General features: G+C 62.3%; 100 protein-coding genes and 1 rRNA gene (1 of these 101 running past the window's edge). 42 read left to right on the top strand and 59 right to left on the bottom strand.

Annotated features, from left to right (window positions below; translation table 11 throughout):
* A protein-coding gene (locus DM807_RS02525; RefSeq protein WP_179027025.1) for a Pr6Pr family membrane protein crosses the window boundary here: on the top strand, positions 1 to 624 show its 3' portion. It extends 12 nt beyond the left edge of the window; only the last 624 of its 636 coding nucleotides appear in the window; its start codon lies off the left edge, out of view; it ends in the stop codon at positions 622 to 624.
* Between the two features lie 57 nt (positions 625 to 681).
* On the opposite strand, the gene DM807_RS02520 is transcribed toward DM807_RS02525, so the two are convergent.
* The 3 genes from DM807_RS02520 to DM807_RS02510 all read right to left on the bottom strand — a co-directional run bounded on the left by DM807_RS02520 (position 682) and on the right by DM807_RS02510 (position 5,220).
* Positions 682 to 1,443 (bottom strand): siderophore-interacting protein, encoded by a 762-nt coding sequence (locus tag DM807_RS02520; protein WP_012273911.1) that lies wholly within the window; start codon positions 1,441 to 1,443, stop codon positions 682 to 684.
* Positions 1,436 to 1,981, bottom strand: a complete 546-nt coding sequence (locus DM807_RS02515) for a PadR family transcriptional regulator (RefSeq protein ID WP_012273910.1) — start codon at positions 1,979 to 1,981, stop codon at positions 1,436 to 1,438. Before DM807_RS02515 ends, DM807_RS02520 begins: the two co-directional genes overlap by 8 nt.
* A gap of 89 nt (positions 1,982 to 2,070) precedes the next feature.
* The gene (locus tag DM807_RS02510) at positions 2,071 to 5,220 is read right to left on the bottom strand and encodes a transglycosylase domain-containing protein (protein ID WP_179027024.1); all 3,150 of its coding nucleotides are present in this window, start codon (positions 5,218 to 5,220) and stop codon (positions 2,071 to 2,073) included.
* 420 nt (positions 5,221 to 5,640) lie between these two features.
* Here DM807_RS02510 and DM807_RS02505 point away from each other — a divergent pair, with 420 nt between their 5' ends.
* The gene (locus DM807_RS02505; protein WP_012273908.1) at positions 5,641 to 7,059 is read left to right on the top strand and encodes an amino acid permease; all 1,419 of its coding nucleotides are present in this window, start codon (positions 5,641 to 5,643) and stop codon (positions 7,057 to 7,059) included.
* Between the two features lie 40 nt (positions 7,060 to 7,099).
* Here DM807_RS02505 and DM807_RS02500 read toward each other — a convergent pair whose 3' ends face one another.
* Positions 7,100 to 8,719: an FMN-binding glutamate synthase family protein gene (locus DM807_RS02500; protein WP_060493338.1), complete on the bottom strand. Its 1,620-nt coding sequence runs from the start codon at positions 8,717 to 8,719 to the stop codon at positions 7,100 to 7,102.
* A gap of 131 nt (positions 8,720 to 8,850) precedes the next feature.
* Positions 8,851 to 13,140 carry a DEAD/DEAH box helicase gene (locus DM807_RS02495; RefSeq protein WP_179027023.1) on the bottom strand — a complete coding sequence of 1,430 codons (4,290 nt, stop codon included), beginning with the start codon at positions 13,138 to 13,140 and terminating at the stop codon, positions 8,851 to 8,853.
* Between the two features lie 163 nt (positions 13,141 to 13,303).
* Between DM807_RS02495 and DM807_RS02490 the strand changes: the two genes are divergently transcribed.
* Positions 13,304 to 13,717, top strand: coding sequence for an NUDIX hydrolase (locus DM807_RS02490; RefSeq protein WP_012273905.1), 414 nt, complete (start codon positions 13,304 to 13,306; stop codon positions 13,715 to 13,717).
* Here the strand turns inward: DM807_RS02490 and metR are convergent.
* Positions 13,701 to 14,618, bottom strand: a complete 918-nt coding sequence (gene metR, locus DM807_RS02485) for a transcriptional regulator MetR (protein ID WP_012273904.1) — start codon at positions 14,616 to 14,618, stop codon at positions 13,701 to 13,703. The two genes, DM807_RS02490 and metR, sit on opposite strands and share 17 nt — an antisense overlap.
* Before the next feature lie 196 nt (positions 14,619 to 14,814).
* Here metR and DM807_RS02480 point away from each other — a divergent pair, with 196 nt between their 5' ends.
* Positions 14,815 to 15,810 carry an alpha/beta fold hydrolase gene (locus DM807_RS02480; RefSeq protein WP_012273903.1) on the top strand — a complete coding sequence of 332 codons (996 nt, stop codon included), beginning with the start codon at positions 14,815 to 14,817 and terminating at the stop codon, positions 15,808 to 15,810.
* Between the two features lie 20 nt (positions 15,811 to 15,830).
* Here the strand turns inward: DM807_RS02480 and DM807_RS02475 are convergent, their stop codons facing one another.
* From DM807_RS02475 to DM807_RS02445, 7 genes are all read right to left on the bottom strand, one after another.
* Positions 15,831 to 16,166: a GlpM family protein gene (locus DM807_RS02475; protein ID WP_012273902.1), complete on the bottom strand. Its 336-nt coding sequence runs from the start codon at positions 16,164 to 16,166 to the stop codon at positions 15,831 to 15,833.
* 25 nt (positions 16,167 to 16,191) lie between these two features.
* Positions 16,192 to 17,520 (bottom strand): two-component response regulator AauR, encoded by a 1,329-nt coding sequence (aauR, locus tag DM807_RS02470; protein WP_012273901.1) that lies wholly within the window; start codon positions 17,518 to 17,520, stop codon positions 16,192 to 16,194.
* Positions 17,517 to 19,421 (bottom strand): two-component sensor histidine kinase AauS, encoded by a 1,905-nt coding sequence (gene aauS / locus DM807_RS02465; protein ID WP_012273900.1) that lies wholly within the window; start codon positions 19,419 to 19,421, stop codon positions 17,517 to 17,519. The genes aauR and aauS overlap by 4 nt, the downstream gene beginning before the upstream one ends.
* A 69-nt stretch (positions 19,422 to 19,490) precedes the next feature.
* Positions 19,491 to 20,225 (bottom strand): amino acid ABC transporter ATP-binding protein, encoded by a 735-nt coding sequence (locus DM807_RS02460; RefSeq protein ID WP_012273899.1) that lies wholly within the window; start codon positions 20,223 to 20,225, stop codon positions 19,491 to 19,493.
* Positions 20,222 to 20,893 carry an amino acid ABC transporter permease gene (locus tag DM807_RS02455; protein ID WP_012273898.1) on the bottom strand — a complete coding sequence of 224 codons (672 nt, stop codon included), beginning with the start codon at positions 20,891 to 20,893 and terminating at the stop codon, positions 20,222 to 20,224. Before DM807_RS02455 ends, DM807_RS02460 begins: the two co-directional genes overlap by 4 nt.
* Positions 20,894 to 21,640, bottom strand: a complete 747-nt coding sequence (locus DM807_RS02450) for an amino acid ABC transporter permease (protein ID WP_012051388.1) — start codon at positions 21,638 to 21,640, stop codon at positions 20,894 to 20,896. It lies immediately after the preceding gene.
* 145 nt (positions 21,641 to 21,785) lie between these two features.
* Positions 21,786 to 22,703 carry a glutamate/aspartate ABC transporter substrate-binding protein gene (locus DM807_RS02445; protein WP_012273897.1) on the bottom strand — a complete coding sequence of 306 codons (918 nt, stop codon included), beginning with the start codon at positions 22,701 to 22,703 and terminating at the stop codon, positions 21,786 to 21,788.
* A gap of 338 nt (positions 22,704 to 23,041) precedes the next feature.
* Between DM807_RS02445 and DM807_RS02440 the strand changes: the two genes are divergently transcribed.
* Positions 23,042 to 27,421, top strand: a complete 4,380-nt coding sequence (locus tag DM807_RS02440; RefSeq protein WP_179027022.1) for an NEL-type E3 ubiquitin ligase domain-containing protein — start codon at positions 23,042 to 23,044, stop codon at positions 27,419 to 27,421.
* Positions 27,422 to 27,478: 57 nt separating this feature from the next.
* On the opposite strand, the gene glpD is transcribed toward DM807_RS02440, so the two are convergent.
* From glpD to DM807_RS02420, 4 genes are all read right to left on the bottom strand, one after another.
* Positions 27,479 to 29,005 (bottom strand): glycerol-3-phosphate dehydrogenase, encoded by a 1,527-nt coding sequence (gene glpD / locus DM807_RS02435; RefSeq protein ID WP_179027021.1) that lies wholly within the window; start codon positions 29,003 to 29,005, stop codon positions 27,479 to 27,481.
* Positions 29,006 to 29,178: 173 nt separating this feature from the next.
* Positions 29,179 to 29,934: a DNA-binding transcriptional repressor GlpR gene (gene glpR, locus DM807_RS02430; protein ID WP_012273894.1), complete on the bottom strand. Its 756-nt coding sequence runs from the start codon at positions 29,932 to 29,934 to the stop codon at positions 29,179 to 29,181.
* A gap of 101 nt (positions 29,935 to 30,035) precedes the next feature.
* Positions 30,036 to 31,535: a glycerol kinase GlpK gene (gene glpK / locus DM807_RS02425; RefSeq protein ID WP_012273893.1), complete on the bottom strand. Its 1,500-nt coding sequence runs from the start codon at positions 31,533 to 31,535 to the stop codon at positions 30,036 to 30,038.
* A gap of 50 nt (positions 31,536 to 31,585) precedes the next feature.
* Positions 31,586 to 32,437, bottom strand: a complete 852-nt coding sequence (locus tag DM807_RS02420; protein ID WP_012273892.1) for an MIP/aquaporin family protein — start codon at positions 32,435 to 32,437, stop codon at positions 31,586 to 31,588.
* A gap of 302 nt (positions 32,438 to 32,739) precedes the next feature.
* On the opposite strand from DM807_RS02420, the gene ybaK reads away from it, so the two are divergent.
* Positions 32,740 to 33,210, top strand: coding sequence for a Cys-tRNA(Pro) deacylase (ybaK, locus tag DM807_RS02415; RefSeq protein WP_012273891.1), 471 nt, complete (start codon positions 32,740 to 32,742; stop codon positions 33,208 to 33,210).
* A gap of 36 nt (positions 33,211 to 33,246) precedes the next feature.
* On the opposite strand, the gene DM807_RS02410 is transcribed toward ybaK, so the two are convergent.
* Both DM807_RS02410 and argF read right to left on the bottom strand, forming a co-directional pair.
* Entirely contained in the window at positions 33,247 to 34,356 is a 1,110-nt protein-coding gene (locus DM807_RS02410; protein ID WP_179027020.1) for an ABC transporter ATP-binding protein, read from the bottom strand.
* Positions 34,353 to 35,273, bottom strand: coding sequence for an ornithine carbamoyltransferase (gene argF / locus DM807_RS02405; RefSeq protein WP_012273889.1), 921 nt, complete (start codon positions 35,271 to 35,273; stop codon positions 34,353 to 34,355). The genes DM807_RS02410 and argF overlap by 4 nt, the downstream gene beginning before the upstream one ends.
* A 376-nt stretch (positions 35,274 to 35,649) precedes the next feature.
* On the opposite strand from argF, the gene DM807_RS02400 reads away from it, so the two are divergent.
* Positions 35,650 to 37,758: a molybdopterin-dependent oxidoreductase gene (locus DM807_RS02400; RefSeq protein ID WP_179027019.1), complete on the top strand. Its 2,109-nt coding sequence runs from the start codon at positions 35,650 to 35,652 to the stop codon at positions 37,756 to 37,758.
* A gap of 91 nt (positions 37,759 to 37,849) precedes the next feature.
* Positions 37,850 to 38,185: a Grx4 family monothiol glutaredoxin gene (gene grxD, locus DM807_RS02395; protein WP_012273887.1), complete on the top strand. Its 336-nt coding sequence runs from the start codon at positions 37,850 to 37,852 to the stop codon at positions 38,183 to 38,185.
* A 57-nt stretch (positions 38,186 to 38,242) separates the two neighbouring features.
* Here grxD and bfr read toward each other — a convergent pair whose 3' ends face one another.
* Complete coding sequence (gene bfr, locus DM807_RS02390) at positions 38,243 to 38,716, bottom strand: bacterioferritin (protein WP_012273886.1); 474 nt, start codon at positions 38,714 to 38,716, stop codon at positions 38,243 to 38,245.
* A gap of 201 nt (positions 38,717 to 38,917) precedes the next feature.
* Positions 38,918 to 39,136, bottom strand: coding sequence for a bacterioferritin-associated ferredoxin (locus tag DM807_RS02385; RefSeq protein WP_012273885.1), 219 nt, complete (start codon positions 39,134 to 39,136; stop codon positions 38,918 to 38,920).
* Positions 39,137 to 39,360: 224 nt separating this feature from the next.
* Between DM807_RS02385 and DM807_RS02380 the strand changes: the two genes are divergently transcribed.
* Positions 39,361 to 39,963, top strand: coding sequence for a peroxiredoxin (locus DM807_RS02380; protein ID WP_012273884.1), 603 nt, complete (start codon positions 39,361 to 39,363; stop codon positions 39,961 to 39,963).
* A 169-nt stretch (positions 39,964 to 40,132) separates the two neighbouring features.
* Here the strand turns inward: DM807_RS02380 and rnt are convergent, their stop codons facing one another.
* Positions 40,133 to 40,744 (bottom strand): ribonuclease T, encoded by a 612-nt coding sequence (gene rnt / locus DM807_RS02375; protein WP_225917480.1) that lies wholly within the window; start codon positions 40,742 to 40,744, stop codon positions 40,133 to 40,135.
* 59 nt (positions 40,745 to 40,803) lie between these two features.
* A complete protein-coding gene (pyrC, locus tag DM807_RS02370; protein ID WP_179027018.1) occupies positions 40,804 to 41,850 on the bottom strand; it encodes a dihydroorotase in 1,047 nt (348 codons plus the stop codon).
* A 130-nt stretch (positions 41,851 to 41,980) separates the two neighbouring features.
* On the opposite strand from pyrC, the gene DM807_RS02365 reads away from it, so the two are divergent.
* The gene (locus tag DM807_RS02365) at positions 41,981 to 42,907 is read left to right on the top strand and encodes a flagellar protein MotY (protein WP_060493332.1); all 927 of its coding nucleotides are present in this window, start codon (positions 41,981 to 41,983) and stop codon (positions 42,905 to 42,907) included.
* Positions 42,908 to 43,063: 156 nt separating this feature from the next.
* Complete coding sequence (locus DM807_RS02360; protein WP_060493331.1) at positions 43,064 to 44,281, top strand: argininosuccinate synthase; 1,218 nt, start codon at positions 43,064 to 43,066, stop codon at positions 44,279 to 44,281.
* 62 nt (positions 44,282 to 44,343) lie between these two features.
* Here the strand turns inward: DM807_RS02360 and DM807_RS02355 are convergent, their stop codons facing one another.
* Positions 44,344 to 44,835: a hypothetical protein gene (locus DM807_RS02355; protein WP_060493330.1), complete on the bottom strand. Its 492-nt coding sequence runs from the start codon at positions 44,833 to 44,835 to the stop codon at positions 44,344 to 44,346.
* A gap of 366 nt (positions 44,836 to 45,201) precedes the next feature.
* On the opposite strand from DM807_RS02355, the gene DM807_RS02350 reads away from it, so the two are divergent.
* Positions 45,202 to 45,825, top strand: a complete 624-nt coding sequence (locus DM807_RS02350; RefSeq protein WP_012273878.1) for a response regulator transcription factor — start codon at positions 45,202 to 45,204, stop codon at positions 45,823 to 45,825.
* 51 nt (positions 45,826 to 45,876) lie between these two features.
* Here DM807_RS02350 and DM807_RS02345 read toward each other — a convergent pair whose 3' ends face one another.
* The 7 genes from DM807_RS02345 to metG form a co-directional block, all read right to left on the bottom strand.
* Positions 45,877 to 46,053, bottom strand: a complete 177-nt coding sequence (locus tag DM807_RS02345; RefSeq protein ID WP_012273877.1) for a PA3496 family putative envelope integrity protein — start codon at positions 46,051 to 46,053, stop codon at positions 45,877 to 45,879.
* A 104-nt stretch (positions 46,054 to 46,157) separates the two neighbouring features.
* Positions 46,158 to 46,796 carry an endonuclease III gene (gene nth, locus DM807_RS02340; protein WP_012273876.1) on the bottom strand — a complete coding sequence of 213 codons (639 nt, stop codon included), beginning with the start codon at positions 46,794 to 46,796 and terminating at the stop codon, positions 46,158 to 46,160.
* Between the two features lie 4 nt (positions 46,797 to 46,800).
* Positions 46,801 to 47,325, bottom strand: coding sequence for a hypothetical protein (locus DM807_RS02335; protein ID WP_012273875.1), 525 nt, complete (start codon positions 47,323 to 47,325; stop codon positions 46,801 to 46,803).
* On the bottom strand, positions 47,318 to 47,920 hold the full coding sequence (locus DM807_RS02330; RefSeq protein WP_179027017.1) for an RnfABCDGE type electron transport complex subunit G: 603 nt from the start codon (positions 47,918 to 47,920) through the stop codon (positions 47,318 to 47,320). Before DM807_RS02330 ends, DM807_RS02335 begins: the two co-directional genes overlap by 8 nt.
* A complete protein-coding gene (locus DM807_RS02325) occupies positions 47,917 to 48,891 on the bottom strand; it encodes an RnfABCDGE type electron transport complex subunit D (protein WP_012273873.1) in 975 nt (324 codons plus the stop codon). The genes DM807_RS02330 and DM807_RS02325 overlap by 4 nt, the downstream gene beginning before the upstream one ends.
* Positions 48,888 to 49,433, bottom strand: coding sequence for an Rnf-Nqr domain containing protein (locus DM807_RS02320; protein WP_179027016.1), 546 nt, complete (start codon positions 49,431 to 49,433; stop codon positions 48,888 to 48,890). Before DM807_RS02320 ends, DM807_RS02325 begins: the two co-directional genes overlap by 4 nt.
* Before the next feature lie 88 nt (positions 49,434 to 49,521).
* Positions 49,522 to 51,561, bottom strand: coding sequence for a methionine--tRNA ligase (gene metG, locus DM807_RS02315; protein ID WP_179027015.1), 2,040 nt, complete (start codon positions 51,559 to 51,561; stop codon positions 49,522 to 49,524).
* 158 nt (positions 51,562 to 51,719) lie between these two features.
* On the opposite strand from metG, the gene apbC reads away from it, so the two are divergent.
* Complete coding sequence (gene apbC / locus DM807_RS02310; protein ID WP_179027014.1) at positions 51,720 to 52,814, top strand: iron-sulfur cluster carrier protein ApbC; 1,095 nt, start codon at positions 51,720 to 51,722, stop codon at positions 52,812 to 52,814.
* Between the two features lie 130 nt (positions 52,815 to 52,944).
* Here apbC and DM807_RS02305 read toward each other — a convergent pair whose 3' ends face one another.
* Complete coding sequence (locus tag DM807_RS02305; RefSeq protein ID WP_012273869.1) at positions 52,945 to 53,154, bottom strand: cold-shock protein; 210 nt, start codon at positions 53,152 to 53,154, stop codon at positions 52,945 to 52,947.
* A gap of 327 nt (positions 53,155 to 53,481) precedes the next feature.
* On the opposite strand from DM807_RS02305, the gene dcd reads away from it, so the two are divergent.
* Both dcd and DM807_RS02295 read left to right on the top strand, forming a co-directional pair.
* Positions 53,482 to 54,048, top strand: a complete 567-nt coding sequence (dcd, locus tag DM807_RS02300; RefSeq protein ID WP_003258001.1) for a dCTP deaminase — start codon at positions 53,482 to 53,484, stop codon at positions 54,046 to 54,048.
* A gap of 94 nt (positions 54,049 to 54,142) precedes the next feature.
* The gene (locus DM807_RS02295; protein ID WP_003254918.1) at positions 54,143 to 54,370 is read left to right on the top strand and encodes a hypothetical protein; all 228 of its coding nucleotides are present in this window, start codon (positions 54,143 to 54,145) and stop codon (positions 54,368 to 54,370) included.
* A 6-nt stretch (positions 54,371 to 54,376) separates the two neighbouring features.
* Here the strand turns inward: DM807_RS02295 and pdeM are convergent, their stop codons facing one another.
* The 7 genes from pdeM to DM807_RS02260 all read right to left on the bottom strand — a co-directional run bounded on the left by pdeM (position 54,377) and on the right by DM807_RS02260 (position 65,465).
* Positions 54,377 to 55,027 (bottom strand): ligase-associated DNA damage response endonuclease PdeM, encoded by a 651-nt coding sequence (gene pdeM / locus DM807_RS02290; RefSeq protein WP_060514053.1) that lies wholly within the window; start codon positions 55,025 to 55,027, stop codon positions 54,377 to 54,379.
* Complete coding sequence (locus DM807_RS02285) at positions 55,024 to 57,474, bottom strand: ligase-associated DNA damage response DEXH box helicase (RefSeq protein WP_179027013.1); 2,451 nt, start codon at positions 57,472 to 57,474, stop codon at positions 55,024 to 55,026. The genes pdeM and DM807_RS02285 overlap by 4 nt, the downstream gene beginning before the upstream one ends.
* A gap of 66 nt (positions 57,475 to 57,540) precedes the next feature.
* Positions 57,541 to 58,656 carry a succinylglutamate desuccinylase/aspartoacylase family protein gene (locus DM807_RS02280; RefSeq protein ID WP_012273866.1) on the bottom strand — a complete coding sequence of 372 codons (1,116 nt, stop codon included), beginning with the start codon at positions 58,654 to 58,656 and terminating at the stop codon, positions 57,541 to 57,543.
* A gap of 116 nt (positions 58,657 to 58,772) precedes the next feature.
* A complete protein-coding gene (locus tag DM807_RS02275; RefSeq protein WP_012273865.1) occupies positions 58,773 to 60,431 on the bottom strand; it encodes an ATP-dependent DNA ligase in 1,659 nt (552 codons plus the stop codon).
* Positions 60,428 to 61,444 (bottom strand): ligase-associated DNA damage response exonuclease, encoded by a 1,017-nt coding sequence (locus tag DM807_RS02270; protein ID WP_012273864.1) that lies wholly within the window; start codon positions 61,442 to 61,444, stop codon positions 60,428 to 60,430. The genes DM807_RS02275 and DM807_RS02270 overlap by 4 nt, the downstream gene beginning before the upstream one ends.
* 135 nt (positions 61,445 to 61,579) lie before the next feature.
* On the bottom strand, positions 61,580 to 64,021 hold the full coding sequence (locus DM807_RS02265; RefSeq protein ID WP_012273863.1) for a penicillin acylase family protein: 2,442 nt from the start codon (positions 64,019 to 64,021) through the stop codon (positions 61,580 to 61,582).
* Positions 64,022 to 64,124: 103 nt separating this feature from the next.
* Positions 64,125 to 65,465 carry an aminotransferase-like domain-containing protein gene (locus DM807_RS02260; RefSeq protein WP_012273862.1) on the bottom strand — a complete coding sequence of 447 codons (1,341 nt, stop codon included), beginning with the start codon at positions 65,463 to 65,465 and terminating at the stop codon, positions 64,125 to 64,127.
* A gap of 172 nt (positions 65,466 to 65,637) precedes the next feature.
* Between DM807_RS02260 and DM807_RS02255 the strand changes: the two genes are divergently transcribed.
* Genes DM807_RS02255 through DM807_RS02240 form a run of 4 tightly spaced genes read left to right on the top strand, consistent with a single transcriptional unit; the run spans position 65,638 to position 69,243 of the window.
* Positions 65,638 to 66,351, top strand: a complete 714-nt coding sequence (locus DM807_RS02255; RefSeq protein WP_041166578.1) for a serine O-acetyltransferase — start codon at positions 65,638 to 65,640, stop codon at positions 66,349 to 66,351.
* Entirely contained in the window at positions 66,348 to 67,136 is a 789-nt protein-coding gene (locus DM807_RS02250) for an alanyl-tRNA editing protein (protein WP_012273860.1), read from the top strand. The genes DM807_RS02255 and DM807_RS02250 overlap by 4 nt, the downstream gene beginning before the upstream one ends.
* Positions 67,133 to 68,344 carry an MFS transporter gene (locus tag DM807_RS02245; RefSeq protein WP_012273859.1) on the top strand — a complete coding sequence of 404 codons (1,212 nt, stop codon included), beginning with the start codon at positions 67,133 to 67,135 and terminating at the stop codon, positions 68,342 to 68,344. The genes DM807_RS02250 and DM807_RS02245 overlap by 4 nt, the downstream gene beginning before the upstream one ends.
* Positions 68,341 to 69,243, top strand: a complete 903-nt coding sequence (locus tag DM807_RS02240) for a pyridoxal-phosphate dependent enzyme (protein ID WP_012273858.1) — start codon at positions 68,341 to 68,343, stop codon at positions 69,241 to 69,243. The genes DM807_RS02245 and DM807_RS02240 overlap by 4 nt, the downstream gene beginning before the upstream one ends.
* 30 nt (positions 69,244 to 69,273) lie before the next feature.
* Here DM807_RS02240 and DM807_RS02235 read toward each other — a convergent pair whose 3' ends face one another.
* Genes DM807_RS02235 through DM807_RS02220 form a run of 4 tightly spaced genes read right to left on the bottom strand, consistent with a single transcriptional unit; the run spans position 69,274 to position 70,931 of the window.
* On the bottom strand, positions 69,274 to 69,471 hold the full coding sequence (locus DM807_RS02235; RefSeq protein WP_009684590.1) for an SEC-C metal-binding domain-containing protein: 198 nt from the start codon (positions 69,469 to 69,471) through the stop codon (positions 69,274 to 69,276).
* Positions 69,472 to 69,478: 7 nt separating this feature from the next.
* Positions 69,479 to 69,955 carry an LEA/WHy family protein gene (locus DM807_RS02230; protein WP_012273857.1) on the bottom strand — a complete coding sequence of 159 codons (477 nt, stop codon included), beginning with the start codon at positions 69,953 to 69,955 and terminating at the stop codon, positions 69,479 to 69,481.
* Between the two features lie 2 nt (positions 69,956 to 69,957).
* Positions 69,958 to 70,434 carry a YchJ family protein gene (locus DM807_RS02225; RefSeq protein WP_012273856.1) on the bottom strand — a complete coding sequence of 159 codons (477 nt, stop codon included), beginning with the start codon at positions 70,432 to 70,434 and terminating at the stop codon, positions 69,958 to 69,960.
* 2 nt (positions 70,435 to 70,436) lie between these two features.
* Positions 70,437 to 70,931 (bottom strand): DUF6231 family protein, encoded by a 495-nt coding sequence (locus tag DM807_RS02220; protein WP_012273855.1) that lies wholly within the window; start codon positions 70,929 to 70,931, stop codon positions 70,437 to 70,439.
* A gap of 159 nt (positions 70,932 to 71,090) precedes the next feature.
* On the opposite strand from DM807_RS02220, the gene DM807_RS02215 reads away from it, so the two are divergent.
* From DM807_RS02215 to DM807_RS02200, 4 genes are all read left to right on the top strand, one after another.
* Positions 71,091 to 71,783, top strand: a complete 693-nt coding sequence (locus DM807_RS02215; protein WP_060493576.1) for a PA1041 family peptidoglycan-binding anchor lipoprotein — start codon at positions 71,091 to 71,093, stop codon at positions 71,781 to 71,783.
* 89 nt (positions 71,784 to 71,872) lie between these two features.
* Entirely contained in the window at positions 71,873 to 72,592 is a 720-nt protein-coding gene (locus tag DM807_RS02210) for a PA1041 family peptidoglycan-binding anchor lipoprotein (protein WP_179027012.1), read from the top strand.
* A gap of 98 nt (positions 72,593 to 72,690) precedes the next feature.
* Positions 72,691 to 72,966, top strand: a complete 276-nt coding sequence (locus DM807_RS02205; RefSeq protein ID WP_012273852.1) for a DUF1145 domain-containing protein — start codon at positions 72,691 to 72,693, stop codon at positions 72,964 to 72,966.
* Positions 72,959 to 73,717 carry a hypothetical protein gene (locus DM807_RS02200; protein WP_060493574.1) on the top strand — a complete coding sequence of 253 codons (759 nt, stop codon included), beginning with the start codon at positions 72,959 to 72,961 and terminating at the stop codon, positions 73,715 to 73,717. Before DM807_RS02205 ends, DM807_RS02200 begins: the two co-directional genes overlap by 8 nt.
* Before the next feature lie 71 nt (positions 73,718 to 73,788).
* Here DM807_RS02200 and DM807_RS02195 read toward each other — a convergent pair whose 3' ends face one another.
* On the bottom strand, positions 73,789 to 74,253 hold the full coding sequence (locus DM807_RS02195; RefSeq protein ID WP_012273850.1) for a CopD family protein: 465 nt from the start codon (positions 74,251 to 74,253) through the stop codon (positions 73,789 to 73,791).
* 98 nt (positions 74,254 to 74,351) lie between these two features.
* Here DM807_RS02195 and dinG point away from each other — a divergent pair, with 98 nt between their 5' ends.
* The 5 genes from dinG to pdxH all read left to right on the top strand — a co-directional run bounded on the left by dinG (position 74,352) and on the right by pdxH (position 81,808).
* A complete protein-coding gene (gene dinG / locus DM807_RS02190; protein WP_012273849.1) occupies positions 74,352 to 76,496 on the top strand; it encodes an ATP-dependent DNA helicase DinG in 2,145 nt (714 codons plus the stop codon).
* A 79-nt stretch (positions 76,497 to 76,575) separates the two neighbouring features.
* Positions 76,576 to 78,810 carry a beta-galactosidase gene (locus DM807_RS02185; protein WP_179027011.1) on the top strand — a complete coding sequence of 745 codons (2,235 nt, stop codon included), beginning with the start codon at positions 76,576 to 76,578 and terminating at the stop codon, positions 78,808 to 78,810.
* Between the two features lie 109 nt (positions 78,811 to 78,919).
* On the top strand, positions 78,920 to 80,065 hold the full coding sequence (locus DM807_RS02180; RefSeq protein ID WP_012273847.1) for an EstA family serine hydrolase: 1,146 nt from the start codon (positions 78,920 to 78,922) through the stop codon (positions 80,063 to 80,065).
* Between the two features lie 99 nt (positions 80,066 to 80,164).
* Positions 80,165 to 81,142 (top strand): OmpA family protein, encoded by a 978-nt coding sequence (locus tag DM807_RS02175; RefSeq protein WP_012273846.1) that lies wholly within the window; start codon positions 80,165 to 80,167, stop codon positions 81,140 to 81,142.
* An 18-nt stretch (positions 81,143 to 81,160) separates the two neighbouring features.
* The gene (gene pdxH / locus DM807_RS02170; protein WP_012273845.1) at positions 81,161 to 81,808 is read left to right on the top strand and encodes a pyridoxamine 5'-phosphate oxidase; all 648 of its coding nucleotides are present in this window, start codon (positions 81,161 to 81,163) and stop codon (positions 81,806 to 81,808) included.
* Positions 81,809 to 81,922: 114 nt separating this feature from the next.
* Here the strand turns inward: pdxH and DM807_RS02165 are convergent, their stop codons facing one another.
* Complete coding sequence (locus DM807_RS02165) at positions 81,923 to 82,156, bottom strand: hypothetical protein (protein ID WP_012273844.1); 234 nt, start codon at positions 82,154 to 82,156, stop codon at positions 81,923 to 81,925.
* Positions 82,157 to 82,303: 147 nt separating this feature from the next.
* Here DM807_RS02165 and DM807_RS02160 point away from each other — a divergent pair, with 147 nt between their 5' ends.
* Positions 82,304 to 82,768, top strand: a complete 465-nt coding sequence (locus DM807_RS02160) for an outer membrane lipoprotein (RefSeq protein WP_009684613.1) — start codon at positions 82,304 to 82,306, stop codon at positions 82,766 to 82,768.
* A 69-nt stretch (positions 82,769 to 82,837) separates the two neighbouring features.
* On the opposite strand, the gene nhaA is transcribed toward DM807_RS02160, so the two are convergent.
* From nhaA to DM807_RS02120, 8 genes are all read right to left on the bottom strand, one after another.
* A complete protein-coding gene (gene nhaA, locus DM807_RS02155) occupies positions 82,838 to 84,013 on the bottom strand; it encodes a Na+/H+ antiporter NhaA (protein WP_012273843.1) in 1,176 nt (391 codons plus the stop codon).
* Between the two features lie 296 nt (positions 84,014 to 84,309).
* A complete protein-coding gene (locus DM807_RS02150) occupies positions 84,310 to 85,917 on the bottom strand; it encodes an NAD(P)/FAD-dependent oxidoreductase (RefSeq protein ID WP_060493570.1) in 1,608 nt (535 codons plus the stop codon).
* Between the two features lie 103 nt (positions 85,918 to 86,020).
* Positions 86,021 to 86,695 carry a COG3650 family protein gene (locus DM807_RS02145; protein ID WP_012273841.1) on the bottom strand — a complete coding sequence of 225 codons (675 nt, stop codon included), beginning with the start codon at positions 86,693 to 86,695 and terminating at the stop codon, positions 86,021 to 86,023.
* Between the two features lie 106 nt (positions 86,696 to 86,801).
* Positions 86,802 to 87,503, bottom strand: coding sequence for an ABC transporter ATP-binding protein (locus DM807_RS02140; RefSeq protein WP_003254879.1), 702 nt, complete (start codon positions 87,501 to 87,503; stop codon positions 86,802 to 86,804).
* The gene (gene livG / locus DM807_RS02135) at positions 87,504 to 88,271 is read right to left on the bottom strand and encodes a high-affinity branched-chain amino acid ABC transporter ATP-binding protein LivG (protein ID WP_012273840.1); all 768 of its coding nucleotides are present in this window, start codon (positions 88,269 to 88,271) and stop codon (positions 87,504 to 87,506) included. It abuts the gene before it with no gap.
* Entirely contained in the window at positions 88,268 to 89,524 is a 1,257-nt protein-coding gene (locus tag DM807_RS02130) for a high-affinity branched-chain amino acid ABC transporter permease LivM (RefSeq protein WP_012273839.1), read from the bottom strand. The genes livG and DM807_RS02130 overlap by 4 nt, the downstream gene beginning before the upstream one ends.
* Entirely contained in the window at positions 89,521 to 90,444 is a 924-nt protein-coding gene (livH, locus tag DM807_RS02125; protein WP_003254876.1) for a high-affinity branched-chain amino acid ABC transporter permease LivH, read from the bottom strand. Before livH ends, DM807_RS02130 begins: the two co-directional genes overlap by 4 nt.
* Positions 90,445 to 90,630: 186 nt before the next feature.
* Positions 90,631 to 91,746 carry a branched-chain amino acid ABC transporter substrate-binding protein gene (locus DM807_RS02120; RefSeq protein WP_012273838.1) on the bottom strand — a complete coding sequence of 372 codons (1,116 nt, stop codon included), beginning with the start codon at positions 91,744 to 91,746 and terminating at the stop codon, positions 90,631 to 90,633.
* Positions 91,747 to 92,105: 359 nt separating this feature from the next.
* Between DM807_RS02120 and DM807_RS02115 the strand changes: the two genes are divergently transcribed.
* Both DM807_RS02115 and DM807_RS02110 read left to right on the top strand, forming a co-directional pair.
* On the top strand, positions 92,106 to 92,417 hold the full coding sequence (locus DM807_RS02115) for a DUF2288 domain-containing protein (protein WP_012273837.1): 312 nt from the start codon (positions 92,106 to 92,108) through the stop codon (positions 92,415 to 92,417).
* Between the two features lie 165 nt (positions 92,418 to 92,582).
* Positions 92,583 to 93,470: an NAD(P)-dependent oxidoreductase gene (locus DM807_RS02110; protein WP_179027010.1), complete on the top strand. Its 888-nt coding sequence runs from the start codon at positions 92,583 to 92,585 to the stop codon at positions 93,468 to 93,470.
* On the opposite strand, the gene DM807_RS02105 is transcribed toward DM807_RS02110, so the two are convergent.
* Both DM807_RS02105 and rapA read right to left on the bottom strand, forming a co-directional pair.
* Positions 93,370 to 95,634: a putative bifunctional diguanylate cyclase/phosphodiesterase gene (locus DM807_RS02105; protein ID WP_179027009.1), complete on the bottom strand. Its 2,265-nt coding sequence runs from the start codon at positions 95,632 to 95,634 to the stop codon at positions 93,370 to 93,372. The genes DM807_RS02110 and DM807_RS02105 overlap by 101 nt on opposite strands.
* 283 nt (positions 95,635 to 95,917) lie before the next feature.
* Positions 95,918 to 98,764: an RNA polymerase-associated protein RapA gene (gene rapA, locus DM807_RS02100; protein ID WP_012273834.1), complete on the bottom strand. Its 2,847-nt coding sequence runs from the start codon at positions 98,762 to 98,764 to the stop codon at positions 95,918 to 95,920.
* Between the two features lie 162 nt (positions 98,765 to 98,926).
* Here rapA and DM807_RS02095 point away from each other — a divergent pair, with 162 nt between their 5' ends.
* The 7 genes from DM807_RS02095 (at position 98,927) to DM807_RS02070 (ending at position 103,773) form a co-directional block, all read left to right on the top strand.
* Positions 98,927 to 99,622, top strand: a complete 696-nt coding sequence (locus DM807_RS02095; protein WP_012273833.1) for a M949_RS01915 family surface polysaccharide biosynthesis protein — start codon at positions 98,927 to 98,929, stop codon at positions 99,620 to 99,622.
* A 63-nt stretch (positions 99,623 to 99,685) separates the two neighbouring features.
* The gene (locus tag DM807_RS02090; protein WP_012273832.1) at positions 99,686 to 100,015 is read left to right on the top strand and encodes a hypothetical protein; all 330 of its coding nucleotides are present in this window, start codon (positions 99,686 to 99,688) and stop codon (positions 100,013 to 100,015) included.
* 66 nt (positions 100,016 to 100,081) lie between these two features.
* Positions 100,082 to 100,243, top strand: coding sequence for a hypothetical protein (locus DM807_RS02085; RefSeq protein ID WP_003254864.1), 162 nt, complete (start codon positions 100,082 to 100,084; stop codon positions 100,241 to 100,243).
* A 136-nt stretch (positions 100,244 to 100,379) separates the two neighbouring features.
* Complete coding sequence (ccoM, locus tag DM807_RS27860) at positions 100,380 to 100,496, top strand: cytochrome c oxidase subunit CcoM (RefSeq protein WP_012273831.1); 117 nt, start codon at positions 100,380 to 100,382, stop codon at positions 100,494 to 100,496.
* A gap of 216 nt (positions 100,497 to 100,712) precedes the next feature.
* On the top strand, positions 100,713 to 102,701 hold the full coding sequence (locus tag DM807_RS02080) for an FUSC family protein (RefSeq protein ID WP_060493566.1): 1,989 nt from the start codon (positions 100,713 to 100,715) through the stop codon (positions 102,699 to 102,701).
* Complete coding sequence (locus DM807_RS02075) at positions 102,688 to 102,894, top strand: DUF1656 domain-containing protein (protein ID WP_012273829.1); 207 nt, start codon at positions 102,688 to 102,690, stop codon at positions 102,892 to 102,894. Before DM807_RS02080 ends, DM807_RS02075 begins: the two co-directional genes overlap by 14 nt.
* A gap of 12 nt (positions 102,895 to 102,906) precedes the next feature.
* Positions 102,907 to 103,773 (top strand): efflux RND transporter periplasmic adaptor subunit, encoded by an 867-nt coding sequence (locus DM807_RS02070; RefSeq protein ID WP_060515709.1) that lies wholly within the window; start codon positions 102,907 to 102,909, stop codon positions 103,771 to 103,773.
* 42 nt (positions 103,774 to 103,815) lie between these two features.
* On the opposite strand, the gene DM807_RS02065 is transcribed toward DM807_RS02070, so the two are convergent.
* Positions 103,816 to 104,574 carry an SDR family NAD(P)-dependent oxidoreductase gene (locus tag DM807_RS02065; protein ID WP_012273827.1) on the bottom strand — a complete coding sequence of 253 codons (759 nt, stop codon included), beginning with the start codon at positions 104,572 to 104,574 and terminating at the stop codon, positions 103,816 to 103,818.
* Positions 104,575 to 104,687: 113 nt separating this feature from the next.
* Here DM807_RS02065 and DM807_RS02060 point away from each other — a divergent pair, with 113 nt between their 5' ends.
* The gene (locus DM807_RS02060; protein ID WP_041166778.1) at positions 104,688 to 105,602 is read left to right on the top strand and encodes a LysR family transcriptional regulator; all 915 of its coding nucleotides are present in this window, start codon (positions 104,688 to 104,690) and stop codon (positions 105,600 to 105,602) included.
* Positions 105,603 to 105,721: 119 nt separating this feature from the next.
* Positions 105,722 to 106,051, top strand: a complete 330-nt coding sequence (locus DM807_RS02055) for a DUF2025 family protein (protein ID WP_012273825.1) — start codon at positions 105,722 to 105,724, stop codon at positions 106,049 to 106,051.
* Between the two features lie 19 nt (positions 106,052 to 106,070).
* Here the strand turns inward: DM807_RS02055 and DM807_RS02050 are convergent, their stop codons facing one another.
* On the bottom strand, positions 106,071 to 108,656 hold the full coding sequence (locus tag DM807_RS02050) for a bifunctional diguanylate cyclase/phosphodiesterase (protein ID WP_060493562.1): 2,586 nt from the start codon (positions 108,654 to 108,656) through the stop codon (positions 106,071 to 106,073).
* A 51-nt stretch (positions 108,657 to 108,707) separates the two neighbouring features.
* Positions 108,708 to 109,781, bottom strand: coding sequence for a diguanylate cyclase (locus DM807_RS02045; protein WP_041166777.1), 1,074 nt, complete (start codon positions 109,779 to 109,781; stop codon positions 108,708 to 108,710).
* 129 nt (positions 109,782 to 109,910) lie between these two features.
* On the opposite strand from DM807_RS02045, the gene DM807_RS02040 reads away from it, so the two are divergent.
* Positions 109,911 to 111,002 carry an MBL fold metallo-hydrolase gene (locus tag DM807_RS02040; RefSeq protein ID WP_012273822.1) on the top strand — a complete coding sequence of 364 codons (1,092 nt, stop codon included), beginning with the start codon at positions 109,911 to 109,913 and terminating at the stop codon, positions 111,000 to 111,002.
* 3 nt (positions 111,003 to 111,005) lie between these two features.
* Here DM807_RS02040 and DM807_RS02035 read toward each other — a convergent pair whose 3' ends face one another.
* A complete protein-coding gene (locus tag DM807_RS02035) occupies positions 111,006 to 111,902 on the bottom strand; it encodes a formate/nitrite transporter family protein (protein ID WP_060493561.1) in 897 nt (298 codons plus the stop codon).
* Between the two features lie 458 nt (positions 111,903 to 112,360).
* Between DM807_RS02035 and DM807_RS27570 the strand changes: the two genes are divergently transcribed.
* A 16S ribosomal RNA gene (locus tag DM807_RS27570) occupies positions 112,361 to 112,433 on the top strand; the annotation flags it as partial.

Below are 112,433 nucleotides of genomic sequence, written 5' to 3'. Positions count from 1 at the left end.
CCTTGGCTGGCCGGCATGGCGGTGCTGGGCTGGTTCGGTCTGGCCGTGCAGGTGTACCTGGTACTGTTGGCGCGCTGGCAAGAACAGGCCAGCCTGATTGGCGGCCTGATCAATGTGTTCGGCTACTTCACCGTGCTGACCAACACGTTGGTGGCAACGGTGCTCAGCTATGCGGCGTTCGGCCACGAAGGCCGTGGCAAGCGGTTTTTCCTGTCACCCTCGGTGAGCTCCGCAGTGGCCACCAGCATCGTGCTGGTGGCGCTGGCCTACAGCGTGTTGCTGCGCCACTTGTGGCAACCGCAGGGCTGGCAATGGCTGGCGGACGAGTTGCTGCACGACGTGATGCCGGTGCTGTATGCCTTGTACTGGTGGCGCGAGGTGCCCAAGGGCAGGCTGCGGCTAGGGCACCTGGCACTGTGGGCGGTGTACCCGACGGTTTATTTCGGCTATGCGTTGTGGCGTGGAAGCGAGATTGGCGTGTATGCCTACCCGTTCATCGATGTGGCGAGCCTTGGGTATGGGCAGGTGATGCTCAATGCCCTGGGGGTGCTGGTGGGGTTCTGGGGAATCGGGCTGGTATTGCTGGGGGTGGATCGGTGGCGTGGGTTGCGCAAATTTGCTTAGCCTGTGCTGGCCTTTTCGCGGGTGAACCCGCGAAGAGGCCGTAGCAGGCGATAACCATTACTCGTCGTCCGCAGTCCCGTCGGCACGCCAGTAGGCCGCAGCTTTCAGCGCATCTTCCGGCACCCCTTTCTCCAGCAGCAGCACCTTGGCCTGGCGGGTCAGGGCCTTTTCCAACGCCACCCAGCCATACAACCGGCCTTGCGGCAAGGTCAGGTTCCGCACCAGGGCCAGCAAGTCTTCCTGCTGGCGGCGCACCCAGATGACTTCGACCTGTGCCTTGCTCGGCAACGGCTGGCGCTCCTGCTCGTCTTCGATCTGGATCACCGCCAGCACCTGGCGGCCCGCCGGCAATTCCTCCAGGCGGCGACCAATCGCCGGGATGGCGGTTTCATCACCGATCAACAGGTAGCTGTCGAAAATATCCGGCACCACCAGTGACGCCCGTGGCCCGGCGATGCTCAGGGTTTGCCCAGGCGCCGCCTGTGCCGCCCAGGTAGAGGCAGGGCCGTCGCCGTGCAGCACGAAGTCGATGTCCAGCTCGTTGGTCACCAGGTCGATGCGCCGTGGCGTGTATTCGCGCATGGTTGGTCGCGCGCCACCGTCCCGACCCAGATTACGTGCGTCGATGGCCTGTTGTTGCTCCGGCGTTTCGGCAAACAACAACTTGATATGGTCGTCGCTGCCCACGCTGGTGAAGCCTTGCAGTTCGGCACCACCCAGGGTGATGCGGCGCATGCGTGGGGTCAGCTCGGTGACCCGCAATACTTGCAGGCGACGCTGGCGGATCTCGTGGTTGACGCGGTGAATGGTGTCACTCATGGGCAGTCTCCCTGACAGGTTCGGCCGGCCCGGAGGCGATGGCCTTGGCGGTATGGTTGAGCAAGTCGCGGACCCGTTCGATTTCTTCCGGTGTCCAGCGACCGCTGTGCATATGCAGTGCGTGGCGCAGGTTGCCGACCGCTTCATGGATCTCTGGCGGGCGGTCGTGACCGCGCAGGGCGCGTTTGCTGACTTCGATGCGCATGCGCACGCCATCCAAGGCGACAGCCTGTTCGACCAGGGCGCTGCGGCCGGCATCGGTGATGGCGTAGAGGCGCTTGCTACCTTGCACTTGGCCGCTGATCAGCTCGGCTTCTTCAAGAAAGTTCAGCGTTGGGTAGATCACCCCGGGGCTTGGGCTGTAGCTGCCGTCGAACAGGTTTTCGATCTGGCGGATCAGGTCGTAACCGTGGCCGGGCTGTTCGGCCAGCAGGTCCAGCATCAGCAGCTTGAGGTCACCGGGGGCGAAAACGCGTGGGCCGCGCTCACCACGGCCAGGGCGCCGCTCGAAGGGGTCATGGGGGGTGTGTTCGCGCATAAGGATGGGGCTCCGTCGTTTGCGATATATCGTAAGATATTACTCAAGATATATCTAAAGACAAGCCCCTGAATGCAGATGATTATCATCTAGTTCGTCGATATGTTCCCTGTCGGCGGTGGCGTGTGCATGGCAACCTGCGGTGGCTTGCATTCGTTCGGATTGCCCGGCTGCAGGTACGGCATCAGTATCGGTGCCATGCCCTTGAGCACCTGCACCGGCAGTGCCGAGGTAAATTTGAAGGCCTCCGCCGAGCGCCCAGGTACGAAGGCGGTCAATGTGCCGAAGTGGTTGTCGCCCAGGAAGAACACGAAAGTGGCAGTACGGTTCAACGAGCGCGAGCCGATCAGCCGACCGCCGGCACCAAAGCTCTCGATGCGGTTGTCGCCAGTACCGGTCTTGCCGCCCATCACCAGTGGCGTGCCGTCCTGCAGCTTGAAACTGCCGGAAATACGCCGCGCGGTACCTGCATCGACCACCTGCGACATGGCGCCTTTGAGCGCACGCGCCACTTCAACCGGCAGAATCCGCACGCCCCGGTCCGGGTCGGTGACCAGTTTGGTCTCGTAAGGTGTGTTGGCGGCGAAGTGCAGGGTGTCTATGCGCAGGGTTGGCAGGCGAATGCCGTCGTTCTGGATGATCCCGACCAGTTCGGAGAGCGCGGCGGGGCGGTCGCCCGAACTGCCGATGGCGGTGGCCAGCGAGGGCACCAGGTGGTCGAATGGATAGCCCACGCGCTTCCAGCGCTGGTGGATATCGAGGAAGGCTTCAATCTCGACCATGGTGCGGATACGGCTGTCACGGGCGCCCTGGTAGCGGCTCTTGAACAGCCAGCCATACACCTCCTGGCGTTCGAAACGGCTGGCGTTGATCATTTCGGTCAAGGTCGAGCTTGGGCTCTTCAGCAGGTAGCCGAGCAGCCACAAGTCCAGCGGGTGGACCTTGGCGATGTAACCCTGGTCGGGCAAGTCATACTTGCCTGGGCCGTAAGCCTCGTACATCTCTGACAGGCGGCCGTCGGTCAGCTTGCCCAGCACGATCTTGTCACCCTTCAGGTGGGCGCGCACGAAGGCGTTGAACGTTTCCTGGCCGGCCTCGGGGAACAGGTAGCGGTGCACCGCCGCCAACCGCTGCGGGGTCACGCGCATGCTGTCGAGGAAGGTGTCCAGGCGCTGCTGCGAGGTTTTGCGCTGGTACTTCTTCCAGAAACGCATCAGGTAGTTGGTGCCTTCCTTGTCGGCGAAGCGGGCCAGGTATTCTTGGCGGCGTGGGTCTGCGTCGTCCTTGAGCAGCGGCACACGGTTGTACGGCTGCTGGTAGGTCACGTAACGCACCAGGTCGCGCATCAGGCGGATGAACGGCAGGTTGATCGATTCGCGCAGCGCATCCTTGAGCGTCGGGTTGCGGTTGTTGTCTTCCTTGCGGAAGTTGTTGAACACGTGCATGCCGCCGCCTGTGAAGAAGGCTTCACCGGTGTTGGCGGAGTATTTGCGCTCAAGCGCGGCGTCGAGCATGGCATCCAGGCTTTGGTTCTTGCTGTTCTGCGCCAGCCATTCCAGCGACCATTGAGTGATGCGGTCGAGTTCGGCCACGTCGACCTTCTTCAACTCGGCGGCAGGTTTGCCGGCGTATTTGTCGTGCAGCTCGGCGATGATTTCCAGGTAGGTGGTCAGTACCCGCAACTTGGCGGTGGAGCCCAGTTCCAACTTGCTGCCTTCGTTGATGTCGAAGGGCTGGTTGGTGCTGTCGGTCTGCACCCGCACCCGGGAGCCATCGGCGGTGCGCTCGAACAAGGTGAAGCTGTAGCTCACCTGGTCGGTGGTCTTGGCGGTGAGCAGGCGCTCGCCGATCAGGCCCATCTGCGCGGCAAACGCTGGGTCGGCAAGGTTTTTCAGGTACTGGCTGACCTGCAACTGCAGGTCAGCCTGCAAGGTACTGGTGGCCGACACGTCGAGGCGGTCGAGGTCGTACAGCGGGCGGTTGAGCATGGCTGCCAGGCGGTTGCGCGCCAGGCTGATGCCCTTGTTGGTAACGATCGGCACGATGGTCGGTTGCGCTACCCAGTCGCGGTACACCGCCTTGCTGGCCAGTGCGGCATCGGCCAGTGGTTGCTCGATGATTTTGTTGGCGGCGAGCACGCGAATGTGCGCGTCGGTCAGCTCTGCCAGCTCGACCCGGCCTTTGGACAAGTAATGCGAGGGACGGCGCTGGGCAATCATCAGCGACAGCACCTGGCGCAGGGCCAACCCGCGCGCGGCCATGCTTTCGGGGTCGGTGGCGGTGGCGTTCAGGGCCTGGTTGACCTGGTCGAAGTCGGCGCCGTACCACACCCGCAGGCCTTCGGCCATGCCATGTACTTCACCATGCCCAGGCACCGCCGACAGCGGCACGCTGTTGAGGTAGTCGCGCACGATGCGTTGACGTGCCTCGGTGGTGTCAGGGCCGCCCTGGTAGGCACGCACGCTGGCAGAAACCATCTGGCGGATCTTTTCCGCGCCCGACACCGTCAGGCCATCGGGTGAGTGGCGATACTTCTCCAGCTGTGTGGCCAGGGTGCTGCCACCGGCAGACTGGCCGGGCAGGGCCAGGTACTTGGCCACCTGGCTGTAGGCGGCCTTGGCGAAGCGTGGCCAGTCCACGGCCGGGTTGTTACGTGGGTCTTGGGTGTCCAGCAGGTCGCGGTTTTCGATGAACAGCAGGCTGTTCACCATCACCGGCGGGATCGCTGCAAAATCCGGGTACAGGTGCTGTGGGTAGTTGTACTGGTACAGCGTGTCGCCGCGGCAGTCGGTGATCGACAGGCCGGCCTGGATCTTCTCGATATAGGGGGCGAACAGCCCATGATCGACGTAGTTCATCAATGCCGGTGAGAACTTCACCTGTTCGCTGATCAGGTAGTCGCGCTTGAGCAGGCGCGGCAGGAATTCGCCCAGGGCGCTATAGCCAAGGCGTTTGTCGAACGGCCCATCACCTGGGTAGATGATGGCATCGCTGGGGCCGGGCTGCAGCGAGTAGGTCAGCGTACCGGCCAGTTTGCTGAACTCGCGCGATTGCAGCTCGGAGGTACGGAATTCGTCATACGCGGCCACACCGATGGCTACCAGTGCCACCAGCAGGATAAGGATGATCAGCCGCCACCATAGCCGACGCTGACGGGGGGACTTGGGTTGTGGCGTCTCGGCCGGAGGTATCTCGGGTGCTTCCGTTCTGCTTGGTTCCGATTGCCACAGTGCGCCCATAGTCTTCTATCCGGCCAGGTGTTTTCGTCTTGCTTGTCTGAAGCTTAGACGTTGAGCGGGTGAGGTGAAAAATTTGTAGGAGGTGGAGAAAAGCGGCGTAGGGCTATACGGCTTTGGTGTGGGTTTCTACGTACGGCGATGTTGCTATGGTGCCGCGGAGGTTTTGCGGCCGCTGGACGCCTGATCGCAGGCAAGCCAGTGCCCCCAGGCTCGAGAGAACTTGCTGATTATTCCTGTATATACAGCGAAAATCCCTACAAGGGTCTTCCTATACTGCTCGCCCCCTTCGCCTTGCCGGGCGCTCTACTCCGGCACACGGGCCGGCCCACGAGGCCAGCCTGGCAAGCCAACATCACGCCTATCGGCATGGTCGGTGCTGCACGAAGGTCAAATCCAATAACAAAATGAGGTTGTATTGCTATGCCAGTCGGCAACCACTCTGCCCACGGCCAGGCCACTGAAGGCGGCCCGCTCAAGCGCGAACTGGGCGAACGGCACATCCGCCTGATGGCGCTGGGCGCCTGTATCGGTGTCGGTCTTTTCCTCGGTTCGGCCAAGGCTATCGAAATGGCCGGCCCAGCCATCATGTTCTCCTACATCATCGGCGGCCTGGCCATCCTGGTGATCATGCGCGCCCTGGGTGAAATGGCCGTGCACAACCCTGTCGCCGGCTCCTTCAGCCGTTATGCACAGGACTACCTCGGCCCGTTGGCGGGCTTCCTCACCGGTTGGAACTACTGGTTCCTGTGGTTGGTGACCTGCGTTGCCGAAATCACCGCGGTGGCCATCTACATGGGCATCTGGTTCCCCGACGTACCACGCTGGATCTGGGCCCTGGCGGCGCTAGGCAGCATGGGCGCGGTCAACCTGGTGGCGGTGAAGGCCTTCGGTGAATTCGAGTTCTGGTTCGCCCTGATCAAGATCGTCACCATCATTGCCATGGTCATCGGCGGCATTGGCGTCATCGCCTTCGGTTTCGGCAACGACGGTGTGGCCGTCGGTATCTCCAATCTGTGGAGCAATGGCGGCTTCATGCCCAATGGCGTGACTGGCGTGCTGATGTCGTTGCAGATGGTGATGTTCGCCTACCTGGGCGTGGAAATGATCGGCTTGACCGCTGGTGAAGCACGCAACCCGCAAAAGACCATTCCGCAGGCCATCGGCTCGGTGTTCTGGCGCATCCTGCTGTTCTACGTCGGTGCGTTGTTCGTGATCCTGTCGATCTACCCATGGAACGAAATCGGCAGCCAAGGCAGCCCGTTCGTCATGACCTTCGAGCGCCTCGGGATCAAGACCGCTGCCGGCATCATCAACTTCGTGGTCATCACTGCGGCGCTGTCGTCGTGCAACGGCGGTATCTTCAGTACCGGGCGCATGCTCTACAGCCTGGCGCAGAATGGCCAGGCCCCGGCGGCCTTCGCCCGTACGTCGAAGAATGGCGTGCCACGTAATGCCCTGCTGCTGTCGATCGGCGCGTTGCTGCTGGGCGTGCTGGCCAACTACCTGGTGCCGGAAAAGGTCTTCGTCTGGGTGACTTCGATCGCCACCTTCGGTGCGATCTGGACCTGGGTGATGATCCTGCTGGCACAGCTGAAGTTCCGTGCTGGCCTGACTACCGCCGAACGCAAGGCGCTGAAGTACCGCATGTGGCTGTGGCCGCTGAGCTCGTACCTGGCACTGGCCTTCCTGGTGCTGGTGGTCGGCTTGATGGCCTACTTCGAGGATACCCGTGTGGCCCTGTACATCGGCCCGGCGTTCCTGGTGCTGCTGACGGTGTTGTATTACGCGTTCCGTCTGGCACCCAAAGAAGTACAAGGTGTAGCGAGTACCGCTTCCTGATTTGAAGTAGCTGGGGCCGCAAAGCGGCCCCATGGCCCTATCAGGCCGCCACTTCGCTGTGTGGCTCAAAGCTGTCCGCCCGCGCCAGTTGCCACATCCGCGAATAGAACTGCCCATTCACCTCGCCGGTCAGCAACTCACCTGGTTTCAAGAACACATGCATCTGCGAGAACAGCTTGATTTCGGTAGCCGAGATGCGCCGAACCAGGTGCTTGGCTTCCAATTGCGCCGGATGTTCCAGGCCTGCCGCCGCGAGCATTTCAGCCAAGGCACGCAAGGTATTGTGGTGGAAGTTCAGCACCCGCTGCGCCTTGTCCGGCACCACCAGGGCGCGCTGGCGCAGCGGGTCTTGCGTGGCCACGCCGGTCGGGCATTTGTTGGTGTGGCAGCTTTGCGACTGAATGCAGCCAATGGCGAACATGAAGCCACGTGCCGAGTTGGCCCAGTCGGCGCCAATGGCCAGCACGCTGGCGATGTCGAAGGCGCTGACGATCTTGCCGCTGGCACCCAGTTTGATCTTGTCACGCAGGTTCAGGCCGACCAAGGTGTTGTGCACGAACAGCAGGCCTTCACGCAGCGGCACGCCGATATGGTCGGTGAACTCCACGGGCGCCGCGCCGGTGCCACCTTCCTTGCCATCGACGACGATGAAGTCGGGCAGAATGCCGGTTTCCAGCATGGCCTTGGCAATGCCCATGAACTCCCACGGGTGGCCCAGGCAGAACTTGAAGCCCACTGGCTTGCCGCCGGACAGTTCACGCAGTTGGGCGATGAACTGCATCATCTCGATCGGGGTGGAGAACGCGCTGTGGCGTGACGGCGAAATGCAGTCCTCACCCATCAGCACGCCACGGGTTTCGGCAATTTCCTGGGTGACCTTGTGTTTGGGCAGGATGCCGCCGTGGCCGGGTTTGGCGCCCTGGCTCATCTTGATTTCGATCATGCGCACCTGTGGGGTGCGTGCCTGGGCTGCGAAGCGCTCGGGGTCGAAGCGCCCGTCCGGGGTGCGGCAGCCGAAGTAGCCGCTGCCCAGCTCCCACACCAGGTCGCCACCGTGCTCGCGGTGGTACGGGCTGATGCTGCCCTCGCCGGTGTCATGGTGGAAATTGCCCAGCTTGGCGCCTTGGTTGAGCGCGCGGATGGCATTGGCGCTGAGCGAGCCGAAGCTCATGGCCGAAATATTGAAGATCGACGCTGAATACGGCTGGCTGCACTGTGGCCCGCCGACGATGACGCGGAAGCTGGCCGGGTCGGCCAACGGCGCCGGGCGCATGGAGTGGCCGATGAACTCGAAGCCGGACTCATAGACGTCGATCAGCGTGCCGAACGGTTTGTCCGAGGCTTCGTTTTTAGCCCGGGCATACACCAGCGAACGCTGGGCGCGCGAGAACGGCAGGGCGTCGCTGTCGGACTCCAACAGGTACTGACGGATTTCCGGGCGAATGGCCTCGACCAGATAGCGGATGTTGCCCAGGATTGGATAGTTGCGACGTACCGCATGGCGCTGCTGCAGCAGGTCGAACACGCCGATCAAGCTGAGGATGCCGGTGGTCAGGGTGAACGGCCACAACCATTCATGGTGGGTGAAAGGCAGGCTCGCCAGGGTGAACAACACACAGGCGGCGAAGAAGGCATAGCGACTGAGAAGTGACAGGCTCATACAGGGTCCTTGCGATGGCGCGGTCAGGCTCAGGGCCTGGGGGCAAACCCCGACCATAGCCAAGTTGTCAGGCGCTGCAAATTAAAATCGGGGTAGCGAAAATCATTCGCGCAAGGTCCCTGGTCTGGCACTTACCTCTTTGGGCGTGTTTCGCGCAGCAGTTTCTGCCGCCAGTTGTCCTGCTCCTGTGCGGGTGCGTCGACCAGAAATGAACAACGCCCGGCTACCTGAACCGCCACCGGCACCCCGTCGCGATACAGCAGGCGGTTACCACTCACCGCTGGCACTTTCGCTCCGGGCAGCAGCGAGCCGACAAGGTTCAGCGGGTCGCCGGCACTGACTACCTGCAGCGCTGCATCTGGTTCACGTCGCCTGACCTGCCGCAGCAACCCCACCGCCTCCGGCAGGGCGAACTGTTCACCAGCCAGCCCGGCAATGAAGCGCCCGCCACGGACCTCGCCCCGCGCCTCCAGCCGGTGATAGCAGCGCAGCAGCTCACGCCACGGCGGCAGTACATCACTCTCGCGCTCCAGCAGCCGCCAGCAGATAACGCCATAGCGGTGCAGCAGGGTGCGGGCAATGTGCTCCAGGCGCTGTTCGTGATCCGGTGGTGTATCGCTGCGGCGCAGCAGTGCCCAACGCCCGGCATGCGCCATGCTGCTGGAAAGCGGCGGATGTCCACGGCGGCCGTTGCGTGACCTGCGCTTGGCCGCAGGCGTGATCAGGCTGCGCAGGCCGGTGAAACTGTCCGCGCCGACGAGGCCTGACCCCACCAACTCTTGCAGCGCAGTTTCCAGCTCGCTGGGCAGCAGGCGTGCCTCCTGCGCCAGTTCATCGAAGAACAGCGCACCGTGGCTTTTCAGTGTTTCGTGTACACGTTGCGCGCGCAGGCCGAGGGTATCGACTGCAGGCACGGGCGCCAGACTGCGCCAGGTATTCAGTTGGTCGCGCGGCAGCAGTACCAATGGCGTACTGGCCAGCGTGCTGCTTGCTACCGTTGCCGCCAACCTGCTCCAGGCAAACTGCCCGCTGCGGCAGGCATCGTCGAGCCAATGCGGGCTGTAGCCGTCGATGCGCGCTGGCAGCAGCTCCGCCTCCCAGGCGCCGGCGGCGCAGGGGAACCCCTGCAACTGGCCCAGCACTTGGGCCACCGCCTGCGGGCCACGCAGGCGCTCGTCAGGCGCCAGGTGCTGCCAGTCGAACAGAAAACGCATGAAGTCCTGCAGGCTGACCGGTTCGATCTCGCGACGCAGGCGTTTGACCGTGTAGTGGTGGATGCGCGCCAGCAAATGACGCTCGCACCATTGCAGGTCAGTTGCGCCGGGGCTGAAATACCCGCGCAGCACGTAGCCTTCAGCTTCCAGGCGGGCCAACGCGTGCTCGATATCGATTGCCGATTTGCCCAATGGCGCAGCGATCTGTGCCTGGGTCTGCGGGCCATGGCCGCTCAGGCGGGCGCGCAGCAGCTCGCTCAGTGCACTGTCCGGGTCGATGGGCTGATCAAAGCCAGCGAGCAGTTCGAGCGCTGGCTCCAGGTGTGCTGCCGGGTACAGTGCCAGCAGCAGGTTCAGCCGCTCGCGGGCCAGCCAGAGGTTGTCATCGGCTAGGCGCAAGGCGCGCCCGGCCTTGGCCAGTTGCCTTAGCAGCAGGTCCCAGCTGGGGTTGGCCGCGACCTCGGCTTGGCTGATGGCGCCCAGGCTCATCAACGCTTCGTGCATTTCATCGCTATTGCCCGGCTGTGGCCAGGCCTCGGCCGCTACGGCAGCAATGGCATCCGCGTCCAGCGCGCCCAGGTCATCGCCACTGTGTACATCGTTCCAGCGCCGGTTGAGCACCGCCTGGGTGCGGCGTTCTTCCAGGGGGGCATCGTCCAGAAAAGCATACGGCCGCGCGTTGAGAATGGCTGAAGCGAGGGGCGAAGGGGCGGGCAGGTCGCGGCATAGCAAGCGCACTTCGCCGCTTTCCATGCGCCGTAACAGGGCTAGCCAGCCTTCGCTGTCCATCGCCTCGTGCAGGCAGTCGTCGAGGGTTTGCTCGACCAGCGGGTGGTCGGGAATCTGCCGCTCGCCGGGGATGTTTTCCAGGCAGGCGATCTGGTCGGGGAACACCGCGGCAACCAGGTCTTCACTCTTCATTCGCTGGATCTGTGGTGCCACTTTGCGCCCGCCCACGAAGCGTGGCAGGGCCATGGCGACACCCGCGTTCCAGCGCCAGCGCACACCAAACAGCGGCGCGTCCAGCAGGGCCTGGATGAGGATAGGCTCGGCGCTGCGGCTATTGAGGTAGCGCCACACTTCGTCCAGTTCGAAGCTGTGGCTGGTGGACAGCGACAGCACGATGGCGTCTTCGCTGGCGGCTGCCTGCAGCTCGAAGTTGAAGGTGCGGCAAAAGCGCTTGCGCAGGGCCAGGCCCCAGGCGCGGTTGATGCGACTGCCGTATGGTGAATGGATGATCAGTTGGGTCCCGCCGGACTCATCGAAAAAACGCTCCATTACCAGGGTGTCCTGCGAGGGCAGGGCGCCAAGCACTTCGCGGGTGCGGGCCAGGTAGTCGAGCAACTGCCCGGCGCTGTCCTCGCCCAGTTCGAAGGTAGCCTGCAACCATGTCAGTACCTCGGCCATGTCGCTGCCGGCCTGTGCCAGTCGCTGGTCGATCCGCGCCTGCAGGCGGGCTACGGCGGCAGACAGCTCGTCACTGCGCCCCGGCGCTTCGCCCAGCCAGAACGGAATGGTAGGTGGCAGGCCATGGGCATCCTCCACTCTTACCCGACCCGGTTCGACGCGCAGAATGCGGTAGGAGGCATTGCCCAGCTGAAAGATATCGCCGGCAATGCTCTCCACGGCAAAGTCTTCATTGACGCTGCCGATGTTCAGCGCCTGCGGTTCCAGCAACACGGTGTAGTCGGCGTTGTCGGGGATAGTGCCGCCGCTGGTCAGCGCCGTCAGCTGGCTGCCACGCCGGCCACGCAAGGTACCGCTGACCGCATCGCGGTGCAGGTAGGCGCTGCGTACTCCCAGGCGGCCGTTGTAGCCTTCGGCGAGCATGCGTAGCAGGGCTTGATAGTGGTCCTGGTCAAGCTCGGCATAAGGCGTGGCCTGACGTAGGCAATCCAGCAGTGCCTGTTCGTGCCAGGCCTGGTTGCTGGCTTCGGCGACGATCTGCTGGGCCAGCACATCCAGCGGTGCACGGGGGATGTGCAGTTCGTCCAGCTCGCCCTGGCGCACGCTGTCGAGCAGGGCGACGCATTCGATCAAGTCATCGCGAGAGGTGGGGAACAAGCGCCCCTTGGGCACACCATCGACCTGGTGGCCGGCGCGGCCAACCCGTTGCAGGAAGGCGGCAATCGAGCCCGGCGAGGCGATCTGGCAGACCAGGTCGACATCGCCGATATCAATGCCCAGCTCCAGCGATGCGGTCGCGACCAGCACCTGAAGCTGGCCGCGCTTGAGCCGCTGCTCCGCATCCAGGCGCAGTTCTTTGGACAAGCTGCCATGGTGCGCGGCAACCGCTTCTTTGCCCAACCGGTCGCTGAGGTGGCGGGTGATGCGCTCTGCCAGGCGCCGGGTATTGACGAATACCAGTGTGGTGCGATGTTCACGGGCAAGGGTGGCCAGGCGGTCGTAGACCAGGCCCCAGACATCGGTGGCCATCACCGCACCCAGCGGTACCGGCGGCACTTCGATGGCCAGGTCGCGCTTGCGCGCATGGCCGACATCGACAATGGCGCAGGGGCGCCCGCTACCGACCAGAAACTGCGCCACCCGTTCTACCGGGCGTTGCGTGGCGGACAGGCCGATACGCCGCAGTGGCTGGCGGCACAAGGCCTGCAGGCGCTCCAGGGTAAGTGCCAGGTGGGCGCCGCGTTTGTTGCCAGCCAGGGCGTGGATTTCGTCGACGATTACCGTGTGCACGTTGGCCAGGCCTTCGCGGCCAGACGCCGAGCCCATCAACACGTAAAGCGATTCGGGAGTGGTCACCAGGATGTGCGGGGCCAGCTTGCGCATGGCGGCGCGTTCCTTCTGCGGCGTGTCGCCGGTGCGCACCGCCGTGGTGATGCGTGGCGCGTTCAGGCCTTGCTCCGCGAGGGCCTGGCTGATGCCTTCGAGCGGGGCCTGCAGGTTCAGGCGAATGTCATTGGACAGGGCTTTGAGCGGTGATACGTAGACGACTTGGGTCTGTGCTGGCAGTTCGCCCTGGTGCTCCAGGCCTTGGCGGAACAGTTCGTCCAGCACGGCCAGGAAGGCACTTAGCGTCTTGCCCGAGCCGGTCGGTGCAGCCAGCAGCGTCGATTGGCCCGCATGAATCAGCGGCCAAGCCTGTGCCTGGGCATCGGTGACCGTGGCGAAATGGCGACGAAACCAGGTGCATACGGCAGGGTGGAACAGCTCGAGCACCGGGTGGTATTTGGCGGGCAGGTTCATCTGTTGGTTATGGCGGGTGTGTGGCGGGTTGGCAAGGGGCCGTTCGTCTGCCAGGCCAGCAAGAACCTGTGTTGCGAAGCGGCCGGTACAGGAATGACTGGCCTTGTCAGGCCAAGGGCCCCATGGGATCCTCCCCGGCCATAGTTTCCAGCGAGCCCACCCCATGCCCAACACCATCCGCATCGCCGCCGCCCTGCTGATCGACCCTCTGGGCCGTACCCTGCTGGTACGCAAGCGTGGCACCGAGGCCTTCATGCAGCCCGGTGGCAAGATCGATGCCGGTGAAACGCCGGTGCAGGCTCTGGTGCGCGAGTTGCACGAGGAACTGGGCCTGCACATCGACCCGGCCCAGGTCGTGCACCTGGGCCAGTTCAGCGCGCCAGCCGCCAACGAGCCAGGTTTTGAAGTGCAGGCCGAACTGTTCCGTGTCGACAGCGCCGCAGCCGTGGTTCCGGCTGCAGAAATCGAGGAGGTGGTGTGGCTGGCCGCCGATCAGGCGCCCGTCATGCCACTGGCGCCCCTGACCCGCGACCTGATCCTGCCGCTGTACCGTCAGGTACTCAACGCACCGCGCTGACGCCATCGAGGGTGGCGAACGAGGTGTCCTTGGCCGTCAGCAAGAAGTCGCGCATGTACGGCGCATCGAGCATGTCGGTGCGCACGGCGGCATAAAGCGTGGCAAACAGGCCTTTTTCGCCCAGGCGCTTGCCCTTCACATAGCCGCGCGAACTGTACTCGTGCAGCGCCCAATGCGGCATGCCGCACACCCCACGGCCGCTGGCCACCAGCTGCATCATCATTACCGTCAGCTCCGAGGTACGCACGGCGGCTGGCTCGATATCGGCCGGTTCCAGGAAGCGGGTGAAGATGTCCAGGCGGTCGCGTTCCACCGGGTAGGTGATCAACGTCTGGTCGAGCAAGTCTTGCGGCACCATGTATGGCTTGCTCGCCAGCGGGTGCTGGTTGGCCACCGCCAGCATCGCCTCGTAGGTGAACAGCGGCACATAAGTGATGCCTGCCAGGTCCACCGGGTCGGAGGTCACCACCAGGTCAAGATCGCCGCGCGCCAGGGCCGGCAACGGGGCAAAGGCGAAACCGGAGGCCAGGTCCAGCTCCACTTCCGGCCAAGCATCGCGGAACTGGTCGATGGTCGGCATCAGCCACTGGAAGCAGCTGTGGCATTCGATGGCCATGTGCAGGCGCCCGGCAGTGCCACCGGCCAGCCGCGCGATGTCACGCTCGGCGCCGCGCAGCAGCGGCAGGGTGGCATCGGCCAGTTGCAGCAGGCGCAGCCCGGCGCTGGTGAAGCGAATCGGCTTGGTCTTGCGTACGAAAATGGGCAGGCCCAGGCGCTCTTCCAGCTCCTTGAACTGGTGCGACAGTGCCGACTGGGTCAGGTGCAGGCGCTCGGCGGCCTCCACCAGGCTGTCGGCTTCGCGCAGGGCATGAAGGGTTTTCAGGTGACGGATCTCCAGCACAGCTGACTCCGGGGTGTGGATTTGAGGAAACAGGGAATGAGTTGAGTTTCTCTCATGTTGCTGCGCCTGTCGACTGGGCGATCGGCCGCACCGTCTGGCGGGCGTCATGAAACTGTCACCGAACTGTGGCAGCGCGCCCGAACAGAATTCATCAGACTCGCGCTTTACTGGGGATCTGCATTCTGGTGTTTCTTTCATGCGGGCTTTTTGGCTTTTTCTTTTCTTCCTGTTCAGCGTACCTGCGAGTTTCGCCGAACAGCGTTGTGATGCACATGTAGCGGTGCAGCGTGCCGAACTGGGCGCGGTCAGCCTGGTGTACCAGAGCGTCGGTTCACCGCGTGATCCGGCCTTGCTGCTGGTCATGGGCCTGGGCGGGCAGTTGATTCATTGGCCGGACGATGTGGTCGAGGCATTGTGCCGCCAGGGCTTTCGGGTGATTCGCTATGACAACCGCGATGTCGGCCTGTCACGCTGGAACCAGATGCCACCTTCGGCCAACCTGACGGTCGAGTTGTTGCGCTACAAGCTGGGCTTGCCGGTGGCGGCGCCCTACACGCTGACGGATATGGCAGATGACGGCCTGCGCCTGATGGACGCCTTGGGTGTGCACCAGTTTCATGTACTGGGCGTGAGCATGGGCGGCATGATTGCCCAGCACCTGGCGGCGATGGCGCCCGAGCGTGTGCGCAGCCTGACGTTGGTGATGTCCAGTTCAGGGGCGGCGGGGCTGCCGGCACCGGATCCGGCGCTGGTGCAACTGCTGGCCCGGCGCAGCGCGCCGAACCGCGAGGTGGCCATCGAGCAGCAGGCCGACCTGCTGGCGGCCCTGGGCAGCCCCGAGGTACGGGATGACCGCGCGGTGTTGCTGCACCAGGCTGCCGTGGCTTACGATCGGGCGTTCAATCCTGACGGGGCCAAGCGCCAGATCATGGCGATTCTGGCCGAGCCGAGTCGCGTCGAGTTGCTCAACCAGCTGCGGGTGCCGACCCTGGTGGTACACGGCACAGCCGACCCGTTATTGCCGGTGATGCACGGCGTACACCTGGCGGCGCATATCCAGGGCAGCCAGTTGCGCCTGATACCGGGCTTGGCGCACCGCTTCCAGGAACCCTTCAAGGCGCCGCTGCTGGGGGCGGTGTTGCCCTACCTGCAGGCGCACCGGCAGGATGTCACGCACATCGCCGGGTTGTGAACCAAAGGCAGGTTGCAGGCTCAGTGCAGCCGCACCCACACGGTCACCAGCACGGTAGCGGCCATCAGCCAGGCCACCGTGGCCAACGCCAGCGATGCTTCCAGGCGTAGGCGATCGACCAGCACATACAGGGTCGCCAGGTACACGAAGTACGGAATGATCGACCACATGCCAAAGGCAATGGTGGTCTTCAGGTCGGCAATGCTGCGCCCCTTGCCGACGATGTAATGGGCGATCAGGGCGAAGGTGGGGAACAGCGGCACCAGCCCGGCGATGTAGTAGTTGCGCGTTTTCGACAGCACCGCCAGCAGTAGCACCACACCAGCGCCCAGGGCAGCTTTGAATACCAGGTCCACGTTGTCTTTCCAGTTTGGGTTGAACTCAGCCGAGGCCGTATTTTTTCACTTTGTCGAATAGCGTGGTCTTGGCCATGCCCAGCTCTTGGCTGGCCTGGCTCAGGTTGCCGCCGGTGCGTTGCAGCGCATCGCTGAGCAGGTTGCGTTCGAATGCTTCCACCGCCTCGGCAAAGCCCAGGCCTTGGCTGGCACCACCACTGGGGCCTTTCTTGAACGCTGGCAGGCCGAGGGCGTAGCGTTCGGCCACGTTGCGCAATTCGCGCACGTTGCCCGGCCAGTCATGGGCCATCAGACGCGATAGTGTCTGGCTGTCCAGTGTCGGTGTTTCCCGGTCGAAGCGCAGGGCCGACTGCTGCAGGAAGTGTTCGAACAATTGCAGGATGTCCTCACGGCGTTCACGCAGCGGAGGCAGTTCGAGGGTTACCACGTTCAGCCGGTAGTACAGGTCGCTGCGGAACTGGCCACTCTGGCCCAGGGTATCGAGGTCGGCTTTGGTCGCCGCGATCACCCGGCAGTCCACCGGGATGCTCTGGTTCGAGCCCAGTCGCTCCAGGGTGCGCTCCTGCAGCACGCGCAGCAGCTTGATCTGCAGGTTGATCGGCATGCTTTCCACTTCATCGAGGAACAGCGTACCGCCATTGGCATGTTCGATCTTGCCGATGCGGCGTTTGCCGGCACCGGTGAAGGCGTTGGCCTCGTGGCCGAAAATCTCGCTTTCGAACAGGTTTTCCGGCAGGCCGCCACAGTTCAGCGCCACGAACGGCTGACCCTGGCGGCGGCTGAAGTCGTGCAGGCAACGCGCGACCAGCTCTTTGCCGGTGCCGGTTTCACCTTCGATCAGTACGTTGGCTGAAGTATCGGCAACGTTGGCGATCAATTCGCGCAAGTGCTCCATGGCCGGCGAGCGGCCAATGATGCGCCCCTCCAGGCTGCTCTGTTCGGCCAGTTGGCGGCGCAGGGCCACTACTTCGCGCGACAGCCCACGTTGCTCCAATGCGCGGCGCACCACGTCGACCAGCCGCTCGGGGGAGAACGGTTTTTCCATGAAGTCGTAGGCACCGTTGCGCATGGCGCCGACGGCCATGTCGATATCGCCATGGCCGGTAATCAGCACCACCGGCAGGCTGCGGTCACGGGCCTTGAGGCGATTGAGCAACTCCAGGCCATCGATGCCCGGCAGGCGGATATCGCTGACGACAATGCCGGCGAAATCGTCGCCGATGCGCTCCAGTGCCTGTTCGGCGCTGCCCACGCCTTCGCAGGCGATGTCCTCGAGGGCCAGTGCCTGTTGGCAGCCGAGCAGCACATGCGGGTCGTCTTCGACGATCAGGACGGTAAGTGGCGCTTGGTTCATGGATGCTCTGCCGATTCGCTAGGGGGAGAAACCAGGGGCAGGGCCAGGACGAAGGCCGTGCCGCCGGTGGCGGGGTGCTCGACGTTCAGGCTGCCCTTGGCGGCGGCGGCAAGGCTCGCCGACAGGGTCAGGCCCAGGCCCAGGCCATGTTCGCCCGGTTTGGTGGTGAAGAAAGGTTCGAACAGGTGCTTGCGCGCCTCGGCGTCGATACCGTGGCCGTTGTCGCGCACCTGCAAACGGTACTTGTCGCCTTGCAGCTCGCCTTCGAGCCACAGCTCGGGGAGCGGTTGCGCGGCCATGGCGTCGAGGGCGTTGCCGATCAGGTTGACCAGAATCTGCTCCAGGCGAGTTTGGTCGATGGCCAGTTGCTGGTCCTCGAACTGGTGGTGCAGTTGCAGGTGGCAGGCGCTGATGCGGTTGGCCAGCACCTGCAAGGTAGCCTCCACCGCCTTGGCCAGTGAAGCCTGGCCGCTGTCGTCGCCGCGCCGGGCGAACGAGCGCAGGCTGGCGGTGATGCGGCCCATGCGGTCGATCAGGTCGTTCATGGTGCGCAGGTTGGCACTGGCGGTTTCCAGCGCCCCGCGTTCGAGGAAGCGCACGGTATTGCCAGACAAGGTGCGCAGCGCCGCCAGTGGCTGATTCAGCTCGTGGGCAATGCTGGTGGACATTTGCCCGATGGCGGCCAGTTTGCCTGCCTGCACCAGCTCATCCTGGGCGTGGCGCAAGGTCTGCTCGGCATGCCGGCGCTCGCGAATCTGCCCTTTCAGGCGTTCGTTGCTGGCGCGCAGGTCGGCGGTGCGCTCGGCAATTCGCCGCTCCAGTTGGCTGTTGGCTTCTTCCAGCGCCTCGCGGGCTGCCAGGCGGGTGGCGATCACTTTGCGCCGCTCGTTCCAGGCGATGCCGAGGATCGCCAGCAAGGCGAAGGCCACGCCCACCAGAATGCCCTGCACCATGGACTCGCGACGCAGGTCTTGCAGCGGGGTCAGCAGGGTGAAATGCCAGGGCGTGTCGGCCAGCCGCCGGGTCTGTGCCAGGTAGGCGACTTCGTGCGGCTTGCCCTGGGCGGTTTCGCTATTGGCCGGGAAGGTCAGTTTTTCCACGCCATCGGCCAGGGTTTCCCGGGCCAGTGGCTGCAACTCGTTCAGCGGCCACCAGTAGTACTGCAGGCTGCGCGCCAGCCGTTCCTTGATTTGCGGGGTCAGCGGGCGCACCGATTTCAAGCGCCGGGCTGGGTCGCTGGAGAGGATGATGATGCCGTTCTCGTCGCTGACGAACGCCTCCAGGCGGGCACGTTGCCAGCGTTCTTCGAGGGTGTCCAGGCGCACCTTGATCACTGCCACGCCAATGATCTTGCCGTGTTCTTCCAGGCCATGGGCCAGATAGTAGCCGGCTTCGCCAGTGGTACTGCCGATGCCGTAGAAGCGCCCTGGCTCGCCGCGCACAGCGGTCTGGAAGTAGGCGCGGAATGACAGGTCTTCACCCAGGAACGAGTCGGCATCACGCCAGTTGCTGGTCGCCTGTACCCGGCCGTTGGTGTCGAGGACGAAGATGGCCCGGCTGCGGCTGCGCCGGTTCAGGCCCTCAAGGTATTCGTTGACCGTCTGGCGCGAGCCGCCATCCGGGTCGGTGAGCAGGTGCGAGACACTGTCCTCCAGCTCCAGCAGGCTCGGCAGGTAGGTGTATTTGCTGATCTCGCTTTCGACCGTGCGCGCGTGCAGCTCCAATTGGCGTTCGCCGTTTTCGCTGAGCGTGCGGATGCCGTTGTTTTCGCTTATCAGGTAGCCGGCCAGGCCCAGGCCGACCATCAGCAGGATGATCAGGGGCGGCAACAGCAATTGACGAATCAGGCGGGAATTCACGGCAGGCTTGGCAGGGAGCAGTAGCGAGGGGTCGCATTTCATCACAGTGGCCTTGTCACGACCAGCATTCGCTGCCCGGTGGGTCCCGTGGCAGCGAACGCTGTGGCCGAATCAGTGCTGCAGGATCTTGCTGAGGAAGTGCTGGGTGCGCTGGTCGCGGGCGCTTTGGTCACCGAAGAACTCTTCCTTGGTGCAGTCTTCGATGATGCTGCCCTTGTCCATGAAGATGACCCGGTTGGCGACCTTGCGGGCAAAGCCCATTTCGTGGGTCACGCACATCATGGTCATGCCTTCGTGGGCCAGTTGCACCATCACGTCCAATACCTCGCTGACCATTTCCGGGTCCAGTGCCGAGGTGGGTTCGTCGAACAGCATGACGATCGGGTCCATGGCCAGGGCGCGGGCGATTGCAACGCGCTGCTGCTGGCCGCCGGAGAGCTGGCCTGGGTGCTTCTTGGCATGGGCGCTGAGGCCTACACGGTCGAGCAGGGCCAGGCCCTTCTTGGTGGCTTCAGCCTCGCTGCGGCCCAGGACCTTGCGCTGGGCGATGGTCAGGTTCTCGGTGATGGTCAGGTGCGGGAACAGCTCGAAGTGCTGGAACACCATGCCAACGCGCGAGCGCAGCTTGGGCAGGTTGGTCTTCGGGTCGGCGATCGAGGTGCCATCGACCACGATATCGCCCTTCTGGAACGGCTCCAGCGCGTTGACGCACTTGATCAAGGTGGACTTGCCCGAGCCCGACGGGCCGCAGACCACCACCACTTCACCTTTCTTGACCTCGGTGCTGCAGTCGGTCAGTACCTGGAAGTCGCCGTACCACTTGTTGACGTTCTTGATGGAAATCATACGGTGATCCTTTTTTGCAGGCGCTTGACCAGCCACGAAGCGGAGAAGCTGATGATGAAGTAGACGACGCCGGCGAAGATCAGGAACTCATGTGAGCGCCCGATGATGTCGCCGTTGGAACGTGCCGAGTTGAGGAAGTCCACCAGGCCCACGGTGTAGACCAGCGAGGTGTCCTGGAACAGGATGATGCTCTGCTGCAGCAGCAGTGGGGTCATCTTGCGGAACGCCTGGGGCAGGATGATCAGGCGCATGGTCTGCGCGTAGTTCATGCCCAGCGCTTGCGCGGCGCCCATCTGGCCCTTGGAGATCGACTGCACGCCGGCACGGACGATTTCGCAGAAGTACGCGGCCTCGAACATCATGAAAGCGACCACGCAGGAGGTGAACGCACCGACCGGCGTGTCTTCGCCGGTAATCCAGCGCAGCACGAACGGCACGGCCAGGTAGAACCAGGTGATCACCAGCAGCAGCGGGATCGAGCGGAAGTAGTTGACGTACGCACCTGCCAGACGTGACAGCAGTTTGCTCGAGGACAGGCGCATCAGTGCCAGGATGGTGCCCAGTGCGATACCGCCGACAACACCCATGACCATCAGCTGCAGGGTCATGACCATGCCGTCCCACAGGGCAGGCAGGGCAGGGATGATTTCGCTGAAATCCATATCCATTTACTTGCCCCCCACGGAGATCAGGCCGGGCACGGCGACTTTTTTCTCGACCATGCGCATGAGCAGCATCAGGCCCATGTTCAGGGTGAAGTAGATCAGCGTGGCCAAGGTGAACGCCTCGAACAGGTTGGCGGAGAATTCGGCGGTTTGCTTGGTCTGCGCCAGCAGTTCCATCAGGCCGATCAGCGACGCCACCGAGGAGTTCTTGAAGACGTTGAGAAACTCGGAGGTGAGCGGCGGAATGATGATGCGGTAAGCCTGCGGCAGCAGCACGTTGTTGTAGATCTGCGGGAGGCTGAAGCCCATGGCGCGGGCAGCGGCTTCCTGGCCTTTGGGTAGCGCCTGAATACCGGTACGTACTTGCTCGCAGACACGGGCTGCGGTGAACAGGCCCAGGCAGATGACCACGCTGATCAGTGCCGAGGTGGTCGGGTTGAGGTCCTGCTTGAACCACTCCTGCAAGCCTTCGGGCAGCAAGTCTGGTACCAGGAAGTACCAGATGAACAGCTGCACCAGCAGTGGCACGTTGCGGAACAGTTCCACATAGGCGGTGGCGATGCCCGATACCAGGCGGTTCGGCACGGTACGCATGACACCGAGGACCGACCCCAGCAGCAGCGCGATGATCCAGGCGGTGATGGCGATGGCGATGGTCCAGCCCAGGCCGGTGATGTACCAGTCCAGATAGGTTTCGCTGCCCACGCCGGTGGACTTGAAGAACACGCCCCAGTCCCAGTTGTAATTCATCGGGATTTCCCCTCAGACGGTTGTTTCACGGGCACCTTCGAGCATCCAAGGGCGGCACGCGCCCTCGGATGAAAGGTTAGACACTAATGAGTGGCCTGCAGGATTGATTCGTGCGCTTGAGCACCAGGCCACTAATTGCTGAGGATCAGGACTTCTTCTCGTCCGCGGCCTTGTCGGTTGGCTCGGCGATCAGTTTTTTCAGCTCGTCGCTCATCTGGAACTGCAGGTTCAGGCCTTTTGGCGGGATCGGCTGCATGAACCACTTCTCGTAGCTCTTGTTGACTTCGCCCGACTTGAAGTAACCGACAATGGCGTCATCCACCGCTTTCTTGAAGGCTGCGTCTTCCTTGCGCACCATGCAGCCGTAGATTTCATACGACTGTGGGGTGCCGGTAATGACCCAGTCCGACGGTTTGCGCGCCTTGGCCATTTCGCCGGCGAGCAGGGCGTCGTCCATCATGAAGGCCACGGCGCGGCCGCTTTCGAGCATGTTGAAGGCTTCACCGTGGTCCTTGGCGGAAATCACGTTCATCTTCATCTGCTTGTCGGCGTTCATCGCCTTGAGGATGCGTTCGGAGGTGGTGCCGGCGGTGGTCACCACGTTTTTGCCAGCCAAGTCCGGGAAGTCTTTGTATGCAGGCTGACCGTCCTTGACCTTGGTCAACAGGCGGGTACCGACTTCGAAGATACCGACCGAGAAGCCGACTTGCTGCTGGCGCTCGACGTTGTTGGTGGTGGAGCCGCACTCGAGGTCGACGGTGCCATTCTGCACCAGTGGGATGCGGGTCTGGGAGGTGACCAGGTTGTACTTGACCTTGATGTCGGTCCCCAGTTGCTTCTTCAGGGCATCGACGACAGCCAGTTGGATGTCATGCGAATAACCCACGGGCTCGGGCTTGCCGGCCAGGTAGGAAAACGGGATGGAGGAGTCGCGGTGGCCCAGGGTGATGGTGCCCGAATCCTTGATCTTCTTCAGGGTGCCGGTTAGCTCCTCGGCCATGGCCGGCGAAGCGATCACAGCGGCCGCAATGGCGGCGCCCAGCAATTGACGAACGATACGCATCAAATTTTCCTCGACGTGTTTGTTTTTTTTATGGAGCCGTTGGCGGACTCTTTCGTTCAACGAATACAGAAAGAAGCGTTTGCACTCGGCTACCAAGTGTAGAGCATGAGTCGTGCCAAGCCCTGATTTCGATCATAACGTCCCGCAGAACCTGGCAATCAATAGTTTAGCGGTGGTCATGTAACAGAATTTGCGTCCGAATCCCCGAATGAATGGGTATGCAGTCGTTCGGTAATCCGAACGAATCGACGGGGCGCAAGCTGCGTACTATTTAATTAACACCGGATGACGGCTTCTTTCAGCTTTCTTGTCTGCTTCTCAAAATAGAGAGGCAGTCCATGAGCGATTTCCCCAGGCACGACCTGCCACCCGACTCGGTAGAGGCACTGATCGCCAGGCAGTTGCCCGATTGGTTCAAGCAGGCGCCAGCCGATGCGCTGAAGGAGCTCAACCTTGCTTTGAGCCGCCAGCAGCAAAGTGTCGACCAGTTGGATCGGTTGTTGAGCGCTATTCCTTGCTTGGCCAAATTTGCCGCTCCGCGCCTCGAAGTGGCCTTGCACAAGGAGCACAACCGCCATATCGATGTGCGCTCGACGCAGCTGTGCACTGTGGAGCGCAGGTTCTATCCGAGCAGTTTCCCTATGCCACCTTCGGTACGGACGGTGCGCACGAACGCGGTGCCGTTGCTGGCTGCAGCGATGCACAATTTCGCTGAGGATGAAATCGTGGCCAGGCCGGTTGTCCGCCGGCAGGTGGAGTCGGCGTCAGGCGCCGTGATGCCCATTTCGTTCGTGTCGTTCGCCAAGCTCTGCCGTAAGTTGGACCTGGGCGGCCACTACCAAGGGTTGTTGCGAGAGCATCTGTTACCCGCTGACGAGGCGGGCGGCACGCCGGGCCATGCTCGGCGTGCTGTCGAGGTTGTGTTTGAAGAGGCGCAGCGCACGGCATTGGATGCGGCGGTGCGCATCGCTTTTTTGAAAGCAGACATCGATGAGCGCAGCTACCTGCAGATGCTGAGGGTTGTCGCGCCCACGCCGATCGTACCAGCCGACACCACAGTGCTTACCTGCAGGCAACTGTTCTTGCTTGGCAAATGCATCCAGGGTGTGGTGGTGGTCGAGTGCCGTGAACATGGCGGTGGCGCCCCTTCGGGGCTGATCGTCTGGATACCGGGCGACGCTGCTCGACCCGTTCGTCAGCATGCTTCCTGGGCCGCGCTCTACCAGGATTTAGGGCTGCGCTTGCGCGAAACACGGTTTGCCAAGTTTTTCATGCGGTTCATTGGCGAGCGCGAGCGTATGGCTTTCAGCGCCGTGCTTGAACGCCTTCAGGCCCAGACCGCGAAAGGAGCCGCACTGGCACTCGACGGTCGTCATTTTCCTTTGGACAAACCGCTGTTCGCTCATCTGCGGGCCCAGCGCATTGACAAGATTTTCGACGATGCCAGGGTGTTGGCGGTGCCTACCGGAGACGAAGATGCCGCCGCTCGCCGCCGGCGGCTCGCCGGCTATGAAAATGCCGGCTTGACTCTGCTAGGCCTGGCCGGATTGTTCGTACCCGTACTGGGCGAGGTGATGTTGGGGATTGCTGCGCTTCAGATTGCCGACGAGGTCTACGAAGGCTATCAGGATTGGCAGCTCGGAGACCGTGAGGCTGCCTTGGGGCATGTGTTTGCGGTCGCGGAAAACCTGGCGGTGGGTGCGGCGGTGGGCGTCGCGGCGGCGCAGGTGCGAGCGTTGGTCCCAGTGATGCTCGATGGCGGGCAATTGAAACTCTGCTCCTCTGACATGGCGGCATACCGGGTGGAGCAACCTCCCGGCTTGTCCATGGCGCAAAGTGAGGGGCACCTGGGGCGTTCTCAAGTGCAGTTTCACGAAGGCACTTATCAGATGGCGCGCTCGCAGGATGGCAAGGACTTGGTAATCCGTCACCCGAAGCGCGAGCAGGCATATCGACCGTTACTCGAACGCAACGGCAGCGGCGGCTGGCGCCATGCGCTGGAGCGGCCTCAGGAATGGACGGGAGAGCTGCAACTTCTACGTCGGCTGGCCGCGGACTTTTTTGACATGACAGCGGAACAGGCGACCGCCGTGCTGGATTGCACGGGCTTTGACGAGGCACAGCTTCGTCAACTGCATGTTGAGCACGCGCCAGCGCCTGCACGGTTGCGGGATGCATTCGATCGCCATCGGCTGCACACCCTGCATCCAGCCATTCAGGCAGATGCATTGGAGTTGCTGGTGGCTGCCGCCCAAGAGGCCGAGGAAGTGGAAGACGCATTGATGCGGCGTTCATTTCCGGGGCTTACCGTTCGCGGCGCGAAAGAGATACGCAAGCAGGTCGACAATCAAGTGCTCGAACGATTGCGTTCTACCGGGCGAGTTCCATTGGCCATGGCTGAGCGTATCCGCTGGTTCCTGCATGACAGCCGGTTGGATCGCGCCTGCGCCGGTTTTCGTCAACGACAGGCGGTCAATGGTGATACTGAAAAGCTGGCCATCGGTTTGGTCCATGAGCTCGCGCCCTGGCCAGAAGCGTTGCGCGTCGAGCTTCGCGTGGGCTCGGCACAGGGCACTTTGCTGGGACAAGCAGGTGCAGAGTCGGCAACAGAGGTGATGTGCATCGTGCGAGAAGAGCAGGCCTATCGCATCCATGACCTGACGGTTGATCCTCGCCCCGTAGCCGCACCTACCGACAGCCTGATGCACGCGCTTCTGTTGTGCATGAGTGACGAGCAGAAAGTCGTCCTCGGCGATCCACTGCTGAACGAACAGCAACTGGTCGAACGGCTGGCGGGGCACGCCCGTATGCACCGCGACCTCGCATCAAGGCTAATAGGCCAGGTGCCTATTTCCGGTGGTGTGCGTCCTCCTGTGCGGTTTGCCGATGGCCGGCTCGGCTACCCACTCAGTGGCCGGGGAGAAAGCCGTGGCCAAGCTGCCAGGCGCGGCATTTCGCAGATCTTTCCAACGCTCGACGACGCGCAACTGCAGCAGTACATGCTCAGCCTGGTTACCGAGCGGGTTGACCCGTGGTCACACTACCAAGCGCTGTTTCAGCAATGGCGTGCCTTGCGTGAGGCCCTGGCGGGTTGGCGAGCCGGGTATGCAAACATGCTGGACCTTCTAAGGCGCAGCCGGGTGAGCAACGCGATCCGGCGTTGCTGGCGCCGCAAGCTTAGACGCCGGGGGGATGGCAGTTATGCGCTGGAAATCAACGGCGAACGCGTGGGTAGCCTGCCTGAGCTGCCTGCGGGTATCAGCTTCGGGCATGTTACTCGCTTGGCGTTGCGTAACATGGATCTAGAGAGCATCGACGCTGACTTTTTACGGCGCTTCCCGCAGTTGAGGCAGCTTGATCTGCGCAATAACCGACTGGTATCGGTACCACCGGGTATAGAGCATTTGACCGAACTTCGCCTGTTGCGTCTGGATAACAACCAGATCGTGATGACCCCGGCGGACAGCCGACGCCTTAATGCGTTGCTCAATCTGGAAAGGATAGAGCTCAATTACAACCCGTTGGGCAATGCTCCGCAGGTAAGGCGGTTATTGAACGTGCGCCAGTTGGGGTTGCGAGCGGCAAATATTGAACAGTTGCCCGCAGGCATTGAGCAGTTGCCTTGGCGCGGTATCGCCGACTTGCGTGACAACCGTATTCGGCAAGTCAATCGCGACCTTGTGGGCCTGCGCGCCCGCTTGCAGCAAATGGCGCTGCACGATAATCCACTGGATGAAGCCAGTGAGGCATTGCTGGAGGAACAACCGGGGCCTTCGAGTGCTGCGCGGCACACGGTTCAACACAACCCTGCCTACCGTCATCATGGGGATCTGCAGGCCGAGCAGGCAGAGTGGCTCGTCGGCGCGACTGGCCCGTTGCGCACAGAGCGCGAGGCGTTGTGGAGCAACCTGCGCAGCGAGGTAGGCTCGAATGACTTCTTCAACTTTTTGCGTGATTTCGCACGCGGTCCGGATTATCGGAAATACCCCGCGTACTACCGGGCGAGGGCCTGGGGCATCATCGAGGCATGCGAGCAGAACAGCGAGTTGCGCGAGTTGTTGTTCGAGCAGGCAGGCGGGCGGGCCACCTGTGAGGACAGGCTGCTGTGGCTGTTCAGCCAGATGGAAACGCGTGTGCTGGTTCATCGACAGACGGCGGGCCTCGCCCAGGGGCAGAGTGAAGCAGCTTTGATGAGGCTTGGGCGTTCGCTGTATCGCTTGCAACAGGTGGACAGGATCGCCGCACGCAAACTGGTGTGGCTCAGGGAGGTGAACGCGAATCATCCGAGAAACCTGGAGCGAATCGATGACATCGAAACCTACCTGGCGTACCGGGTCAGGCTGGCCGGGCTTCTGCAGTTGCCAGCGCAACCGCTGCGTATGCACTATGAGCTGGATGCTTTCGTGACCGTGGAAGACATCAATATCGCCAGGGCTGAAGTGCTGTCTTTGGAGTCCACCGAGCAACTGGCGCAATCGTTGGCTGAACAGGAGTTCTGGCAGCATTACCTGCGGGAGAGATACGTTGAGCGATTCAGAGCCTTGGTAGATGCTCATCGCCAAACGTTGGAAACGTACGAATCACAAGTTGAGACCGGCGCGCTCGATGAGCAGACGTACCTGGACCGGTGCAATGAGTTGAAGCGGCTCCTGGAAACGCAAGAAAGCGCCCTTATCAAGCGTTTGACTGTAGAAGCCTATGCACGTTGGCCTCTGTAGCGCAAAGAGGCCTGACGCAGGGCAGCGCCTTTGGCGAAGCCCTGCGACTACGTGGTATCAGGCAGCCTGGACGCCCTGGCGATCGTTCAGGTATTGCTTCAAGGTTTGCTGCTCTGCTGCTGTGGTGAAAAGGCCCAGCTTGGTACGCCGCCACAGAATATCGTCGGCCGTCAGCGCCCATTCTTCGTTGCGCAGGTAATCCACCTCGCGTGTGAACAAGCCACCGCCGATTGCCTGGCCGAGGTCCACCGGCCCTTGAACACCGTCCAGCAGTTGCCATGCGCGGCTGCCGTATGTGGTAGCCCAACGTTTGGCAATGTCCATGGGTAACCAGTGATGGCGTGCCAGCAACGCATCGACCAGCGCCTGTGCGTCGGTCATGTTCTCGCCGCCCGGTAGCGGGCTTTCAGCCGTCCAGCTGCCGCGCATCTCGGTGAAGAATGGCTTGAGCTCGCCCATTGCCGATTCTGCCAGCTTGCGATAGGTGGTGAGCTTGCCACCGAATACCGACAGTAACGGTGCCTGGCCATCGCCTGCGGACAGCGCAAGGGTGTAGTCGCGGGTCACGGCCGAAGGGTTGTCCGATTCGTCGTTGCACAGCGGGCGAACGCCGGAGTAAGTGTGCAGGATATCGGCACGGTTGATCTGATGGTTGAAATGCTGGTTCACCACCTTGAGCAGGTAATCCGTTTCTCCCTCGGTGATTTTCACTTGAGCAGGGTCGCCACTGTATTCGCGGTCGGTGGTGCCGATCAGGGTGAAACGTTCCAGATAGGGGATGCAAAAAACAATGCGCTGGTCTTCGTTCTGCAGGATGTAGGCATGTTCGCCCTCGTACAGGCGCGGAACGATGATGTGGCTGCCCTGGATCAGGCGAATGCCATAAGGCGCATCGAGCTTGAGGTCGTCCTTGATGAAGCTGGCGACCCATGGGCCGGCGGCGTTGACCAGGGCGCGGGCGCGAAGGGTCTGCAGGCTGCCGTCGGCGTGCTGCAGTTCAACCTGCCACAGGCCATCGACGCGCTCGGCGCGCAGGCAGCGGGTGCGCGTGTGGATGTGCGCACCGTGCTCACGGGCGGCCATGGCATTGAGCACCACCAGGCGGGCGTCATCCACGGCACAGTCGGCGTATTCGAAACCGCGGCTGATCGCTGGCTTGAGCGGGTATCCCGGGCCAAAGCGCAGGCTGCGCGAAGCGCCCAGGCGCTTGCGCTTGCCCAGGTGGTCATACAGGAACAGGCCAGCACGAATCATCCACGCAGGGCGCAGGTGCGGGCGATGTGGCAACACGAAGCGCATCGGCTTGACGATGTGCGGTGCCTTGGCCAGCAGTACTTCACGCTCGGCCAGTGCTTCGCGCACCAGGCGAAACTCGTAGTGTTCCAGGTAGCGCAGGCCACCGTGGATCAACTTGCTGCTGGCCGACGAGGTGTGCTGGGCCAGGTCGTCCTTTTCGCAGAGGAACACCTTGAGGCCGCGCCCAGCGGCGTCGGCAGCGATGCCCACGCCATTGATACCACCACCGATCACAGCGAGGTCATAGCAGTCGGCGAGTGGGGGCTGGGACGAAACGGGCTGGGACACGGGCAAGGCCTCCTGAGGCTGTTCACATCGAATATGAACATTTATGTTCGTTTACGAAAATACTAACGCAACAGAAAGCCCGTCGCCAGTCAGTCTCTATAGAAAAAACTGATCAGATGACAATAAAGTGAACATTTACGAAAATTGCGGGCCGCTTGGCAGCCCGCTTCGGCTCAAACCACTTCGAGGCGGATCTTGTACTGGTTGAGCAACTGAGTGAGGGCGGGGGTTGGCGCCTGGTCGGTCACCAGGCAATCGACCAGGCTGATCGAACCCAGGCGCACCATGGCGTTGCGCCCGAACTTGCTGGAGTCGGCGGCAAGGATCACTTGCCTGGCATTGGCGATGATCGCCTGGGATACCCGCACTTCCTGATAGTCGAAATCGAGTAGGCTGCCATCTTCGTCGATGCCACTGATGCCCACCAGGGCGAAGTCGACCTTGAACTGGTTGATGAAGTCGACGCTGGCCTGGCCAACCACGCCACCATCACGGCGCACCGTGCCACCCGCCACCAGCACTTCGAAATCGTCCTTGGCGGCCAGAATTGCAGCCACATGCAGGTTGTTGGTGATGACTTTCAGGTGGTTGTGGTTGAGCAGTGCCCGGGCAATCGATTCGGTGGTGGTACCGATGTTGATGAACAGCGAGGCGTGGTCGGGAATCTGCCGAGCCACGGCATCGGCTATGCGCTGCTTTTCGTCGCGCATCTGGTCGGCACGCATGGCGTAGGCAGTGTTCTCGATGCTCGAGTCGTAGGCCGCGCCACCGTGGTAGCGACGTAGCAGATTGAGCTCGGCCAGCTGGTTGATATCACGGCGAATGGTTTGCGGTGTCACGACGAACAGCTGCGCCATTTCTTCGATACTGACGTAACCGCGATCGCGCACCAGTTCGAGGATTTGTTGTTGGCGAGGGGGCAGATTCATGGGCGGTCCTTTGGGGCAGCCGGACAAATTCTGCAATAATGCCGTAGGAAGGGGATGACGGCCAGTAGACGATTGGGGCCGCGTGGCGGCCCCAACAAGCGTTATGCCTCGTGGTCTTCCCAGTCACGGGTTCGCTCGACCGCCTTCTTCCAGCCGGCATACAGCTTCTCTTTCTGCGTTTCGTCCAGCTGCGGGCTGAACTCGCGCTCGATGATCGCCTTGTCGCGCAGCTCGTCCAGGCCGCTCCAGAAGCCACAGGCCAGGCCCGCCAGGTAGGCGGCGCCCAGCGCCGTGGTTTCGCGCATCTGTGGCCGTTCCACGCAGGTGCCGAGGATGTCTGCCTGGAACTGCATGAGGAAGTTGTTGGCCACCGCACCGCCGTCCACGCGCAGCTCGGACAGGTGCTGGCCGCAGTCCTGCTGCATGGCGTCGAGCACGTCGCGGGTCTGGTAGGCGATCGATTCCAGCGCGGCGCGGATGATGTGGTCCACCTTCACGCCGCGAGTCAGGCCGAACAGTGCACCACGGGCATACGGGTCCCAGTACGGGGCACCCAGGCCGGTGAAGGCTGGCACCAGGTAGACGCCGTTGCTGTCCTTGACCTTGCTGGCGAAGTACTCGGTATCCAAGGCGTCGTTGACGATCTTCAGTTCGTCACGCAGCCATTGCACGGTGGAACCACCGTTGAATACCGCGCCTTCCAGCGCATAGGCCACTTCACCGCGTGGGCCGCAGGCAATGGTGGTGAGCAGGCCATGGGACGACTTCACCGCCTGGTCGCCGGTGTTCATCAGCAGGAAGCAGCCGGTGCCGTAGGTATTCTTGGCCTGGCCTGGCTCCACGCACATCTGGCCGAACAGTGCCGACTGCTGGTCTCCGGCGATACCGGCGATGGCGATGCCGCTCTTGGTGTGGCCGTACACTTCCGAGGACGGGCGCACCTCGGGCAGCATCTGCCGCGGGATGCCCAGGATTTCCAGCAGTTTGTCGTCCCACTGCAGGCTGTGGATGTTGAACATCAGCGTGCGCGAGGCGTTGGTGTAGTCGGTGACGTGCACCTTGCCACCCGAAAACTTCCAGATCAGCCAGGTGTCGATGGTGCCGAACAACAGTTCGCCACGCTCGGCGCGTTCACGGGCGCCTTCGACATTGTCGAGGATCCACTTCAGCTTGGTACCGGAGAAGTACGGGTCGGTGACCAGGCCGGTGGTTTCACGAATGTACGCTTCATGGCCGTCACGCTTGAGCTGGGCACAGATCTCGGTGCTGCGGCGGCACTGCCAGACAATAGCGTTGTACACCGGGCGCCCGGTTTCCTTGTCCCATACCACGGTGGTTTCGCGCTGGTTGGTAATGCCCAGCGCGGCGACCTGGGCGTGGCTGATACCAGCCTGGGCCAAGGCCTCGACCATGGTCGCGCTCTGTGTGGCGAAGATCTCCATCGGGTCGTGCTCGACCCAGCCCGCCTGCGGGTAGTGCTGGGCGAACTCGCGCTGGGAGGTGCCCACCACGTTGGCATCACGGTCGAAGATAATCGCCCGCGAACTGGTGGTGCCCTGGTCCAGGGCGATGATGTAGTGCTTGTCCTGGGTGTCTGTCATGGTCGTAGGCCTTGCAAAAAAAGGGTTCAGGGCTGGGCGTGATGCCGGCATCAATTGACTTGAGTATCGCCCTGGCGATTGTCATTTGTCTCAGGGTTCGCGGCAGGCGACATTGGCAAGTTGCGGGCAATCAGGCCGCGATACGTCGCGGCACCCAGGCAGGCGCCAAGGATCGGTGCGAACACCGGAACCAGGAAATACGGAATGTCCCGTCCGCCAGTGAAGGCGATTTCGCCCCAACCGGCCAGGAAGGTCATGAGTTTTGGCCCGAAATCGCGGGCCGGGTTCATCGCGAAGCCGGTCAATGGGCCCATGGCGCTCCCGATCACCGCAATCAACAGGCCGATCAGCAGCGGCGCCATGGCTCCGCGCGGCAGGCCGTTGTTGTCGTCGGTCAGGGCCATGATCACGGCCATCAAAATGGCCGTGATCACCACTTCGACCGCAAATGCCTGGCCGGTGGACAGGGACGGGTGCGGGTAGGTGGAAAACACCGAGGCCAGCTCCAAGCTGGCTTCACTGCCGCGCAGCATGGCGTGGGCTTGTTCGAAATCGAAGAACAGGTTGCTGTACAGCGTGTATACCAGCGCCGCGCCACAGAAGGCGCCGCACACCTGAGCCAGCATGTAGAAGGGCAGCTTGCGCTTGTCGAACCCGGCGAACAGGGTGAGGGCGATGCTCACCGCCGGGTTCAGGTGCGCACCTGAAATACCGGCACTGAAGTAGATGGCCATGCTCACGCCTACGCCCCAGATGATGCTGATTTCCCACAGCCCGAAGCTGGCGCCCGCGACCTTGAGCGCGGCGACGCAGCCGGTGCCAAAGAAGATGAGCAGGGCAGTGCCCAGGAACTCGGCCAGGCATTGGCTGGACAACGTGGGTTGGCGTAGAGCAGTCGTCATGTATGACCTCGTTTTTTTTGTTGTGAGGCGCGTGGCGCTCGACAGCAAAACCCGGTGTCTATCCCCATTGACCCCGGGCAGATGTAGGAATGCACCTTAAAAGTGCAGTGTTTATTCAGAAACGAAAAAATATAGACAAGAAACGCTGATGTCAAAGGTCGAAAGTGAACGACCAGTCACGATATGGTCGCTAAAATCCGCTTCGAATCCCCGTAGTAGAGGCGCGCGATTGTGGTGCGCTGGCTGGGATGTGGGATTTGTCCTAAAGTAGCCGCCGAGCCGTCCCAGACCGGAGCCCTTGCATGACCCCCGCCCTAGACCTGTTGAAGAAGCACCGCGCCGAGCACCGTGTGCACAGTTATGAACATGACCCCAAGTCGGCGTCGTATGGCCTGGAGGCGGCGGAAAAGCTCGGGCTCGACCCGCAACAGGTGTTCAAGACCTTGCTGGCTAGCAGCGAGAAAGGGGAGTTGCTGGTAGCGGTTGTGCCTGTGGTAGGTACCTTGGACCTCAAGGCCTTGGCCCATGCTGCCGGGGTGAAGAAGTGCGAGATGGCGGACCCTGCGGCGGCGCAACGGGCCACGGGTTACCTGGTAGGCGGTATCAGCCCGCTGGGGCAGAAGAAACGGCTGCGTACGTTCATTGACGAATCAGCGCAGAACTTCGCAACCATCCATGTCAGTGCTGGACGGCGTGGGTTGGAAGTGGAGTTGGCGGCGGCGGTGCTGGCCGAGCATACCCAGGGCAAATTTGCCGGCATCGGTCGGGGCTGAGATTTCTGGGCCGCAAGGCGGCCCCGAGATTTCGAATCAGGTCGCCGAACTGTACCGACGAACGCCATTCTCTTGCCGCGGCAATTGCGCCGCCACACTGCCCGGCACCGGGAACAGCACCAGGTGATCGGCCTTCACCGCAATCCCCACATTTTCGCCGACCTGATGGTCGTTATGGCTAGGGAAGATAGCCTCCAGCTGGCTGCCGGTAGGCAGTTGCAGGCGGTACAGGGTCGATGCCCCCAGGAAGCTCTTGCCGACGATGTTCGCCTGCAGTGAACTGCCGGGTGCATGCACGATATCGTCGGGCCGCAGCAGCACATCCACCGAGCTGCCTGGTGCCATGATGTAGGCACGGTTGCCGCGCAGTTCACCCAGCTCGGTATTGACGGCCTCATGGCTGCTCATCTGCCCACGGATGAAGTACCCCTGCCCAATGAAGCTGGCCACGAACGGCGTTTGCGGTTCGTGGTAAAGGTTGTAGGGCGTGTCCCACTGTTCCAGGCGGCCCTCCTTGAACACGCCAACCTGGTCGCTGACGGCAAAGGCTTCTTCCTGGTCATGGGTAACCAGGATGGCGCTGGTACCGCGGCTTTTGAGAATGTCGCGAACCTCATGGCTCAGGCGCCGGCGCAATTCCACGTCGAGGTTGGAGAACGGCTCGTCCAGCAACAACAACTGGGGTTCAGGCGCCAGCGCACGGGCCAGGGCGACCCGCTGCTGCTGGCCACCAGACAGCTCATGCGGGTAACGCCCGCCCAGGCCGCCCAGCTTGACCAGTTCCAGCATCTCTTCGATGACGGCGGCTTGGCGTGGGTGCTTGGCGATGCCGAAGGCAATGTTCTGCGCCACGGTCAGGTGCGGGAACAGCGCATAGTCCTGAAACACCATGCCGATGCGACGCTTTTCCGGGGCCAGGGTGAAGCCTGCACGGGATATGACTTCGCCGGCCAGCTGGATCTCGCCGTCGTGCACCGGTTCGAAACCGGCAATCGCGCGCAGCGTGGTGGTTTTCCCGCAACCGGACGAACCGAGCAGGCAACCAATGTCGCCTGCGTTCAGGTGCAGGTTGAGATTCTGGACGATGCGCTGATCGCCATAACCGCAGGCGAGGTTGCGCAGGTTGAGCAGTAGGGGTTGACTCATGCGTGGTGGTAAGCCGGTTCTACAAGGAATTCGAGAAGCGCCTTCTGTGCATGCAGGCGGTTTTCAGCCTCGTCCCAGGCGACCGACCGTGGGTCGTCGAGCAGGTCCTGGCTGATTTCCTCGCCACGGTGGGCGGGTAGGCAGTGCATGAAGAGGACATCGGGTGCCGCCAGGTCGAGCAGTTCGCGAGTGACCTGGTAAGGCGCGAAATGCGCCAGGCGCCGTGCAGTTTCCTCCTCCTGACCCATGGAAGTCCAGACATCGGTGACCACAAGGTGTGCATCGCGCACGGCTTGCTTGACATCACGGATGATCTGCACGCGGTCACCGCCCAGCGCCATGAAGCGTTGATCCGGCTCGTAGCCTTCGGGGCAGGCGATGCGCAGCTGGAAATCGAACTGCCTGGCGGCTTCGATATAGGAGTTGCACATGTTGAAGCCATCGCCGATCCAGGTCACGGTCTTGCCCTGGATCGAGCCGCGGTGCTCGAGGAAGGTCTGCATGTCGGCCAGCAACTGGCACGGGTGCGACTCGTCGGACAGGCCATTGATCACCGGCACGCGCGATTTGGCAGCGAACTCGGTCAGCGTGCTGTGGGCGTGGGTACGGATCATCACCACGTCAAGCATGCTCGACAGCACGATGGCACTGTCGCCGATCGGCTCGCCACGGCCCAGCTGGGTGTCGCGCGGGGACAGGAAGATGGCCTGACCGCCAAGCTGGATCATTCCGGCTTCGAACGACACGCGGGTGCGGGTGGAGGACTTCTCGAAGATCATGCCCAGTACGCGGTTCTTCAGCGGCTCGAACAACACGCCTCGTTTGCGCAAGTCCTTCAGCTCGATGCCGCGGCGGATCACCCCGAGCAATTCGTCGGTGGTGAAGTCCAGCAGGGAGAGAAAGTGCCTAGCGCTCATGATTGACTACCTTATCTGCAACGGTATGCAGGTCGACCGTATGGTTTTTTTTGACAACGGGAGTGACCTGCGGCGTAAGCCGCACGGGGCGGACGAAATAGGGAAAGGCGCAATACTATAAGTAAATGTCGCCTGAAGCCAAGGGGGGAAACAGTGGCCTGATTGCAAAGGGTGTTGCAAAGGGTGTCTTTACCCGTTGGCCCGTGCTGTTTTTTATTTGCTACACCAAGGTTGTACACGGCTTGCTGGCAATTTGGCAAATGGCTGTCGCAAATCGTGCGCCTGATGTCGGTGGATTCACGCGGCGAAGCGCACTGGCTGTGGGCTGGGGGTGAGCGCATAGTCACTGCTGGACAACAACAAGGCAGAGGCGGCCATGACCAAGACCCTGCATCACCGTGCCTGTCACCTGTGCGAAGCGATCTGCGGATTGAACATCGAAGTCAGTCACGAAGACGATGGGCGGGCGTTGATCAGCTCCATCAAGGGCGACCCGCTGGACCCGTTCAGCCGTGGCCATGTCTGCCCCAAGGCTGTGGCGTTGCAGGACATTCAGAATGATCCGGATCGCCTGCGCCAGCCACACAAGCGAGTAGGCGAGCATTGGCAGCCGATTGGCTGGGACGAAGCGTTCGCACTGGCTGCCGAGAAATTGTGGGCGGTTCAGCAAGCCCATGGGCGCAATGCCGTGGCGGTCTACCAGGGCAACCCGAGCGTGCACAACTACGGCTTGATGACCCACAGCAACTACTTCTTGGGCCTTCTCAAGACCCGCAACCGTTTCTCAGCCACGTCAGTGGACCAGTTGCCGCAACACCTGGTCAGCCACCTGATGTATGGCCATGGTCTGCTGCTGCCGATCCCGGACATCGACCATACCGACTTCATGCTGATTCTTGGCGGCAACCCGCTGGCCTCCAATGGCAGCATCATGACCGTGCCGGACGTGGAAAAGCGTCTGAAGGCCCTGCGGGCGCGTGGTGGGCGGCTGGTGGTGATTGACCCACGGCGTAGCGAAACGGCGGCAATGGCTGACACTCATCTGTTCATTCGCCCCGGTGGCGATGCAGCCCTGTTGTGCGGCTTGCTGAACACCCTGTTCGAAGAAGGCCTGGCGCGGGGCTCGCACTTACCGGTCAGCGGCCTGCAGCAGGTGCGCGAGGCCATTGCGCCGTTCAGTGCCGAGGCCGTGAGCGCCCACTGTGGTATTGCCGCAGCCGACATACGCCAGCTGGCAGGCGACCTCGCCGCTGCCGGGCGGGCAGTGTGCTACGGCCGCATGGGCGTCTCGACCCAAGCCTTCGGCACGCTCTGCCACTGGCTGGTGCAACTGATCAACCTGGTGACCGGCAACCTCGACCGCACAGGCGGCGCGTTGTGTACGGAGCCTGCCGTCGACCTGGTGGCGACCACCTCGGGTGGTCATTTCAATGCCTGGCAGAGCCGTGTGTCGGGCTTGCCCGAGTACGGCGGTGAATTGCCCGTGGCAGCCTTGGCCGAGGAAATACGCACGCCTGGCGAAGGGCAGGTGCGCGCATTAGTGACAGTTGCCGGTAACCCCGTGTTGTCGACGCCTAACGGCCGCCAGCTGGATGCGGCACTGGATGGCCTGGAGTTCATGCTCAGCATCGATCTCTACATCAATGAGACCACCCGCCATGCCGATCTGATCCTGCCCTCCACCTCGGCGCTGGAAAACGACCATTACGACAGCACCTTCAACCTGCTGGCCGTGCGCAACGTCACCCGCTTCAACCGGGCGATCCTACCCAAGCCGGAGGGGGCGCTGCATGATTGGGAGATCTTCGTCGGCCTGGCGCAGGCGTTTGCCAAGCGTGCCGAACTGGAGTTGAAACCCACCTGGGCGCCTGCGCAGATGATCGATCTGGCCCTACGCAAAGGGCGCTATGGTGAAGCAACGCCTTGGCAGCTCTCTCTGGAAACACTGGGCAACCATCCGCATGGGCTTGACCTTGGGCCGTTGCGCAGCAACCTTGCTGTACGCCTGGCGACTGCCAGCAAAACTGTCGAAGCGGCGCCCCAGGTGTTGCTGGATGACTTGCTCCGCCTGGCGCAAATGACGCCACCTGTGCCGGGCGAACTGCTGCTGATCGGGCGTCGCCATGTGCGCAGCAACAACTCGTGGATGCACAACTTCCATCGCCTGGTGAAGGGCAAGCCACGCCATCAGTTGTTGATGCACCCGCAAGACCTGCAGCAGCGCCAGCTGCAGGACGGCCAGCGGGTGCGTATCCGCTCGCGAACGGGTGAACTTGAAGTGGAGGTGCAGGCCTGCGAGGACATGATGCCCGGGGTCGTCAGCTTGCCCCATGGCTATGGCCATGGCCGTCAGGGCGTGCACATGCAGATCGCCCAGGCGCAACCGGGCGTGAGTGCCAATGACCTGACCGACGAGCGCTTTCGCGATCAGGTTTCCGGCAACGCTGCCCTCAATGGCGTGCCCGTGCAAGTAGAGGCCGCGTAAGCAACGGCAAGGCCGAGCACGCTGCTCGGCTTTCCGATACAATGCGTCACCGTGCCGACGACCGCGTCGGAAAGTTCAGCTGAGGTGCTAGATGGATATCATCGATACGATCAAAGAGCAGATTGCCAACAACACCATTCTGCTTTACATGAAAGGCTCGCCGAATGCCCCGCAGTGCGGGTTCTCGGCCAAGGCATCGCAGGCTGTGATGGGTTGTGGCGAAAAGTTCGCCTACGTCGACATCCTGCAGAACCCGGAAATCCGCGCCAACCTGCCAAAATACGCTAACTGGCCGACGTTCCCGCAGCTGTGGGTAGCCGGCGAGCTGGTTGGCGGTAGCGACATCATGCTGGAAATGTTCGAAAAGGGTGAGCTGCAAACCCTGATCAAGGAAGCGGCTGCCAAGGCCAAGGCTGCTGAAGCCTGATCTTCCGGCAAGCATAAAAAAACCCGCTGATCGCGGGTTTTTTTATGCGGCGAATAATTACTCTTCGCCCATCTGCGACTGCAGGTAGTTTTCGATACTGATCTTGTCGATCAACCCCAGCTGGGTTTCCAGCCAGTCGATGTGTTCTTCCTCGGACTCGAGGATGTCTTCGAGCATGTCACGCGAGCCGAAGTCACCGGCGGTTTCGCAATGAGCGATGGCTGCTTTCAGGTCGGCCAGGCCTTTCTTCTCCAGCTTCAGGTCGCACTCGAGCATTTCCTTGGTGTGCTCGCCGATCATCAGCTTGCCCAGGTCCTGAACGTTCGGGATGCCTTCGAGGAACAGAATACGCTTGATCAGTTTGTCAGCGTGCTTCATCTCGTCGATGGATTCCTTGTACTCGTGCTTGCCGAGTTTGTTCAGGCCCCAATCTTCGTACATGCGTGCGTGCAGGAAGTACTGGTTGATCGCGACCAGCTCGTTTCCGAGGATCTTATTGAGATGCTGGATGACGCTTACGTCGCCTTTCATTTCGGGTTCCTGCCCTGTAGAAGTGTGCCAATACACTGAAGTTTGAGCCCGATACTTAGGAGTGTCAAACCTAAGTTGTTGAATAATAAGTGAAAATTAATAGGAATAAGAATGTTTGTGAACCGCGTTGGAACGCTAACTTATTGAATTTCGGGCATAAAAAAACCGGACACAGGGTCCGGTTCTTCAAATTCTGGGCGTTCAGGCCGCGGTAAATTCTACAGGGTAGGGCAGGGATGCCTGGCTGACCTGAAGCTCGGTCAGGGTCTCGCGGACCACCTGTTTGGCCAGGCAGGCGCATTTGCCACACTGGCTGGCGACATTGGTCGCGGCTCGCACTTCCTTGTAACTGCAGCATCCTTCATAGATCGCATCGCGGATCTGTCCGTCGGTAACGCCGACACAAAGACACACATACATAAGGGCTGACCATCGCGGGTTGAGTCGATGGGTGGAGCTTAATGTTAATGAGAATGCTTGTCAAAGGACTTTCTGGAAGGGCCGTGCTTGAGCGACCGGCGGTTGCTTTGTCGATGGAGTCGGCCTGTCATCAGAAGCCGTGTATGATGGTCGGCCTTTGTTTGGATGTCGGGCAGGCCCGTCTGGCCCGGCAAACGGTTTTTCACCCTCATCAGGAGATTACAATGAGCGTACTCGTTGGTAAGAAAGCCCCCGATTTCACCGTTCCGGCCGTGCTGGGCAATGGCGAGATCGTCGACAGCTTCAACCTGGCCTCGGCCATCAAGGGCAAGTACGGCCTGGTGTTCTTCTACCCGCTGGACTTCACCTTCGTCTGCCCGTCCGAGCTGATCGCTCTGGACAACCGTATCCCAGACTTCCAGGCGCGCAATGTGGAAGTGATCGGCGTTTCGATCGACTCGCACTTCACTCACAACGCCTGGCGTAACACCCCGGTCAACAACGGCGGCATCGGTCAGGTCAAATACACCCTGGCTGCCGACATGACCCACGAAATCTGCAAAGCCTACGACGTTGAGTCCGAAGGCGGTGTGGCCTTCCGTGGCGCCTTCCTGATCGACACCAACGGTGTTGTCCGCTCGCAGATCATCAACGACCTGCCACTGGGCCGTAACATGGACGAGCTGCTGCGTCTGGTCGACGCTCTGCAATTCCACGAAGAGCACGGCGAAGTTTGCCCTGCCAACTGGAAAAAAGGCGACAAAGGCATGAACGCTTCGCCAGAAGGCGTTGCTGCCTACCTGAGCGAGAACGCTGGCAAGCTGTAATTGCCACTCGCATAAAAAAACCGGCCTTCGTGGCCGGTTTTTTTATGCCTGGACTTCAAGGCTTCCAGTGCCTGTCCTGGCTCTTTGCCGCTCCTACAGGAGTGTGCATTCCCCTGTAGGAGCGGCCTTGTGTCGCGAAAGGGCCGCAAAGCGGCCCCTGGATTTCAGATCAATCGTTGAAATCACGCCAGCCGCCCATTTCCTTCCAGCGGTTGACGATGCCGCAGAACAGCTCGGCCGTCTTCTCGGTGTCGTAACGCGCCGAGTGCGCTTCACGCCCGTCGAAGTCGATGTCGGCGCTCTGGCAAGCCCGCGCCAGTACCGTCTGGCCATACGCCAAGCCTGCCAGTGTGGCGGTGTCAAAGCTGGAGAACGGGTGGAATGGGTTACGCTTCAGGTCATTGCGCGCCACTGCCGCATTGAGGAAGCCGAGGTCGAAACTGCTGTTGTGGCCAACCAGAATCGCCCGTTTGCAGCCATTGGCCTTGAGCGCCTTGCGCACGCCACGGAAGATGTCGGTCAGCGCGCTTTCTTCGCTGACCGCCATGCGCAGTGGGTGGTCCAGCTTGATGCCGGTGAATTCCAGCGCGGCCGCCTCGATATTGGCGCCCTCGAACGGTTCCACCCGATGGAAATAGGTGTGCTCGGGGAACAGGAAACCCTTCTCGTCCATGCCGATGGTGACGGCGGCAATTTCCAGCAGAGCGTCGGTAGCGCTGTTGAAACCACCCGTTTCAACGTCCACCACTACTGGCAAGTAGCCACGGAAGCGCTCGGCCATCGGGTGACGCGAGCCACTGCTGCCTTGGGCGTCCAGGTCGTCTTCGTAGAGGTCTTCGCTCACGCGTTTTCCTCCAGCAGGCGCCAGCGCAGTTTTTCACCGGCGCGCAGCGGGACTACGGTTTGCTCGCCAAAAGGCAGGCTGTCTGGGGCTGTCCATTCTTCGCGGACCAGCGTAATGGTGTCGGTGTTTGCCGGCAGGCCGTAGAAGGCCGGACCGTGCAGGCTGGCGAAGCCTTCCAGCTTGTCCAGTGCCTTACGTTGCTCGAACGCTTCGGCGTACATCTCGATGGCCGCATAGGCGGTGTAGCAACCGGCACACCCGCAGGCGGCTTCCTTGGCATGACGGGCGTGAGGTGCCGAGTCGGTGCCGAGGAAGAACTTCGGGTTACCGCTGGTAGCCGCGTCCAGCAACGCCACCTGGTGGGTGTTGCGCTTGAGAATCGGCAGGCAGTAGAAGTGCGGGCGAATGCCGCCGACCAGCATGTGGTTGCGGTTGTAAAGCAGGTGCTGGGCGGTGATGGTCGCACCAACGTTGGCCGGGGCCTCGGTGACGAACTGCGCGGCATCGCTGGTGGTAATGTGTTCGAAAACCACTTTCAGCGTTGGGAAACGCTCGACCACACGGCGCATATGCTCATCGATGAAGCGCTTTTCGCGGTCGAACACGTCGATCTCGCTGCGGGTCACTTCGCCGTGCACCAGCAGTGGCATGCCGACTTCCGCCAGCGCCTCGATGGCGGGGAAGATGTTGTCGATGCTGGTCACGCCTGAATCGGAATTGGTGGTGGCGCCGGCCGGGTACAGTTTGGCCGCGTACACGATGCCGCTGGCCTTGGCCGCACGCACGTCCTCAGGGCTGGTGCGGTCGGTGAGGTACAGCACCATCAGTGGCTCGAAGCGGCTGCCAGCCGGGCGGGCGGCCAGGATGCGCTCACGGTAGGCGCCAGCCTCGGCGGCATTGCGCACCGGCGGAACCAGGTTGGGCATGATGATGGCACGGGCGAAGGTACGCGCCACATCGCCAACGGTGTGGGGCAGGACGGCACCATCGCGCAGATGGATGTGCCAGTCGTCGGGGCGCAGGAGGGTCAGGCGATCGGACATTGGGGATTCCAGGCGGGTCGAACTCAAGCCCCAATCGTACCGGAAAACCCTGGGGCGAGCACGGCTATCAAGTTTTCCGGGCGGCGTCCGATAGCCTGCAGGTAAGCCGTCAGAATTTGTGGAGCCGCCCGTGCGCCAGCGTTACCTAGCCCTGTTGACCCTGTTCGCCAGCCTGCCGGCCGGCGCACTGACTTTCCAGACGCGCATGGAGAACATCGCCTGGAAGGTCGAGGGTGATCAGTTCGAATGCCGCCTGATCCAGCCGATCGAAGGTTTCGGCAGCGGAGAGTTCGTGCGCCGGGCAGGTGAGCAGCCAGTGTTCCAGCTGCGTTCGGACAGCAACGTACTGGGGGCAGGTACCGCCAGCCTGCTGGCGGCGGCGGCGCCATGGCAGCCTGGACGTGGTGATATCAACCTGGGCAGTGTGCGCATGGCCCGTACCGGTGTGCTGTTCAGTTCGTCCCAGGGCCAGGCCAGCCGCCTGATAAACGGTCTTCTCGACGGGCGCAGCACAGTGGTGCGCAATTACGCCGGTGAGGCCGGCAGGCCAATGGAGGTGCGCGTGCTGCCGGTCAGCTTCGCCAAGGCCTACAGCGACTACCAAGCCTGTGCCGGCAAGTTGCTGCCGATGAACTTCGACCAGGTTCGCCAGACCCAGGTAGGCTTCCCGGGGGGCGGCACCGAGCTGGATGCGTCGGCGCGTGCACGGCTGGATGTGATCCTGGATTACATGAAAGCCGACCCGACGGTGAACCACATCGAGCTTGACGGCCACTCTGACAACAGTGGCAACCGGCTGACAAACCGTGACCTGTCACGCCGGCGCGCGCTCGCGGTGGCCGATTACTTCAAAGCCCATGGCGTGGCGGAAGAACAGATCATCGTGCGCTTCCATGGTGAGCAATACCCATTGGTGAAGAACAACAGTGCTGCCAACCGGGCGCGTAATCGACGGGTGAATATCGAGCTGGATCGGGTTACGGTAGTTGTGAAACCGGTGGAGAAACCTGCCGAAAAAGCCCCTGAACCAACTGCATTAGCGCCAGCTGCCAAGTAATCTGCGCGCCTGTCGGGAATTGATCGCTGCTACAGGCGCCGTCGCCCTTGCGAAAGTTCCTGTCGCTTTGTCGTCAGAAGCTGTCGCCCCACTGTAAATTTGTGCGCAAGGCCGTTAGAATCGATGCCTTTCCGTACAACCCCGTGGAGTGATGGCATGGCGGACGTAAAAAAGGTCGTACTGGCGTATTCCGGCGGCCTTGATACTTCGGTGATTCTCAAGTGGCTGCAGGATACCTATAACTGCGAAGTGGTGACCTTCACCGCTGACCTGGGTCAGGGCGAAGAGGTCGAGCCGGCCCGTGCCAAGGCCCAGGCAATGGGCGTTAAAGAGATCTACATCGACGATCTGCGCGAAGAGTTCGTGCGTGATTTCGTATTCCCGATGTTCCGCGCCAACACCGTCTACGAAGGCGAGTACCTGCTGGGTACTTCCATCGCCCGTCCGCTGATCGCCAAGCGCTTGATCGAAATCGCCAATGCAACCGGTGCTGACGCCATTTCCCATGGCGCCACCGGCAAAGGCAACGACCAGGTACGTTTCGAGCTGGGTGCCTATGCGCTGAAGCCAGGCGTCAAGGTCATCGCTCCATGGCGCGAGTGGGACCTGCTGTCCCGCGAGAAACTGATGGACTACGCCGAAAAGCACGGCATCCCGATCGAGCGTCACGGCAAGAAGAAGTCGCCGTACTCGATGGACGCCAACCTGTTGCACATCTCCTACGAAGGCGGTGTCCTGGAAGATACCTGGACCGAGCACGAAGAAGAGATGTGGCGCTGGAGCGTCTCGCCCGAAAACGCCCCAGACCAGGCTACCTACATCGAGCTGACCTACCGCAACGGTGACATCGTTGCCATCGACGGCGTCGAGAAATCCCCGGCCACCGTGCTGGCCGACCTGAACCGTATTGGTGGTGCCAACGGCATCGGCCGTCTGGACATCGTCGAGAACCGTTACGTCGGCATGAAGTCGCGTGGCTGCTACGAAACCCCTGGCGGCACCATCATGCTCAAGGCCCACCGTGCCATCGAGTCGATCACGCTGGACCGCGAAGTTGCTCACCTGAAAGATGAGCTGATGCCGAAATACGCCAGCCTGATTTACACCGGCTACTGGTGGAGCCCGGAGCGTCTGATGCTGCAGCAGATGATCGACGCTTCGCAGGTCAACGTGAATGGCGTTGTGCGCCTGAAACTGTACAAGGGCAATGTCACCGTGGTTGGCCGCAAGTCGGACGATTCGCTGTTCGATGCCAACATCGCCACCTTCGAAGAAGATGGCGGCGCCTACAACCAGGCGGACGCTGCCGGCTTCATCAAGCTCAACGCGCTGCGTATGCGCATTGCTGCCAACAAGGGCCGTTCGCTGCTCTGATTGCTGGCTTGTGCAATAAAAACCCCGGCTCAGGCTGGGGTTTTTTTATGCGCGAAGAATATTCAAGGCATTGAGCTGGAGTGGTTCGCAACATCGTCCTCAAGTGCACTGATCGACAGTTGCGCACACTGGCGTTTTTCCAGGTTGTAAAAGCGCCAGGTTCGCGTTGGCACGGGCGGTTGGGCAAGTGCATGCAAGAGTTGTTGCTCCATCAAACGATAGGCGTCCGGGCCGGAGAACATGAATGTGACCGGTTCGCCCTGAACCACTTCATGTTTATCATCGGCCATGGCGGGTGTGGCCACACTGTTCGGCGCTGGCGTATTGTCGTGTGTGGATCTGTTGGGTGAAGGGCTGTAGAACGACTTGTAATTGAAGTTGAGCGTCAGAAAAAACAGTGCCGTCAGAAAGAATGGAAAGCCTACCAGGAACCAGGTGTAGAGCTTCTGGCTGGATTCGCTAAGAAACGGCAATGTGGCAAGTGCGGAGGCTTCGATAATCCCCGCGAAGATGGCAATGATCGTCAGCGGGGCGACAGGTTGAGCTTGGGGCATGTGGGCCGTCTCCTGCGGTTTCGCCCATCTTTACCTCACACGGGTACTCAACTAAAGACAGGAGTGTTTTCCGAGTGCGGAATAATCGCCATTACGCATCGTTGCTTTGCTTTTTCAACATGTTTGCGCTGGCGTTTCTTCGGCTTAAGCTCAGTTTTCAACTGGTGGGTTTTTGCAGGTGGGTGATACCTTCAATCCAGGTGACAAGGTATTTGCTTGTTACAGTCATAGTCGTGATGTGTAGGAAATTTCTGTAAGCGTTGTAAGTTTTGTCTGTCCATGAGTTTCGCCGGGAAATCACCGCGCCAGCAAGCGCCCTGTCGGTTATCTTGGCGTGCCAAAGCAATAACAATGAATGGATATCGCATGAATAAAGTGCTTATCGTGGATGATCACCCGGTCATACGCCTGGCCGTACGCATGCTGATGGAGCGGCATGGGTATGACGTTGTGGCGGAGACCGACAATGGGGTGGCTGCGCTGCAGCTGACTCGGCAACACCTGCCGGATATCGTGGTGCTGGATATCGGTATACCGAAACTGGATGGCCTGGAGGTGATCGCCCGCATGGCCACCTTCAGCCCGGGCAGTAAGGTACTCGTGCTGACGTCGCAGGCCCCCGGCAATTTTTCGATGCGTTGCATGCAGGCGGGGGCGGCAGGTTACGTGTGCAAGCAGCAGGAGCTTACCGAGCTGCTTAGCGCCATCAAGGCCGTGTTGTCGGGTTACAGCTATTTCCCCAACCAGGCGTTGCATGCGTCACGTGGCAGGGGCGCAGCTAGCGAGGCGGATATGGTCAATCGCCTTTCGGCGCGTGAAATGACGGTGCTGCAGCAACTGGCGCGGGGGCGTTCGAACAAGGAAATTGCCGACAGCATGTACCTCAGCAACAAGACGGTTAGTACCTACAAGTCGCGGCTATTGCTCAAGCTCAATGCGCGCTCGCTGGTAGACCTGATCGAGCTGGCGCAACGGCAAGGTCTTAGCTGATCGCCAGGCCTGGAAGCCTCCCGCCAGGAGGCTTTGCCAGGGCTGCATGTCCTACAGGTCGTAGTCGAAATCGGCCAGCTGCTTTTGCAGGCGCCGTTCTTCCAGCATGTTGTCGATGGTGCGGCGTTTGCTCAGGTTGGTCTTTGCGGTTTCTACCTGGGGCTCCGCGTCATCGTCTGCGGCAACAAAATCATCTTCGATCGACAGGTCGTCTTTGTCGGTACTCATGAGTCGCTCCAAGCCAAGGGGCCATTGGCCGTCCTTATAACCAGAAAGCAGACGCTGGTAAAAAAGATTTTTTCAATCGTCAAGCGTGGTTTCTAGCTATCGGCTCAATCGTCGGAGGTTTTGTGCTTGTACTCGCACAAATCTTCGATCCTGCAACTGCCGCACCTTGGCTTGCGCGCCTGGCACACATAACGTCCGTGCAGAATCAGCCAGTGGTGGGCGTCTAGCAGGTAATCTTTTGGTACGAACTTGACCAGTTTCTTTTCCACTTCCAGCACCGTTTTGCCTGGCGCAATTCCCGTGCGGTTACTCACCCGATAGATATGGGTATCCACTGCCATGGTCGGTTGACGGAATGCGGTGTTGAGGACCACGTTGGCGGTCTTGCGGCCCACGCCAGGCAGCGCCTCCAGCGCTTCACGGGTTTGCGGTACCTCGCTGCCGTGGCGCTCGATCAGAAGCCGGCAGGCTTCTATGACATTCTTGGCCTTGCTGTTGTAAAGCCCGATGGTCTTGATGTACTCGCTAAGCCCTTCAACGCCCAGGGCATAGATGGCCTCGGGGGTGTTGGCGACGGGGAACAGGCGCGCTGTGGCCTTGTTGACGCCGACGTCGGTGGATTGCGCGGACAGCGTCACGGCGACCAGCAGTTCGAACGGGGTGGTGTAGGCCAGTTCGGTCTTCGGGTCGGGGTTGTCTTCGTGCAGCCTGCGAAAAATCTCCAGGCGTTTGGCGGCATTCATGAAATCAGAGCTTTCCTTGACGACGTGGGTGGGCTGAGCCCGGACGCAAGCGATTGTACAAGGCCAGCAGCAGTCCGAGCAGTAGCAGGGCGCCGGGGGCCAGGCTGGCCAGGTGCAGGTCGGCAAAATTGGCCAGCCATTGGCGGCTGGCGCCAAGCAGCAGGCAGCTGGCAAACACCGCGCCGAGGTGCACGGCGAGTACGCGCCAGCGCTGTTGGTCCGGCAGCAGGAGGTCGCAGGCCAAACACTGCAGGCACAACAAGGCGGGATAGAAGCCGAGCGCCAGTGCCAAAGGCAGCGACCAGGCAAGCAGCGCCATTTGCAGGCAGCAGGCCAAGGCGGCCAGCAACAGAAGGCTGGCCAGCGCGTAGGCCCAGCTGGCCAGACGCGGACGCAACGGTGCCAGCAACAGTTGGTGCATGCCCCCCATCACTACCGCACACAAGCCGATGGTGGCGCCCTCGGTCAGGGTGCGGGTGGCGCCCAGCATGGGCACCAGGCTTACGGCCAGCAGGCAGAATCTATTCATGCGTGGCGTTCTCCAGCAGTACGCTGCGCTGCTCGTCAAAATAGCTCAGCGCCTCCTGCAATGCGGCGATCACTGCCCGCGAGGTCACGGTCGCGCCGGCCAATTGGTCAAAGTCGCCGTGGTCCCGCTTCAGCGCCCAGTGGTCGTTCAATTGGCGGTTTTCGAACTGCCCCAGCCAGTGCAGTTGCGGGTCGCCTACGCGTGCCCCCAGCCCAGGGCTTTCCTGTTGTTCGACCACCTGGCTGCCGATCAGCCGGCCGTCTGTGGCGATGGCAACACTCAGCACAATCGGCCCGGCATAGCCTTGGGTTTGCGTGACCACGATAATAGCGCTTGGCTTGCCCGCCAGCGTGGCACGGTAAGCCGCCAGGATGTGACTGTTGGGCCGCTGTGCGGCGGGCCTCGGTAGCGGGTTGTCCAGTGGCTGGTTGTCAAAACTGCCCTCGGGCAGCACTGCCAGGCGTTGGCGGCTTTGCAGTTGCTTCTCGGCGCTGGTGATGGCTGGGCCGGTCCAATGCCGCCACGCGAAAGTGGCAGACACTGCCAATACGCCAGTCAGCAACAGCAGGCCCACATCATGTGCCAGGCGCTTCATCGGGTAGCCTGCTGGCGCTGCGTGGCCAGGCGCTCGAGCGTCGGCGCCACAAGGTTCATCAGCAAGATGGCGAACGCAGTGCCATCCGGGTAGCTGCCCCAGGTACGAATCAGGTAGATGAGCAGCCCTGTTCCCAGGCCGAAGCACAGCCTGGCCCATTCGTTCCTGGGGCCGGAAACTGGCTCGGTGGCAATGAAGAAGGCTGCCAGCATGGTCGAGCCGGAGAACAGGTGCAGCAAGGGCGAACCATTGGAGTCCGATCCCGAACCGTTCCAGCCCAATAAACTGAATACGAACAGCCCTGCCAGCAAGCCCGCCGGCGCATGCCAGCTGATTACCTTGCGCTGCAACAAGAACAGGCCACCGAGCAGGAATGCCAGGTTGACCCATTCGCTTCCTGCACCGCCAATGCTGCCGAAGCCCGGATGGCTGGCAAACAGCTCGTCGATGGTCAGGCTGCGGTTGTGGCGCAAGCCGTCGAGCAGGGTTGGCCGGGCCCAGGCATCGACCTGATCGCCCCCGGCGAACACTTGCTGCAGGCTGTCGAGCAAGCCCGGGGCCGGCCCTGGCCAATGGTTCATCTGCAACGGAAAACTCAGGAGCACAAAGGCATATCCGACCATGGCCGGGTTGAACAGATTTCGCCCAACCCCACCAAAGGCCTGCTTGCCGATGCCGATGGCAGCACTTGCCGCGATCACCGGCAGCCACCACGGGGCGAGCGTGGGCAGGGCGGCGGCCAGCAGCACGGCGGTCACCAGTGCACTGCCATCGTTTAGCGCCGTGCTGGGTGATTGGCCGCGCAACGCCAGCAGCGCCGCTTCGCACAGGAGTGCCGCACTGGCACACAGCAACAGGTTCAGCAGCATGCCCCAGCCATGCAGCCATAACAGCGTCAGAAGGCCGGGCAAGCAGGCCAGCAAGACCAGGCCCATGCTGGTACGTAGCCGCGGGTCGGGACTGTTGATCATTGGCCGAACATTCCGTTGAAACCGGAAAACGCCATGGCCATTACCCCGGCGCCGATCAATTCGATGGGCAGGCCGCGCAGTACGCCAGGGATGTCGGCATGGGCACTGCGTTGGCGCAGATCACTGAACACCATCAGCGCCAGCCAAAAGCCTCCTCCTGCCAGCAAGGCTTGCAGCAGCGTGGCTGACCAGGGGCTGTCGTCGCTTGCCTGCTGCAGGCCCAGCCCCAGCGCCAGGGCATTGCTCGACAGCAGCGCTGGTAACCCCACTACGGGCCAGGCCGGGCGCCACTTGGCCATTAGCCAGGGCAGGCCCCAGGCAAGCAGTGCCAGCCAGGGCAACAACAGGAACAGAGCAAGATCATGGATGTGCAGCGGGGCAAGTACCCCGCGCAGCAGCTGTGCGCCGATCACGCCCAAGGCGATGCACAGCGCACCAGCCAGCCCGTGTACATGCAGATGCGGCCTGGAGAAAGGCTGTTGCAGGAGGCACAGGTGATTGACCAGCGCGGCGCTTATCAGGACCAGGATGTAGTCATTCATGAGATGAAGATAGCCGGGAATCGGGAGGGACGGCCGGCAATCGAGGTACAGAAAGAACTGCCCCGGCACGAGGGCCGGGGCAGAGGGGTTACTTGATGCGCTGGCCTGGCTTGGCGCCGCTGTCCGGGCTCAGCAGGTAGATTTCTTCACCGCCAGGGCCGGCAGCCATGACCATGCCCTCGGACACGCCAAAGCGCATCTTCCGTGGCTTGAGGTTGGCCACCATCATGGTCAGGCGGCCTTCCAGCTTGGACGGGTCTGGGTAGGCCGACTTGATGCCGGAGAACACGTTGCGGCGCTCGTCACCGATGTCCAGGGTCAGTTGCAGCAACTTGTCGGCACCTGCCACGGCTTCGGCCTTGACGATCAGCGCCACGCGCAGGTCGACTGCCGCGAAGGTATCGAACTCGATCTCCGCTGACAACGGGTCCTTGGTCAGCTCGCCATTGCCCGCTGGTGCCTTGGCTTGCGTAGCCAGCAGGTCTTCCTTGCTGGCTGCGACCATGGCTTCGACCTTGGCCGGCTCGATACGGCTCATCAGGGCCTTGAACGGGTTCAGTTTGTGGTTTTCCAGGCGCGACAGGTGGTCGCTCCAGGTCAACGGGGCAACGTTGAGGAACGCCTCGGCGTCGGCGGCCAGCGCCGGCAGTACCGGCTTGAGGAAGATCACCAACTGACGGAACAGGTTGATGCCTTGGGCGCAGATGGCCTGTACTTCATCCTGCTTGCCTTCCTGTTTGGCCAGCGACCACGGGGCCTTGTCGGCGATCCAGGCGTTGGCGCGGTCGGCCAGCGCCATGATTTCGCGCATGGCGCGGCCAAAATCACGGGCTTCATAGGCTTCGGCGATGGAGGGTGCGGCCGTCAGGAAGGCTTCGGTCAGCTCAGGCGCGGCATCACCGCTTACCATCACACCTTCGTTGCCCTTGTGGATGAAACCTGCGCAGCGGCTGGCAATGTTGACCACCTTGCCGACCAGGTCGGAGTTGACCTTCTGCACGAAGTCTTCCAGGTTCAAGTCCAGGTCGTCGACGCCACGGCCCAGCTTGGCCGCGTAGTAGTAACGCAGGTATTCCGGCTGCAGGTGGTCAAGGTAGGTACGGGCCTTGATGAAGGTGCCGCGCGACTTGGACATCTTGGCGCCGTTGACGGTCAGGTAGCCGTGCACGTTGACCGCGGTCGGCTTGCGAAAGCCCGCGCCTTCGAGCATGGCAGGCCAGAACAGGGCGTGGAAGTTGACGATGTCCTTGCCGATGAAGTGGTACAGCTCGGCCTTGGAGCCTTCGCTCCAGAAGGCGTCGAAGTCCAGCTCCGGGCGGCGCGCACAGAGGTTCTTGAAGCTGGCCATGTAGCCGATTGGCGCATCCAGCCAAACGTAGAAGTACTTGCCCGGCTCGCCCGGTATTTCGAAGCCGAAGTACGGCGCATCGCGGGAGATATCCCACTCCTGCAGGCCGGAGTCCAGCCATTCGGCCAGCTTGTTGGCTACCGCGTCCTGCAGGGTGCCGCTGCGGGTCCACTGCTGCAGCATGGCCTGGAAGTCGGGCAGCTTGAAGAAGAAGTGCTGGGAGTCACGCAGTACCGGTGTGGCACCGGAGATCGCCGACTTGGGGTTTTTCAGTTCGGTGGGTGCGTAGGTGGCGCCGCATTTTTCGCAGTTGTCGCCATACTGGTCTTCGGCCGCGCACTTGGGGCAGGTGCCCTTGATGAAGCGGTCGGCCAGGAACATACCCTTTTCCGGGTCGAAGTACTGGGTCACCGAACGGGTGGCGATGTGCCCGGCTTCACGCAGGCGCGTGTAGATCAGGCTCGACAGCTCGCGGTTTTCTTCGCTGTGGGTCGAGTGGAAGTTGTCGAAGTCCACCAGGAAGTCGGCGAAGTCGCTGCTGTGCTCGGCCTGGACATTGGCGATCAGCTGCTCCGGTGTGATGCCTTCTTTCTCGGCACGCAGCATGATGGCGGAGCCGTGGGCGTCATCGGCGCAGACGTAGATACACTGGTTGCCGCGCATTTTCTGGAAGCGGACCCACATGTCTGTCTGGATGTACTCGAGCATATGGCCTAGATGGATCGATCCATTGGCATAGGGCAGGGCGCTGGTGACGAGAATCTGACGTGGCTCGGACATGGTGGCTCGGCTACTTATCTGGCTACGGGGTAAAAATGAGGGTGATCGGCCACTATAAAGGGCTGGCGAAGATATTTCACCCCGCAAGCGCATCTGCTGACGATTGACGGGTTAGGATAGGCGCCTGTTTTACATTCAGTTTGCCAATGGGAGTCTCCATGAGTGCCGTCACCCGTGCCGCCGTCGAAGGCGTGCTTCGCCAGTACACCGACCCCTACCTGAACCAGGACCCGGTCAGCGCCGGCTGCGTGCGTGCCATCGATATCCAGGGCGGGCAGGTCAGCGTGCAGTTGCAATTGGGCTATGCCGCCGGGCTGTTCAAGAACGGTTGGGCCCAGGTGCTGCAAATCGCCATCGGCAACCTTGAGGGCGTCAGCGGCGCCCAGGTGTCGATCGACTGCGTAGTGGCTGCGCACAAGGCCCAGGCCCAGGTGCCGGCCATGGCCAACGTCAAGAACATCATCGCTGTGGCGTCGGGCAAGGGCGGTGTGGGCAAGTCGACCACGGCGGCCAACCTGGCCTTGGCCCTGGCCCGCGAAGGTGCGCGGGTAGGTATTCTCGATGCCGATATCTACGGCCCCAGCCAGGGTGTGATGTTCGGTATCGCCGAGGGCACCCGCCCGCAGATTCGCGAGCAGAAGTGGTTCGTGCCGATCAAGGCCCATGGCGTGGAAGTCATGTCCATGGCCTTCCTCACCGACGACAATACACCGATGGTATGGCGTGGCCCGATGGTCTCCGGCGCGCTGCTGCAACTGGTGACCCAGACCGCCTGGGATGACCTGGATTACCTGGTGATCGACATGCCGCCGGGCACCGGTGATATCCAGCTGACCCTGGCGCAAAAGGTACCGGTGGCCGGTTCCGTGATCGTTACCACCCCGCAGGACCTGGCGTTGCTGGATGCCAAGAAGGGCGTGGAGATGTTCCGCAAGGTCAACATCCCGGTGCTGGGTGTGGTCGAGAACATGGCTGTGCACATCTGTTCGAACTGCGGCCATGCCGAGCACCTGTTCGGTGAAGGCGGTGGCGAGAAGTTGGCCAGCCAGTATGGCGTCGACCTGTTGGCATCGCTGCCGTTGTCGATGCTGATCCGCGAGCAGGCCGACAGCGGCAAACCGACGGCGATCGCCGAGCCGGAAAGCCAGATTGCCATGGTCTATCAGGAGCTGGCTCGCCAGGTGGGCGCGCGGATCGTGCTGCAGGAAGCAGCGGCACCGGCGATGCCGAGCATTACCATCAGCGAAGACTGACGCACTTCCTGTTGGAGCGGCCGTTTAGCGACACAAGGCCGCTCCCGCATGTGCAGGTATAGCCTTTATGTCAGGCATAAAAAAACCCGCCAGAGGCGGGTTTTTTTGAAAGCTAGGAAGCGAGATCGACTTAGGCGATCTGAACTTCTTCAGCCTGCATGCCTTTCTGGCCGCGGGTAGCGACGAAAGTAACAGCCTGGCCTTCTTTCAGGGTTTTGAAGCCGTCAGCTTGGATGGCTTTGAAGTGCACGAACAGGTCGTCGCCCGACTGAGGGGTGATGAAGCCGTAGCCTTTCTCATCGTTGAACCACTTAACGGTACCGTTTTGACGGTTGGACATTTTTCTGTCTCCTTGGACAATTTGATAACGGTCAGGAAAAACCCTGCCCGGGACTGAGCGCAAAGAGAGCAGAAAATTCAGCGATGGGCCGATCAGGATCGTGCATCAAACTAGAGATTCTCGGTGTCACGTGCAGCACAGTGGCGCCACCTTACCCCACTTTCCGCAACCTGCCAATGGTCAGAGGGCGCTTTACGCAAATTCGGATCGACGGCGGCTGTAGCCCCCGCCCGGCGCGGGATGAGGCATGGAACTTTAACCTGGGCGCCGGGACCGGTAAGATGCGCATCACGATTTTCAACACGCAACTCTTCAGGACACCCCGCCATGAGCATCAAATCGGACAAGTGGATTCGCCGCATGGCGCAGGAACACGGCATGATCGAACCGTTCGTCGAGCGCCAGGTGCGCGGCGAACAGGACAGTCGAGTGATTTCTTTCGGGGTCTCCAGCTACGGTTACGACGTACGCTGCGCCGACGAATTCAAGGTGTTCACCAACATCAACTCGGCCACCGTCGACCCGAAAAACTTCGACGCCGGCAGCTTCGTCGACATCAAGAGCGACGTGTGCATCATTCCGCCGAACTCGTTCGCCCTGGCGCGCACTGTCGAGTATTTCCGCATTCCGCGTGACGTGCTGACCATCTGCCTGGGCAAGAGCACGTACGCCCGTTGCGGCATCATCGTCAACGTCACCCCGCTCGAGCCTGAGTGGGAAGGCCACGTGACGCTGGAGTTCTCCAACACCACCACGTTGCCGGCGAAGATCTACGCCAACGAAGGCGTAGCGCAGATGCTGTTCCTGCAGTCCGACGAAGAATGCGAGGTGTCGTACAAGGACCGTGGCGGCAAATACCAGGGCCAGCGCGGCGTCACCTTGCCGCGTACCTGAGCCGACAAGCGCGGGGAATTACCCGCGCCTTTGGCACTCCAACGCAGTAATGCCGGTGCGCATGATGTGCATCGGCTTTCGTCAGGAGCAGCCAATGAAACTCCATCCCGCAATCAGTGCCAAGCTGGCAGGCCTGCAGCCCAATCACGTGGGGTTGTTGCCCTGGTCACTGCTGGCGCACCCGCTGCCCATGCAGGCGGGGGGCGTGCCCCACCAGCCTGACCCCGATACCCCGCAACCGCCGGAACCGGGTGAAACACCCCCCATGGAGCCGGGCGAGCCGACCTTGCCGGACGAACCGCCACCAGCCCCTGTGGCCTGAGTGCTGTCACAACGGCCAGATGCGTCCCGCGCCAGCCAGGTATACCCGGCTGGTATCGGCTGGCGTGATTTCCCAGCCCCCGGTGAACTCACCGAATGCCGGCAGCAGGCTGACGTGTGCATCGATCAGGAAGCAAGGCAGGCGCAGGCGTTGCCGGGCCTTGCCGCGCAAGACGAACGCCGGATGCACATGGCCCGCCAACACCGGGTGCGTTGGGTGGGGCTGAGGCTCGTGCCGTAGCGCAAACGGTTCCAGTAGCCAGGGCTCGTCCTCGGTTTGAATATGCAACGAAGCCGGCGGATCGCCGGCATTGCGATCATGATTGCCGCGTATCAGCACGATTTTCAGGTGTGCATGCCGTTCCCGCCACAGCTGTAACCTGGCCAGCGTCGCTGGTGCTCGAGCTGTGCGTGCATGGAGGAAGTCGCCAAGAACGATCAGCTGTTCGCAGTCATGTGCTGCCAACAAGGCGTCCAACCGGGCAAGTGTCGCCTGGGTGGTACCGCGTGGCACCGGTTGATGCAGGGCGCGATAGCTGGCGGCCTTGCCGATGTGGACGTCGGCCACCAGCAGGGCGCGGCGGGCAGGCCAGTAGATGGCCTTGTCGGGGAGCAGCCAGAGCGACTGGCCACAGTGTTCGATGGGTTGGTAGTTCATCCTCCAACCGCCGCTTGTTCCAGTTCCGCCACCATGCGCGCAATCCGATCCGCCAGCTTCTCGGTGCTCAATGTCTCGCGCATGCCTTCCACCAACAACGCAAACGCCAGCGGCCCTGGCCGCCTCAACGCGCGCAGGTCCAGTCGCAACTCACCCATTTTCAGCAACTGCCGACGCAGTCGTTCGATCTCCAGCTCCTCGCTCAACACCTCATCCTGCGCCTGGCCAAGCAGCAGGTTCCCTGTATCGTGTTTGCGAAACACTTCATAGAACAGCCCACTGGAAGCCTGGATCTGCCGGGTGCTCTTCTGCGCCGCTGGGTAGCCGCCAAACACCAGCCCGGCGATCTGGGCAATCTCACGAAAGCGCCGCAGAGCCATTTCCCCGGCATTCAGGCTGGCCAGCACATCTTCCAGCAGGTGATCGGTGCTCAGCGCCAGCGGCAAGTCACTCGCCCAGTCCACTAGGGCAGGGCTGAGCAGTTCGAACCCATAGTCATTGACGGCAATCGATACCGATAGCGGTTGCACGCGGCTGACCCGCCAGGCAATCAGGTTGGCCAGGCCCAGGTTGGCCATGCGCCCGGCAAAGGGGTACAGGAACAGATGCCAGCCCTGGCGTGACTTGAAGGTCTCGGCCAGCAGTGTGCCGGTGGTGGGCAAGGCCGACCATCGTGCCTGCAGCGCCAGCAGCGGGCGCACTGCGCGCATCTCCGGGCCATCAAAGCGTTCATGGGCTGCAGCATCGAGCTGTTCGACCAGCGCGTCGGCCAATTCGCTCGAGAGCGGCATGCGCCCGCCATTCCAGCGCGCCACCGCAGCCTTGCGCGCCGTGCTGCGACGCACATAGGCCGTCATGTTTTCCACGCGCACCAGCTCCAGCACCCGCCCGGCAAACACCAGCGAGTCGCCGGGGCGCAGGCGGGCAATGAAGGCTTCCTCGACACTACCAAGCGTCTTGCCCGCGCTACCCTTGCCCCAGTACTTGAGTTGCAGGTTGGCGTCGCTGACGATGGTGCCGATACCCATGCGATGGCGTCGTGCCAGACGTTCGCTGGCGACCCGGTAAACACCGTCGGCGTGGCGCTCGACGCGCTGGTAGTCCGGGTAGGCGCTGAGCGAGTTGCCGCCATGACAGACGAAGTCCAGCGCCCATTGCCACTGGCTGTCGCGCAACTCGCGAAAGGCCCAGGTGCTGCGCACTTCAGCCAGCAGTTGCTCGGGACGAAAGCCACTGCCCAGGGCCATGCTGACCAGGTGCTGGACCAGCACGTCCATGCTCAGGCGTGGTGAGAAGCGGGCTTCGATGTGACCGGCAAGCAGTGCCTTGCGCGCCGCCGCTGCCTCCACCAGCTCCAGGCTGTGGGTAGGCACCAGGGTGACCCGCGAGCGCCGTCCCGGCGCATGCCCTGAGCGCCCGGCACGCTGCATCAGGCGGGCAATGCCCTTGGCCGAGCCAATCTGCAACACCCGCTCCACTGGCAGAAAGTCCACACCCAGGTCCAGGCTGGAAGTACAGACCACGGCTTTCAGGCTGCCTTGCTTGAGGCTGCGCTCGACCCAGTCGCGGGTTTCTCGGGCCAGTGAGGCATGGTGCAAGGCAATCAGCCCGGCCCAGTCGGGGCGGGCTTCAAGCAGGGCCTGGTACCAAAGTTCGGCCTGTGCACGGGTGTTGGTGAACACCAAGCAGCTGGCACTGGCGTCTATCTCGTGGCTGACCTGGTCGAGCATCTTCAGGCCCATGTGCCCCGCCCAGGGGAAGCGCTCGATGGCTGTTGGCAGCAAGGTATCGACCTGTAGCGCCTTGTCCTGGCGGCCCTGTACCAGCAGGCCGCCTTGCGGCAGCAGTACCTCCAGCGCATGTTGCAGGTTGCCGAGGGTGGCCGAGAGGCCCCAAGTGGGCAGGTCGGGGTGCCACTGGCGCAGGTGGGCCAGGGCCAGTTGCAGTTGTACCCCGCGTTTGTTGCCCAGCAGTTCGTGCCATTCATCCACCACCACCAGGCGCAGCGTAGCGAAGTCTTCGCGCGCCTGTGCCCGGATCAGCAGCAAGGTCAGGCTTTCGGGTGTGGTGACCAGCACGCTTGGCAGGCGCCGCGCTTGCCGGGCGCGCTCGGCGCTGCCGGTGTCGCCGCTGCGTACCCCCACGCGCCAAGGCAGTTCAAGTTCATCCAATGGCGCCTGCAAGGCGCGCGCAGTGTCAGCGGCCAAGGCCCGCATGGGCGTGACCCACAGCACCTGCAATGGCACCGGTTGGCTGCCTTGGGGCTGGGGCTTGAACGCGCGAAGCGCGGCGAGCCACACGGCGTAGGTCTTGCCGGCGCCGGTACTGGCATGCAATAGGCCAGACTGGCCGCGCTCGACGGCTGCCCAGACGCGTCGCTGGAAAGCGAACGGCTTCCAGCCGCGTTTGGCGAACCAGGCATTGGCAAGGTCGATGGCGGCGGGCATAAGGCAGTGGTCCGTCGAAGGTCGTGCTTCTACAGACCACCCGCCAAGGGCAATGGTTTTACCGAATCAGTTGCCCAGCAGATAGCCGCTGCGGCACACCTGCTCGCCGGCCACATGGGCGATGACCATGCCAGCCGTTGCCATGCGCCGCACGCTACGGGCGTACAGCAGGCCCGGCTGGCTGTTGCGTATGGCGGTCACCCGGTCGCTTAGGGGGTCGATGATTTCTGCGATCAACTGGCCGGCTTCCAGGTGCTGTCCTGGTTTGGCGTGATACACCAGCAAGCCGCCCAGTGGCGTCGACACCGGCTCGACAGCGGCCAGCGGCGTGGCGGGGTTGAGCAAGGCCGGCAAAGGCGGGCTGGCGCCCTCGATAACACCCGCGTGGGTCAGAAAGTCGATTATCGCCTGGCAATCCTTGCTGGCCAGGTCATGGCTGACATCGGCTTGGCCACGCAGTTCGACGGTTACCGAGCAGCAGCCCAGCGGGATCGGGAAGCGCTTGCCGAAGCGCTGCTGCAACTGCCACCAGACCAGGCTGAAGCATTCGTCGAAAGACTGCCCGCCCGAATCGGTGGCCAGCAGGCTGGCCTGGGCGCCCAGGTAGCGGGCCAACGGCTCGATTTGCGGCCAGGCGTCTGGTGTGGTGTACAGGTGCTCGACTGCCTCGAAGTCGCAGTGCAGGTCCAGCACCATCTCGGCATCGCAGGCCAGGCGCTGCAGGATCAGGCGCTGGGCTTGCAGCGGTGTACGGGCTGGGTGCGCGTCCAGCCCGCGGCGCAGGTATTCGCGGATCAGTGCGAGGTTGTGAGCCGAGTCCTGGGTCAGGTGCTCTTCGATCTGGTCGCCGATGCTGTCTGACAGGTCGACGAAGTTGCGGTTGAAGTTCTCGCCGCTTTGCAGCTCGAAACGCCCCAGCGGCGCATCCAGCAACACTTGCTCCAGGCCGACCGGGTTGGCCACCGGCACCAGGATGATCTCGCGCTGCAGTCGACCTTGCTGTTCCAGTTCGGTTAGGCGACGCTTGAGGTGCCAGGCCACCAGCATGCCTGGTAGTTCGTCGGCGTGCAGCGAGGCCTGGACATAGACCTTGCCGCCACCGCGGGGGCCGAAGTGAAAGCTGTGCAGTTGGCGGGTGATGCCCGGAACGGGTGAGAGCAGGTCGTGGGTTGAATGGTGCATGGTGGTCCTGGCTGCGTGGCGAAAACGGTCTGCGACACGGGTCGGCACACAGATAGAAGCATAGTTTTCAGCCTTTCGCCTCCATCCGTGTAGCCCTGATTACCGCACTGGCCTCTTCAGGCCAGTAGCGCCTGCAAGGTCGCCAAGTCATCTGCCTCATCCACCGGCTTGTCCAGCCGCCAGCGCAGCATGCGCGGAAAGCGCACGGCAATACCGCTTTTGTGGCGTCGAGACAGGGCGATGCCTTCGAAGCCCAGCTCGAACACCAGCGTTGGCGTCACACTGCGCACCGGGCCAAAGGTTTCCACCGTGGTCTTGCGAATGATGGTATCGACCTTGCGCATCTCTTCGTCAGTGAGCCCCGAATAGGCCTTGGCAAAGGGCACCAGCACCCGCCCTGGCGTGCCAGCCGGGGCGTCCCACACGGCAAAGGTGTAGTCGCTGTACAGGCTGGCCCGTCGCCCATGCCCACGCTGGGCATAGATCAGCACGGCATCGACGCTGAACGGGTCGATCTTCCACTTCCACCAGGTGCCCATATCCTTGGTGCGCCCCACGCCGTAGAGGGCTTCGCGCTGCTTGAGCATCAGGCCCTCGACACCCAGGCTGCGCGACAGCTCGCGCTGGTGGGCAAAGTCGGCCCAGTCCGGGCCTGTCAGCAGCGGCGACAGCAGCACGGGGGCAAGCGGGTACTCATCGACCAATCGCTCCAGTTGGCTACGGCGTTCGTGCTGCGGTCGGCTGCGCCAGTCTTCGCCTTGCCACTCCAACAGGTCGTAGGCCTGCAGCACCACCGGCGCGTCGTGCAGCATTTTTTTGCCCAGCGTTTTGCGGCCGATGCGCTGCTGTAGCAAGGCGAAAGGCTGCACGGCCAGTTCAGCCCCTGTATCACCAGGCTTCCAAACCAGAATCTCACCGTCGAGCACAACGCCATCGGGCAATGTCTGCGCCAGGCTGTGCAGTTCTGGGAACCGCTCGGTAACCAGTTCCTCACCGCGCGACCAGACCCACAACTGGCCCTCGCGCTTGACCACCTGGGCGCGAATGCCGTCCCACTTCCACTCGATTTGCCAGTCGCTTGGGGGGCCGAGCAGGGTATCGAACTGGTCGGTGGAGGCTTGCAGCGGGTGGGCCAGGAAGAAGGGGTAGGGTTGCCCACCACGCTGGCTGTGCTCATCGGCGGTCTCTGGAGCGATCAGTTGCTGGTAGTCGGCCGCCGTGGGGCGATGGCTGATGTCGGTGTAACCGACCAGGCGCTGGGCTACGCGTTTGGCGTCCAGCCCGGCCAGTTGCGCCATGGCGCGGGTGACCAGCAGCTTCGACACGCCCACGCGAAAACTCCCGGTGATCAGCTTCAGGCACACCATCAGGCTGGGGCGATCCAGCTGCGCCCAGAGCGCCGGCAAGCGCTGCCGGATATGCTCGGGTGGCAGCCCGCGCAGGGGCAGCAAGTGCTGCTCTACCCAAGTGGCCAGGCCTTCCTCGCTGCCATCGATGTGCTGCGGTAACAGCAGCGAAATGGTCTCGGCCAAGTCGCCCACCGCCTGATAGCTTTCTTCGAACAGCCAGTCCGGCAGGCCGGCCAGGGCCGTGGCCATTTCACGCAAAAGGCGGGTGGGCACCAGCTGACGTGGGCGCCCCCCGGCCAGAAAGTACACTGCCCAGGCGGCGTCGTTAGCGGGGGCTGTGCCGAAGTAGTCGCGCAGTGCCTCAAGCTTGGCGTTGCTGGAGGTAGTCGCGTCCAGGCGCAGGTACAACATAGCAAAGGCTTTCATGGCGAAGGCCCGGTGTTCGGCACGTCGTCCTCGTCGCCATACTCGGTGACGAAGGCGCGGGCATCCAGGCCTTGTTCGTTGAGGTAGCGCACCAGGACGTTGACCGAGCCGTGGGTGACCATCACCCGCTCGGCGCCGGTCTGGCCAATGGCCCAGAGCAGGCCGGGCCAGTCGGCGTGGTCGGACAGCACGAAACCCCGGTCCACGCCGCGCCGCCTGCGGGTACCGCGTAGCAGCATCCAGCCGCTGGCGAAGGCGTCGCTGTAATCGCCGAAACGGCGCATCCAGCTGCTGCCGCTGGCTGACGGCGGGGCCAGCACCAGTGCCTGGCGCAGCAGTGGGTCGTTGCGTGGGATATCGCCTGCATAGCGCGTTTCCGGCAGGTGGACACCGGCGTCCCGGTATACCCGGTTGAGCGGCTCGATGGCGCCATGCACAAGAATCGGGCCGATGCTGGCATTCAGCCCATGGAGAATCCGCTGGGCCTTGCCGAAGGCATAGCAGAACAGCACGCTGGCCTTGCCCTGTTCGCGATTGGCCAGCCACCAGGCATTGATGCCTGCAAAGATTTCGCTTTGCCTGGGCCAGCGGTAGATCGGCAGACCGAAGGTCGATTCGGTGATGAAGGTGTGGCACGCCACCGGTTCGAACGGGGTGCAGGTGCCGTCGGGCTCTACCTTGTAGTCACCGGATGCAACCCAGACTTCACCCTGATACTCCAGGCGCACCTGTGCCGAGCCCAGCACGTGCCCGGCCGGGTGCAGGCTCAGGGTTACCCCGTGGTGCAGCAGGCGTTCGCCGTAGGGCAGTGTCTGCAAATCGATATCCAGGCCCAGACGACTGCGCAGAATACCGGCACCAGGGCTGGCGGTCAGATAATGGCCATTACCGGTGCGCGCATGGTCACCGTGGCCATGGGTGATCACGGCTCGGTCCACGGGCCGCCAAGGGTCGATGTAGAAATCGCCGGGCGGGCAGTACAGGCCTTCGGGGCGGGCGATGACAAGGTCCATGGGCTATGTGCACTGGTTGGGTTACCAGTTAGGAGCGGTGGTGATGGGGGGAAGTTCGGACGGGTTGGGGGCGGGTGTTGGGCGGAAAACTGGCAGCGCTCGGTACCCGCACCCGCCCATCATTTGATCAATGCCTTACCGACCCGGCACCAAGGTCAGGCGCTGGTTGCCATACGCCCGCCCGAAGTTCTGCTGCTGCAGCGGCAGGCTCATGAAGCGCCCTTTGAACCAGGCATCCAGCCCGTCGCTGTAATGTGCGCTGGCCGGGTTGCCTGACTGGCCGCTGCTGGTCAGCACCTGCAACGGTTCGGCCTGGCCGAAATCGACGATCATCCGCGCCGAGGCTGGCAGGCGGGTGGCGAAGTCGCTGCCCCAGGCGTATGGCGTCAGGGCCAGGGTGGAAAAGTCGCCGCCAGCGGCCAGGGGCGAACGGCTGATGGCATCGCCCAGGCCATGGTAGGCCGGTGCCGGCCAGCGGTATTGGTGCAGCTTGCCCCATTGCCAGGCGCGGCGGTCGGCGCCCAGTTGCGCGATTCCGGTATCCATCGCACTGGCCAGGCTGCGGGCGAGGATGGCGGGCTTGTCTTCTTTTTGCGGAGTATTGCGGTCATCCCAGAACGGGCTGTCGTCGCGGCCCAGCAGGTGATCGGCCTGCGCCGAGAACGACAAGCGCGCATTGCTGACGAACGCCTGCCAGGCTGGGCCAGACTCCGGGCCCAGGTCATCGAGGAAGGTCTGCCGCGCGACCTCCTGCAAGAACAATTCGTACAGTGCGGCATCCGCCGACACCGGGCTCAAGCGGCCATCGAAGGCCTTCAGGCGGGCCAGCGTGTCCCGGGCCTTGTCACGCTGGGCTGCCGGTAGGGCGTCGATCGCCTGCTTAAGCGGCTGGGCCATGCCAGGGGCGTCGAACATCTGCTTGAGCTTGTCGGCCAGCAAGGTCACCTGATCGTTCTGCAGGGCCATCAGGCTGCGGCTGTCGTGGCGCCCGTTGCCGGCAAGCTGGGCCAGGCGTTCGGCGCGTTCGGGGTAATACCAGGTGCTGGACAGCTGCATGCCATAGCCGCGCGGCAGGCTGCGCTGGTTGGCGTGGCCGATCCAGCCTGCAGGTGGGTCCTGGTCATACGGGTGCAGCATCGGGTCGGCATAGCCGTCCCAGTCGTAACGCCCATCCCAGCCCGGCGAAGGTAACAAGCCCTGGCCTTCGCGGCGGTTGGGGTAGCGGCCACTGACTTGCCAGCCGATGTGCTCAGGTTCGGCGAACACGAAGTTGAGGGCAGCAGCAGTGACTTCACGGGTGCTGTCGAAGGCCCGTTCCACGTTCTTGGCCCGGGTCAGGTCGAACAGTGCATCCAGGCTGCGGTCACCCTTGAACTGTGGCAGGTTCAGCGCCAAGCCAAGGCTGGCGTTGTCTGGCTGGGCCAGCAAGGTGCCGTGGCGGGTGTCATACATCACTTCGCGCAGGGGGCGTTGGCCACGCACAAAGAAGGTTTCGCTACGGGCGCGAGCTGGCAGCCATTTGCCGTCGGCCAGGTAGCTCAGCTGGCTGCCCTGGCGGCGCAGCTGCTCGATGAACAGGTCCTGGTTGTCGGCCATTACCGCGCTGCTGCTCCAGGCCAGCTTGCCGTTATAGCCGGCCAGCACGATCGGCAAGCCAGGCAACGACAGGCCGGCAACCTGGTACTTGCTGGTGTTGATTTGTACCGGGCTCAGGGCCCAGGCGGCACGGCTGTCGCTGGCCAGCAGGCTCTTGCCGCTGCGGCTGCGCTGCGGGGCCAGGGCCAGGTTGGCCGAACCCGGGCTGCCGAGCAGGTCAAGGTCGGCCAGCTTCTGGCTGGCAGCCGCCAGGGCTGGCAGCCCCGGCAACTGGCTGGCCAGGTTCAGGCCCTTGAGCTTGTCCACTTCGCTTTCGGCCAACGGCTCGTCGGGGGCCCCAGGCAGCAGCCAGGCCAGCTTGTCGCTGCCGGCTTTCTGCGCCAGGGTCAGGGCGCTGAGTTCTTCCTGCAGGTTCACCGACTGGCTGAAGGCATATAGGCAAAAGATCAGCGCCGAGTCTTCGGGCTTCCAGTATTCGGGGCGATAGCCGCTGCTGGCCAGGGCGGCCGGCAGCTTGTCGCGATAGCGGAACAGGTAGGCGTTTACCCCGCGTGCATACACTTCGAAGAAGCGCTTGAGCCGTGGTGATGCGTCGGCGTATTGCTGGGCCGCGCTCTGCTTGAGGTTGGCGGCGCGCATCAGGCGGTCGATATCCAGCGCTTCGCTGCCGGCCAGTTCGGCCAGGCGGCCCTGGGCGAGCAGGCGCATGGCGACCATCTGTTCGATGCGGTCGCCGGCGTGCACATAGCCCAGGCTGAACAGCGCATCATGGAAGCTGCTGCTTTCGATCAGCGGCGCGCCCATGGCATTGCGCCGTACCGAAACATTCTGCGCCAGGCCTTTGAGTGGCTGCACGCCACTGGTCGGTGGCACGCTGTCCTGGTAGCCGCCCGTCTGGCAGCCGGCCAGCCCGAGCATGCCGAGCAGCGTGGCAGCGGTGGTGAACCGCAGGCGGAAGGGAGGAAAGGCGGGGGCTGCCATGACAAGGGCTCCTGCGAGGCGAGGCTGGTTTGGAAAGGCGCTAAGGTAGTAAGCGCGCAGGCGCCGTGCAAGGTCCCAGGTCGGTTTATTTGATTACGCCGGGTCAAACGTCGAAGTGGTCAGCCAAGGTGTCGGAAAAATGCGTGCAATTGATACGCGCGTAGCGTTGGTAGTCACGGCTGACCGCAAATGCTGAACCGGGCATCAACAAGATCTTGTGTTGTTCCAGTTTGCGCATGAAAGGTTGCAGGTTTGGCAGGTCCGGGTGGTAGACCCAGAGGAACATGCCGCCTTGCGGCGCAATATCGAACTGCCAGCCGCGCTCGAGCAACAAGCGTTGGGTCTGCACTTGCTGACGGATCAGGCGCTGCTGCACGTCCTTCATGTGTCGGGCATAGGTGCCGTCAGACAATATGGTGTTGACGAAGCGTTCGCAAAACGCCGGCACGGCGACGCAGGTCAGCAGTTTCAGGCGTGTCAGTGGTTCGATCAGGTCTTGCGAGCAGGCAATGAAACCCACACGCAGTGATGCCGACAGGCATTTGGAGAAGCTACCGACGTAAATAACCCGGTCAAGGTTGTCCAGCTCGGCAAAGGTCTGGCGCACGGCAGGGCTGAAGTCGCCATACACATCATCCTCGACCACGAAAAACTCGTGCTCCACCGCCAGGCGCAGGACGCTGAAGGCGTTATGGGGGCTGATGTTGCTACCGGTCGGGTTGTGGAACGTGCTGTTGCAAAAGAACGCCTTGACCTTGTGCGTGGCCAGATAGCTTCTCATTTCTTCCACGTCCGGCCCGTCCTGGGTTCGCCGAATGCCGACCACGTGCCCGCCCGCCAGCTGGATCAGCTTGATCAGGTTGCCGTTGCCGGGTTCGTCGACGAAAACGTGGTCGCCTGGTTTGATCAACAACCGTGCGACCAGGTCCAGGCCTTGCGTGGCACCCAGCGTGGTCAGCAACTGGTTGGGGCGGGCTTCGACACGGGTCAGCCGCTTCATGTGCACGCACAACTGCTTGCGCATGGGCAGGTAGCCCTGGATGTCGCCGTACTCTGCCAGTGAGCTTTGCTCCAGCCGCGCCGTGCGCCGAATGGCCTTGGCCAGCAGCTCGGTGTCTCGCCATGCAGGGGGCAGCCAGCCGCTGCCCAGCTTGGTGTAATGCTGGCCGCCCTGCAGCAGCCGGAACAGCGGATCACCGGCCATGCACTCGGGTTCGTGGATAACGCTCGCTTGCCGGGCCCTGTTTGCGACGAAGTAGCCACGGCCGGGTGAGGCCGTCAACACACCTTCGCTGACCAGCTGGGCATAGGCCGATACGACGTCGTGGTAACTGAAGTCGACCGCAGCCGTCAGCTTGCGGATGGAGGGCATGCGTTGCCCTGGCAACCACTCGCCGGCATCCAGGCGTTGTTTCAACAGGTGATGAAGGCTGCTGGGGTTCATGGCAGGTCCGAAACCGTTAGAAAAAAAAGCCTAACAGTTAACGGAAATGCTTGTCGACTGTTCGTTTGCAAATGGCCAGTACATGCCACTATCCCCTTGTCGGAACTTTCGGCTGCCAGCAAAGGCAGCACTTTTAGCGTCTGTGCACACCAGACAACTGGATATCAAGCCCATGCATACTATGGACATGCAATCAGCCGTGATTGCCAGGCTCCCTGTGCCTGATGAACTGGCGTCATTCAAAGTTGTAAAAAACCTTGTGACCTCGGCGTTGTTGGAGTGCTGTTCAATCGACGAGTTCGAGGCGCTGAAAGAAACATTGGTTATTGAAAGTGTTTCTGAACAGGCCCATGCCGACTTGCAGGCCTTTGCCCAGAAAGATCCGGCGGCTGGCCGTGACCTGGTATTCATTGCAAAAACCTACACCTCTTACTCGGCGGTTTTGCACTATCGACTTGCCCATTGGATTTACCGTAATACGGCCTCCACCTACGGCGCCGGCGGCCAATGCCTGGCTGCCATGATCTCCAGGCGCGGAAAGATGCTCTCGGGGGCGGAGATCCATTTCCGCAGCCGCATCGGTGCGCGCTTCATCATCGATCACGGCATGGGCACCGTCATTGGTGAGACCTCGACCATTGGTGACGATTGCTACGTGCTCGGCGGTGTCACCCTGGGCGCCCGAGGCATCAGTGACAACCCTTCCAGCGCCCGGCACCCGACCCTTGGCAACCGGGTACAGATCGGCGCTTTCGCCAGTGTGCTGGGTGCTATCCACGTCGGCGACGGCGCGTTTATCGGGCCGGGTTGCATTATTACCAAAGATGTCCCCGCCGCTGCTCGGGTACAGATAAAAACATCATTGCAGGTGGTACTTGAACCATGAATGCTCTCAACTATGAAGTTTTACGCAACACCGAGAAATTGTATTACAAAGACCAATACCAGGCCGGTGCAAACACGCAAGTAACGCGGGTGCACAGTGACGGTATCGAGTTGCAAAGTACCGTGGCCTACCCGGAAGGCGGTGGCCAGGAGGCAGACATGGGTACCATTGAACTTCCCATCGGTACCGTACGCTTCATCTGGGTTAAAAAACTTTACGGTAGCCCCATTCGCCTTGAAGGTTTCAAAGGCGGAAAGCTGGGCGGCATCATTATTCACAGCCTGCACCCCGATGACCTGCACTTGCTCGATGAAGTCACCGCAGGTATGCCGGCCCGCGTCACCATCGATATTGAACGGCGCGAACGGCTGACGCTGTCTCACAGTGCCAGCCACTTCTTGTATGCCGCCGCCATCGGGCTGCGAGAAGAGTTGAAGCAATGGACCATCGGCTGTCACATCAAAGAGGACTCGGCACGTTTCGATTTCCTGGTCGAGGACGCCTTCACCGCCGAAGACGTGGTTGAAATAGAACGGCGGGCCAATGAACTGATCGGCTGCGAAGCGCCCATCGAGCACTACGCGGTCGATGGGCTGGAAGACGCGCGCTTGTGGACCTACAACGGCATCGAGATCCCGTGTGGTGGCACGCACCTCGATTCACCTCGGCGCATCGGGCACCTGAGCGTCAGGCGCAAACGCCTGGGTAAAGGCAAGGAACGGCTGATCTGCGTGTTCCCCGAGGCCGAAATCGACCTGTCCACCTATCACGAGCACGCCCTATGAACAGCACGCTACCGCGGCGCACGTACCTGTATTTCACCGCACAGTCGATCAACCTGACGACTGCTGTCATGTCGGTGACCATGGCCGCCATCGTTGGCGCGGCGCTGGCGCCTGACGCTGCGTGGTCCACGGTGCCGTACGGGTTCCAGTTCCTGTGCCTGATGTTGGCAACCTATCCGGTCTCCAGGTTGATGGGCCGCATTGGCCGCAAAAAGGCCTTCATGCTGGGGGCGATCCCCTTGGCGTTGTCGGGTGTAAGCGGCTTCCTGGCGGTGGAGCACCAGCATTTTCCAACCCTGGTACTCAGCCATTCTGCGTTGGGTGTGTATATCGCGTTCGCCAACTTCAACCGGTTCGCGGCCACCGATAATCTTTCCCAGGCCCTGAAGCCCAAAGCCCTTTCGCTGGTCGTGGCAGGGGGCGTCATTGCTGCTGTCGTCGGGCCGACGCTCACCGAGTGGCTGCGGGATGTGGGCGGTTACCCACTGTTTTCGCTGTGTTATGCCGCGTTCGTCGGCCTGGCGTTGCTGTCACTGCTGATCGCCCTGTGCCTGCCCAACGATGCAGGGGTGGCCCGTGCGGTCAACAACGCAGCCAAGTCGTCTAGCGCCCGCACTGAGCCTGCGAGCCCAAGCGTGATGGTGGCCATGGCGGTTGCCGCGCTGGGCTACGGGATCATGAACCTGCTGATGATCCAGGCCTCGATGCACATGAAACACATGCATGAGGACTTCTCTGACGTGCGCCTGGCGATCCAGTGGCATGTGATTGCCATGTTCGCCCCGTCGTTCTTCACCGGCGCCATCATCCAGCGGCTGGGTATCAGGACCACCATTTGCGCGGGCCTGGCCCTGTTGATCGGCTGTTCGGCGATGAATATCTGGTCGCACAGCTACGCCATGATGACCCTGGCGCTGATTGCCCTCGGGCTGGGTTGGAACCTGACGTATGTAGGCGGCGGTGCCTTGCTCGCTCAGTCGCTGCAAAACAGCCCGGCGGCGATGCAGATGCAGGGCAAGAACGACCTGGCGATTGCCATTTTCGCCACCCTCGGCGCATTCAGCCCTTCGCTGTTGCTGAGTTCGGTCGGTTGGGACGGCACCAATGCCATCTGCATGGTCCTGTGCATCGGGCTGCTGGTCGCCACTGCCGGCCTGCTGCAGAACAAGGCCTGCTTGCATACTTCAATGGAAGGTAGCCGCAAATGAGCGAGCTCATCAGTGTCAGCGAACGCATCTACACCAAGTTGGAAATGAACAACCCGGGCGGTAGCCACAAATACCGTGCGGCCCGGCGCATCGTCGAGCATGCCGTGCGCAATGGCAATATCATTCCCGGTGTGACAACCGTCATCGAAAAAACCGGCGGCAGTTTCGGTTTTGGCTTGCTGGCGGCTTGCCACAAGCACCAAGTCGCCGTTGAGCTGGCAGTTGGGTTGAGTTTCAGCCAGACCAAGCGGGACCTGCTGGAGTGCTTCGGTGCACGGCTGATTGGCAAGGAAATGCTGATGGCCGGTGCCACACCCAAGGATGTGGTGATGCATCACCTGGAAAACCAGGCCGCGCTGGGCAAGTCATACTTTTATACCGATCAATTCAACAACCCGGTGGGTGTCGAGGCGCATCGCTACCAGACAGCCAGCGAGCTGGCCGTGCAACTGACCAATGCTGGGGCCGGGCGGGAGATCCTGTTTGTCGGCTGCGCAGGCACTGGCGCCAGCTTCACGGGTATTACCCTGGGGCTGAAGGACCATGGCTTCGAGGTGTCGACAGTGCTGGTCGACCCCAGCGGCTGTGACTCGCGGGCTGGGGTGTTCGCCGATCATCGCTTTGAAGGCATGGCGGTGGGCGTTTGCCCGCCGTTCATGGACTGGTCGCTGGTGGACGAACGGGCTCAGGTGCAACATGCCGAAATGCTGGCCGCGCAGCGCTGGTTCTACATGCAAAGTGGCATTTTCGTCGGCAATACCGCCGCAGCCTGCCTTGCGGTTGCCCAACGTATGGCCCAGCACCCGCGCTATGCCGCAACCACCTTGGTGACCATCGCCTATGACGCCGGCCTGTGGTACCAGGACCTGCTGGGGACGAACCGACGCAAAGCCGCGTAGGCATAAGCCCACAGCAGGGGGCAGGTCAGATCAGGCGCCGTGGCACTTCTTGAACTTCTTTTCGCTGCCGCACGGGCAGGGGTCGTTACGGCCAACGTCCTTCAGGGCGTTGCGTACCGGCTCCTGGTGGCCGTGGTTGCAGTGCGGGCCGTGCACATGGCCGTGATCGTGGTGGTGATCATGGTCGTGGTTGCAGTCAGGGCCATGAACGTGGGGTTGTTGGGACATTGCAGGGTTACTCCGGGATGTGATCGCCGGGGATTATCTCACCACTGCGCGATAAGTGCAGGTCTCGATGGATGAGCAACCCGGTCGCCAGTTCGCCCTGCAGGGTGTAATGCAGCGGCTGCTTGCTGCGTAGCAGCTTGGCCAGTGGCTTGAGGTGCTGCCACAGGTTGGTTCGCGCGGTGATCTTGAAGGTGCGCTGGGCGTGCCCGCCCACGCTGCGCCATACGCTGGTTTCATCCTGCACCAGCAGCAGGTCGTTGAGGCGAACGGCATACGACAGGTTGCGGATGAACAGGCGGCTGTCATTGGGGTTGTCGACCCGCAGGTGCAACACGAACTCCTGCTCCAGCAGCCTGGCCTTGACCGTTTCGACCTCGACCAGGTGCACTTCGGGTTCGCGCCAGTCGTCGCCACCCCAACTGGCGCAGCCCGTCAGCAATGCCATCAGCGTACCGAGCAACAGCAGACGGGCGCGGTCGATCATGTTCAGCTCCCCACGTAACTGGCGCAGCACTTCTTGAACTTCTGCCCGCTGGCGCAGGGGCAGGGGTCGTTGCGCCCGGCCTTCAGCCCGACCGTGGGGTCGATGAAGTACCAGCGCCCGGCATGCTGTACGAACGCCGAACGCTCGCGGTGCTGGTGATCGCCGTCCTGGTCGTGCCAGCGTGCGGTGAAGGTGACAAAGCCGTGTTCCGGCTGGCCGCCCAGCACTTCGGCGCTCTCTACCTCCAGGCCCAGCCAGGTGCTTTGGGCGCTCCAGGCTGCCATGGCGGCGCGGTCCAGGTCGGCCTGCTGGGCCGGCAGGGTCGTGGCCACCAAGTAGTCGACCAGGCCCAGCACGTAGGCACTGTAGCGTGAGCGCATCAGTGCCTGGGCATCCGGTGCCGGGGTGCCGGCATGGTAATGCCCGCAGCAGGCGTCAAGCAGGTTGCCACTGCCACAAGGGCAGACCGAGACACTCATCATCACCACCAGTACTTGCCGAAGTTTTCAGGGTTGGCCCAGAACCTGGCGTTGAGCCAGTCCGGGACCTGCTTGTAGTCATGTAGATCATAGGTGAACAGGCTCAAAACCTGTTGGTCACGGCAGAATTTCTCGCTGGCTGACAGGGCCAGGGCGAAAAAGTCGGTGTCCTGCCAGCCGCAGGCGGCCAGGTCGGCCAGTACGGCAACCCGGCTGGCATTGAGGTTGCGAATGCCGCCGAGCAGCTCCAGGCCGGTGCGTTTGGGCAGGTGTTCCAGGCAGTCCACCAGTACCGCCAGGTCAAAGCGCTGGGCGGCCAGTTCGGCCGGCAGCGGGCCCGGGGCTGCGGTGGCGATAGTCACCTGCGGGTGCGCCTGGGCGAAGGCGTCCAGCGCCGGAAAGCGCGTGCCCACCAGCAGCAGGCGTTGTGGGGTGAAGCGCTCCAGCAGGGCTGCCAAAGCCTGCTGTGGGGTGCGTTGGGAAAAACCGTCGGTCATTGCCAATCCTCGTTCAAGTCGTCCAAGACTAGCGGGCCGCAGCGTGCGGGCAAAGAGGCATGTGCCTACGTCGTGGCTTATTGCTGGCAGGGATGGAATGGGCGGTCTTTACTCCCAGAGATCGGCCTTATGCCGATTCCCCCTAGGAGAAGCAATGAAATGAGCATAGTACGCACAGCGTTACCCCTGGTACTGCTCACCAGTGTGTTGACTGGTTGTGCAGGTTTGCAAAAAACCGACTGGCCGAAGTGTGCCGCCGTCGGGGGTGTAGGCGGCGCCGCTCTGGGCGCCATCGAGAGTTCCAGCTGGGCTGGCTGGGGCGCGTTGCTGGGCGGTGGCCTGGCGGCGGGCTATTGCTGGGCCCATGGCGATGGCGACGAGGATGGCGACGGCGTGCCGGACAGCCGTGACAAGTGCCCAGGCACCCCGCGTGGCGTGCAGGTCGATGCCAACGGATGCCCGCCAGAGCCGGCAGCGGTGGTCGAGGAAGTGGTGGTGCAGAAGGAAGAAGTCATCGTCATCCGCGATGTGCACTTCGAGTTCGATTCTGCGCGTCTGACCTCCAGCGACAAAGAGCGCCTCAATACCATTGCCACGCGCCTGAAGCAGGAAGCGCCATCTGCCCGGCTGAGCGTCAGCGGCCATACCGACAGTGTCGGCTCCGACAGCTATAACCAGAAACTGTCTGAGCGTCGCGCCCACTCGGTGACCGATTACCTGGTCGAGAGCGGTGTACCGCGCAGCAGCTTCGTTTCGGTGGTCGGTGCCGGTGAAACCCAACCGGTAGCTGACAATGCCACGGCCGAAGGGCGTGCCATGAACCGTCGTACCGAGATCAAGATCCAGCGGTGAAGCGGCGTGCGCCCGTGCCTTGAGCAGTGGCACGGGCGCGTCTTCATGCCGGTCAGCCGTTCGTGGCCAATGACACAGGAGCATTCAGCATGAGTGTGACGTCGAAGGCGGCATTGCCGCTGTTGGTGGCTGCCAGCCTGCTTGCGGGCTGCGCCACGCACAGCGATGGCAGCGCGCCACTCAACCAAAGGACCTGGCCCATCTGCAGCCTGCTGGGCGGCTTGGTCGGTGGTGGCCTGGGTGCCATCGAAAGTTCTACCTGGGCCGCCGGTGGCGGTGCCCTGGGCGCCATCGCCGGTGGGCTGATTTGCTATGCCCAGGACGGTGACGAAGACGGCGACGGTATTTTCGATCGCCGCGACCATTGCCCTGATACCTCGGCCAATACGGCGGTCGACCACATGGGCTGCCCGTTGAAGGAATACCCTGCCGCGCCACCAGCCACTGCGGCCGAACCGTCGCCCGAGGTGATCATCCTCGATGACAACGGCGCGGTGATGTTCGCCTTCGATTCCGCCGACCTGACGCCGGCGGCCCAGCAGCGCCTGCAAGGCCTGGTGGCGAAACTCGATTCACCAACCGTGGCCAAGGTCCGTGTGATCGGGCACACCGACAATGTGGGCTCCGACAGTTACAACCAGGCGCTCTCCGAACGCCGCGCCAGCAGCGTGGCCGAATACCTGATTGGCCAGGGCCTGGAGGCGGGCAAGGTCACCAGCCAGGGCCGTGGCGAAAGCGAGCCGGTCACCGACAACGAAACCGAGGAGGGCCGCGCGCGCAACCGACGGGTGGAGCTGCACCTCAACTGAGTGGTGCTGGCGCCTGCCTTGGCATTGCAGTTAATGTGGCGCGCACGGCCCGCTCGATCGGGGCGTCTCGACATAACAACAATCGATAGGGGCGGGGTATGAAGTTCATCCTGGGCCTGGGCAAGGTCCTGACGGTCGCTTTCTGGGGTGTGGTGTTGTTCAATCAGCTGATGCCACAACCCTTGCCCTTCAATCTGCTGATCAATGCCGCTGGTATTTTCCTGTTCGGCCTGCACCTGCTCGAAGTGCTGTTCTTCAATGGCAGCCTGCGTGGGCGCAGCCACCGCTGGTTCGACCGGTTGCAGATCCTGCTGACGGGTATCTTCCATGTCATGTCCATTCCCCGTGCGCAGGAGGCGCCGCGTAATGCGTAATCTGATGTTGCTGGCCATGTTGGCCGCTCCCCTTGCCCAGGCCGAAAGCCTGGAAGTCGCTGCCAATTCCATGTTGCGCCTGCCCGATAAGTCAGCCAGTGTGCACCTCACGCACCTGCGCGTCGCTGATGCGGCGACCCTGCTGTTGCCTGCCTCGCTCGCGGAACTGAAGGTCGACCAACTTGAACTGGGGCGTGATGCGCGTATCGCCATTGCACCTTCCGATAACCCGTTGCTGATAGAAGCGCGCAGCGCGCGGTTGGGCGAAGGCAGTGAATTCAGTGCACCGGGGGCAGCGGGCAGTTACCAGCGTGCAGCCCGTTCAGGCCGTAGCCTGGACCTGAAACTGGCTGAGCTGGATGCCGAGCGAGTAGCGATCGATGCCCGTGGCGGTGCTGGTGCGCCGGGTTATGTGGGCCTGGATGGTGCCAACGGCCAGGCCGGTGGCTGCACCTGGGGCCAGGCCAGCCGGGGTGCCAATGGTGATGATGGTGGCAACGGGCATGATGGTGCGCCGGGTGGGCGTATTCGCCTGAGCGTGCCGCAGGGCTTCCCGCAAGAGCGCATTGTCGTGCGACTGGATGGCGGTGCACCGGGTAAGCCAGGGGCGGCAGGCAAGGCCGGTAAAGGTGGGGCGAGCAAAGGGTGCCTGGTGTACAGCACCGATGCTGGGGCCAATGGGCGACCGGGCCAGCCGGGCCAGCCCGGCCTGGCGGGCGCTGCGGGTGAGCTGATTCTGCAGCCCCTTTGAGCCTCGCTGTCCCCTGTAGAAGTGGCCTTGTGTCGTGATGGGCCGCTCCTGCAGGGACCGCGTGAAACCTGTCAGATCATCAGGCGCGAACTGGCCACAGCCACCACGGCCAGGCCCAGCAGCAAGTTGATACCCACCATCCGCCGAATCCGCCCCAGCACCGTCGCACCCGTTGGCCAATCTTCGGCCAGCACCGCCGCCTTTAGTTCCGGCAGCAGCAACGCCTGAATGCGCATGAACAGGGCAAACATGGCGATCCCGCCACCGATCATCACCTGCACGTACTTAGGCGCGGTCTCGAAACCGCTGAAGCGCATGTGCAACATGCCGATACCACTTATCGCCAAGATTGCCACCGCCAGCCAGACCCAGCCGAAGAAACGTCGGAAAACTTCCACCCACAAGCGCAGGCGGGCAGGCCCTTCAAGGGCTGCAACCGTTGCCGGGCGTAGCACCAGCCAAGCGAAGAACATGCCGCCGACCCATACCAGGGCGGCTAGAACATGCAGTGTGTAGGGCAGGGCAAAGGCGAGCATCCGGATCTCCATGCGGCACAAAGGGCAATAGCGGGGTATGATAGCCGCCCCGTGTGAAACACTGAAAATATATCCAGCCCTCCGGGCGCCTGCAGACCATGATCAGCAACGAACTCAAAGCCACCATTCAGGGCGCCTATTCGCGTTTTCTCGAAGCCAAGAGCCTCAAGCCGCGCTACGGCCAGCGTCTGATGATCGCCGAAGTGGCCAAGGTGCTTGGCGACATTGCCTGCGACGATGAAGGCCGGCGTGCCGGTGAGCCTGCCGTGGTGGCCGTGGAAGCGGGCACCGGTACCGGCAAGACCGTGGCCTACAGCCTGGCCGCCATTCCGGCCGCCAAGGCCGCCGGCAAGCGCCTGGTGATAGCCACTGCCACCGTGGCCCTGCAGGAGCAGATCGTCTTCAAGGACCTGCCCGACCTGATGCGCAATAGCGGGCTCAACTTCAGCTTTGCCCTGGCCAAGGGCCGTGGCCGCTACCTGTGCCTGTCCAAGCTCGACATCCTGCTGCAGGAAGGCCATGCCCAGTCGGCCACCGCCCAGTTGTTCGAAGAAGAAGGCTTCCGTATCGAAGTCGACGAACGCAGCCAGAAGCTATTCAACAGCATGATCGAGAAGCTCGCCGGCAACCGCTGGGACGGTGACCGTGACAGTTGGCCCGAGGCCCTGGAAGACCAGGACTGGGCACGCCTGACCACCGACCACAGCCAGTGCACGGGCCGTCATTGCCCGAACTTCCAGCAGTGCGTGTTCTACAAGGCCCGCGAAGGCATGGGCAAGGTCGACGTGATCGTCACCAACCACGACATGGTCCTGGCCGACCTGGCCCTGGGCGGCGGTGCGGTATTGCCCGACCCGCGCGATACCATGTACGTGTTCGACGAAGGCCACCACCTGCCAGACAAGGCCATCGGCCACTTCGCCCATTATTCGCGGCTGCGTTCCACGGGCGACTGGCTTGAGCAGACGGCCAAGAACCTGACCAAGCTTCTGGCCCAGCACCCGCTGCCCGGTGACCTGGGCAAATACATCGAGCAGGTGCCGGAGCTGGCGCGGGAAGTGCGCACCCAACAACAGTTCATGTTCACGCTGTGCGAACAGGTGGCCGACTTCCGCCCCAGCGAGGATACCGAAGGCCGTGAGCGCCCGCGCTACCGTTTTGAGGGTGGGGTGGTGCCAGAACAGATTCGCGAGGTGGGCATCGAGTTGAAGAAGGGCTTCGCCCGTCTGAACGACCTGTTCACCCGCCTGGCCGACCTGCTCAAGGAAGGGATGGACGGTGAGGTGAGCATCGGCATTGCCAGCCACCAGGCCGAAGAATGGTATCCGCTGTTCGGCAGCCTGGTCACCCGTGCCCAGGGCAACTGGGAACTGTGGACGGCCTTTACCGCCGAAGACCCGGAAGACAGCCCGCCCATGGCCCGTTGGCTGACGTTGGCCGAAAGCGGTGCGATGTTCGACATCGAAGTCAACGCCAGCCCCATTCTTGCTGCCGAAATGCTCCGCCGCAGCCTGTGGAGCGTTGCCCATGGCGCCTTGGTAACGTCGGCGACGTTGACTGCGCTCGGCAAATTCGATCGCTTCCGCATGCGCTCGGGCTTGCCGCGCGATGCCGTCACCTGTGTGGTCCCCAGCCCGTTCGTGCATGGCGATGCCGGCCTGTTGCGGGTCCCGGACTTGCAGGCCGACCCACGCGATGCGGCGGCGCACACGGCGGCGATCATCCGCGAACTGCCGAACATCGTCGAAGATGCCCGTGGCGCGCTGGTGCTGTTCTCGTCACGCAAGCAGATGCAGGATGTGTTCGACGGCCTGGACCGCGACTGGCGTAAGCTGGTGCTGATCCAGGGCAACCTGTCCAAGCAGGAAACCCTGAACAAGCACAAGGCACGGGTCGACGATGGCCAGCACAGCGTGTTGTTCGGCCTGGCCAGCTTTGCCGAAGGTGTCGACCTGCCGGGTGCGTACTGCGAGCACGTGGTCATCGCCAAAATTCCCTTCTCCGTGCCCGACGACCCGGTGGAGGCTGCCTTGTCGGAGTGGATCGAGGCCCGCGGCGGCAACCCGTTCATGGAAATTGCCGTGCCGGACGCCTCGCTCAAGTTGATCCAGGCCTGTGGCCGCCTGCTGCGTACCGAGCAGGATCGCGGCGTCATCACCTTGCTCGATCGGCGTCTGGTCACCCAGCGTTACGGCAAGGCTATTCTCAATGCGCTGCCGCCGTTCCGGCGGGAGATTTCCTGAGCACCGGAGCACTTGCTCCGGCGCGTTGTCCATTACTCAGTCTTGGGCCATGACGGCCCTGAAGGAGAGCCCCAGCCTTATGGTCCGCCGTACCCTGCCCGCCGTTTTCGCCCTGTTGTTCAGCTCGCCCTTGCTGGCCGGGCAGCAGACGCTGTTCAGCTTCGTGCGCCCGGCCTCGGTGGTCAATGTGGTGACCGAGGATGCCGGCATGCCGCAGTACAACGCGGAGCAGACGGCCGAGGGCGAAGTGTTGCGGCGTGTGGTGTTCAACCCGGCCCAGCGGCCGACTTTGCGCCTGAGCCCGCAAGGCGGGGCGTGGGACTGGTCCGCCGGGCAGTTCCTGACCTTACGCCTGCAAAGTGCCATGGATTGGGCGCTGACCGTGGATGTCACGGTGCAAGGCAGCGATGGCCGCACCTTGACCAGCCGTATCGACCTGCCGGCCGGCCCCGCGCAAACCGTGATGGTGCCGCTGACAGCCAGTTCACCGTTGAACCAGGGCATGCGTGCCGGCCCGCCGATGCCCTGGAACTATGGCGGGCAGCGCCTGCTGCTGACCAGCAGCGCCGGGGCAGTCGACCTCAAGCAGGTGGCCTTGGTGAGCCTGAGCATTCCCAACCCCAAGGTCGCGCAAAACCTGCTGATCGAGCGAGTCGGCATTCAGGATGACGACCAGGCTTACAAGGCTGCCTACCATGAGCTGATCGATACCTATGGCCAGTCCACGCGCGGTAACTGGCCTGAGAAGGTTACCAATGACGAACAGCTCAAGGCAGCCGATACCCGTGAACAGCAACAGCTCAAGGGCTGGCTGACAGAGCGCGGCAAACAGCAGCTGGACCCTTACGGCGGCCTGTTGGCCGGGCCGGCGTTCGCCGCCAAAGGCTTCTTCCGCACCGAAAAGCGTGATGGCCGTTGGTACCTGGTAACGCCGGAAGGGCACCCCTTCTATTCCCTGGGGGTAAACGCCGTGGCGGCAGACGGCGGGCGTACCTATGTCGCTGGGCGTGAAGGCATGTTCAAGGCCCTGCCCGCTGAGGGCAATGCACTGGCCGCTTTCTATGGCGAGGGCAATAACGACGATGGCAATGCCTCGTCGCAAGGGCGCAATTTCAAACAGGGGCGCTGGTTCGACTTCTATGCTGCCAACCTTCAACGTACCTATGGCAAACCCTGCCCGCCCGCAGTGGAGGGCCAGCCCGCCAACTGCCCACCGCTGGTGCTGGATGCGGCCCGCTGGCAGACGCACGCGCTCGACCGCCTGCAGGCCTGGGGTTTCAACACCATCGGCAACTGGAGCGAGCCTGCCCTTGGTCAGGCCAGGCGCCTGCCATACACCGTGCCGCTGTCGATCGTGGGCGACTACGCCAGCATCAGTACCGGCATGGACTGGTGGGGCAGCATGCCCGATCCGTTTGACCCGCGTTTCGCCATGGCCACCGAGCGTGCAGTGGCCATTGCCGCCCGCGATCACCGTGACGACCCCTGGCTGATCGGTTACTTCGCCGATAACGAGTTGGCCTGGGCTGCTCCCGGAAGCGACCCCAAAGCCCGTTACGGCCTGGCCTACGGCACCTTGCGCTTGACCACCGACGTGCCGGCCAAGCGCGCATTCCTCAAGCAGTTGCGTGACAAGTATCGCAACCAGGAAGGGCTGTCCAAGGCCTGGGGCATCGAGCTGGCCGCCTGGGAACTGATGGAAGATCCAGGCTTCGAGGCGCCGTTGCCCAACCCGGAGCACCCGGAAATCGAACGTGATTACCAGCATTTCCAACAGGTATTTGCCGAGACCTACTTCAAGACCATTGCCGATTCGTTGAAGTGGCATGCGCCCAATCACCTGCTGTTGGGTGGCCGCTATGCCATCAGCACGCCAGAAGCGGTCAAAGCCTGTGCAGAGTTCTGCGATGTGCTCAGCTTCAATTTCTATACCCTCAAGCCTCAGGACGGTTACGACTTCGCTCGCCTGGCCGAGTTGGACAAGCCGGTGCTGGTGTCCGAGTTCCAGTTCGGCTCGCGCGATCGCGGGCCGTTCTGGCCGGGGCCGCTGGAGTTGGCGCGGGAAGAGGATCGCGGCCCGGCCTACGGCAACTTCCTCAAGGCCGCCCTGGCGCAACCGATGATCGTTGGCGCCCACTGGTTCCAGTACCTCGATCAGCCGGCCAGCGGTCGCCTGCTTGACGGCGAAAACGGTCACCTTGGACTGGTGGCCATCACCGATGTGCCGTACCCAGGGTTTGTTGACGCCGTGCGCAAAAGCAACCTGCAGGCCATGGGCCAATTGCGAGCGCTGCTGGAGAAACCGGCGCCCTGAGCGCCAGTTACCGTTCGTCGCGACCATTTGGCCCAAGCCAGTTTGCAAAACACCCAACTACTGAAACAATGCACACCTTTTTTGGACATGGTCGTACGGAGTACAGCGGGTGCAGATCCAGGGTCACTATGAGCTGAAGTTCGAAGCCGTGCGCGAAGCCTTTGCCGCGTTGTTCGATGATCCCCAGGAGCGTGGTGCCGCACTGTGCATCCAGGTGGGGGGCGAAACCGTTATTGACCTGTGGGCCGGCAGTGCCGACAAAGACGGCCAGCAGGCTTGGCACAGCGATACCATCGCCAACCTGTTCTCCTGCACCAAGACGTTCACCGCCGTCACCGCCCTGCAACTGGTCGGCGAGGGTAAGCTGGCCCTCGATGCCCCGGTGACCAACTACTGGCCCGAGTTCGCCCAGGCCGGTAAGCAGTCGGTCACTTTGCGCCAACTGCTCAGCCACCGTGCCGGCTTGCCGGCGATTCGCGAGCTGCTGCCGGCCGAGGCATTGTACGACTGGCAGACCATGGTCGATGCCCTGGCGGCCGAGACACCTTGGTGGACACCCGGCACCGAACACGGCTATGCCGCCATCACCTACGGCTGGCTGATCGGCGAGCTGATTCGCCGCGCCGATGGCCGTGGCCCTGGCGACTCGATCGTGGCCCGCACCGCCCGCCCGTTGGGGTTGGATTTCCACGTTGGCCTGGCAGACGAAGAGTTCCACCGCGTGGCGCATATCGCCCGTGGCAAAGGCAACCCGGGGGATGCCGCAGCGCAGCGCTTGCTACAGGTAACCATGCGTGAGCCAGAGGCGTTGTCGACCCGTGCATTCACCAACCCGCCGGCGATCCTGACCAGTACCAACAAGCCTGAATGGCGTCGTATGCAACAGCCAGCGGCCAATGGCCATGGCAACGCACGCAGCCTGGCGGGCTTCTATGCCGGGCTTCTTGACGGCAGCCTGCTCGAATCTGAACTGCTCGATGAACTGACCCGTGAACACAGCCTGGGTCAGGACCGTACCTTGCTCACCCAAACCCGCTTTGGCCTGGGCTGCATGCTCGACCAGCCCGAGGTGGCCAACGCCACCTTTGGCCTCGGCGCCCGCGCCTTCGGCCACCCCGGTGCCGGTGGTTCGGTCGGTTTTGCCGACCCGGAGCACGATGTGGCCTTCGGTTTCGTGGTCAATACCCTCGGCCCTTATGTGCTGATGGACCCACGCGCGCAAAAATTGGTACGCGTCCTTGCCAGTTGCCTTTGATCGGGTAATGCGGGTATTGCCCACCCCCTTTGACTATCCTCAATGCCAACGCCTGAAGTGCCTAGGCAAAATATCTTTCTATTTCATGGTGTATCGCTGATGTCTTCACATAAAACCTTAGCACTCGCCCTGTGCCTGACCGCCGTTACCGGCTGCGCCAGCCACTCCCCGGACGGCTCCAAGGAAGGTGGCTCCAACTGGTGGCCTTTCGGTTCGGACAAGGTCGCCGAGCAGGAAGTGAAGGCAGCCGTCACTGAAAACGTGGCCAAGGCTGACGCCAAATCGGAGAGCGCCAGCCGTTGGTGGTGGCCGTTTGGTGGCGATGACAAGCAGGCCAAGGGCCCCGTGGTGCCGAAAATTGACCAGAAGGCCACCCAGGCCTGGCTGGACGAATACGAGCCTAAGCTGCGCGAAGCGATCAAGGACAGCAAGCTGGAGCTTGAGCGCCGCGACAATGTGCTGGCGGTAACCTTGCCGGTTGACAGCTCGTACAACCCTGACCGCCCGAACATGCTGCTGCCCATGACCCTCGGCCCGATCACCCGCGTGGCCAAGACCGTCGAAGGTGACCCCAAGACTGCCGTGCTGGTACTGGGCCATGCCGACAGCAGCGGTGCTGCCGCTGCCAACCAGAAACTCAGCCTGGAGCGCGCCGCTTCGGTATCGGCCATCTTCCGCCTCAGCGGCCTGCAGCGTGACCGCCTGACCCTCAAGGGCATGGGCTCGGTGATGCCGCGTGCGGCCAATGACAGCGCCGAGGGCCGCTCCCTGAACCGCCGCGTGGAAATGCTGCTGACCCCACAAAACACCATGGTCGCACTGTTGGCCAAGTATCAGCAGGCTGCTCCGGCACCTGCGCCGACCTCGATGGTGGCGGTACAGGATGCCAAGGCACCTGCTGCCAAGGCCACTGACAACAAGCCGGCTGCCAAGCCTGCGGCGAAGAAGCCCGTGGCCAAGGCCAAAGCACCTGTGAAGGCAACAGCCAAGAAGAAAGCGGCGCCGGCCAAGCCTGTTGCCAAGAAAGCTACCGCCGATAAAAAAGTAGCTGCCAATAGCCCTGCGAAGACCAACTGATCGTCAAGGAACGCAGCAATGACCCAATCCCTGGCCGATATGCGCCGCGACTACACCCGTGATGGCCTGGCTGAAGCCCAGGCGCCGGGGGAGCCGTTCGTCCTGTTCCACCAGTGGTTCGCCGATGCGGTGAAAACCGAGCAGGCACCGGTGGAAGCCAACGCCATGACCCTGGCCACCGTGGACGGCGAAGGCCGCCCGCATTGCCGTGTATTGTTGCTGAAGGGGCTCGACGAGCAGGGCTTCACTTTCTTCACCAATTACGAAAGCGCCAAGGGCCAGCAATTGCAGGCCAACCCTTTTGCAGCCATGACCTTCTTCTGGCCGGCGCTGGAGCGCCAGGTGCGCATCGAAGGTCGGGTGGAGAAGGTCTCGGCGCAGGAGTCGGATGCCTACTATCAGGTGCGCCCGCTGGGCAGCCGCCTGGGGGCCTGGGCCTCGCCGCAGAGCCGGGTGATTGCCGGGCGTGAAGAGCTCGAGGGCCTGGTCAAGGCTACCGAAGCGCGCTTTTCCGACACCCAGCCGCACTGCCCTGAGCATTGGGGGGGCTACCGTTTGTTGCCTGAGCGCATCGAGTTCTGGCAGGGGCGGGCGAGCCGCTTGCATGACCGGTTGAATTACCGGTTCGTGAATGGGCAATGGCAGCGGGAGCGGCTGGCGCCCTGAGGTCCCGGGGCTGCTGCGACACAAGGCCGCTCCCACAGAGGCGATCGCGCTGTACCTGTGGAAGCGGCCTTGTGTCGCGATAGGGCCGCAAAGCGGCCACGACGATCGATCAGGCTACCCCGGATACTCCGCCGCTTCCCGCTCCAACCACCCTGCCAGTTGCTTGCGTCCCACCTTCTCCTGTCGCGCCTGTTCCAACCTTTCCAGCATGAACGCGCGCTTATCAGGATCGGCACCCGCCAGCGACAACGCCAGGTCGCGGTCCATCCAGCGGCGCATGCGCACATACAGCCACCCGTGGAAATACAGCCCCGCAACGGTGGCGACCACGACGATGAAGTAATCCATGGCTATCCTTGGTCTCACTTGAAAGGCCTTCGACACAGCCCGGCAGGCTGTACCCCGGCTGAATGAAAACAATTTTATTACGTTTGTACCGTGACAGCCGTCAATGTGCAGCGTCTAATGAGCACCTGACTTATGGAGACTTTACCCATGCGTAAATCCGCTTTGCTGGTGGCGACCTTTACCACCATGTCGCTGCTGCTGGGAGGCTGTGCCTCGAGCCTGACCGGTGACAGCTACTCCCGTGACGAGGCCCGCCGCGTGCAAACCGTGCGTATGGGCACCATCGAGTCCCTGCGCCCAGTCAAGATCGAGGGTACCAAGACCCCGATCGGCGGTGGTGCTGGTGCCATCGTGGGTGGCGTTGCTGGCAGCGCCGTTGGCGGTGGCCGTGGCAGCATCGTCGCTGCGGTGATCGGTGCTGTTGCCGGTGGCCTGGCAGGCTCCGCTGCCGAAGAAGGCCTGACTCGTACCCAAGGTGTCGAAATTACCGTACGTGAAGACGACGGCAGCATGCGCGCCTATGTGCAGGCCGTGCAGGAGAACGAAATCTTCCGCGTGGGTGACCGCGTGCGCATCATGACCGTTGACGGTACCAGCCGCGTTTCGCACTGACCGTAGCGCAGTAAAACAAAACCCCGACCTGGCTGCTGCCAGTCGGGGTTTTTTCATGCCTCAGCCAAATCAACCAACACGGGGCTTGCGGCTGGCCATGGCGGTGACGGCGTAGCCGATCACTGCGGCGAAGAACGAGCCGGTAAGAATCCCCATGCGGTCCATACCGGCGTATTCGCTACTGCCTGGGGAGAAGGCGAGCGAGCCAACGAACAGGCTCATGGTGAAGCCAATGCCGCAGAGTATCGCCACCCCCAGTATTTGCCCCCAGCCAGCACCAGCAGGTAGCGCGGCGAGGCGCAGCTTCACCGCCAGCCATGTCAGGCCGAAAACACCTACGGTTTTGCCCAGCAACAGGCCGACGGCGATGCCCATCGGCACGGGGTGGGTGAAGCTTTCTACGGTCATGCCAGCCAGCGAAACGCCGGCGTTGGCGAAGGCGAACAGTGGCAGGATGGCATAGGCCACCCAAGGGTGCAGGGCATGTTCCAGGGCCAGCAGCGGTGACGTTTCGGCGTTGCGCGTGCGCAGTGGGATGCACAAGGCCAGGGCGACACCGGCCAGGGTGGCATGCACGCCACTCTTGAGCACGCATACCCAGAGGATCAGGCCAATGACCATGTATGGCCCAAGCTTGACCACGCCAAGCCGGTTCATCGCTATCAGCACCACCAGGCAGGCCGCCGCCAGCAGCAGCGATACGCTCGACAGGGTACCGGAGTAGAACAGGGCGATGACAATGATCGCACCCAGGTCGTCGATGATCGCCAGGGTCATCAGGAACAGCTTCAGTGACACCGGCACGCGCTTGCCCAGTAGCGCCAGCACGCCGAGGGCAAAGGCGATGTCGGTGGCAGTTGGGATCGCCCAGCCGGCCACGGCCGCCGGGTTGTCACGGTTGATGAACCAGTAGATCAGTGCCGGCACCACCATGCCGCCAACGGCAGCAGTGGCAGGCAGGATGACCTGGGATGGCTTGGACAGGTGGCCGTCGACCACCTCGCGCTTGACCTCCAGGCCGATCAGCAGGAAGAACAGGGCCATCAGGCCATCGTTGATCCATAGCAGCAATGGCTTGGCGATGTTCAGCGCGCCGATCTGGACGGCGACGGGCACGTCGAGCAGCCCGCTGTACAGGTAGGACAGTGGCGAGTTGTTGATGATCAGGGCCAGAACGGCGGCGGCGATCAGCAGCAGGCCGCTGGCGGCTTCAAGCTGGAAAAAACGGGTGAACAGGCTACGCACGGGCTATAGGCTCTCCATGAGCAGTTTACGAATGGTACGGGCGTACACCCTAGCCTGTGGCGATATTCTTTAAAACAAAAACTATATTCGTTTTTGTTATATGGTGTTGCTGCCTTGGCTTAGTGAAGCCTAGATGCAGATGGAGGAGGAGGGGGTGAGGGGAAGGCTGGTCTTGGGGCCGGGTTATTCTGAAGTCTGCCAGCGCCCTCTCGCGGGCAAGCCCGTTGCCACAGTGACATCGCTGTCTCTGTGGGAGTTGGCTTACCCGCGAAGAGGCCTTGGAAGGCCTCAAGCAATCAGAGGCCGAGCATATCCCGTGCTACCGCCTCGGCAATGCGGATGCCATCCACACCCGCGGACAGAATCCCGCCCGCGTAGCCGGCGCCTTCACCCGCCGGGAACAGCCCCTTGAGGTTCAGGCTCTGGTAATCTTCACCCCGGGTAATGCGCAGGGGCGACGAGGTACGCGTTTCGATCCCGGTCAACACCGCGTCATGCAAGTTGTAGCCTTTGATTTGGCGGTCGAATGCCGGCAGTGCCTCACGGATCGCCTCGATGGCGAAGTCCGGCAGGCTTGGCGCCAGATCACCCAGGGTCACGCCCGGCTTGTAGGACGGCTCGACACTGCCCAGTGCGGTCGATGGCCGGCCGGCGACAAAGTCACCCACCAGTTGCGCCGGGGCCTGGTAGTTGCTGCCACCCATCACGTAGGCATGGGCCTCCAGGCGTTCCTGCAGCTCGATACCGGCCAGCGGGCCACCCGGGTAGTCGCGCTCGGGGTCGATGCCGACGACGATGCCGGAGTTGGCGTTGCGCTCGTTACGCGAGTACTGGCTCATGCCGTTGGTAACGACTCGGCCCGGCTCGCTGGTAGCCGCGACCACGGTGCCGCCTGGGCACATGCAGAAGCTGTATACAGAGCGGCCGTTCTTGGCGTGGTACACCAGCTTGTAGTCGGCGGCACCGAGTTTGGGGTGGCCGGCGTACTTGCCCAGGCGCGCCTTGTCGATCAGCGTTTGCGGGTGCTCGATGCGGAAGCCGACCGAGAATGGCTTGGCTTCCATGTACACGCCTTTGGCGTGCAGCATACGGAAGGTGTCGCGGGCGCTGTGGCCAAGGGCCAGGACCACATGGCGCGAGTGCAGCTGCTCGCCACTCTCCAGTACCACGCCAGTCAACTGGCCATCTTCGACCAGCAGGTCGGTGACCTTCTCCTGGAAGCGCACTTCGGCACCCAGGGCAATCATGTCCTGGCGCATCTGCTCGACCATGCCGGTGAGGCGGAAGGTGCCGATGTGCGGCTTGTTGATGTACAGGATTTCGTCCGGGGCACCGGCCTTGACGAACTCTTCCAGTACCTTGCGGCCGTGGTGCTGCGGGTCCTTGATCTGGCTGTACAGCTTGCCGTCGGAGAAGGTGCCGGCGCCGCCTTCGCCGAACTGCACGTTGGACTCTGGGTTGAGCACGCTCTTGCGCCACAGGCCCCAGGTGTCCTTGGTGCGCTGGCGCACTTCCTTGCCGCGTTCGAGGATGATCGGCTTGAACCCCATCTGTGCCAGCAGCAGGCCGGCAAAGATGCCGCACGGGCCGAAACCGACCACGATCGGGCGCTCCTGCATGTCGGCCGGGGCGTGGCCGACGTACTTGTAGGTCACGTCTGGTGCCACGCTGATGTTGCGATCGTCGGCGAACTTGCTGAGCAGTTCGGCTTCGTTGCTGGCTTCCAGATCGATGGTGTAGATGAACAGCAGTTCGCTGTTCTTCTTGCGCGCATCGTAGCTGCGCTTGAACAGGTTGAAGCTGAGCAATTGCTCGTCGCGGATGCCCAGGCGCTGGACGATGGCTTCACGCAGCGCTTCGTCAGGATGGTCCAGGGGCAGCTTCAGTTCGGTGATTCGTAGCATGGCAGGGTCCAGTATCCCGGCCATGGACGGCCGGCGGCTTTACACAAACCGCCAAGTATAAGCTGTTCGCCGCCCTGACTGGCAGGATAAAAGTGCCCGGCGATCAGTTGTCGCGTGCGCCACCGTAGTAGCCGCAGCCTTGCAAGGTCTTGCCGTCGATGTGCAGTTCGGCGCGCAGGTGGCGCACGGCGCCGCTCATGCTGTCGACGCAGCGTTGCGGGGCGACCCACAGTTCCACGTGCTGACCGTTGGCTTCGCTGCTCAGGGTCAGGCCGCCGCCGGGCACTTCTTCTTCAAGGAACGGCAGGGGCAGCGGGTCTTTGCCGGGGCGCTCTATGATCATCCCCTTGCCGCTAGCTTTCACCGCCCAGAACGGCTCCTGGCCGTCGGCGCGCAGGGTCAGCTGCTTGAAGTTGGGGTCTTCGCAGGCACGGGCGGAGGGTTCCAGGCGGTACAGGCGACGCACTTCCAGCTGGCCGTCGTTGTTGGCCTGCTTGCTGCCGGTCAGGCGACCACGGACGTCGGCGAACAGCTTGTCATTGGCGTCCTTGGCAAGGTTGGCGGCCTCCTGCAGGATGCCAGTGGCGCCGACATCATTGATCACGAACGTGCGGTTTTCGCTGCATGGCTTGAACAGCAACTGGCCGTTGGCGGCACGTAGTTCGCCCTGCATGCGCGTGGTGCCGATGTTCGGGTCGCTTGGGGCGTTGGCCATGAGCTGGCAGCCGGCGAACAGGGGCAGCAGGGCGGTGAGCAGCAGGGTGGGGGTGAGGCGCATGGGGCGGGCTCCGGGGATCTTTGCCAAAGAGCTGGCCACGTTACGCAGGGTGTGCTGGGATCACAAGTCAGCAGGCATGAAAAAGGGCCCGAAGGCCCTTTCCCGATCAACCCCCAAGGTACGCGTCGCGCACCTTTGGGTCAGTCAACAGCGCTTCGCCTGTCCCTTGCATCACCACCCGGCCGTTCTCCAGCACATACGCCCGGTCGGCGATTTTCAGCGCCTGGTTGGCGTTTTGCTCCACCAGGAACACCGTCACGCCATCGCGGCGCAGCTGTTCGATGATGTCGAAGATCTGCTGGATGATGATCGGTGCCAGGCCCAGCGAAGGTTCGTCGAGCAGCAGCAGCTTGGGCTTGCTCATCAGCGCCCGGCCAATGGCGAGCATTTGCTGCTCGCCACCGGACATGGTGCCGCCACGCTGGATGTAACGTTCCTTCAGGCGCGGGAACAGCTGCAGCACCTTGTCCAGTTGCTCCTGATAATCGCCTTTGTCGGTGAAGAAACCACCCATCGCCAGGTTCTCCTCTACGGTCAGGCGGGCGAACACGCGGCGGCCTTCCGGCACTACGGCGATGCTCTTGCGCATGATGTGCGAGGACGGCTGGCCGACCAGTTCTTCACCCAGGTACTTGATGCTGCCACTGTGCGCCTGCGGCGAGCCGCACAGGGTCATCAGCAACGTCGACTTACCGGCGCCGTTGGCGCCGATCAGGGTGACGATCTCGCCCTGGTTGATTTCCACGTTGACGCTGTGCAGCGCCTGGATCTTGCCGTAGAAGGTGGAAACGTTTTCGAACTTCAGCATTTACGCTTCCCCCAGGTAGGCTTTGATCACATCAGGGTTGTCGCGGATCTCCTCCGGTGTGCCGTGGGCCAGAGGGGTGCCCTGATTGATCACCACGATATGGTCGGAGATGCTCATCACCAGCTTCATGTCGTGCTCGATCAGCAGCACGGTGACGTTGTGCGACTCGCGCAGGTAGGCGATCAATGCCTTGAGGTCTTCGGTTTCCTTCGGGTTCAGGCCCGCGGCCGGTTCGTCGAGCATGATGATGCGTGGCTGGGTCATCATGCAGCGGGCGATTTCCAGGCGGCGCTGCTGGCCGTAGGCGAGGGTGCCGGCGGTACGGTTGGCGAACTCGGTCAGGTTGACCTTTTCCAGCCAGTACTGCGCGCGTTCCATGGCCTCCTTTTCGCTGCGGCGGAAGCCCGGGGTCTTGAACAAGCCAGCGAAAAAGTTGGTGTTGAGGTGGCGGTGCTGGGCGATCAGCAGGTTTTCCAGCGCGGTCATTTCCTTGAACAGGCGCACGTTCTGGAAGGTCCGCACCACACCCTTGCGGGCGATCTGGTGGCCGGCCAGGCCCTGGATCGGCTGGCCATCGAGCAGGATGGTGCCGCCGCTGGGCTTGTAGAAACCGGTCAGGCAGTTGAACACGGTGGTCTTGCCGGCGCCGTTGGGGCCGATCAACGCCACCACCTGTTTTTCCTTGACGGTCAGGCCCACGCCGTTGACCGCCAACAAGCCGCCGAAGCGCATGCTCAGGCCGCTGACTTGCAGAATTTCGCGGCTCATCGACGCAGCTCCATGTGTGGACGTTGCATAGGCAGCAGGCCTTGCGGACGCCAGATCATCATCAACACCATCAGCGCACCGAACATCAGCATCCGGTATTCGCTGAACTCACGCATCAGCTCGGGCAGCAGGATCATCACGATGGCCGCGAGAATCACGCCCAGTTGTGAGCCCATGCCGCCAAGCACGACGATGGCGAGGATGATTGCCGACTCGATGAAGGTGAACGACTCTGGCGTCACCAGGCCTTGGCGCGCGGCGAAGAAGCTACCGGCGAAACCGGCGAAGCAGGCACCCAGGGTGAACGCCGAGAGTTTGATCACGGTCGGGTTGAGGCCCAGTGCGCGGCAGGCGATCTCGTCTTCGCGCAGGGCTTCCCAGGCGCGGCCGATCGGCATGCGCAGCAGGCGGTTGATGACGAACAGCGCCAGCAGCGCCAGCAGCAGGGCCACCAGGTAGAGGAAGATGACCTTGTTGATCGAGTTGTATTCCAGGCCGAAGAACTCGTGGAAGGTCTGCATGCCCTCGGCGGCGCGGCGTTCGAAGGTCAGGCCGAAGAACTCCGGCTTGGGGATGTTGCTGATGCCGTTGGGGCCGCCGGTCCAGTCGGTGAGGTTACGCAGGAACAGGCGGATGATCTCGCCGAAGCCGAGGGTCACGATCGCCAGGTAGTCACCCCGCAGGCGCAGTACCGGGAAGCCGAGCAGGAAGCCGAAGGTGGCGGCCATCAGGCCGGCAATCGGCAGGCACACCCAGAAGCTCCAGCCCAGGTAGTGCGAGAGCATGGCGTAGCTGTAGGCGCCGACGGCGTAGAAGCCGACATAGCCAAGGTCGAGCAGGCCCGCCAGGCCAACCACGATGTTCAGGCCAAGGCCCAGCAACACGTAGATCAGGATCAGCGTGGCAATGTCGACCGCACCGCGCGAGCCGAAGAACGGCCACACCAGTGCCGCCACGATCAACCCGATGATCACATAGCGCTGGGTCTTGGGCAGGGTCAGGTAGTTGCTGACGGCCGGCGGGATCAGCTTGCGATCCGAACGGCGGCCCATCACCGAGCTCCACTGCTTGTCGAACAGCACACGCAGGAACATCAGCACCGAACACACGGCGATGATGCTGATGGTGAACGAGCCCTGGCTGTGCACGGCCAGGCTGATGCCGTCGATGCTCAGTTTCAGGCCCAGTACCGGGAAGGCCACGGCCCATACCAGCAAGGCGCTGAAGAACGCCTGTTTGAGATTTTTGTTCATACTTTTTCAACCTCCGGGCGGCCCAGAATGCCGGTCGGCCGGAACAGCAAGACAAGAACCAACAAGCCGAATGCCACCACGTCCTTGTACTGGTCGCCGAAGATGTCGGCACCAAAGGCTTCCGCTACACCCAGCACCAGCCCGCCGAGCATGGCGCCCGGAATGCTGCCGATGCCACCCAGCACCGCCGCAGTGAAGGCCTTCAGGCCCACCAGGAAACCGGCGTTGGGGTTGATCACCCCGTACTGCATGCTCAGCAGCACGGCTGCCACGGCTGCCAGGGCGGCACCGATGACGAAGGTGAGGGCGATGATGTTGTTGGTGTTGATGCCCAGCAGGTTGGCCATCTTGATGTCTTCGGCGCAGGCGCGGCAGGCGCGGCCCAGGCGGGAGCGGGAGATGAACAGGGTGAGCAGGGTCATGGCCACCAGGGTGACCACGAACACCAGGACTTGCATGTAGCTGATCAGTACTTCTTCAGCACCGCCTGGCCCGAAGGAGAAGCTGCCGGGGATCAGGTTGGGGATGGATTTGTCCTTGGAGTCTTGCGACAGCAAGACGGTGTTCTGCAGGAAGATCGACATGCCGATGGCGGAAATCAGCGGAATCAACCGGTTGCTGTTGCGCAGAGGGCGATAGGCAACCCGTTCGATACTGTAGCCATAGGCACTGGTGACGAAGATCGTCGCGACAAAGGCGACGGTCATCAGGATCGGCAGCGAATGGATGCCCATCATGGCCAGGCCCGCCAGGGCGATGAAGGCCACGTAGGAACCGATCATGTACACCTCGCCATGGGCGAAGTTGATCATGCCAATGATGCCGTACACCATCGTGTAGCCGATGGCGATCAAGGCATAGGTGCTGCCGATGGTCAATCCATTAACCAGTTGTTGGAAGAAATGGTAGATCTCAGGCATTACAGCGCTCCTAAAAACCTGATTTGCATTTCGCTGGCGGGGGTAGGCCAGGAAACCGCGGGTGACGGTTTTAAGATTTTCAGGTGAGCCCGCCCCCGGATCGCGGGGATCGGGCCCATGAACCTCGTAAAACAAAGCCCACTGCTCGCACAGTGGGCTTCTACGGTCAGCTATTTAGTCACGCAGTTACTGAGGGGAGACTTCGGTCTTCGGCTTGCCGAAGTGCCATTCGTAGACCACGAACTTGAAGTCTTTCAGATCGCCTTTCTCGTCATACGACAGGGTGCCGGTAGGGGTCTTGAACGAGCCGGCGTGGATGGCAGCAGCCACCTTGTCGGTGTCTTCGGACTTGGCGGCCTTGATGCCTTGGGCGATCAGCTCGACAGCCGAGTAGGCCGGGAATACGAACGGGCCGCTTGGGTCCTTGCCGTCAGCCTTGATGGCGTCGACGATCTTCTTGTTCTCAGGGTCGGCGTCGAACGACTTCGGCAGGGTGACCAGCAGGCCTTCGGAGGCGTTCTGGGCGATCTGCGAAATGGAGTCGTTACCCACGCCCTCTGGGCCCATGAACTTGGCTTTCAGGCCTTTTTCCTGGGCCTGGCGCAGGATCAGGCCCAGCTCTGGGTGGTAGCCGCCGTAGTAGACGAAGTCGACGTTGTTCTGCTTGAGCTTCTGGATGATCGAGGAGAAGTCTTTGTCACCGGCGTTCAGGCCTTCGAAGACGGCAACCTTGGTGCCTTTGGCTTCGAGGGTTTGCTTGACCGCGGTGGCAATGCCTTCACCGTACTGCTGCTTGTCGTGCAGTACCGCAACCACTTTCGGCTTGACGTGGTCGGCGATGTAGTTGCCGGCGGCTGGGCCCTGGGCGCTGTCCAGGCCGATGGTACGGAAGATCAGCTTGTAGCCACGGGCGGTGATTTCCGGCGAGGTGGCGGCCGGGGTGATCATGATCACGCCTTCGTCTTCGTAGATGTCGGACGCTGGCTGGGTGGAGCTGGAGCACAGGTGACCGATGACGAACTTGACGCCGTCGTTGACCACTTTGTTGGCGACTGCCACGGCCTGTTTAGGGTCGCAGGCGTCGTCGTATTCCTTGGCTTCGAGCATCTTGCCATCGACGCCGCCCGCGGCGTTGATATCCTTGATGGCTTGCTTGGCGCCGATGAACTGCATGTCGCCGTACTGGGTCACAGGACCCGTTTTAGGACCGGCGATGCCGATCTTGATGGTATCGGCGGCAAACGAATGGCTGGCTACCCCGGCCAGAACCATTGCGGCGAACAGCTTGGAAATCTTGATCATAGTGCTCCACTCATTCTGTTGTAATTCTTATAGTCCTGGCGGCCAGGGCTACAGACCGGGCGGGATTTGCGGCGTGGCTGTGCCAACGCGCAAGCCCACCTTCCCCCGGAACATGTCCCGGAACTGTACCGGTACAGTGTAGAGCGCTGTTCGAGCGCTTGAAAAGCGGTCGAAAAGTGCCTGCTTCCTGGGTTGTCGCTTGATCGACAGAAAGATACAGAAAGGCGCCATCAAACTGCCTGCATCTGCGACCCCGCCCCACAACTTCGGGGTCAATCGACCAAATTACATATTTGAAACCGGGTTTTTCTGCAAAAATGCCGGCCTTTTTTAATTGGCGATTTTTGCGGATACCACCCATGACTGATCAAACAAGCACCCTCTATGCCAAATTGCTTGGCGAGACGGCAATCATCGAGTGGAAAGCACTGGAACGTTTCTGGGCCAAGGGTGACCTGATTTGGGTCGACCCCAGCCTGGACCTGATCACCGTTGCCGAAGCGATGGCCGAGAATCGCAGCGAGATCTTCGCCAAGTGGCGTAGTGATGGCACCGTTGGGCCGGTCTCGGCCGAGCAGGCACTGGACCTGCAAAGCCGCGATCCAGAGATCTGGGCGGTGGTGGTTTCGCCGTTCATCGTGATCCAGGTGAAGCACACGGAAGAGGCGTGATCTTTTTTGGTGCGCAAAAATACGCAGCAGCCCCGTTTTGGTGCTTGAAGCCGTGCAAGGCGGGTAGAGGTAAGTAACAATTCGGCGTGGCGGTAACAGTTTACGGGATGCGTAATGGGGCTGCCTTGCGGCCTGGATTGATATCGAATTTGTCTGGAGACGTTGATGAGCTCACAACTACCTTCGCTTGGATTCGCCGGCATCGGCCTGATGGGCCTGCCCATGTGCCGTCGTCTGTTGGCAGCGGGATATCCGCTGACGGTATGGAACCGTAGCCCAGACAAGTGTGCCGCCCTGGTCGCTGCCGGCGCGCGCCTGGCCAGCAGCCCGGCCCAATTGTGCCGCGACAGCGACATGGTGCTGCTGTGCCTGGCCGACACAGCAGTGGTGCGCGAGGTGGTGTTCGGCGAGCAAGGCATTGCCCAGGGCGGGCGCAGCGGCCAGTTGCTGATCGATTTCTCCAGCCTGGAACCAACCGCCACCCGTGAAATGGCAGCCGAACTGGCAGCACTGTGTGGCATGGCGTGGTTGGATGCGCCGGTATCTGGCGGTACGCCAGGTGCTGAAGCAGGCACACTGGCCATCATGGTCGGTGGTGAGGTGGCCGACTTGCAGCGTGCACACCCGGTGCTGCAGGTGCTTGGCCAGCGCGTGACGCACATGGGGGCGGTAGGCGCGGGCCAGGTGACCAAGGCCTGCAACCAGATGATCGTAGCCTGCAATGCCCTGGTGATTGCCGAAGTAGTGGTATTGGCCGAGCAGTCGGGCGTAGACGCGACACTGATTGCCGAAGCGCTGGCCGGTGGCTTTGCCGATTCCAAGCCGTTGCAGATCCTGGCGCCGCAGATGGCCGAGAGCCGCTTCGAGCCGATCAAGTGGCATGTACGCACGCTGCTCAAGGACCTGGATGGCGCGGTCAAGTTCTCCCGTGAGCAAGGCTCGGCGACGCCGCTCAGCGGCCTCGCCGCGCAATTGATGCGCCTGCACGGTAGCCAGGGTTACCTGCAAAAAGACCCGGCGACCCTGGTGGAGCTGTACCGCAACAAGGCGTGAGTACGCCGTTCTGGCGCTGTAGCCGCTCCAGCAGCGGCCGCAGCTCTGCCAGCGGCACGGGGCGCCCCAGCAGGTAGCCCTGCAGGTAGTCGCAACCGTGGCTTTCCAGGAAGGCCTGTTGTTCGGCGGTTTCCACGCCCTCGCTGACGACCTGCAAGTGCAGGGTATGCGCCATGACGATGATCGCCTGGACGATTTCGCGGTCTTTCTGGCTGCCCGGCACATCCTGCAGGAAGGTGCGGTCGATTTTCAGCACGTCCAGTGGCAGGCGCTTGAGGTAGGCCAGTGACGAGTAGCCAGTGCCAAAGTCATCGATCGACAGCGCCACGCCCAGGGCGCGCACGCGCTTGAGCAGGCTGACCGTACGCTGGATATCGCCCATCAGTGCGTTCTCGGTCACCTCCAGCTCAAGTTGGCGCGGCGCCAGGGCGGCATGGAACAGCGCCTTTTCAACTTCGTTGGGCAGTTCGTCGTGGCTGAGGGTGACTGCCGAGCAGTTGACCGTGACCTTGAGTTCGCCGTAGCCGTGGCGCTGCAAGTAGGCCAGGTCGGCGCAGGCGTGGCGCAATACCCACAAGTCGAGGTCGATGATCAGGCCGTTGGCTTCGGCAATGCCGATGAAACGGTCGGGCCCCAGCAGGCCGTGTTGCGGGTGCTGCCAGCGCAGCAGCGCTTCCAGTTTGGCCACTTGCCCGCTGCGCAGGTCGAAGATGGGCTGGTAGTGCACGCACAACCCGCGCTCTTCCAACAGGGCCAGTCTCAGCTCTTCTTCCAGTTGCAGTGCAATCGAAGCCCTGGCCTTCAGGCTGTCGTTGAAGAAGTTCAGGCTATTGCGGCCGTTGTCCTTGGATTGATAGAGGGCCAGGTCGGCGTGCTTGAGCAACTCTTCGGCTGTGCTGCCGTCGTCCGGGAAGATGCTCACGCCGATGCTGGTGGTCATGACCATGCGCCGGCCGCCCAGGTCGATGGGGTCTTTCATTCGTTGCATGATGCGCTGGGCCAGGTGACGGGCTTCGTCGCGGCTGTTGAGGCTGGTGACCACACAGAACTCGTCGCCACCCAAGCGCGCAACCAGGTCTTGGCTGCGGGTAGCGGCCTTGATGTGGTTGGCGATCACCTTGAGCAGCTCGTCACCGGCGTCGTGGCCGAGGCTGTCGTTGATGCGCTTGAAATGGTCGATGTCGAGGAACATCACCGCCAGGCGGTTTTCGTTGGCCTGGTGTTCGACCAGGCGTTCGGCGAACACCTGGTTGAAACCACGGCGATTGACCAGGTTGGTCAGGGCATCGTAATGCGCGGCCTGCTGCAGTGACGCGCGGGCTTGGTCCAGTTGGCTGAGCAGCACGCTGACCCGACGCAGATCGTGCTCTTTGCTCTGCAGCTTCTTGTCGGCCAGCGCGGCGCTGATGCTGGCGCCACTGATCAACAGGGTGATGAAGCCAATGCCCAGCGCCAGTTGCAGGCTGTTGTCGCCAGACGGCAGACGCAGTGCGGTATCGGCCGGGATGACCAGGGTCATGGCCGACATCGCGGTGAAATGGGTGGTAACGATACCGCCTGCCAGCAGCAGGCTGGCGCCGTACTTCATGGCCTGGTACAGGGTGCCGCTGCCATTGCGCAAATAGCGAGCCAGGCACAACGCGGCCAGGCTCGTGAGCAGGGCGATGGCGGCAGAGGCCAGCAGCAGGCCGGTCTGGTAGTACTGGACGGCGCCGGTTTCCATTGCGGCCATGCCGACAAAATGCATCAGGATGATGCCCAGGCCAATCAGCGCAGCGCTAAGCACAAAGTGATACGCGCGCATCTGGCTGCGTTCGAGGCTGTGCATGGCCAGCCAGGCGACACCCAGGGCAATGAGCAGCGAGAGGATGGTCAGCGAGACGTCATAGTGCACTTCCACCGGGGCCTGGAAGGCCAGCATGCTGATGAAGTGCATGGCCCAGATGCCGCCGGCCAGGCAGCAGGCGCCGAGCATGTTCCATTGCCGGTGTGCGGTGGGGTCGTCGCTGTGTGACTGGCGTTCGGCCATGTCGAGGGTAGCGAAGCAGGACGCGCTGGCGACGAAGTAGGCGAGTAGAACCAGTAACGGTTCATGCCGGCAATCGATGACGATGCGCCCGGTTGCCGGAAGATCAGCGAACAGTTGCAGCCCCAGCCATTCCATGGAATGCCTCTTGATCGAGTTTTCACTCGTCTGCGCAACCACCCTGTGCAGACTGTCCAGAGGCAGTATAGGAAGGAGTATTTAAGCCTTCCTGACTAATGGCACATTGATTTGTACGATTTGGTTATCGGATTAATCGCCAGAGGGCATAGAAACGAAGGGGATGTGGCTGTAGGAGCCTTGTGCTGCAAAGGGGCCGGATGCCTCGCAACAATGTGCAAGGCAAATGACCCTTTCGCAGCAAAGGCTGCTCCTACAGAACGCTGGTCAGGCCACCAAGGTGTCAGCCAGCCACCAGCACGCGAATGGCTTCCAGGCGCAGGGCGGCTTTCTCCAGCATTGCCAGGCCATCTTCGCGTTGCTTGCGCAGGGCGTCGATTTCGCTGTCACGCACACTTGGGTTGACCGCTTGCAGGGCTACGAGGCGGGCCAACTCTTCGTCTGCCTCCGCCGCCAAACGGCGCTGGGCTTCGGCAACGCGCTCGACGTGGATGGGCAGGATCTTCTCCTCGCCGCCACTGATGCGCTTGGCCAGTACATCGCGTTGGGCCTGGACGAACTTGTTGGCGCTGGCGCGTGGCACGCTTTCGAGCTGGTCGTTGAGGGTTTCGAAGGCCACGCGCGATGCCAGGTCGTTGCCGTTGGCGTCGAGCAGGCAGCGCAATGCCGCCGGCGGCAGGTAGCGGCCCAGTTGCAGGCTGCGCGGTGCCACCACTTCACTGACGAACAGCAATTCCAGCAGCACGGTGCCCGGTTTGAGCGCCTTGTTCTTGATCAGCGCCACGGCGGTGTTGCCCATCGAGCCGGACAGCACCAGGTCCATGCCGCCCTGCACCATAGGGTGTTCCCAGGTAAGGAACTGCATATCCTCGCGCGACAGCGCCTGGGCGCGGTCGTAGGTAATGGTCACACCTTCGTCGTCGCCCAGCGGGAAGCTGGCATCGAGCATCTTCTCGCTTGGTTTGAGGATCAGTGCGTTCTCGGAATGGTCTTCACTGTCGATGCCGAAGGCGTCGAACAGGGTTTCCATGTAGATCGGCAGGGCGAATTGGTCGTCCTGTTCGAGAATGTCCTCGACAAGCGCCTGGCCTTCGCCGGCACCGCCGGAGTTGAGCTCCAGCAGACGGTCACGCCCTGTGTGCAGTTCGGCTTCCAGGCGCTCGCGCTCGCCGCGGGCATCGGCCACCAGGGCATCCCAGGCCTTGCTTTCGCCACCCTCGAGCAGCGGCAGCAGGCGTGGGCCGAACTGGTGCTGCAGGGCGTTGCCGGTGGGGCAGGTGTTGAGGAAGGCGTTGAGACCTTCGTGGTACCACTGGAACAGACGCTCTTGCGGGCTGTCCTGCAGATACGGGATGTGCAACTGGATGGTGTGCTTCTGGCCGATCCGGTCAAGGCGGCCAATGCGCTGTTCGAGCAGGTCGGGGTGCGCCGGCAGGTCGAACATCACCAGGTGGTGAGCGAACTGGAAGTTGCGGCCTTCGCTGCCGATTTCGGAGCAGATCAGCACCTGGGCGCCAAACTCTTCATCGGCGAAGTAGGCAGCGGCGCGGTCGCGCTCGAGGATGCTCATGCCTTCGTGGAACACCGAGGCCGGGATGCCGGAGCGCACGCGCAGGGCGTCTTCCAGGTCCATGGCGGTTTCGGCGTGGGCGCAGATCACCAGCACCTTGGTGCGCTTGAGCATCTTCAGGGTGTCGATCAGCCAATCCACGCGCGGGTCGAAACGCCACCAGCGCTCGTCGTCGGCCGCTTCCCCTTGGGCTTGGAAGGCGACTTCCGGGTACAGCTCGGCGTGCTCGCCGGCTGGCAGGTCGCGGTACTGCTCGGGTGTGGCCAGCGGGTAGGGGTGCAACTGGCGCTCGGGGAAGCCCTGAATCGCCGCACGGGTGTTACGGAACAGCACGCGGCCGGTGCCGTGGCGATCCAGCAGCTCGCGGATCAGACGCGCGCTGGCCTGGGTGTCGCCATCGTTGACCGCGGCCAGCAGGGCTTCGCCTTCGGCACCCAGGAAGCCCTGGATGGTGGCGTGGGCCTTGGGCGACAGGCGGCCTTCGTCGAGCAGTTCCTGTACCGCTTCGGCGACCGGGCGATAGTGCTCGCTCTCGGCGCGGAAGGCCGCCAGGTCGTGGAAACGGTTAGGGTCGAGCAGGCGCAGGCGGGCGAAGTGGCTGTCCTGGCCAAGCTGCTCGGGGGTGGCGGTGAGCAGCAGCACGCCCGGGATCACCTGGGCCAGTTGCTCGACCAGGCTGTATTCGGTGCTGGCCTGGTCTTCGTGCCAGACCAGGTGGTGAGCTTCGTCGACGACCATCAGGTCCCAGCCAGCGGCAAACAGCGCGTCCTGGGCTTTTTCGTCGTCGACCAGCCACTCCAGCGCTACCAGCGCCAGCTGGGCGTCTTCGAACGGGTTGCTGGCGTCGCTTTCGATGAAGCGTTCGGCGTCGAACAGGGCTACCTGAAGGTTGAAGCGCCGGCGCATTTCCACCAGCCACTGGTGCTGGAGGTTTTCTGGCACCAGGATCAGTACGCGGTTGGCACGGCCAGACAGCAGCTGGCGGTGAATGACCAGGCCGGCCTCGATGGTTTTGCCCAGGCCCACTTCGTCGGCCAGCAAAACGCGCGGAGCGCTGCGGTCGGCGACTTCACGGGCGATGTGCAACTGGTGGGCGATGGGTTGTGCGCGGCAGCCGCCCAGGCCCCACAGCGCCGACTGCATCTGTTTGCTGGTGTGCTGCAGGGTGTTGTAGCGCAGGCTGAACCACGACAGCGGGTCGATCTGCCCGGCGAACAGGCGGTCGCTGGCCAGGCGGAACTGGATGAAGTTCGACAGCTGAGTTTCTGGCAGGGTACGCGGCTGGTTTTGCCCGTCCAGGCCGTGGTAGACCATCAGCCCGTCGATGTCCTCGACCTCGCGGACGGTCAGCTTCCAGCCTTCGAAGTGGGTGATCTGGTCACCTGGCGAGAAGCGCACGCGGGTCAGCGGCGCATTGCGCAGGGAATACTGGCGGGTGTCGCCAGTGGCCGGGTAGAGCACGGTCAACAGGCGGCCATCCTGCGCCAGGATGGTACCCAGGCCGAGCTCTGCTTCGCTGTCGCTGATCCAGCGTTGCCCCGGTTGATACTGCTGCGCCATACTGCCTGAACTCCCGCGATGAAAAAGCCGATTATGTTAACGGATCGGCCGGTCAGACCAAAGTGCGAACGCACCGAAAGGTGCCGAACGACAACAGGAAGTAAGTCAGTCTAGCCGTTTCATCGTCTCGCACCGTGCAGCCGACGAGGGCCTCGCATCAACATGTCTGCCAAGCATCGCTGGATCAGCGCTTCGATGGCCGTGGGCAGCCTGCTGCTGCTGAGCGCCTGCGAGCAGAAAAACTTCGAGACCTTGCCCCCCATTCCGATGGAGCAGCTTGAGGTACTCGGCGTACAGACGCCGATCAAGAGCGTGCATTTTCGTGATCGCGACGGCGAAGGCCTACTGGTGTTGAGCCGCAGCGATGGCCAGGCCAGCGACCCGGAAAGCGAACAGGAAGTGGACAAGGTGGTGCTCAAGGCCACCTTGTACGGGCGCACGGCTGAGAGTGACGCCTTCAAGGCGCGTTGGCAGATCGAGCAGGAAACCACGTGCCCGGGGCTGGACCTGGACGTGGACTTCTACAATGACGTCAGTGACGTCAGCGACCTGAACAAGGATGGTGTAGCCGAGGTGACCGTGGCCAGCCATGCCTTCTGCGGTGGCGGTATCGACCCGCACGACATCGCCATCGAGATGCGCGAAGGGCAGGCCAGCTACACCATTACCGGCCAGTCGCTGATCACCCCGGCGGGCGAGGACCCCGTCGGTGGCGAGCGCGAGGACAGCGCCTCGCTGAAAAACGCGCCGCAAGTATTGCGTGATCATATGGACGCGGTCTGGCAGCAGGTTTACAAGCGGCCTTGGAGCGAAGCCAGCCCGCCAGGCGACGATGAGCCTGACGACGAAGCCGAGTAAATGTTGCCCACAACATCAAGGTAAACCCACGCCTGCCGATACATGGGGCATAGGAGAACGTCCATGCTGCCGCCGATCATCCCGCTCAGTGCTGCCCCGGTGACCTCGCAACAGGACCCGGTCAAGCCAACCCCCGACATCAAGCCTGTGGTGCCGGCGCAGCCTGCGTCCGGTGAAAGTGCCATCGACCTCAAGCAGCAGCGCGACCCGCAGGAGCAGGCACTGTTGCTGCGTGACGAGCAGCGTCGCCAGCAGCAACGTCGGCAAAAGGGTGATCAGCAGCGGTACAACGCCTTACCGGGTGACGAGGTCAACGCCGACAACACCGTGCCAGTGGCGCCATTGATGGGCGAGCATGTACGGCAGGGGTTGCTGGTGGACATCGAAGTCTGACGCAGGGCTGGTCAGCGCCTGCCGCTGGCTTCATCATGCAATTCTCAGTTGATCGTCGAGCCACCCATGAGCCAAGACAACCTCATCGATTTCGATGCCGAACGCGCCAAGCGCGTCCACGACCTCAAGGAAAAACGCCTGAACGAGATGCGCAACGCATTCGAGCAGGCCCTGCCGTTGAGCACCAGCAAGAAAAAGAAGCCCAAGGGCAAGCCCAAGAAGCGCTGAAACTTGACGCAGGTCAACCCTGCACCCGCCTCGCGTGCCCGGCCCCGGGCACCATTGACCCCGATCAATTTTCCCAGTCCCCACATTGGTTAACTTGCCCTCCATCGGACAACGGCAAACGAATGGGGAGGCCAGCATGTTCTTCGACAACGTGGTTATCGCCGGTGTGGTAACGGTCGGGTTGATGTTCGCTTTCTTTGCCGGTCTGGGCATTTTCATCTGGAAGGACTCGAAAAAGCGCAAGCCGCGCTGACCTTCCGGGTATACGAGCACGCAAGGCATTTAGGGCGACTTCGGTCGCCCATTTTTTTGCCTGCAATTTTTGTGTTGCCTGTGCGCGAAAGGGTCGGCATAGGTTGACTGAGATGGGTTGCTTAGATGATTAGCTAGCTAATTAATCGTTTCCACTTTATCCTGCTCACCATTGTCTATCGTTTCAGTAAGCCCATTCCCCCGCAAGGTCCGCCTCGTGCCCATCACCCTTCAGGCCCTGTTCGCCCCCAGCAGCCTCGCCCTCAAGTTCGCCATCAAGACTTTGCTCGGTGGTGGCCTGGCGTTGTGGCTGGCGATGCGTTGGGGCCTGGAGCAACCCGCTTGGGCGCTGATGACGGCTTTCATCGTCGCCCAGCCGCTATCGGGCATGGTGGTTCAGAAAGGCCTGGCGCGGTTTGCGGGTACCTTGGTCGGCACCGTCATGTCGGTAGTGTTAATTGGCCTGTTCGCGCAGACACCTGGCCTGTTTCTGCTTAGCCTGGCCTTGTGGCTGGCGCTTTGTACCGCCGCGTCCACCCAGTTGCGCAGCGCCTGGGCCTACGCCTTCGTGTTGGCCGGCTACACCGCGGCGATCATTGCCTTGCCGGCCATCGACCACCCGCTGCAGGTGTTCGACCAGGCCGTGGCCCGTTGCACCGAGATTTGCCTGGGCATTTTCTGCGCTACAGCCAGCAGTGCCTTGCTCTGGCCCATGCGGGTCGAGCAGCAACTGGGCGGGCAAGCACGGCAGGCTTTGCAGAACGGCCTGCAAGCCGCCAGCGCCATGCTGGGTGGTGAGGACGAGGCGCGTAAAGGCCTGCTGGACAGCCTGGGGCGCATCGTTGCCATCGACAGTCAACGTGAGCATGCCTGGTTCGAGGGCAACCGCGGGCGCCAGCGTGCCCGTGCCATTCGCGGCCTTAGCCAGAAGCTGATGGTGCTGTTGCGCATCTCCCGTTCGGTGCGCCGCCAGTGGCGGCAACTGGATGAGCGGGAGGCCGGGCGTCTGGCGCCCTGGTTGGAGGAGGTGCGCACGCTGCTGGGCAAACCCGATCAGCCCAGCCTGTTGCTGTTACGCCAGCGCATTTGGGATGCCGCTCACAATGAGCAGATCAGCCCGTCGGAACACTTCTGCCTGGCGCGCATGGCCCTGCTGCTGGATTACGCCATGGCTGCCAGCCAGGCGCTGGAGGATGTGGAGGCTGGCAGGGCACCCAAGGATGTGTCCCAGGGTCTGGCTGCACACCGTGATTGGTCGCTGGCCTTGCTGTTCGGTTCGCGTAGCGCGCTGGCCTTTCTGGTCATGAGCGGCTTCTGGCTGGCCACGGCCTGGCCTTCGGCGCCGGGTGGCCTGGTGCTGACCTGTGTGGTCTGCAGCCTGTTCGCCAGCCGCGAGAATGGTGCGCAAATTGGCCTGAGCTTTCTGCGGGGGATCTTTTTGGCGATACCTGCGGCGTTTTTGGTCGGGCAGATCTTGCTCCCGCAATGGAGCAGCTTCGCCATGCTCTGCCTGGGTATGGGTGTGCCGCTGTTTCTGGGCGCATTGGGTATGGCCCACCCACGTACCGGGGCCACCGCCACCTCTTACTGCCTGCACTTCATTGTGCTGGTGTCGCCGCTTAACGCCATGCAGTTCGGCGTGGCGACCCTGCTGAACAGTGCCCTGGCGATGCTGGTGGGGGTATCGGCGGCGGTCATGGCCTTTCGTTTATTGGTGTTTCGCCACCCGGCCTGGCTGGGGCGGCGCTTGCGCGCGGCAACCCAAAGCGACTTGGTGCGCCTTACCCGGCGCGATTTGCGCGGGGCCGACAGCTGGTTTGGCGGGCGCATGGCCGACCGCCTGATGCAACTGGCGCGGCATGCCAGCGAATTACCGGAAGACCAGCGCAAACGCTGGGATGATGGCCTGCACGGGCTGGATATCGGCGACGAACTGGTGCACCTGCGCATGTGTCTGGCTGTCGCCCAGGCCCCCTTGGGGCTAGCCGAGCGTGAGTACCTGCAACAAGTGGAGGCAGTGCTGGCCAAAGGGCCGGCTGCCGGGCGTGGTCAGCGCCTGGATACTGCCAGTGAACAGTTCCTTGCTGCATTGCGCCGCCTGCCTGCCAGCGACCCGCTACGGCTGGCCGAGGGGGCGGTGCTGCAGTTGCAGAAAAGCTGGGGCAAGTGGTGTCGCTGGCAGGAGGAAACCCATGGGGTTGCGTGAGTGGGAAGTGGGCGGCGTGCTGCTCAGCCCGTTTCTGCTTTATGTGTTGTTGGCGCTGCTGCTCACCGGCCTGCTGCGCCTGGTGGTGCAGGCTACACCGTTGGGGCGCTGGATCTGGCACGAAGCGCTGTTCGACGCGGCGCTGTTCGTTTGTGTGTTGTTCCTGGTGGTGCGCCTGCTGGGAGCGTTATAAAGGAGTGTTTCGATGCGTGCGGCCGTACGTACTCTGGTAACCCTGTGTGTGGTGGCTTTGGCCGTGTTGGCCGGCTACCAGCTGTGGCAGTACTACATGCTTACCCCATGGACCCGCGATGCCCGGGTGCGTGCCGATGTGGTGGTAATCGCACCTGATGTGTCCGGCTGGGTGCGCGAACTCAAAGTGCATGACAACCAGCAGGTCAAGGCCGGCGACCTGTTGATGAGTATCGACCGTGAGCGTTTCCAGGCTGCTTTCGACCAGGCCAGCGCCGTGACTGAAACTCGCGCCCAGCAACTGCGTTTGCGCGAGCGAGAGGCAGCCAGGCGAACTGCCCTGGGGCCCGAGGCGATCAGTGCCGAGTTGCGTGAAAACGCCCAGATCAATGCCGCCATCGCGCGTGGCGAGCTACACGAGGCTGAGGCGCAGTTGCAGGTGGCCAAGATCAACCTGGCGCGCAGTGAAGTGCGGGCACCGCGCAGCGGGCATATCACCAACCTGCGTCTGGCCGAAGGCAACTACGTGAACACCGGGCAAGCGGTGATGGCCCTGGTGGATGATTCAACTTTTTACATCCAGGCCTATTTCGAGGAAACCAAGCTGCCGCGCATTGGCGTAGGGGGCTCGGTGAAAGTTTGGCTGATGGGCGCGGGCGAACCGATGCAGGGGCATGTAGAGAGCATCAGCCGCGGCATCACCGACCGCAACAGCAACCCGGACAGCCAGTTGCTGCCGGAGGTGGAACCCACTTTCAACTGGGTGCGGCTGGCCCAGCGGATACCGGTGAGGATTCGCCTGGATCAGGTGCCGGAAGGGGTGACCCTGAGTGCGGGGATGACCGCGAGTGTGCAAGTGCGTGAGGATCAGGATCGCTAGTGAAGGCCCTGGGGGCCGCAAAGCGGCCCCAAGATGCCGAACTCAGAGAAACATCCCGCCCGATACCTCCAGCCGCTGCCCGGTAATCCAGCCATTGCCGTCTTCCAGCAGCAGCGCAATCGCTGCCCCGATATCATCCGGCAACCCCACCCGCCCCAATGCCGTGTTGCCAGCGATGTACTCATTCACCTGCGGGTTGTCCCGCACTACGCCGCCACCAAAATCGGTCTCGATCGCACCCGGCGCCAGAATGTTCACGCGAATGCCTCGCGCGCCCAGTTCCTTGGCCTGGTAGCGGGTCAGCACCTCCATTGCGCCTTTCATCGCGGCATAGGCGGCATACCCCGGCAACGCAAAGCGCGCCAGGCCGGTGGAAATGTTGACGATGCGGCCATTGTCCGCCAGTAGCGGCAGCAGGCGCTGGGTGAGGAAAAACGGCCCTTTGAGCTGAATGTTCAACAACTGGTCGAATTGCGCCTCGGTGGTTTCGATGTACGGCACGTTCAACCCAATCCCTGCATTGTTCACCAGAAAGTCGAAACGCTCGCGGCCAAAGTGTTGTTGCAGGGTCGTACCCAGGCGCTCGGCGAAACCGGCAAAGCTGCTGCTGTCGCTGACGTCCAGTTGCAGCATGGCCGCTTTGACTCCGGCCTGCTCCAGCCGGGCCGCCACGGCGTGCGCTTCATCTGCCTTGCTGTTGTAGGTGCCGATGACATCGATGCCGCGTGCGGCCAGGTGCTCGGCAGCGTTGCGGCCGAGGCCGCGACTGGCGCCGGTGATCAGGGCAATTTTGCGGATCATGGTGAAAACCTCATGGTGGGTGAATGAGGACAGGTTATTGGTCGGTATGTCGCTGTTAAATCCTGAAAATATGGAAATACTGTTCGCTTTAACCGAATAGTAGGGGCCACGTGGTGAACAAGCTGGAGTTGTTGCGCACCTTTGTGCGGGTAAGCGAGGTCAGCAGTTTCACCCAGGCTGCCGAGAGCCTGGGGTTGCCACGTTCGACCGTATCGGAGCAGGTGAGGGCACTTGAGCGCTTGCTGGGCACGCAGTTGTTCAACCGAACCACACGCCGGGTGCAGGCAACCCAGGATGGCGCCTTGCTGTACGAGCGTAGCAAGGACCTGCTGTCGGGCATGGACGAGATCGAGAGCCTGTTCAGTGCCGATGATGCCGAGCTGGCCGGGCGCCTGCGCATCGATCTGCCAACCATGATGGCGCGCCGGGTCATCATTCCGGCGCTACCGCAGTTTCTGCAGCGCTTCCCGAGACTGGAAGTGGAACTCAGTTGCACCGATCGCCAGGTCGATCTGCTGCGCGAAGGGTTTGATTGCGTGATGCGCATTGGCGCATTGCAGGATCTGGATGTAGTGGCACGGCCGGTTGGGCAACTGAGCATGCGCAACTGTGCCAGCCCCGCCTACCTGGCTCGCTATGGTGTCCCGCGTACTCTGCAGGACCTGGCCGATCACCAGCTGGTGCATTATGTGCGCACCCTGGGTGCGCGCAGCGCCGGCTTCGAATACCTGCAAGGCGGTGAGTTGCAATTTCAGGCCATGGCCGGTGTGGTGACGGTCAACAATGCCGAAGCCTACTCGGCGGCCTGCCTGGCCGGGTTGGGGTTGATTCAGGTGCCTGCGGTGGGGGTGGCCGAGCACCTGCAGCGAGGCGAACTTGTTTCGCTGCTGGAAGACTGGCAGGCGCCGGCCATGCCGGTGTCGCTGCTGTATGCCCGGCAACGGCATGTGCCACGCCGGGTACAGGCGTTCATGCAGTGGCTGGGTGAAGTGCTGCACACCCAGGTCGATGCAGTGGTCAGTGATTGAGCAAAGCCATGGCGCATGGAAGGCCACTTGCGTTAGGCTGCCCTCTGCGAGTTGCCCGGCAGAGGCGACCCATTCCCGCCAGGCGTGCGTATCTTCCGATTTCATTGCGAGGTTACGTCATGGCCATTACTTCCCAGGATATCTGCAACGCCGCCGACCAGCTCAAGGGCTTTGTCGGTTTTCACGACAAGCGCGGCGTTCATATCGTGCGTTTCTCCGAGGACTCGTTCGGCATGGACGTGGCCGATGCCAGTATTACCCCCTGCAGCGAGTTCGTCTGGCGGCCCGAGCAAGGGCAGCGTATGGCGCTATGCCGCGAACGGCTGGCGCTGTTGCTGGAGCAGCATGTGGATGACCGCTTGAATATCGGCGAGCCGCTGCGCGCCTACCTGCGCCGGGGCGACCTGCCGGAAATCGTCGCTGAGCGCAGCCTGCAGCAGCCCGTGTAGGAGCAGCCTTGCGCGGCTGCTACAAGGGCTGTGCTGTGTTTTTGGATGTTTGCTGCAGCAGCGCCTGCAGCCCTGCACTGTCCAACGGGCGGCTCATGTAGTAGCCCTGCACTTCATGGCAGCGGTCCTTTTCCAGCGCCTTGAGCTGCTGTTCGCTCTCTACACCCTCGGCTGTCACTGTCAGCCCCATCGCTTCACCGAGATTGATGATGGCCTGGACCACGGCGCGGTCGCTCCCGCCGTTGTTGTTCAGGCCGCTGATGAAGCGCTTGTCGATCTTGATGCTGTCGAACGGGTAGGTACGCAGGTAGCCCAGCGACGAATAGCCCGTACCGAAATCGTCCATGTTCAGGCGCACGCCCAACTCTTTGAGCGACAGCATGGTGCCCAGCGCGCCCTCGATGTCGTTGAGCATCACGTTCTCGGTAATTTCCAGCTCCAGACGCTGGGCCGGGAAGGCGGTGTCCAGCAATATCTCGCGCACGTCGGCCACCACATCGCTGCGCAGGAACTGCGCAGGCGACAGGTTCACCGAAACCAGAACATCGTTGGGCCAGTCATGGGCGGTACGGCAGGCTTCGCGCAGTACCCAGCGGCCCAGCGCAACGATGATGTCGCTCTGCTCGGCCAGCGGGATGAAGGTATCCGGCCCCAGCAACCCTTCCTGTGGGTGCTGCCAGCGCAGCAACGCTTCGACTCCGACGATGCGCAGGTCGCCGAGGCGGTAGCGCGGCTGGTAATGCAACACGAACTCCTGATTGCGCAAAGCCCGGCGCAGGTCGTTCTCCAATTGGCGACGGTACTGGATTTGCTGGTTCATTTCGGCAGCGAAGTAGCGCCAGGTGTTCTTGCCGTCGGCCTTGGCCTGGTACAGGGCAATGTCGGCGCAGCGAATCAGCTCGCCGGCATCGAAGCCTTGAGTGCGGGTCTGGGCAACGCCAATACTGGCGCCAATGTGCAACTGCTGGCCGTCGAAGATGATGGGTTGCTGCAGCAGGCCAATCAGCCGCGCACAGAAGCGGTCGATTTCGCTACGGTTGTCCATGCCGCCGAGTACCAGGATGAACTCGTCGCCGCCCAGGCGCGCGACCAGGTCGCCATCGCGGGTGGTGTCGCGCAGGCGCGTTGCCACTTCTTGTAGCACGGCATCGCCAGCGGCATGGCCGAGCGAGTCGTTGATCGGCTTGAAGTTGTCCAGGTCCAGCAGCAGCAGGGTGAGTGGCGGTGAGTCATTGCCGCGAAGCAGTGCCTGTTCCAGGTGCCTGGCCAGCTTGTTGCGGTTGGCCAGCCCGGTCAGTGGGTCGTGCAGCGACAGGTGCTGGATGCGCGCGTGGGCGTCGACTTCGTCGGTTATATCGCTGGCCGTTCCTCGAAAGCCAAGCGCCTTGCCGTCGTGCCAGATGGCGCGGGCGGAAATCCGGCAATAACGGTTTTGGCCATTCGGGTCTCGGTAGGTGCACCGCAGGTTGGCCAACTGCTGCGGGTCGGCGGTAGTCAATACGTCCAGCCAGGGCGACAACGGTGTGGTATCGCAGGCCAGCAGCTGGTTGAGCGGGTGGCCCAGCCAGTCGTCTACCGGGTAGCCGGTGACGTTGGCAAAGCGTTGCGACAGGTAGGTCAGGCGTTGTTGCCGGTCGGTTTCCCAGATCCAGTCGGATGCCGACTCGGCTACCGCGCGAAAACGTTGCTCGCTGGCCTCCAGTGCCTGGTTGCTCTGTTGCAGGTGGAGCAGGGTCAGGCCGACTGCTCGTGAGCTGCGCAAGGCATGGCGGCACAGGTACAGCATGACCAAGCCGAGTATCAGCAGCACGCTCAACAGAGCTGGCAATACTGCCCACAAGAGTTGGTGCCCAGGCAGCGGGCTGCTCCAGGACAGGTGATAGCCGGTGTCGCCCAGGTCGATACGCAGGTGGCCATGCTGCTGTTTATCTTCCTTCTCCACGTGCATGCCCGTCAGGCCGGCACCTTTGCCCAGCTGCGCCAGTTTTTCTTCGGTAAGCTGGTCGACGAACAGCATCACTGGCGCCTGGCTCACCTCGCTGTCGGTGACGTCGCGGTCAGGGCGCACGGCCGCTGCACTGAGTACGGCCGGCCAGCCATTGAACAACACGAAGTGGGTGACCTGCTCGCGCGCAATTGCCGCCGCACGGGCCTGGTCAATGATCGGCTGGAGCGGTGCGTCTATATAAGTGTTGGCGCCGGCCTGGCTGGGCTGGCCTTTGAACAAGGCATAGGTGGTACGGTCGTCTTCCAGCACAAACACCCCTTCGTAGCCGCTGGCGCTGTACAGCGACTCACCTACATTTTTTTCTTCGTAGGCCCAGTGCCAGTCGACATCACCTGCCAGGTGCTCGAAGGCTGCATCCCATACGGCATAGCTGGACAGAAACTGGCGCGAGGCGAGCAACCGTTGTTCCAGCGCCTGGGTTGCATGGAAGGCGCTGCGTTGGCGCTCCTGCTGGTCGAGCGTGGTCGCGATATTGAACAGAGCTCCGAGAATGACCAGGCAGGCCAGGCCGAACACTGTGCTGAAACCGGCAATCAGGTGGCGCACCTGAAAGCGTGGTGTAGGGCTGGCGGGTGGAAGGTTGGCGGTCCTGGCCATGCGCGAGCGGCTCCTTCAGGCAACCTCCCGCCAGGCAGTCAGGAAGGAGGTTCAATCAGGATAGGCCAGCTTGAGCGCGGCAGCGTCAGCGCGGGCAAAATTGACTTGGTCGCGGCCAGCGTGCTTGGCGGTGTACAGCGCCTTGTCCGCCTGTTCGAGCCAGTGCTCGGGGGACTCCAGGCCGGCCTCGAATGGCGACAGGCCGATACTCAGGCTGATGCGCAAGTGGGGTAGCTGTGGGTTGCGGTAGCTGGAAACCTGCTCGCGCAGGCGCTCCATGGCATGACAGGCCTGGGCTTCGCTGGTATCGGGCAGGATCACGCAGAACTCGTCGCCGCCGTAACGCCCGGCTTGGTCGCCTTCGCGCAGGTTGCGCCGCAGCTCGACGCTGAGCTGGCGCAAGACACAGTCGCCGACCACATGGCCGAAGGTGTCGTTGATGGTCTTGAAGTGGTCGATGTCGATCAGGGCAATCACCGCGTGCCCCTGTTGCTGCTTGCAGGCCTGGAACTTGAGCAGCAGCAGGTCTTTCCAGGCGCCGTGGTTGAGCAGCCCGGTCAGGCTGTCGGTGAGGCTCAGTGCGCTCAGCCGGCGCTTGTGGTCGCCCAGCTTGATCGCCAGCTGGTAGCACACCCAGCCCAAGGCCAGCGGGTAAAGCGTGAGCATTGGCAGGCAGGCATAGACCTGCAGGGGGGTGGCGGTCAGTTGCAAGCCGGGGCCGAGCAGCAGAAGGGCGACAAGCATGCCAGCCAGCTGCGCCAGCACCCCGCGAAAGACCATGCGTTTGCCGCCGGCGGCGACGTTGTTCATGGTCATCATCGACAGCACGGTCACGCTGGGCAGCGGGTTGAAGTGCATGGCGGCGGTCCAGAACCCGCCCATTAGCGAATCCAGCAGCAAATTGCGTTGTTCTGCCTGGTACGGCGCTGCCGAGCGGGCAGCCCACAGGTAGGCGATGTGTGGCCACAACAGCCCATTGAACAGTACCAGCAGCCATGCCCAGGTGGGTGGCGACAGCGGCGCAATGGCCGCCATGACACTGAACAGGCCGATGCCCAGGCCGATGACACGCGGCAGGTAGATGCGCTTGACGAAAGAAAGGCCTTTGCCGCTGCGGTTGTCCATCATGGTCATGTTCTTCTGCCGGGGTGCCGTTTATCGCATAACTTGCATGAATATTGTTGAACAGTGTTTCATCGGCGAAAAATGACCTTACAAGCCATTTCACGGTTGATCCGATCACTGTGGGGTAACATGAAGGCTTTCCTGTTGCTCGGAGTACTGCTGATGGTTCCTTTGGCCAACCCCGCCGGCGAGCCGGCGCCACAGCGGGACGGACGTTTTCACAACCAGGCATTGTTGCCGCAGGAAGGTGTACTGAAAAAGTTGCGCATTGGGCTAAAGTACCTGTTCTTGCGCAAACCGCCAGAAACCCGGCCAGCCACGCCGATCAGCCTGCAGCCCATGACCCGCCAGCAAGTGCTCGACGCCCCTGACCACAGCTTGTGGCGCCTGGGCCATTCCACGGTATTGCTCAAATTGCGTGGGCGTTTCTTCATTACCGACCCGGTCTTCGCCGAGCGGGCCTCTCCCGTGCAGTGGGCCGGCCCGTTGCGCTTCCATGCGCCACCGCTGGGGCTGGACCAGCTGCCGCCGCTGGCGGCGGTAGTGTTGTCGCACGACCACTTCGACCACCTTGATGAGCAGGCGATTCGCCAGTTGGCGCCGCGCACCGGGGTGTTCCTGGCGCCATTGGGTGTGGGCGACCGCTTGATCAACTGGGGCGTGGAGCCGGCGAAGGTACGGCAACTGGACTGGTGGCAGGAGAGCGAAGTGGATGGCGTACGTTTCGTCGCCACCCCGGCACAGCATTTTTCCGGGCGCGGCTTGCTGGACAGTAACCGGACCTTGTGGGCGTCGTGGGTGATTGTCGATGAGGATGTGCGGGTGTTCTTCAGTGGCGATACTGGGTACTTCGAGGGGTTCAAGCAGATTGGCGAGCGCTTCGGGCCGTTTGACCTGACCCTGATAGAGACCGGTGCCTACAACGTGGCCTGGCCCGCTGTGCACATGCAGCCGGAGCAGAGCCTGCAGGCCCACCTGGATTTGCGCGGCCGCTGGATGCTGCCGATTCACAACGGCACTTTCGACCTGTCCATCCATGGCTGGCAGGAGCCTTTCGAGCGCATTGTTGCGTTGGCCAATGAGGCTCAGGTACGCCTGAGCACACCGCAGATGGGGGAACGGGTCAGCCTGGGCTCACCGCATGCCGGGCAGAACTGGTGGCAGCCGCGGCCCGCGCGCCAGCGGGGCCAAGGGCATGAGCGAACCGTAGCGGCGCGCTGAGTATCATTTGTGCTCGTCCCTGCGGGGCGAGGGCTGAGCCTGGTCGTCGTCCAGGAGTCGCGAGGGCGGCTTGCCGCTGTCACTGCGCACTTGGGCATGGCTGATCAGGGCGAAGATGAAGCTGCCGCCGATGATGTTGCCCGCCAGCGTCGGCAGAGCAAAATCCAGCCAGAAGCTACGCCAGGTTTCATCCCCAGCCCAGACCAGGTAGGACACTTCGACCGAGCCCACTACTATATGAGTGAAATCGCCAAGGGCCATCAGGTAGGTAATCATCAGGATGATCCAGATCTTGGCGTGTTCCATCGACGGGATCATCCAAACCATTGTGGCGATCATCCAGCCCGAGACGATGCCCTTGGCGAACATCTGGCTGATATCGTTCTTCATTACCTTGCGGCCGACCTCCAAGAAGGCGACATCGGTCTTGCTGTCGAAGATCGGCAGTTCCAGCATCACCCAGGCCACCAGCAGGGTGCCGGCCAGATTGCCAAGCAACACCACGCCCCATAGACGAAGCAGGCGCCCGAAGTTGGCCAGAGTAGGGGAGGTCATGACGGGGAGCACGGCAGTGAGCGTGTTTTCGGTAAACAGTTGCTGGCGGGCCAGGATCACGGCAAGAAAGCCCGTGCTATAGCCGATGCTGGCGATTACCTGGGCACCGTCGCCTTCTGGCAGGCGGGCGTAGAACAGCCCCATGGCCATCAGTGACAGCCCCATGGAAAGGCCGGCGGCCAGTGCCGACCACCACAGCGCGGCCAGGGTGCGCTCCAGTTCCTGGTCACCTTGGCTGCGAATGATCTCATGCAGCACTGCCGCCCTTGGCGGCTGGTTGTGGCTGACCTCCTGCTCTTCGTCTGCAGACAGGCCGGGGGTTTTCTCGCTCTGCGCATCGCTCATGGCCGCTACGCTCCGTGGGGGTGTTTCTTTACTGATCCACGACGCTTTCATTAGTTGCCGAGTAGCGGCAAAACGGTGATGGAAAGTTTTTTCAGAACAAGGTGTTGACTCTGATTTTAAAGCGCGTATTATTCGCCTCCTCGCAGCGACAAACGCTTCGGGGCAAGCGGTAAGTTGTTGAAGTTGTTAGCTTTCGAAAGAAAGCGGTGGTAAAAAACTTCAAAATAAACGCTTGACAGCAAATGAGGAAAGCGTAGAATGCGCGCCTCGGTTGAGACGAAAAGCTCTTAACCAAACGCTCTTTAACAAATTGAATCAAGCAATTCGTGTGGGTGCTTGTGAGTACGGACTGATAGTCAAAAAGATTATCAGCATCACAAGTGGCCATGCGAGAAATCACATAGTCATTTGAGATTGCTGAGCCAAGTTTAGGGTTTCTTAAAAACCCAAGCAGTATTGAACTGAAGAGTTTGATCATGGCTCAGATTGAACGCTGGCGGCAGGCCTAACACATGCAAGTCGAGCGGATGA

It is taken from the genome of Pseudomonas hunanensis (assembly GCF_013393325.1).
GTDB lineage: Bacteria > Pseudomonadota > Gammaproteobacteria > Pseudomonadales > Pseudomonadaceae > Aquipseudomonas > Aquipseudomonas putida_P.
This window is presented reverse-complemented; position numbering and strand designations above follow the sequence as displayed.

Excerpts from the sequence above, each read along its gene's own strand:
- pdeM (WP_060514053.1), bottom strand. The coding sequence starts at position 55,027 with ATGAACTACCAACCCATCGAACACTGTGGCCAGTCGCTCTGGCTGCTC.
- DM807_RS02255 (WP_041166578.1), top strand. The coding sequence starts at position 65,638 with ATGCATACTATGGACATGCAATCAGCCGTGATTGCCAGGCTCCCTGTG.
- nth (WP_012273876.1), bottom strand. The coding sequence starts at position 46,796 with ATGAATGCCGCCAAACGCCTGGAGATTTTTCGCAGGCTGCACGAAGAC.
- pyrC (WP_179027018.1), bottom strand. The coding sequence starts at position 41,850 with ATGTCCGATCGCCTGACCCTCCTGCGCCCCGACGACTGGCACATCCAT.
- DM807_RS02075 (WP_012273829.1), top strand. The coding sequence starts at position 102,688 with ATGGGGTTGCGTGAGTGGGAAGTGGGCGGCGTGCTGCTCAGCCCGTTT.
- DM807_RS02065 (WP_012273827.1), bottom strand. The coding sequence starts at position 104,574 with ATGATCCGCAAAATTGCCCTGATCACCGGCGCCAGTCGCGGCCTCGGC.
- DM807_RS02095 (WP_012273833.1), top strand. The coding sequence starts at position 98,927 with ATGTCTGCCAAGCATCGCTGGATCAGCGCTTCGATGGCCGTGGGCAGC.
- DM807_RS02455 (WP_012273898.1), bottom strand. The coding sequence starts at position 20,893 with ATGGATATGGATTTCAGCGAAATCATCCCTGCCCTGCCTGCCCTGTGG.
- DM807_RS02055 (WP_012273825.1), top strand. The coding sequence starts at position 105,722 with ATGGCCATTACTTCCCAGGATATCTGCAACGCCGCCGACCAGCTCAAG.
- DM807_RS02175 (WP_012273846.1), top strand. The coding sequence starts at position 80,165 with ATGTCTTCACATAAAACCTTAGCACTCGCCCTGTGCCTGACCGCCGTT.
- pdxH (WP_012273845.1), top strand. The coding sequence starts at position 81,161 with ATGACCCAATCCCTGGCCGATATGCGCCGCGACTACACCCGTGATGGC.
- ccoM (WP_012273831.1), top strand. The coding sequence starts at position 100,380 with ATGTTCTTCGACAACGTGGTTATCGCCGGTGTGGTAACGGTCGGGTTG.
- DM807_RS02105 (WP_179027009.1), bottom strand. The coding sequence starts at position 95,634 with ATGGAATGGCTGGGGCTGCAACTGTTCGCTGATCTTCCGGCAACCGGG.
- DM807_RS02305 (WP_012273869.1), bottom strand. The coding sequence starts at position 53,154 with ATGTCCAACCGTCAAAACGGTACCGTTAAGTGGTTCAACGATGAGAAA.
- DM807_RS02420 (WP_012273892.1), bottom strand. The coding sequence starts at position 32,437 with ATGACGACTGCTCTACGCCAACCCACGTTGTCCAGCCAATGCCTGGCC.
- DM807_RS02450 (WP_012051388.1), bottom strand. The coding sequence starts at position 21,640 with ATGAATTACAACTGGGACTGGGGCGTGTTCTTCAAGTCCACCGGCGTG.
- DM807_RS02410 (WP_179027020.1), bottom strand. The coding sequence starts at position 34,356 with ATGAGTCAACCCCTACTGCTCAACCTGCGCAACCTCGCCTGCGGTTAT.
- DM807_RS02220 (WP_012273855.1), bottom strand. The coding sequence starts at position 70,931 with ATGACCGACGGTTTTTCCCAACGCACCCCACAGCAGGCTTTGGCAGCC.
- DM807_RS02380 (WP_012273884.1), top strand. The coding sequence starts at position 39,361 with ATGAGCGTACTCGTTGGTAAGAAAGCCCCCGATTTCACCGTTCCGGCC.
- DM807_RS02295 (WP_003254918.1), top strand. The coding sequence starts at position 54,143 with ATGAAACTCCATCCCGCAATCAGTGCCAAGCTGGCAGGCCTGCAGCCC.
- DM807_RS02355 (WP_060493330.1), bottom strand. The coding sequence starts at position 44,835 with ATGCCCCAAGCTCAACCTGTCGCCCCGCTGACGATCATTGCCATCTTC.
- DM807_RS02210 (WP_179027012.1), top strand. The coding sequence starts at position 71,873 with ATGAGTGTGACGTCGAAGGCGGCATTGCCGCTGTTGGTGGCTGCCAGC.
- DM807_RS02335 (WP_012273875.1), bottom strand. The coding sequence starts at position 47,325 with ATGAATAGATTCTGCCTGCTGGCCGTAAGCCTGGTGCCCATGCTGGGC.
- DM807_RS02215 (WP_060493576.1), top strand. The coding sequence starts at position 71,091 with ATGAGCATAGTACGCACAGCGTTACCCCTGGTACTGCTCACCAGTGTG.
- glpK (WP_012273893.1), bottom strand. The coding sequence starts at position 31,535 with ATGACAGACACCCAGGACAAGCACTACATCATCGCCCTGGACCAGGGC.
- DM807_RS02275 (WP_012273865.1), bottom strand. The coding sequence starts at position 60,431 with ATGAAAGCCTTTGCTATGTTGTACCTGCGCCTGGACGCGACTACCTCC.
- dcd (WP_003258001.1), top strand. The coding sequence starts at position 53,482 with ATGAGCATCAAATCGGACAAGTGGATTCGCCGCATGGCGCAGGAACAC.
- DM807_RS02265 (WP_012273863.1), bottom strand. The coding sequence starts at position 64,021 with ATGGCAGCCCCCGCCTTTCCTCCCTTCCGCCTGCGGTTCACCACCGCT.
- DM807_RS02165 (WP_012273844.1), bottom strand. The coding sequence starts at position 82,156 with ATGGATTACTTCATCGTCGTGGTCGCCACCGTTGCGGGGCTGTATTTC.
- DM807_RS02330 (WP_179027017.1), bottom strand. The coding sequence starts at position 47,920 with ATGAAGCGCCTGGCACATGATGTGGGCCTGCTGTTGCTGACTGGCGTA.
- DM807_RS02040 (WP_012273822.1), top strand. The coding sequence starts at position 109,911 with ATGAAGGCTTTCCTGTTGCTCGGAGTACTGCTGATGGTTCCTTTGGCC.
- DM807_RS02160 (WP_009684613.1), top strand. The coding sequence starts at position 82,304 with ATGCGTAAATCCGCTTTGCTGGTGGCGACCTTTACCACCATGTCGCTG.
- DM807_RS02120 (WP_012273838.1), bottom strand. The coding sequence starts at position 91,746 with ATGATCAAGATTTCCAAGCTGTTCGCCGCAATGGTTCTGGCCGGGGTA.
- DM807_RS02150 (WP_060493570.1), bottom strand. The coding sequence starts at position 85,917 with ATGCTACGAATCACCGAACTGAAGCTGCCCCTGGACCATCCTGACGAA.
- DM807_RS02240 (WP_012273858.1), top strand. The coding sequence starts at position 68,341 with ATGAGCGAGCTCATCAGTGTCAGCGAACGCATCTACACCAAGTTGGAA.
- DM807_RS02460 (WP_012273899.1), bottom strand. The coding sequence starts at position 20,225 with ATGATTTCCATCAAGAACGTCAACAAGTGGTACGGCGACTTCCAGGTA.
- DM807_RS02230 (WP_012273857.1), bottom strand. The coding sequence starts at position 69,955 with ATGATCGACCGCGCCCGTCTGCTGTTGCTCGGTACGCTGATGGCATTG.
- aauR (WP_012273901.1), bottom strand. The coding sequence starts at position 17,520 with ATGAACCAAGCGCCACTTACCGTCCTGATCGTCGAAGACGACCCGCAT.
- DM807_RS02400 (WP_179027019.1), top strand. The coding sequence starts at position 35,650 with ATGACCAAGACCCTGCATCACCGTGCCTGTCACCTGTGCGAAGCGATC.
- DM807_RS02345 (WP_012273877.1), bottom strand. The coding sequence starts at position 46,053 with ATGAGTACCGACAAAGACGACCTGTCGATCGAAGATGATTTTGTTGCC.
- livG (WP_012273840.1), bottom strand. The coding sequence starts at position 88,271 with ATGAGCCGCGAAATTCTGCAAGTCAGCGGCCTGAGCATGCGCTTCGGC.
- aauS (WP_012273900.1), bottom strand. The coding sequence starts at position 19,421 with ATGAAATGCGACCCCTCGCTACTGCTCCCTGCCAAGCCTGCCGTGAAT.
- DM807_RS02285 (WP_179027013.1), bottom strand. The coding sequence starts at position 57,474 with ATGCCCGCCGCCATCGACCTTGCCAATGCCTGGTTCGCCAAACGCGGC.
- DM807_RS02035 (WP_060493561.1), bottom strand. The coding sequence starts at position 111,902 with ATGAGCGATGCGCAGAGCGAGAAAACCCCCGGCCTGTCTGCAGACGAA.
- DM807_RS02480 (WP_012273903.1), top strand. The coding sequence starts at position 14,815 with ATGCGGGCTTTTTGGCTTTTTCTTTTCTTCCTGTTCAGCGTACCTGCG.
- DM807_RS02185 (WP_179027011.1), top strand. The coding sequence starts at position 76,576 with ATGGTCCGCCGTACCCTGCCCGCCGTTTTCGCCCTGTTGTTCAGCTCG.
- DM807_RS02235 (WP_009684590.1), bottom strand. The coding sequence starts at position 69,471 with ATGTCCCAACAACCCCACGTTCATGGCCCTGACTGCAACCACGACCAT.
- DM807_RS02130 (WP_012273839.1), bottom strand. The coding sequence starts at position 89,524 with ATGAACAAAAATCTCAAACAGGCGTTCTTCAGCGCCTTGCTGGTATGG.
- rnt (WP_225917480.1), bottom strand. The coding sequence starts at position 40,744 with ATGGCCGAGCGCTTCCGTGGCTACTTGCCAGTAGTGGTGGACGTTGAA.
- DM807_RS02070 (WP_060515709.1), top strand. The coding sequence starts at position 102,907 with ATGCGTGCGGCCGTACGTACTCTGGTAACCCTGTGTGTGGTGGCTTTG.
- dinG (WP_012273849.1), top strand. The coding sequence starts at position 74,352 with ATGATCAGCAACGAACTCAAAGCCACCATTCAGGGCGCCTATTCGCGT.
- DM807_RS02110 (WP_179027010.1), top strand. The coding sequence starts at position 92,583 with ATGAGCTCACAACTACCTTCGCTTGGATTCGCCGGCATCGGCCTGATG.
- argF (WP_012273889.1), bottom strand. The coding sequence starts at position 35,273 with ATGAGCGCTAGGCACTTTCTCTCCCTGCTGGACTTCACCACCGACGAA.
- DM807_RS02140 (WP_003254879.1), bottom strand. The coding sequence starts at position 87,503 with ATGCTGAAGTTCGAAAACGTTTCCACCTTCTACGGCAAGATCCAGGCG.
- DM807_RS02085 (WP_003254864.1), top strand. The coding sequence starts at position 100,082 with ATGAGCCAAGACAACCTCATCGATTTCGATGCCGAACGCGCCAAGCGC.
- bfr (WP_012273886.1), bottom strand. The coding sequence starts at position 38,716 with ATGAAAGGCGACGTAAGCGTCATCCAGCATCTCAATAAGATCCTCGGA.
- DM807_RS02350 (WP_012273878.1), top strand. The coding sequence starts at position 45,202 with ATGAATAAAGTGCTTATCGTGGATGATCACCCGGTCATACGCCTGGCC.
- apbC (WP_179027014.1), top strand. The coding sequence starts at position 51,720 with ATGAGTGCCGTCACCCGTGCCGCCGTCGAAGGCGTGCTTCGCCAGTAC.
- DM807_RS02090 (WP_012273832.1), top strand. The coding sequence starts at position 99,686 with ATGCTGCCGCCGATCATCCCGCTCAGTGCTGCCCCGGTGACCTCGCAA.
- DM807_RS02520 (WP_012273911.1), bottom strand. The coding sequence starts at position 1,443 with ATGAGTGACACCATTCACCGCGTCAACCACGAGATCCGCCAGCGTCGC.
- DM807_RS02280 (WP_012273866.1), bottom strand. The coding sequence starts at position 58,656 with ATGCACCATTCAACCCACGACCTGCTCTCACCCGTTCCGGGCATCACC.
- DM807_RS02270 (WP_012273864.1), bottom strand. The coding sequence starts at position 61,444 with ATGGACCTTGTCATCGCCCGCCCCGAAGGCCTGTACTGCCCGCCCGGC.
- DM807_RS02510 (WP_179027024.1), bottom strand. The coding sequence starts at position 5,220 with ATGGGCGCACTGTGGCAATCGGAACCAAGCAGAACGGAAGCACCCGAG.
- DM807_RS02205 (WP_012273852.1), top strand. The coding sequence starts at position 72,691 with ATGAAGTTCATCCTGGGCCTGGGCAAGGTCCTGACGGTCGCTTTCTGG.
- livH (WP_003254876.1), bottom strand. The coding sequence starts at position 90,444 with ATGCCTGAGATCTACCATTTCTTCCAACAACTGGTTAATGGATTGACC.
- metG (WP_179027015.1), bottom strand. The coding sequence starts at position 51,561 with ATGTCCGAGCCACGTCAGATTCTCGTCACCAGCGCCCTGCCCTATGCC.
- DM807_RS02385 (WP_012273885.1), bottom strand. The coding sequence starts at position 39,136 with ATGTATGTGTGTCTTTGTGTCGGCGTTACCGACGGACAGATCCGCGAT.
- DM807_RS02115 (WP_012273837.1), top strand. The coding sequence starts at position 92,106 with ATGACTGATCAAACAAGCACCCTCTATGCCAAATTGCTTGGCGAGACG.
- DM807_RS02225 (WP_012273856.1), bottom strand. The coding sequence starts at position 70,434 with ATGAGTGTCTCGGTCTGCCCTTGTGGCAGTGGCAACCTGCTTGACGCC.
- DM807_RS02250 (WP_012273860.1), top strand. The coding sequence starts at position 66,348 with ATGAATGCTCTCAACTATGAAGTTTTACGCAACACCGAGAAATTGTAT.
- DM807_RS02440 (WP_179027022.1), top strand. The coding sequence starts at position 23,042 with ATGAGCGATTTCCCCAGGCACGACCTGCCACCCGACTCGGTAGAGGCA.
- DM807_RS02325 (WP_012273873.1), bottom strand. The coding sequence starts at position 48,891 with ATGATCAACAGTCCCGACCCGCGGCTACGTACCAGCATGGGCCTGGTC.
- DM807_RS02245 (WP_012273859.1), top strand. The coding sequence starts at position 67,133 with ATGAACAGCACGCTACCGCGGCGCACGTACCTGTATTTCACCGCACAG.
- DM807_RS02260 (WP_012273862.1), bottom strand. The coding sequence starts at position 65,465 with ATGAACCCCAGCAGCCTTCATCACCTGTTGAAACAACGCCTGGATGCC.
- grxD (WP_012273887.1), top strand. The coding sequence starts at position 37,850 with ATGGATATCATCGATACGATCAAAGAGCAGATTGCCAACAACACCATT.
- DM807_RS02505 (WP_012273908.1), top strand. The coding sequence starts at position 5,641 with ATGCCAGTCGGCAACCACTCTGCCCACGGCCAGGCCACTGAAGGCGGC.
- DM807_RS02360 (WP_060493331.1), top strand. The coding sequence starts at position 43,064 with ATGGCGGACGTAAAAAAGGTCGTACTGGCGTATTCCGGCGGCCTTGAT.
- DM807_RS02200 (WP_060493574.1), top strand. The coding sequence starts at position 72,959 with ATGCGTAATCTGATGTTGCTGGCCATGTTGGCCGCTCCCCTTGCCCAG.
- DM807_RS02490 (WP_012273905.1), top strand. The coding sequence starts at position 13,304 with ATGCCCAACACCATCCGCATCGCCGCCGCCCTGCTGATCGACCCTCTG.
- DM807_RS02195 (WP_012273850.1), bottom strand. The coding sequence starts at position 74,253 with ATGCTCGCCTTTGCCCTGCCCTACACACTGCATGTTCTAGCCGCCCTG.
- DM807_RS02045 (WP_041166777.1), bottom strand. The coding sequence starts at position 109,781 with ATGGACAACCGCAGCGGCAAAGGCCTTTCTTTCGTCAAGCGCATCTAC.
- DM807_RS02445 (WP_012273897.1), bottom strand. The coding sequence starts at position 22,703 with ATGCGTATCGTTCGTCAATTGCTGGGCGCCGCCATTGCGGCCGCTGTG.
- glpR (WP_012273894.1), bottom strand. The coding sequence starts at position 29,934 with ATGAATCTGCCCCCTCGCCAACAACAAATCCTCGAACTGGTGCGCGAT.
- DM807_RS02050 (WP_060493562.1), bottom strand. The coding sequence starts at position 108,656 with ATGGCCAGGACCGCCAACCTTCCACCCGCCAGCCCTACACCACGCTTT.
- ybaK (WP_012273891.1), top strand. The coding sequence starts at position 32,740 with ATGACCCCCGCCCTAGACCTGTTGAAGAAGCACCGCGCCGAGCACCGT.
- DM807_RS02515 (WP_012273910.1), bottom strand. The coding sequence starts at position 1,981 with ATGCGCGAACACACCCCCCATGACCCCTTCGAGCGGCGCCCTGGCCGT.
- rapA (WP_012273834.1), bottom strand. The coding sequence starts at position 98,764 with ATGGCGCAGCAGTATCAACCGGGGCAACGCTGGATCAGCGACAGCGAA.
- DM807_RS02495 (WP_179027023.1), bottom strand. The coding sequence starts at position 13,140 with ATGAACCTGCCCGCCAAATACCACCCGGTGCTCGAGCTGTTCCACCCT.
- DM807_RS02320 (WP_179027016.1), bottom strand. The coding sequence starts at position 49,433 with ATGAATGACTACATCCTGGTCCTGATAAGCGCCGCGCTGGTCAATCAC.
- DM807_RS02500 (WP_060493338.1), bottom strand. The coding sequence starts at position 8,719 with ATGAGCCTGTCACTTCTCAGTCGCTATGCCTTCTTCGCCGCCTGTGTG.
- DM807_RS02145 (WP_012273841.1), bottom strand. The coding sequence starts at position 86,695 with ATGCGCCTCACCCCCACCCTGCTGCTCACCGCCCTGCTGCCCCTGTTC.